Below are 112,533 nucleotides of genomic sequence, written 5' to 3'. Positions count from 1 at the left end.
TGGCTTCATCGGTGGGCGCTTCGCTCGTTTCGCGCTCGAGCAGGGGCTGGCCGTGCGGGTCAACGGTCGCCGCGCCGAAGGCGTGCAGCACCTGATCAAGCGCGGCGCCGAATTCGTTTCAGGTGACCTTGCCGACGAGGAGTTGGCGCAGGCGCTGTGCCGGGATGTCGAGGCGGTGGTGCATTGCGCCGGAGCGGTTGGCGTGTGGGGCGACTACGCGCATTTTCATCAGGCCAACGTCACCCTCACCGAAAACATCGTCGACGCCTGCCTCAAGCAGAAGGTCCGGCGCCTGGTGCATCTGTCCTCGCCATCGATCTACTTCGACGGAAAGTCCCATGTCGATATCCGCGAGGAGCAGGTGCCCAAACGCTTCTCCGATCACTACGGCAAGACCAAATACCTGGCCGAACAGCAGGTGTTCGCCGCGCAGGAGTTCGGTCTCGAGGTCATTGCCTTGCGTCCGCGCTTCGTCACCGGTGCAGGCGATACCAGCATCTTCCCAAGATTGATCGGCATGCAGCGCAAGGGCCGCCTGGCGATCATCGGCAATGGCCTGAACAAGGTCGACTTCACCAGCGTGCACAACCTCAACGATGCCTTGTTCAGCTCGTTGCAGGTTGGCGATGCCGCGCTTGGCCAGGTGTACAACATCAGCAACGGCGCCCCGGTGCCGTTGTGGGACGTGGTCAATTACGTGTTGCGGCGCCTGCAGTTGCCCGCGGTGACGCGGCATGTGCCGTTGCCGCTGGCCTATGCGGCAGCGACGCTCAATGAAGGTGTGTGTCGGGTGCTGCCGGGGCGGCCGGAGCCGAGCCTGTTTCGCCTGGGTGTGGCGGTGATGGCCAGGGATTTCTCCCTGAACATCGACCGCGCCCGCGATCTGCTCGACTACGAACCCAGGGCCAGCCTGTGGGATGCGCTGGATGAATTCTGCACCTGGTGGCAGGCGCAGATGGGGTCTCAGGCGTAGATGCGCTGCCCGCGATAGACGCGCACCGAGCTGGTAGGCGCGCCGGACTGTAGCCCGGCCGCTGCCAGTGCAGTGACCGTCGCGCGCTGCGGTTGATCGGACAATTGCGCCAGGCGCTGACCGAGGCGGCGGGTTTCTTCATCTGCTGACTTCATGCTGCCATCGAGCATGGCGTCGATCGCGTCCACCTGGCTCAGGCGAATGTCCATGGCCTGCTCGTCACGCAGGCGACGACGCAGCGCTTTCATGCAGTCCAGCACTTCTTTGTTCAGTTCCATTGCCACTTCCCCCGTTTGCTTGAGGGGTCACGGAATCGGGCCTTCCTCGCCATCCGTAACCGCGCCAGCCTTCATCCTGCGACTGGAACTCTTTTTTGTGCGTTGCAGAACTTTCAGGCCGCCTGCTGGCTCGTTAGCGACGCTCTACCGGCGTGTTCGCGACAGGAGAAAAGCAAAGTGCGTACCAGTTCATGTTTTGCGGAACTGCTGGGTTGCAGACGAGTCGATGGCCCTGTCGCGCCCTTCGTCGGTGCGTCGCGCACCTGCTTGGCGCGACGCTGATGGTGTAGTGGCGAATCGGTATACTGCGCGGCATTTCCGTTTCTTCGCTCCAAACCATAGGTCCGACCATGCGTAACGACGCCAACGACGAGCTCGACAACCTGCCCAGCCTGACCCCGGACCGCCGTGAGGAGTTTGTCGAACCGCGCGACGAGCCAGCGCCGCGCAGCAGCCGCCCCAGCGCCAGCAAGGCGCCTGTGCTCAAGGGTGCCAGCACCGGGCCGCTGTGGGCGCTGGTTGGCGCTTTGAGTTTCGCCCTGGCAGGCCTGGGTTGGTGGAGCCTGCAGCAGATCGGCATGATGGAGCAGCGCCTGGTGGCGACCCAGGAAAGCTTCGCGCGCATCAGCGAGGAAGCGGCCGGACGTATTCAGGATATTTCCGGCAAGGTGGTGGCGACCGAGTCCAGCGTCACCACTGGCAGCGAGGCGCTCAAGCTGCAGGTCAAGCAGCTGGAAACGCGCCTGGCCGAGCTGGGCAAGCAGCAACAGCAGAGCGCTAGCGCGCAGGCTGCGCTGGACAAGCGGGTGGAGCAACTGGGCAGCGAGCTCAAGAGTGGCATCGCTGCCAGTGCCGATTTCGACAAGCGTCTGCAAACGCTGACCAGCGAGCAGGCGGCGCTGAAGTCTGCGCAGGGCGATGCCAAGGCCACCGAGGCTGAGCTGGCCAAGCTCGACAGTCGTATCAAGGCCCTCGGCGGCGATATCGATGCGCTGAAAAAACAGGGCAACCCGGCCCAGGCCATTCGCAGCCTGGAACAGGACCTGCTGGTACTGCGCAGCGAGCTGGACAATCGCCCGGCCCCGAGCGCCGGCCCCAACACCGCCGAGTTCGATGCCTTTCGCGCGCAGATGACGCGCAACATCAACACCCTGCAGAGTCAGGTGGTGAACCTGCAGCAGCAGATCAATCAGCGCTGATTGCCATTACCTCGATAAACCAACGCCCCGCAATGCGGGGCGTTTTTGTTTGCTCGTGGCTAAAGCCCTTCCCACAGGTGTCATGCCCGGGGAGGGGCTTGTCTGACGATTACAGGCGCGGATAGTCGATGTAGCCGACCGGGCCGGAACCGTAGAAGGTTTCCGGGTGCGGCTCGTTCAGCGCGGCATCCTGCTGCAGGCGCTCTGGCAGGTCAGGGTTGGCGATGAAGGGGATGCCGAAGGCCACGGCATCGGCGTTGCCTTCTGCCAGCCAGGCATTGGCCTGATCCTTGGTGAAGCGCTCGTTGGCGATGAACACGCCGCCGAATGCTTTCTTCAGTTGCGGGGTCAGGCTGTCATCGCCAGCCTTTTCGCGGGCACAGATGAAGGCGATGCCGCGTTTGCCCAGTTCCCGGGCAACGTAGCCGAAGGTTTCGGCGCGGTTGGCGTCGCCCATGTCATGGGCATCGGCACGCGGCGCCAGGTGCACGCCGACGCGGCCGGCGCCCCACACGGAAATCGCCGCATCGGTCACCTCCAGTAGCAGGCGCGCACGGTTCTCGACGCTGCCGCCATAGCGGTCGGTGCGCTGGTTGGTGCTGCTCTGCAGAAACTGGTCGAGCAGGTAACCGTTGGCACCGTGGATTTCCACGCCATCGAAGCCAGCGGCCAAGGCGTTTTCCGCGCCCTGACGATACGCCTCGACGATATCGGCGATCTCTTCGGTTTCCAGTGCGCGCGGGGTGACGTAGTCCTTGAGCGGACGCACCAGGCTGACATGGCCGGCCGGCTGGATCGCGCTCGGCGCGACCGGCAGTTCGCCGTTCAGATAGGTCGGATCGGAGATGCGCCCGACGTGCCACAGCTGCAGCACGATCTTGCCGCCGTTGGCGTGCACGGCCTGGGTGATGTTGCTCCAGCCGCGAACCTGCTCGTCGGACCAGATGCCGGGGGTGTCCGGATACCCCACGCCCATCGGCGTGACGGAGGTGGCTTCGCTGATGATCAGGCCGGCCGAGGCGCGTTGGGTGTAGTACTCGGCCATCAGCGCGTTGGGCAAGCGCCCTTCATCGGCGCGGCAGCGGGTCAGCGGCGCCATGATGATGCGGTTGTTCAGTTGCAGATCGCCGATCTGAATGGGGTCGAACAGTGTGGGCATGGTGGTTTCTCCGAAGGAAAGGTCAAATCACAGTTGCTGGCCGAGGCGCTCGACGAACGTCTGGATCAGCTCGTCGTTGCGCTTGAAAAAGTGCCATTGGCCGACCTTGCGGCTGGTCACCAGACCAGCGCGCTGCAGGGTGGTCAAATGGGCGGAAACGGTGGATTGCGACAGCCCGGTACGCTGGAAGATCTTGCCGGCGCACACACCGATTTCCAGCGGATGATCCTGTGCGGCGAAGTGGCGTTCGGGCTCCTTCAGCCAATCGAGGATGTCGCGGCGTGCCGGATGGGCGAGGGCCTTGATGATGGCGTCGAGGTCGATTTCCATGGTGGTGTCGGTCCGTATCGTCATGTGGCGAACCTTATATCGTCTCTGAGCGATATACAGATCGATTGTTCCAATAGTCTCCATCGACGGCTTCGATTGTCCTGGCGTCGGCGTTAAGCTCGGGGCATGAACTACCTCGCCCATCTGCATCTTGGCGGCGACGCGCCGCCGCAACTGCTTGGCAGCCTCTATGGCGATTTCGTCAAAGGCCCACTGAACGGGGCCTGGCCGGCGCCCATCGAGGCGGCCATTCGCCTGCACCGGCGCATCGATGCCTTTACCGACAGTCACCCGCTGCAGGCGCGTGCCCGCGCCCGCTTTCCCGTCGAGCGGCGGCGCATGGCCGGCATGCTGCTGGACCTGTTCTTCGACCATTGTCTGGCCCGCGACTGGCCGAGCTACGCGCTGCAGCCGCTGGATCACTTCACCGAGCGGGTCTATCAGGTGCTGGCGGCCGAGCCCGAACTGCCGGGACGCCTGGCGCTGATGGCGCCACGCATGGCCGCGCAGGACTGGCTGGGCAGCTACCGCGAGTTCGCGGTGCTGGAGCAGGTTATCGCCGGCATGCAGCGGCGCCTGTCCAAACCGCAGTTGCTCGACGGCAGCCTGAGCGAGCTGGAGCGGTTGTATGAACCGCTCAGCGAGGACTTCCGCGCTTTCTATCCCGAGCTGATGGCCTTCGCTGCCGCCGAGCTGGCCGCGAGCAAGCCATAGTTCGGATGCAATCCGGCGCTTTGCCCGCATTGATCAGTACTCAAACCCTCGCGCCGACCTGCCGTTGCCTGGCGGCGGCCACGCTCCCAAGCGTCGCCGCGCCGGGCAGCGAGCGTTTTTGTGCAGTCAATCCGGGCCGGGCGTGGTCACTATTTCAAAGGGGGCCGGATCGGCATGCATCACCTGCGCTGAGCGGGGCGTTATCGCCGATGGTTCTGGCTGCCCTGGAGCGCTTTACCGCGCCCGAGCTGACCTGCATCAAGGCGTGCGAACTCGGGAGGCGCTTGAATGTAACGCGGTGTCATACGGATGGAGGAACACGAGATGATCAAGATTCTGGTAGCAACCGACCTGTCCGAGCGCTCGGCGCATGCGGTACAGCGTGCCGTGCAACTGATCCGTCATCAGGGCGGCGGTGAGTGGAGCCTGCTGCACGTGATCGATGACGATGCGCCGGCCGCACACGTGCAACGCCAGGTGCAGCAAGCCGAAACCCTGCTGCAGGCGCAGGCTGAACGCCTCGGCGAGCAGGCCGGCAGCGTGCCACGGGTGATCGTGGGCACTGGCGAAGCCGCCACGGTAATCGTCGAAAGCGCCCAGGGGACGGGGGCCGACCTGCTGGTAGTGGGGGCGCATCGCAAGTCGGCGCTGCGCGATTTCTTCGTCGGCACCACGCTCGAGCGAGTGGTGCGCAGCAGTCATCTTCCGGTGTTGCGGGTCAATGGTCCGGTGACGCACGAATACCGTCATGCGCTGTTGGCGATGGATCTGTCGCGCACGTCGCAACAGGCGCTGAGCCGGGCCCGTGAGCTGGGGCTGGCGAGCCTGGACAACCTGCATGTGGCCAGCGCGGTGGAGCCGCTGGCGGCAGGCGCGATGATGGAGGTTGGGGTCAGTGCAGAGGTGCTGGAGAGTCAGCGTGAGCTGTTGCGCAAGCAACTGGTCGAGCGCCTGGATGCCGTCGGTGCGAAGCTGGGCCATGAACGCTTGCTGGTACAGATCGGCTCACCCGAAGGGGTAATCGGCGAGGCCCTGAAGCACTCAGGTGCCGATCTGCTGGTGCTCGGTACCCATGCCCGTGAAGGCGTTTCGCGCTTCTTCCTGGGCAGCGTCGCCAGTCGCCTGCTGGCCTCGCTCGACAGCGACGCCTTGATCGTGCCGCCGGCTGACTGATAGCTCAGGCGGCTTCGACCTGTTCCGCCTCGGCGGCGTTCAGGCGCAGGGCACTGGCGATGATGGCCTGGCTATGCCGGGCCAGCTCGTTGCGGCTGCGTGATTCGCTGGGGATCGGAGCCAGCAGGCGTATCTCGACCTCGCAGGCCGAGTTCGACAGCAGGCGCAGCAGGTGCGACAGCATGTCGTCGTCGCCCACGAATGGCGCCACCGAGCAGGGTTGCCCGTCGCGCAGGTAACGGATGGCCACCGGTTGCAGTGCCACACCGCTGTCGATGGCGCTGCTCAGCAGGCGACCGTGAAAGGTGCGCAGGGCCAGGCCGTCGGTGGTGGTGCCTTCAGGAAAGATCAGCAGGTGATGGCCTCGCTGCAGGTGCTGGGTGAGCTGCTGGCTCACCTGGCTGCTGTCGCCCGCGCCGCGACGGATGAACAGCGTACCGCCCTTGTGCGCCAGCCAGCCGGCCAGCGGCCAGCCACGGACTTCCGCCTTGGACAGGAAGGACAGCGGTTGCAGGGCGCCGAGCAGGGGAATGTCGGTCCATGACACATGATTGGCGACCCACAGCATCGGCTGCGTCGGCAGCTCGCCCTCGACCCGCACGCGAAATGGCAAGGCGCCGCCCAGGCGTGCCAGGAACCAGCGGGTCAGGCGCTGACGTAACGGCATCAGGTCGTGCCGCACCAGGCGCTCGTACAGGCTGACGATGCTGGCCAGCAGGGCGCCGAAGGTGATTACCAGGGCCAGGTGAAGCAGACGTATGGATAGACGCAGTTTGGCCATCAAGGCCTCCGCTTGAAGACGTGTGCCGGCATTATCCATGGATAGCGTCGTTTGGCGATGCCTGGCGGTCAGGCTGTCGTGTTGCAGCGAGCGCTGCAGGCGCATGGCGAACAGCCGCCCGCGCGAGCAACGCTCGTTCCCACGCTCAGGTTTCAGACCGCGGCCTTGAAGTGCCGGGCGTAACGTGGGCACAGCTCGTCGCGCTTGAGCAGGATGAACACGTCGGCCACCTGGAAGTCGCGGTCCCAGCAGGGTTCGCCACAGATCTTGGCGCCCAGGCGCATGTAGGCCTTGAGCAGTGGTGGCATCTCGGCGATGACGTTGCCCGGCAGGTCCAGTTGCGGCAGCGGGTGCTTGGGTTCGGCGCGCAGGTGTTCGGTGCACAGGTAGCGCTCGCGCAGGCGTTGCATGATCGCTTGTGCCTGGATGCCGCCGTCCTGCATGGGAATGCTGGCGCAGCCCATCAGGTAGCGATAGCCGCCTTCGTTGAGGACCTCGGCCAGCTCACCCCAGAGCACGGCGATGGTGGCACCGTTGCGGTAGGCGGTGTCGACGCAGGTGCGGCCGATCTCCAGCACCGGACCTTCGAGCTTGGTCAGGCCGTGCAGGGCGAATTCTTCTTCGCTGTAGTAGCGACCCAGGCCGGCGGCAGCCTGATGATCGAGCAGGCGGGTGGTGGCTACCAGCTCACCGCTTTGCATGTCGCGCACACCGATATGGCGGCAGTGGATGTCGTAGTCGTCCATGTCCAGACCCAGTTCGGCGCCGTTGAGTTTGGCGTCGAATTCCGCGCTGAATACGCGGTAGCGCAATGCCTGAGCTTCACGCAGGGCGGCTGGGCCTTGCAGGCGTTCGGCCTGCAGACGGCGAGCGGTTTGAGTCATGCCAGATCCTCCGTGTGCCGGCTGTATGCTTGCAGCCGGTCGATCTTGTTGGGCAATCTCAGGCTAGGTAGTGGCGGTGTCACCACCGTGAAGCTTTTTTTACGCTTATGTGACGGCGGCCCAGGTGTTGCCGCGAGGAGAGCTGCGATGCCCTGGTCGAGCCTGTTTCAGCCCATCGAGCGCCTGACTGCCGAAGCGGGCCTGGAGGATTGGTACGCACGCCTGCTGGCGCAGCTGGACGGTACGCCGCAACCGTTCGAACTGGCGCTGGTAGGTGGCCTGCAGGCCGCCACGCCGGGGCTGGCCTTTCTCGCCGGTTATCAGGCCGCTTTGCGAGTGCTGTGGCCCGCGGCGCCGTGGACGGCCGGTGCGCTGTGCGTGACGGAGAACCGCAGCACCCGTCCGGCGGACATGAGCACGCGCACATACGGGCTGTACATCAGTGGTCGCAAGGATTTCGTCACTGCCGCCGAATGCGCCGACTGGTTGCTGGTGGCGGCGCGCGAGGACGCTGCTGAGGAGTCGCCACGGCTGGCACTGGGCGTGGTACGCCAGGGCGCGCCGGGGGTGCGCATCGAAGCGCTGCCGGCTTTGCCGCTGATGCCGGATATCGGCCATGCCCGCCTGCATCTGGACCAGGCGCAGGGCGAACGCCTGGCCGGCGATGGCTGGGATGATTACGTCAAACCCTTCCGCACCCTGGAAGATGTCCATGTGCTTACTGCCGTCGCCGCCTGGCTGTTTGGCGTTGGCCGCGAATGCAGCTGGTCATCATCATTGATGCTGCGCCTGCAGGGGCTGCTGGCCGGTTGTGCCGAGGTGGCGCGACAGGCGCCCAATGCCGCCACCACTCATCTGTTGCTCGCCGGGTTGTTCGCCCAGCAGCAGGCGCTGGCTGACGAACTGGATGCAGCCTTCGCCGCGGGGCCGGCGCCCTGGGCCGCGCTGTGGCAGCGCGACAAGGGCTTGCTGCGCATCGCCGAGGCGGCGCGCAGCAAGCGCCTGGAGAAAGCGCGGCAGATTGTCGCCGGCTGTTGATCCATATCAGTACCGGCTGGTCTGCCTGCGCATAAGGTTGCCTCGCGATTCACTAGCAGGCTGTTGAAAAACTACCTGCGTTGGCAATACTGCGTTAAAAACGGCCTCAAAATGCTCATTTACAGCACGTAAACCCGAGTGCGGGCCCAGTGCTTTTTTCGGCCGTTTTTGCCTTGTCTTGCCTGCCTCGCCTACGTTTTTCAAAGGCCTGCTAACGAGGTTTCCATGCGCCGCGAGCCCATCGTGCTGTTTGATAACGGCCGCCATCAATGCCTGATGTTCGATGACCTGGTCAGCGGCGAAGGTGTGCAGTCCAACCAGTTCCTGATCACCGACAACGAGCAGTACCTGCTGCTCGATCCGGGCGGTGATCTGACCTACACGCCGCTGTCGCTGGAGTTGTCCAAGCACATCCCGGTGCAGGACCTGACCTATATCTTCGCCTCGCACCAGGACCCGGACATCATCGCCTCGCTGGACAAGTGGCTGCTGCACACCCGCGCGCGGGTGATCTGCTCCAAGCTGTGGGCGCGCTTCCTGCCGCACCTGACGGCCAACTACCTGGTCCTGAGTCGCGGCATCAACACCTTCGATCGCATCATCGCGTTGCCCGATCGCGGCCAGAACATCCCCTTGGGCAAGTGCACGCTCAAGGCCGTGCCAGCGCACTTTCTGCATTCGGTAGGCAACTTCCAGCTCTATGACCCGGTGAGCAAGATTCTCTTCTCCGGCGACATGGGCGCTTCGCTGGTGGATGACGCCACGCCGGTACGCGACTTCGTCAACCACGTGCCGAACATGGAAGGCTTCCACCGCCGTTACATGGCTGGCAACAAGGCCTGTCGTCTGTGGGCGGCGATGGTGCGTGAGATGGACGTGGCGATGATCGTGCCGCAGCATGGCCGGCCCTTCGTCGGTGGGGAAATGATCAGCGCCTTTCTGCACTGGATCGAGAACCTCGAATGCGGCCTCGACCTGATGGGGCCAGAGGATTACCAACTGCCCAAATGAGGGTGGGAGATGGCGGTTTCGTCGCTTCAAGCCGTCATCATGCACGTGCTAGGGTGCGCCACGATTTCTCAGCGAGGCCCGCCATGCCCACTTCCTTCCTAAGCCGGTTGAGCCTGGCGCTGGTCCTGTTCGCCAGCGCCGCCCAGGCGGAAAACTGGCCGCAGCCCGATTGGCAGAGTCAACCCGCGCCACGCTCGGCCGCCATCGACGAGCTGGAAACCTATGCCTTTGCCCCGCGCGACGATGCCGAGCGCAAGGGCGTGCGCACCGATGCGTTGCTGGTGATTCGCGATGGGCAGATCGTCTACGAGCGTTACGCCGAACCGACCACCGCGCAGACGCCGCACCTGACCTGGTCGATGGCCAAGAGCCTGTTCGCCACCGTACTCGGCGTGGCCTATGGCCAAGGGCGCTTCAAACTCGATGCTCCGGTGGCGCAGTATTACCCGCCGATGGCCGAGCACCCGCAGATCAAGATCGGTCACCTGCTCAACTGGGCCTCGGGCCTGGCTTGGCAAGAGGACTACGAATACGCCCCGCTGAAGTCCTCGGTGGTGGCCATGCTCTATACCCGTGGTCGCGACGACATGGCCGCGTTCACCGCTGCGCATGCGGCCGACGCCGCGCCGGGTACGCGCTTTCGTTATTCCAGTGGCGACAGCAACCTGCTGGCGGCTGCCCTGCGTGGCATGGTCGATCAGCAGGCCTATGCCGATTATCCCTGGACCGCGTTGTTCGAACCGCTGGGCATCACCCATGCCGTGTGGGAGCGCGACGCCAGCGGCACCTTCATCGCTTCGTCCTCTGCCTACCTCAGTGCGCGCGACCTGGCCCGCGTCGGCCTTTTGATGCAGCGCGGCGGGCGTTGGGGCGAGCGCCAGTTGCTGCCTACAGCCTGGGTCGACTTCGTCTCTACGCCGTTCGCCGATTATCAGCCACAGGGCTTCGCGCCGGGCGATGCGGTGCCGGGCGGGCAGTGGTGGCTCAACGCCGAACTGCCGGGCAGCGCGCGCCCCTGGCCGGATGCACCGGCCGATACCATCGCCGCGCTCGGGCATTGGGGGCAGGGCCTCTATGTGATGCCCAGCGAGAACCTGGTGGTGGTGCGATACGCCGATGACCGCGATGGCCGCTTCCAGCACAACGAACTGCTCAAACGCGTGCGTGCGGCCTTTGCCGCGGAGGTGCAGCCGTGATCCGTCGTCATCCGTTCCTCAGCGTGCTGGTACTGCTATTGCTTCTGCTGCTGGCCTGGGCCTGGCCGAACCGTGTGTATCTGCAGGCGTTCCCTGACATCATCAGTGCCTACACGGCCAAGGAGTACTGCTCCTGCCGTTACGTCAGTGGCAACCCGGCGGCCTATTGCCAAGGCTATGTCGCGCAGTACGTGCCGATCAGCAGCCTGCTGGATGAGCAAAGCGCCAAGCGCGTGACCGCCAGCGGCCTGGGCCGTACCCACAGCGCCGTCTGGCTGGGTGAGCGCCAGGGTTGCCAGTTGCTGCCGGCGCAATGACAGGTATCGTTCGCCTGTCTCGCTGCGCGCGTTGAACTTGTCAGCGCGCCGCAGGACGAAGAGCTACGCGACGTGCGTGATGTTCACGGAGAACTGACTGGTGTCCACGCGTGGGACTATTTATCCCTGGCGAGCGGGTAATCGCTTCGAGCTTCTGCTCGATGGCGCGGCGTTCTTCCCACGTATGCTGGCGGCCATCGAGGGCGCCCGGCAGCAGGTGGAGGTGGAGCTCTACCTGATCGAAGATGGCCAGTGCAGCGAGCGCCTGATCGACGCCCTGTGCCGCGCCACCGAGCGGGGTGTGACGGTGCGGGCGCTGTTCGATGCCTATGGTGCGGCAGGGCTGGGCGCGCTGATGCGCGAGCGCCTGCTCGCGGCAGGTGTGCAGCTGCGTTGGTACAACCCGGTGCGCTGGCGCCGTGGCATCCGCAATTTTCATCGGGATCATCGCAAGTTGCTGCTGGTGGACGGGCGCCTGGCCTATGTCGGCGGCACGGGCGCTACAGATGAGTTCTGGCTGCCCAACGAGTCACGCAGCCCCTGGCACGAAGTCATGGTGGAAATCGAGGGGCCGCTGGTCGGCGATTGGCAGCAGCTGTTCGAGCAGCTCTGGCAGGCGCGCTTTTCCTGGCGTCCCAGCCACAGGCCTGCTGCGTTGAGCCTGCCGCAATGTCCTGCGGCCGGTGCTGGCCTGGGCCGCGTGGCCTATGCCGATGCGGCGCAGCACCGCGACATCCTGCTCTCGCTGCTGCGCGCCTTGCGTGGCGCCAAGCAGCGGGTGTGGCTGGCCACGCCTTACTTCCTGCCGACCTGGAAAATCCGCCGTGCCTTGCGCCGCGCCGCTGCCCGTGGCGTCGAAGTGCGCCTGTTGCTGGCCGGGCGCCACACCGATCATCCGCCAGTGCGTTTTGCCGGCCAGCGCTACTACCCCAGGTTGCTCAAGGCCGGGGTGCGCATCTTCGAATACCAGCCGCGCTTCTTGCACCTGAAGATGGTGCTGTTGGACGACTGGGTCAGCGTCGGCTCGTGCAACTTCGATCACTGGAACCTGCGCTTCAACCTCGACGCCAACGTCGAGGCGCTCGATCCGAATTTCACCCAGGCGGTGACGGCCAGCTTCATCGAGGACTTCGCCGTCAGCCGCGAGATCACTCTCGCCGACTGGCGCCAGCGCCCCTGGTGGCGGCGCGCGCAACAACGGTTGTGGGGTTGGCTGGACCGGCTGGCGGTGAACCTGCTCGATCGCTGGCGCTAGAGCTGCATGCGCTTGCCGCCGCGTCAAGGAATGCTTAAGGTGCCGTGCCAATATCATGGTTCTCGGCGACTTTGACCGAGACCTGCACCTTAAGGACTGTGGTATGTACGTGGTGCACTTTCCCGCTGACGGGCGTTTTCCGTCTCTCCGAACGTTACCGATGCTTGGTTCCGATGTTCATGGCGAGTGGAGCTGGCGGAGGGACGAATGCGTTTACTGATTTTTCTGAACCAGCTGACGATCATCCTGCTATACCTGGCCGCGCTACTGTTCGTAGGGGGTGTCAGCTTGGCCCTGTTTGTCAGCCCCGGCCATGTTCCCCTGGTCTTGGCCGCTTCCCTTTTGACGGTGATTGTCACCATCCCGTTTTCACTGTTCTGTCTGCTCAGCGCTTGTAGAAAAGGCTGCATCAGCCCCAGCTACGTCGCGTTTTCCGTGCTGATCTCCTGTCTCATCGCTGGGCTCGGGTGGGTCGTCATTCCCTTCGCATTGAGGCGGGACCTGACCGATCACTTGAGCGGATCGACTGGTACGGAAGAGTCTGACTGACACCCAGCGTCAGTCAGTGCTGGAACCTTCAATATAAGGACTTATTGTTGTGAGAGAGAGATTAGAACCCATTCTGGAGTCGGCCGCCGCCGCCGTCGATGAGGAGCCGGACTATTACCGGGTCAGTGAGGCCGCGTTGAGCCATGATGAGCCCGCTTGCTCGCCTTTGCCGAAAGTCTTCGACTTCTCCGGACGCCTATCCCTGGCGCGTTATTGGCTGTTTCATGTGCCCTTCGTTTTTGTCATACCGACAGCGCTGATCATTTTCCTCGTGTTAGGGCTCCAGCATCAGCTGGTAGTGATGGGCATCGCCCTGGCTGTGGTGCTGGTGGTCTCTTGCCTGCTGTTCTGCTCGTTGCTGATGCGTCGTGCACGGGATCTGGGTTGGAGCCCGATCTGGGGCGTGATCGCTGCGTTGCTGCCGGCTCTGGGAACCGTGGTTCTTCTGCTGCTGGTCGTGCTACCGGGTCGGGAGCGAAGCAACCGTTTCGGCCCACCGAATCCGTCTATGAGCCGTCTCGGCAAAGTATCCACCGGCCTGCTGGTACTGGGGGCATTCACCGCTTCGCTCCTGCTGGCGTTCTATCTGCCGCAATACCTGCCGAGCACTCTGTTCGGTGAACTCAACTTCTTTGCCAGCGCACCGGAGACAGCGGCGCCCTGACGTCGTAGCTGCCCAGACGTGGATCGACAGCCGTCGATCCACGCCCGGTATGGCCTGACACAAATAGTTCCCCTCCTGCCTGATACCCCGTCATTCAGCAAGTTGAGGTCGGCCTGCGCGCGCCCGCGCCAGGGCGCCACTCATCCTTTCGGGCGACAGATGAAATCCCTCCTTGGTGCGCTTATCCGTGGTGTGGGTGCTGCGTAGGGTTTCCTGCAGCTGTACCCCTACATCAGGAGACCCGCATGACAACAACAACAGGGCCCGGACTATTCCAGCCGCATACCTTGGCATTGGCCGTCGCCGTCGGTTTCGCCGCACCGGCACAGGCCGTCAATTTCAATATCGGTGAGATCGAAGGGCAGTTCGACAGCTCGCTGTCGGTCGGTGCCAGCTGGTCGATGCGCAGCCCGGATCGCGATCTGGTCGGCCCCAACAACGGAGGTCAGGGCCAGGCGCAGACCGGTGACGATGGCCGCTTGAACTTCAAGAAAGGCGAGACCTTCTCGAAGATCTTCAAGGGTATCCACGATCTCGAATTGCGCTATCGCGATACCGGCGTCTTCGTCCGCGGCAAGTACTGGTACGACTTCGAGCTGAAGGATGAGAGCCGCCTGTTCAAGGACATCGATGACAGCAATCGCAAGGAGGGCGCCAAATCCTCGGGTGCGGAAATTCTCGATGCCTTCGTCTATCACAACTACGCCATCGGCGATCTGCCCGGCACGGTGCGGGTCGGCAAACAGGTGGTGAGCTGGGGCGAGAGCACCTTCATCGGCAACAGCATCAACTCGATCAACCCGATCGACGTGGCCGCCTTCCGCCGCCCGGGAGCCGAGATCAAGGAAGGCCTGATTCCGGTGAACATGCTCTACCTGTCGCAGAGCCTTACCGACCGCTTGAGCATGGAGGCCTTCTACCAGCTGGAGTGGGACCAGACCATCATCGACAACTGCGGCACCTTCTTCTCTACCGCCGATGTGGCCGCCGATGGCTGCGACAATGGCTATCACATCGGCTCGCCGGCCATCGCGCCGTTGCAGCCGGTCGCTGCCGCGTTCGGTCAGGGGTTCCGCGTCGACAGCGAAGGGGTGATCCTGCCACGTGCCGGTGATCGTGATGCCCGTGACAGCGGTCAGTGGGGCCTGGCCCTGCGCTGGCTCGGTGACGAGACCGAGTACGGCGCCTACTTCATGAACTATCACAGCCGTACGCCCATCGTCAGCACGCAGAACGCGGGACAGGCGACCCTGGATTCTTTGCTGGGGATCATCGGCGCTGCCAATGCCATAGTGCCTGGTAGTGGTCAGGGCCTGGCGCAGAGCGTGATGCTCGGTAACGGCCGCTACTACCTCGAGTACCCCGAGGACATCCGCCTCTATGGCCTGAGCTTCTCCACCACCCTGCCCACCGGCACGGCCTGGAGTGGCGAGATCAGCTACCGGCCGAACCTGCCACTGCAGATCAACACCACCGACATCACCCTCAGCCTGCTCAACCCCATTGCAGCTGGCACCTCGCCGGTTACTGCCGGGGCGGGCCAGGACAACGTCGGCTACCGGCGCAAGGAAGTCACGCAGGTGCAGACCACCTTCACCCACTTCTTCGATCAGGTGATGGGCGCGGGACGCTTCACCCTGGTCGGCGAAATTGGTGTGGCTCACGTCGGCGGGCTGGAGAGCCGCGAAGACCTGCGTTATGGCCGTGACTCGCTGTTCGGCGCCTATGGCTTGCGTGGTGACACCAACGGCTTCGTCACCAGCACCTCCTGGGGTTACCGCGTGCGCGGCATCTGGGAGTACAGCAACGCGTTCGCCGGGGTGAACCTCAAGCCGAACATCTCCTGGTCGCATGACGTCGACGGCTACGGCCCCAACGGCCTGTTCAACGAGGGAGCCAAGGCCGTGAGCTTCGGTATCGACGCCGACTACCGCAATACCTACACCGCCAGCCTGTCGTACACCGACTTCTTCGGCGGCGATTACAACGTCGCGGTCGACCGTGACTTCCTGGCGCTCAGCTTCGGCGTGAGCTTCTAGGCCATCAGGATCAGTTGAGGAATGCAGATGAATACAACCCTGAAGATGCTCGGCGCACTTTCCCTGAGCCTGCTGGCCAGCGGCGTGCTGGCCGCGGTCAGCGAGCAGGAAGCGGCCAAGCTCGGCAGCAGTCTGACCCCGCTGGGCGGTGAGATGGCCGGCAACGCCGCCGGCTCCATCCCCGCCTGGACGGGCGGCCTGGCCACCGACGCCGGGCAGGTGGATGCACGCGGTTTTCTCAGTGACCCGTTCGCCAGCGAGCAGCCGCTGTTCACCATCACCGCACAGAATCTGGAGCAGTACCGCGATCAGCTCTCGGCCGGGCAACTGGCGATGTTCACGCGCTACCCGGACACCTATCGCATGCAGGTGTACCCGACGCACCGCAGCGCTGCAGTGCCGGAGGCGATCAACGCTGCGGCCATGACCAGCGCGCTGAAGACCGGCCTGCGTGACGGTGGCAACGGCCTGACCGGTTTCACCGACAGCCGCTACTACGCCTTCCCGATTCCGCAGAGCGGCCTGGAGGTGGTGTGGAACCACATCACCCGTTATCGCGGCGGCAACCTCAAGCGCAGCATCGTGCAGGCTTCGCCACAGACCAACGGCGCCTACACCCTGGTGAGCTTCGAGGACGAGGTGGCCTTCCCCGAGGATATTCCGGACATCGATCCGGGCAAGGCGGAAAACACCCTGCTGTTCTTCAAGCAGCGCGTCACCGCACCGTCGCGTCTGGCCGGTAACGTGCTGCTGGTACACGACTCGCTGGATCAGGTGAGCGAGCCACGCATGGCCTGGATCTACAACGCCGGCCAGCGCCGCGTGCGCCGTGCACCGCAGGTGGCCTATGACGGCCCCGGCACTGCGGCTGACGGCATGCGCACCACCGACAACTTCGACATGTTCAGCGGCGCGCCGGATCGTTACGACTGGAAGCTGGTGGGCAAGCGCGAGCTGTTCATCCCCTACAACAACTACCGGGTCGCCTCGCCGCAAGTGAAGTACGCCGACATCCTCAAGGCCGGCCACGTCAATCAGGACCTGATCCGTTACGAGCTGCACCGGGTGTGGGAAGTGGAGGCGACGCTGAAGTCCGGCGAGCGCAACATCTACGCCAAGCGTCGCTTCTACGTCGATGAGGACTCCTGGCAAATTGCCCTGTCCGAGCACTACGACGGTCGCGGCCAGCTCTGGCGTGTGGGCGAGGCGATGTTGTTCCAGCAGTACGACAAGCAGGTTCCGGTATACGCGTTCGAGGCGCTGTACGATGTCATCGCCGGTCGTTATATCGCCATCGGCATGGCCAATGAAGAGAGAAGTGCGGTGCAGTACGGCACCCAGGCCTCGGCCAAGGACTTCACCCCCGCAGCGCTGCGTAACGCCGGCGTGCGCTGAGTTCGCCCCTGGCTGAAACAAGCCGGTGCCGCCCTGTGCGTCGCCGGCTTTTTTCTGCGTGCCACGCTCACGTGAATCTCGCGCCATAAGCCCCAGGGGGTGGTCGCCAGAGGTGAGGGGGGTACCATCGACATGTGGTTCAACAATGACAAGCAGAGAGAACCGCTGCCATGCCGACCCTTGCCATCGCCCGCCCGACTGCGGTGCAGGCGCAACCTGCCGATCTGCCACGATTGCCGCCGTGCGTCGTTTCCCGTCCTGCCCTGGAGCAGCGTCTGCTCGCCAGTGAAGCGCGCCTGCGCCTGCTGTGTGCGCCTGCCGGTACCGGCAAGAGCGTGCTGCTCGGTTTGTGCGCGCGCCACACACCGGTGGCCATCGAGCGCATATGGCTCGATCTGGGTGGGCGTAGCCTGACCCCGGCACAGTTGTGCAAGCGCCTGGCGGTGCTGCTGCAGATACCAGCCGAGCAGGCCAACGAAGCGGGCCTTGTCGATTGCCTGCATGAGCGCGCGCAGCGCCTGTGGATCTTTATCGACGACTACCCGCGACAGGCCGACGACATGCTCGATGCCTGCCTCGACCGGCTGTTCGCCGCGGCGCCGCAGCAGGTCGTCTGGTGGGTCGCCAGCCGCCGTATACCGGCGTGGAATCTGCCTCGCCTGTTGCTGCAGGGTGACCTGCTGGAGCTCAAGGGCGAGGAGCTGGCGCTGGATCAGGCGGCGCTCAGCGAGCTGTTGGCGGCGCTGCAGGTGACGCTCGCCGAAGACGTCCAGCAGGCGCTGCTACGAAGCACGGAAGGTTGGCTGGCGGCGATCCGCCTGTTGCTGCTCGATGCCGACGAGGATGCGTTGCGGCAGCGCTTGCAGGATGGCTGCCCGGTGTTGCGCGATTACGTGCAGCGCGAGGTGCTGGCCGACCTGGACGAGGAGCTGCTCAGCGACCTGCACGCGCTGGCCTTGCTGCCGCGTTTTTCCCTACCGCTTTGCGAGCATCTGCTCGATGGACGCGGCAGTCAGTTGCTGGCGGAGCTGCAGCGCCGCCAACTGTTCGTGCGCAGCCTCGACAGCAGCGGCACCTGGTTTCGCTTGTGGCGAACCTTGGCCGAGGTGCTGCGCCGCCTGCCAGGCGCACCGTTGCCGGCGTCGGTGCATGTACGCGCCTGCCAGTGGTTCGCCCAGCATGGCGATATTCGCGAGGCCGTCGAGCACGCCTTGCTCGCCGGGCAGGTCGAGGTGGCGGTCAACTACCTGCAGCGTTTCGATCAGGAACAGTTGCTACAAGGGCAATCGGTGGCGCAGCTGCTGCAGTGGCGCGAGGAACTGCCAGACTGGCTGTTCGCCAGTTCACCGCGGCTGATCGTGTTGCAGGCCTGGGCCCTGATCATCTGCGCCCGTTTCGATGAGGCCCGCGACTGCATTCAGGGGCTGGCGTATTTCATGCCGCAGCCCGATGAGCGGCGCCAGAGCAAGCTGATCGCCCATTGGCAGGCGTTGATGGGCGTGCTGGCGCGGCAATGTGGCCGCCGTGATGCCCGGCTGCACTGCGAGCAGGCCCTGCAGGTGCTGGACGAAGGCAGCTGGTCGCAGCGCGTGCTCTGCTATCAGGCGCTGGCTCAGCAGCACATGGCTGAACATGCCCTGGTCCAGGCCAAGCAGGCGCTGGATCAGGGTCTGCGCCTGGCGCGTGTGCACGGCAGCCTGATCTACGAGGCCTTGCTCAATACCGATCATTGCCTGCTGCTGCAGATGCATGGTGAGGCGGGGCGCGCAGCCGAGCTGGCCGAGCAGTCTCTGGCGCTGCTACGCGAGCGCTTCAGCCACAGTCCGGTGGTGGCCCGGCTGCTGCTGGTGCGCGCCAGCCTGCTGGCACGCCAGGGGCTCGATGAGGCTGCGCAGCAGGCGTATCGCCTGGGGTTGCAGGAAGCCGAGCACTGCGAGGATGCCTACACCATCTCCGGCTATCTCGGCATGCTGGAGCTGGCGGAAAGCCGTGGCGATCTCGACGAGGCGCACCAATGGCTGCAGAAGGCCGAGCGGGTGATGCAGTGGTCGCACGTACCGGAAGTGCGCTACCGCTGCGTGTTGCAGTTGCAGGCCGGTCGGCTGCTGCTGCGTCAGGGACAGACCGGGCGCGCGCGTGAGTTGTTCGCCCAGACCCTGCAGCAGTTGCAGCAACGCCAGCAGCTGGCGCCATCGGAGTTCTACGATTTGCTGCCGCGCCTGCGCCTGTACCTGGCGCTGAGTGATCTGCTGATCGGCCACCACGCCGCCGCCGAATATGCCCTGCGCCTTTTGCTGGACGAATGCCAGCTTGCCGGGCATCGCAGCCTGGCCTGCGAATGTCGGGTCAGTCTGGCCGAGGCGCTGTTCGTGCAGGAGCAGCACGAGCAGGCCGATGCTCTGCTGCAGCAGGCACTGGCTGAGGCGCGACAACTGCGCCTGCTGCGGCCTCTGCAGGGGTTGCAGCAACGCCAGGGGCCATGGCTGGAGCGCCTGCTGCCGGGTGAGGCAGGGCAGAGCCTGCATCAGCGACTGTTCGAACCTGCACCGGCGCTGGATGAGCCGGCCAGTGCCGGTACGGCGCTACTCAGTGCGCGCGAGCTGGCGGTGCTGCACCTGATCGCGCAGGGTTGCTCCAATCAGGAAATCGCCGATCGCCTGTTCATCTCGCTGCACACGGTCAAGACCCATGCACGGCGGATCAACGTCAAGCTCGGGGTGCAACGACGCACCCAGGCTGTGGCCATGGCCAAGGCGCAGGGGCTGATGGGCGATTGAGTTCGGCACAGCCTGCTGCGCGTCGGCGCTGCCGCGTTAGAAGCAGGCTGGAGCGCCAGCCCGGTCGGATGCTCATGTACAAAAGTACAGTCGCCCGCGACTCCGACCGTTGCTAGCCTGCTTCTGCCTTGCATCGCTCCAGCTCGCGAGGCTTCACAGAGCGTTGATCGCGAGCGGGCAGAAAAACTGAGAGCTCAGCCGAGCAGATAGAACGCGCCGCAGATCACTACGCCCGAGTACAGCAGCATGATCAGGCAGTAGCCCATGATGTCGCGTGCGCCGAGGCCGACGATGCCCAGCAGCGGCAGCGCCCAGAACGGCTGGATCATGTTGGTCCAGGCGTCTCCCCAGGCAATCGCCATGGCGGTGACGGTCGGCGAGACGCCCAGGGCCTGGGCCGCCGGCAGCATGATCGGGCCCTGCACGGCCCACTGGCCGCCACCGGACGGTACGAACACGTTGACCACGCCAGCGCTGAGGAAGGCCAGCAGTGGGAAGGTGTCGGCCGACGACCAGGAAATGAACGACTCGGTGATTTGCCGGCCGAGGGAGATGCCGTCGGCGTTGGCGCCCATCATCATGCCCATGATCCCGGCGTAGAAGGGGAACAGCAGGACGATACCGCCGATGCCGCGCACGCTCTCGTCCACGGCGCGCATGTAGCGCTCCGGGGTGCCGTGCATCAGCAGGCCGCAGAACAGGAAGATCGCGATGACCACGTCCAGGCCCAGCACGAAGCCCTTGCTGGCGAAGTGGTTGAACAGGTAGATACCGGCCATGGCCACCAGCGCCAGACCGAGGATGCGACTGTCGTCCAGACGCTGTGCCGGGGTTTCACGGGCCGGCAGCTCGGCGCGCGATTCCACCAGCTTGGCGGCGTCGGCCACCTTGGCGTTCTGGCGTGGGTGCATGGCGCGGTTGAGCAGCGGCAGACCGATCACCAGAAGCGCGACGATGGTCAGGTTCAGGGTGCTGAACAGGGTTTCGCTGATGCTCACCGGAGCGGTCAGTACGCCGGCCGTGATGCGCGCCAGATCCGGGCCGCCGGTGGCCATCGACAGCGGGATCGAGCCAGCCAGGCCGCCGTGCCAGACCAGGAAGCCCGAGTACGCAGAGGCCACCAGCAGCGGGTAGTCGACGCCATCGACCTTGCGCGCCAGGGCGCGGGCGAACACCGCGCCGATCACCAGGCCGAAGCCCCAGTTGACCCAGCAGCCGACCAGCGCCACCAGGGTGACCATGATGATCGCCTGGCCGGGCGTGCGTGCCAGGCTGGCCAGACGGTCGAGCTGACGGTTGATGATAGGTGCACTGGCCAGGGCATGGCCGGTAACGAAGATCAGCGCCATCTGCATGGCGAAGCCAAGCAGGGTCCAGAAACCGCCACTCCAGTGCTGCACCATGGCCGGTAGTGACTGGCCGGTGGAGACGATACCGGCGAGCAGGACGCCCAGGGTCAGCAAGGCGGAGAAAACGAAGGGTGAGGGCAGGTACTTCTGTACCAGGCTCACACTCATGCGGGTGAGGGTGTTGAACATGGGGGGACGCCTCTTTCTTATGGTTGTGTAAGGGCTTTGACCAGGCTTTCGAGGTTGGTTACGCCTGGATACTACAAAGCCCGGCCGAGGCCGAGCTGTTTGCGTAGCCCGGATGCAATCCGGGGAAATCTGCCAGGGACTCCCCGGATTGCATCCGGGCTACCTCTATTGTGAATCGTCGCGGCTGAAGCGCCTCCCACAGGCGCCAGGCCGGCGTTGTGGCAGGCGTTTCAGCGGTGACTATTGTCTGGCGCTCAAGCGCGCTCGATGGCCAGCGCCACGCCCTGGCCGCCACCGATGCACAGTGTGGCCAGGCCTTTCTTGGCGTCGCGGCGAATCATCTCGTGCAGCAGGCTCACCAGTACGCGGCAGCCCGAGGCGCCGATGGGGTGGCCAAGGGCGATGGCGCCGCCGTTGACGTTGACCTTGTCAGCATCCCAGCCCAGTTCCTGGCCAACCGACAGTGCCTGCGCCGCGAAGGCTTCGTTGGCTTCGATCAGGCCCAGCTCATCCAGGCTCCAGCCGGCCTTGTCCAGGCAGCGGCGGGTAGCGGAAACCGGGGCGATGCCCATGATTGCCGGGTCGACGCCGGCGTTGGCGTAGCCGGCAATCTTCGCCAGCACCGGCAGGCCGAGCGATTGAGCCTTGGCCGCGCTCATCAGCAGCACCGCAGCGGCGCCGTCGTTGAGGCTGGAGGCGTTGCCGGCGGTGACGCTGCCGTCCTTCTTGAATGCCGGCTTGAGTTTGGCCAGGGATTCGGCGGTGGTGCCGGCGCGCGGCTGCTCGTCACGGGCAAAGGCGATGGGGTCGCCTTTGCGCTGCGGGATCTGCACTGGAGTGATCTCGGCATCGAAACGACCGGCTTCGATGGCCGCCACGGCTTTTTGTTGCGAGGCAGCGGCGAAGGCGTCCTGGGCTTCACGGCTGATGCCGTATTTCTCCACCAGATTCTCGGCGGTGATGCCCATGTGGTAGTCGTTGAAGGCATCCCACAGGCCGTCGACGATCATGCTGTCGATCATCTGCGTGTGGCCCATGCGCAGGCCGGTGCGGGCCTTGGGCAGCACGTAGGGCGACAGGCTCATGTTCTCCATGCCGCCGGCGATCACCACCTCGGCGTCGCCGCAGCGAATGGCCTGGGTGGCCAGGTGCAGGGCCTTGAGACCCGAGCCGCAGACCTTGTTCAGGGTCATGGCCGGCACAGCGTGGGGCAGGCCGGCACGGATGGCGGCCTGGCGTGCGGGGTTCTGACCACTACCGGCGGTGAGCACTTGGCCGAGGATCACTTCATCGACCTGGGCGGCGTCGAGGCCGGTTTGCTCCAGCAGGCGCTTGATGACGATAGCGCCGAGTTCAGGTGCGGGAATATCGGCCAGGCTGCCCTGGAAGCTGCCGATGGCGGTGCGGGTGGCGGCGACGATGACGACGTCTTGCATGGGAAATCCTCTTGGCGCGGTAGGGCGGAGAACGCTTCGCGGATGAATCCGCTCCTACAGGGTGTAGGACATAGGCAAAAAACGTTGCGCAGGCGCCGTGCGTGGTGGCGCCTGCGCAACGCTAGACAACTTTAGAAGCTCATTTCCGGTACGTGTTCGGGGACGATCAGCTTGCCAGCGGTCTTGGCGACGATTTCCTCGACGCTCACGCCCGGCGCACGCTCGCGCAGGATGAAGGCGTTATTGTCGATCTCCAGGTAGGCTAGGTCGGTCAGCACCTTGCGGATACAGCCGCAGCCGGTCAGCGGCAGGCTGCAGTGCTCCAGCAGCTTGGACTCGCCATCTTTCGAGGCGTGGGTCATGGTGACGATGATGTTGTCGGCGCCGGCTACCAGATCCATCGCGCCGCCCATGCCCTTGACCAGCTTGCCGGGGATCATCCACGAGGCGATGTTGCCGCGCACGTCTACCTCGAAGGCGCCGAGCACGGTGAGGTCGACGTGGCCGCCACGGATCATGGCGAAGGACTGCGCTGAGTCGAAGATCGCCGCGCCTTTGACTGCGGTGACGGTCTGCTTGCCAGCGTTGATCATGTCGGCGTCGACTTGCTCTTCGGTAGGGAAGGCGCCCATGCCGAGCAGGCCGTTCTCCGACTGCAGCATCACCTGCATTCCCTCGGGCACATAGTTGGCCACCAGAGTCGGGATGCCGATGCCGAGGTTGACGTAGAAGCCGTCCTGCAGCTCGCGGGCCACGCGCTGGGCCATTTGTTCACGGGTCAGTGCCATGCTGGTTTCTCCTAGGCGCGCAGGGTGCGTTTTTCGATGCGTTTCTCGAAGCTGCCGCAGATCAGCCGGTCGACATAGATGCCGGGGGTGTGAATCTGCGTCGGGTCGAGTTCACCGGGTTCGACGATCTCTTCGACCTCGACCACGGTGATGCGCCCGGCGCTGGCGACCACCGGGTTGAAGTTCTGCGCGGTGTGGCGGTAGACCACGTTGCCGAAGTGGTCGGCCTTCCAGCCTTTGACGATGGCGAAGTCGCCGGTGATAGCCGGCTCGAGGATGTAGTGACGGCCGTTGATCTCGCGTGCTTCCTTGCCCTCGGCGACCGGGGTGCCGTAGCCGGTAGCGGTGAAGAACGCGGGGATGCCGGCGCCGCCGGCGCGCAACTTCTCGGCCAGGGTGCCTTGCGGGGTGAGCTCGACTTCCAGTTCGCCGCTGAGCAACTGCTGCTCGAACAGGGCGTTCTCGCCGACGTAGGAGGCGATCATCTTGCGGATCTGCCGGTCCTCCAGCAGCACGCCGAGGCCGAAACCGTCGACGCCGCAGTTGTTGGACACCACGGTCAGATCGCGTACGCCACGGCGGCGGATCTCCGCAATCAGATTCTCGGGGATGCCGCACAGGCCGAAGCCGCCAGCCAGGACGGTCATGCCATCCTGCAGGCCGTCCAGGGCTTCTGCGTAGCTGCCGACGCGTTTGTCGAGTCCGCTCATTCGAGGCTGCCTCTTTGTTGTTATCAGGAGTGAGGCCAAGCTTCAGCGTTGCGAGCTTATTTGTTAAGTTTGTTTTTCCTCTTGATTGATCAGGAAAATAAATCAATGACCGTCAAACAGCTGCGTGCCTTCCTTGCCGTGGCGCAGAGCCTGAGCTTCGCCCAGGCCTGCGAGCGTCTGCACCTGTCGCAGCCGGCACTGAGCCTGGCGATCAAGAACCTGGAGCAGTCGCTAGGCGGTCAGCTACTGGTGCGCACCACCCGCAGCGTGGCGCTGACGCCCGAGGGCGAGACCCTGCTGCCGATTGCCGTGCGCCTGCTCGCCGACTGGGACAACGCCGAGGATCTGCTGCGCCAGCACTTCACCCTGCAGATGGGCAAGGTGGCGGTGGCGGCCATGCCGTCGTTCGCCGGCAACCGTCTGCCGGCGGCGCTGCGCGCGTTTCGTGATGCTTACCCACGGGTCAACGTGGCGGTGCACGACGTGATCAACGAACAGGTGATGGAGATGGTGCGCGACGGTCGCGTCGAGCTGGGTATCGCCTTCGAGCCTGCGACCCTCGATGGCCTGCAATTCACTGCGCTGTACGATGATCGTTTCGTCGCCGTGGTGCCGGCCGAGAGCCCTCTGGCCGGGCAGGCTGCGCTGACCTGGGCACAGTTGCTGGAGCAGCCCTTCATCACCCTGCAGCGACCCTCGGCGGTGCGTCTGCTGCTGGAGGACAGCGTGGTCGCCAGTCATGGCCGGTTGCCGGTGGCGTTCGAGAGCCACCAATTGGTGACGGTGGGACGCATGGTCGCCGAAGGCCTGGGCGTCAGCGCGGTGCCGCAGTTGTGCCGGCAGCAGATGGAAGACCTCGGCGCCCGCTGCCTGCCGCTGAGCGAGCCGCAGGTGTCGCGCAGGGTGGGCTTGCTGCACCAGGCCGGGCGTCAACTGTCCAGTGCGGCACAGGCGTTGACTGAAACCTTGCTTGGGATGGCCGGTAGCGAATAGATCGTTGCGGGATTGATATATTTTTAAAGTATCAATTCGAGATTATTTATATATTTTTAATCTCGATTCGTTGTCTTTAGCATCCCCATGCCAGTTGCCTGGTAGCTAACAACAACAATGAATCGAGGCATGAAAATGATACGACCTACCTCGCGCCTGACCGCTCTTGTCGCAGCGGGCAGTTCCCTCGCCTTTCCCGTCCTCACCAATGCCGCCTTCTTCGAAGACAGCAAGGCCACGGTCGAGCTACGCAACTTCTACATGAACCATGACTTTCGCCAGGACGGCGCCAGCCAGTCCAAGCGAGACGAGTGGGCACAGGGCTTCCTGCTCAACTATCAGTCCGGCTTCACCGAAGGGCCGATAGGTTTTGGTGTCGATGCGCTGGGGCTGCTTGGCCTCAAGCTGGACTCCGGTCCCGATCGCCAGGGTACCGGCCTGCTGCCGGTGGGCGATGACAAGGCCCCGGATGATTACAGCCAGCTGGGTTTCGCGGCCAAGGCGCGCATTTCCAAGAGCACGCTGCACGTCGGCACCCTGATTCCAAAGCTGCCGACGGTCCTGCCCAGCGACTCGCGCCTGTTGCCGCAGACGTTTCGCGGTGCACAACTGCAATCAAGGGAAATCGACGGGCTGACCCTGGACGTGGGCCAGCTGACGCACAACAGCCTGCGCAACTCCAGTGCCAGTGATGACATGCTGGTCGCCGGCAAAGGCATCCGTGGCGGGCAGGCCAGCGATGAATTCAACTTCGCAGGTGCCAGTTACAAGTGGTCGAAGAACCTCACCACCGCCTACAACTACGGCCACCTGGACAGCAACTACAAGCAGCACATCGTCAACCTGCGTCATCGTTTGCCGATCATGGAAGGGCATTCGTTCGACAGTGACATCCGTTATGCGCGGTCCACCCGCGATGGCAACAGCAACGTCGACAACACCGCCGTTGGCGCCAAGTTCACCTACAACCTCAACAGCCATTCGTTCGCTGTGGCGTATCAGAAGATGAGCGGTGATACGGGCTTTCCGCACATCGAAGGTACCAACTCCTTCCTGGTCAACTACGTGATGATCTCGGCGGATTTCGCCAGCCCCGAGGAGCGTTCCTGGCAACTGCGCTACGACTACGATTTCGCTGCGCTCGGGCTGCCTGGCCTGACGTTCATGACGCGCTACATCAGCGGCGACAACTTCCAACGTGCAGGAGGCCGCGAGGGCAAGGAATGGGAGCGCAACACCGACATTGGCTACGTGGTGCAGAACGGTCCGCTGAAGAACTTCGGCGTCAAGTGGCGTAACGGCACTTACCGCAGTAACGGCGGCAACGATGTCGACCAGAACCGTCTGATCTTCAGCTACACCCTGCCGCTGCTCTGACCCCTTTTTTGCCTGATACCGGGCCCGCTGTGGCCCGGTGCATTCGCGAGGATTCATACATGAATACCCACAAGACCCTGTTGCACCTGGCCATTAGCGCCGCGCTGTTTCTGCCGTTCAGCCTCCAGGCCGCCAACACCGCCGACGTTCCCTGCAACAGTACTGCCGAGTGTGCCGCGCAGGCTGCCAAGATTGGTGCGAGCACTGACAAGCGCGCGCTGAAAGGCGGTGCCTACGAAAGTCAGTTCGCCTGGATGAATCGCATCAACAAGGCTTCCATCGTCATGCTCACCGAGCAAGGCATCGTCAGCGCCCCGCAGGGCAAGCGTATCGCCAGCGGCGTGCAGCATGTCATCGATCAGGCTGGGCAGCCCGATGGCAAGCGTCCCAGCGACGTGTTGCAGGTCGAGAAAATCATGATCGACAAGATCGGCCCCGAGGCATCGCTGATCCATTCCGGGCGCAGTCGGCAGGACATGTACGCGACCTATCGCCTGGCCGTGCTGCGTGCTCAGGTGCTGGATTTCAGCGATGGACTCAACAGCGTGCGTGAGCGCCTGCTGAAAATCGCCGGTGACAATGTCGACACGCTGATCCCGGCCTATACCAACGGTGTGCAGGCTATGCCGATCAGCTACGCGCACTACCTGTTGGCGTTCGAGGCCGCATTCCAGCGTGATGCCCAGCGTATTCACGAGCTGTACCAGCGGCTCAACCTTAGCCCGATGGGGACGGCAGTCCTGGCCAATTCGGGCTGGCCGCTCGATCGCGAGCGCCTGGCCACCTTGCTCGGTTTCGATGGCGTGCGCGAGAACTCACTGGACTCCAGTCAGGTGTCGACGTTCGACATTCCTCTGGAGGCGGCCGGTATCGCGTCCTCGTCGGCGATTCGTGTCGGTGCGCTGATCGGCGACATTCACACCCAGTATCACCAGACCCGGCCCTGGCTGCTGCTCGAGGAGGGCTCGACCTATACCAGTAGTGCCATGCCGCAGAAGCGCAACCCAGGCCTGCTGATGCGTACCCGTGAGTCGGCGTCCAATGTCGTCGGTCTGGCCGGCGCCACGACGATCCGCGCGCACAACGTCACCACCGGCATGACCGATTACAAGATCGCCTTCGACGAGCTCGGCCTGTTCGAGTCGGCTACGCAGATGTTCAAGCGCCTGGACTCGGTGCTCGATGCTCTGGTGATCAACCCCGAGCGGGCCATGGAGGAGCTGGACAACGACTGGACCACGTCGATGGAACTGGCCGATACCCTCGAGCGGGAGCACAAGGTGCCATTTCGCATCGGCCACAGCTTCGCGTCGCTGATCGTTGGGCAGGCGCGCAAGGAAGGCTTGCTGCCCAAGAACTTTCCTTATGCCGATGCCCAGAAGCTCTATACCAAGGCCGCGCAGAAGTACAAATGGCAGGAGCAGAAGTTGCCGTTGAGCGAGTCCGAGTTCCGCGCGACCTTGTCTCCTCGCACCATGGTCGAAACGCGCAAGGGCACGGGCGGGCCGCAGCCGGCAGAGGTCAAGCGGATGCTGGCCGCTGCGCAGAAAGTGCTGGTGGCCGATCAGAACTGGATGAGCAAGCGGCGCCAGCATCTGCTCGATGCAGATCAGGCGCTGGACAAGGCTTTCAATCGTCTCGCGCAGCCATGACCCGCTAAGGTAGCCAGTAAGCATCTGCTCTGCTTGCCCGCGCTGCTATCGATAATCGGTGGCAGCGCTTCGCCGTGTTCGGCTGCTTGTCGCGCTCCGCCCGATTCGCTGCCGAGGCTCCAGACGCTCCGATCAGCCTTCACTTGCCATCGAGGAGGAGTGCGCGTCGCCGTGGAGGCCTGCCCAGCGTTTGCCGGGATAGTTCACTGTCCAGCGCCCCATTCCAGCGACTGATGAACAGGCAGGCCACGCAATTGCCCAGAACGTTCGTCAGTGAGCGGCATTTCATCAGGCGTTCGACACCAATGAGGATACCCAGCGTTTCCAGGGGGGCGAACTGCAAGACGCTGAGTGTGGCGGTCAGCATGATGAAGGCTGACCCCGCCACGCTGGTGGCCCCCAGTGAGGTGAACAGGCTGGCGCAGAGCAACAGCAGAAGCTGCTGGCCGTTCAGGTCATTTCCCGTCAATTGCGCGAGAAACACCATGGCTACGGTCAGGTAGAGATTGGAGCCATTGAGGTTGAAGCTGTAGCCACCGGTCAGTACCAGACGGGCCACCTGGCTATGGCAACCAGCGGTTTCGAGCTTGTCGAGCAAGCGCGGCAGCGCCGCCACTGACGAGCCGGTGGTGGCAACCAGCAGCAGCTCCTCTTTGATGTAGGGAATCAGCCGCCACAGGCGCAAACCTATCAGGCGCAGCATCAGCCCCAGTACCAAGGTGACGTAGAGAAAACTGGCCAGGTATATGGTGAGCAGGAACTTCAGCAACGGCAGCGCTGCAGTGGCGCCGTACTTGCCGATGGTGAACGCGATGGCGCCAAAGGCGGCGAGGGGAGCAAAGTGCACGATGCCGCGCATCAGCGCGAATATCAGTGAAACGCTCTGATCCAGTCGTTTTTGCAGAGGGGCTCCCGCGGCGCCGGAAAGCCCCAGCAGGTAGCCACAGAGCAATGCGGCGAGCAGTACTTTGAGAATCACACTCTGCTCGAGCGAATGCAGCACCAAGGCGGGAAGTTGAGTGAAGACCTCTGTGCTCGTCGCACTCTCTGGCGTCGGTGAGGCGTAGGACTCGCTGCCAGGTTGCAGCACCAGCGCCACCACGAGCCCGGTACTGAGCGACAGCAGAGAGACCAGTTGCCAGTAGCCCAGCATCCTGAACGCCAGCTTTGCGCTGCCTGGGTAACCGACAAGTCTGGCGACACTGGAGCACAGCAGGATGAACATCACGAAGGGGGTCAGCCAGCCGATGACGCTCAGGAACACTTCACTGAACGGTTTCATCTGGATGGCCAGAGGTGGATTCCAGACACCGAGCGTACCGCCGAGTAGAACGGCCAGAAGCAGTCGGGCAATACCGGAGCGGACCAGTCGGTGGATCATTGCACTTTGTTTTTGTAGTTATGGGTATCGGCTGCCCGCAGCTTGCGAGCAGGGCCATCCTACCCCATCGCTGGTGCTATTCGGTATTGTTCGGCCCTGCTGTCATCCTCCCTTACGGTGAACTATCCCAATGGAGCTTCGTCACCTGCGTTACTTCGTCATGGTCGCTGAAGAGCGTCATTTCACTCGCGCCGCTGCGCGCTTGAACATGCAGCAGCCGCCCTTGAGTCAACAGATTCGGGCTCTGGAGCAGGAGTTGGGATTCGAGCTGTTCATTCGTCACGCCAAAGGCGTCGACCTGACAGTCGGCGGCGAAGTGTTTCTGCGTGAGGCCAGGGACATCCTTGTGCGTGTGCAACAGGGCGGACTCAAGGCTGCGCGCGCTGCTCAGGGCATTGAAGGAACGTTGCGGCTGGGGTTTACCAGTTCCGCGGCCTTGCATCCGCTTATTCCCAAGATCATTCGTCGTTATCGAGAGGACTATCCGGGGGTGGATATCGCCCTTAACGAGGGCAGTGCCAGGGTGTTGACCGATAACGTGGTCAGTGAGCGAGTCGATATTGGAATCCTGCGTGCGCCCGTGGCCGACCCAGCCGGCGTTGCCTATCACCGCCTGCTCAACGAGGAGTTGCTGCTCACCCTGCCAGTCGGGCATCGGTTGCTGGCGGGCAAAGGGCCTGTTTCGCTGAGGGATCTGGCTGACGAGCCATTGATTCTGGTGCGTCGCCCTGGCGCGCCGGGGATGTACGCCAACTTTCTGCAGGCCTGCCGTAATGCCGGCTTCGAGCCAAACGTGGCGTTCGAGGTTGAGCGCATGCTGACCAACGTCAGCCTGGTGGCGGCTGGGGCTGGGGTCTCAGTGGTGCCGGCATCGATGCGTGGCTTCCACGAGCACAGTGTGGCTTATCGCTCGATTCGTGATGCCAAGCCGCGCCTGGTCGCGCCGATCACCCTGGTCTGCCGCGAGTTGCACCAGTCGCCGCAGGTGGCCAATTTCATTGCCTTGGCCCGTGAATTGGGCGCCGAGTATCGCAAGGAACCACTTTGAGTGTTCAGCGCGTGCTGAGGCGCTGCCAGTCTTGCTGGGTATCGACGTCCTGCAGCACGCCGGGGTCGTCCAGTTCGACGATCTGCACGGCCTCGGCGTTGCGCTGTAGCACCGGCTTGGCGCCTGCATCGCCGCTCAGCGCCGCGAGCTGCGGCCAGAAATCGCGGCCGAACAGCACTGGGTGGCCGCGTTTGCCCTGGTAACTGGGCTGCACGATGGCGTTCGCGCTGGTGTGGGCGAGCAGGGTTTCCAGGCTGTCCCGGCGAATCAACGGCATATCGGCGAGAAAGATCGCCACGGCATCAGCGTTGGATTCGGCCAGTAGTCGTTCGACGCCGGCAGCCAGGCTGTGGCCCATGCCCTGGGCGGTGGCCGGGTTCTGCACGATATGCACACCCGCCGGTAGATCCAGCGCTGCCGGCGCTTCGTCCGGGCGCAGCACCAGCCAGACTTCTTCCAGCATCGCGCAGGGCAGCGCCAGGCTGGCGGTGAGCAGCGAGCGGCCGTCGGCCAGGCTTGCACGGCGTTTATCGCTGCCAAAGCGGCGGCTGTAACCGGCCGCCAGCATCAATGCCGCGACGTGGAGGGCAGGGCGCTCGGCGCGCATGCTCAGCCGGCCAGCCCGGCTGCCCTGGCGCGCGCCGCGTGCAGCTTCTTGTAGCTGTCGATCAGGCGCAGGTGCTTGTCCAGCCCTTCGAGTTGCATGCTGGTCGGAGTCAGGCCATGGAAGCGCACGCTGCCATCTACCGAGCCAATCACCGCATCCATGCGCTCGTTACCGAACATACGCCGCAGGTTGTGCTCGTAGTTGGCCAGCTCCAGTTCGTCGTCCAGCTGGATCTCCAGCACGGCGTTGACCGCCTGGTAGAACAGGCCGCGCTCGACGGTGTTGTCGTTGTACTGCAGGAAGGCTTCGACCAGCTCCTTGGCGTCGTCGTATTTGCTCAGCGCCAGGTTGATCAGCAGTTTTAGTTCGAGGATGGTCAGTTGGCCCCACACCGTGTTGTCGTCGAATTCGACGCCGATCAGCGTGGTGATGTCGGTGTAGTCATCGACCTCGCTGTTGTTGAGGTTGCGCAGCAGCGACTTGAGCTCGCGGTCGCTCAGGGCGTGCAGGTTGAGGATGTCCTTGCGAAACAGCAGCGCCTTGTTGGTGTTGTCCCAGATCAGGTCCTCGACCGGATAGATCTCCGAGTAGCCCGGCACCAGGATGCGGCAGGCGTTGGCGCCGAGGTCGTCATAGGTGGCCACGTAGACTTCCTTGCCCATGTCTTCGAGGATGCCGAACAGGGTCGCGGCTTCCTGCTCGTTGGAGTCGGCGCCTTCGCCGGAGAAATCCCACTCGACGAATTCGAAGTCCGGCGTAGCGCCGAAGAAGCGCCAGGACACCACGCCGCTGGAGTCGATGAAGTGCTCGACGAAGTTGTTCGGCTCAGTCAGCGCCAGGCTGTCGAAGGTCGGCTGCGGCAGGTCGTTGAGGCCTTCGAAGCTGCGGCCCTGCAGCAGTTCGGTGAGGCTGCGTTCCAGCGCCACTTCCAGGCTCGGGTGGGCGCCGAACGAGGCGAACACGCCGCCGGTGCGCGGGTTCATCAGGGTCACGCACATCACCGGGAATTCGCCGCCCAGCGAAGCGTCTTTCACCAGCACCGGGAAGCCTTGCTCCTCCAGGCCCTGGATGCCGGCGACGATGGCCGGGTACTTGGCCAGCACGTCCTGCGGTACGGCCGGCAGGCACAGCTCGCCTTCGAGGATTTCGCGTTTGACCGCCCGCTCGAAGATTTCCGACAGGCACTGCACCTGGGCTTCGGCCAGGGTGTTGCCGGCGCTCATGCCGTTGGAGAGGTACAGGTTCTCGATCAGGTTGGACGGGAAATACACCGTTTCGTCATCGCTGCGGCGCACGAAGGGCAGTGAGCAGATACCGCGTACGGTGTTGCCCGAGTTGGTGTCGTACAGGTGCGAGCCGCGCAGTTCGCCATCCGGGTTGTAGATGGCCAGGCAGTGCTCGTCGAGTATTTCCTCGGGCAGCGCATCCTTCGGCCCTGGCTTGAACCAGCGCTCGTTGGGGTAGTGGACGAACTCGGCGGCGGCGATGTCCTCGCCCCAGAATTGGTCGTTGTAGAAGAAGTTGCAGTTCAGCCGCTCGATGAACTCGCCCAGCGCCGAGGCCAGGGCGCTTTCCTTGGTCGAACCCTTGCCGTTGGTGAAGCACAGGTTCGACTGCGCGTCGCGGATATGCAGCGACCAGACGTTGGGCACGATATTGCGCCAGGAGGCGATCTCGATCTTCATGCCCAGCTCGGCGAGGATGCCCGACATGTTGGCGATGGTCTGCTCCAGCGGCAGATCCTTGCCTGGGATGTAGGTGGTGGTACCTGCCACCGGCATCAGCAGCGCCTGGGCATCGGCATCGAGGCTTTCCACCTCTTCGATGATGAACTCGGGCCCCTGCTGCACCACCTTCTTCACGGTGCAACGGTCGATGGAGCGCAGGATGCCCTGGCGGTCTTTCTCGGAGATGTCAGCCGGCAGTTCGACCTGGATCTTGAAGATCTGCGCGTAGCGGTTCTCCGGGTCGACGATATTGTTCTGCGACAGGCGAATGTTCTCGGTAGGAATGTCGCGGGTCTGGCAGTACAGCTTGACGAAGTAGGCCGCGCACAGCGCCGAGGAGGCCAGGAAATAGTCGAACGGCCCCGGCGCCGAGCCGTCGCCCTTGTAGCGAATCGGCTGATCGGCGATCACCGTGAAGTCATCGAACTTGGCTTCGAGGCGAAGGTTGTCGAGAAAGTTGACCTTGATTTCCATGGAGCGGCACCGGCAAGCAAAACGAAATGGCCGCCATTATCCGGGTTTTCGGCGGCCTGTCTTGCTTGGTGGCTGGCGATCAAGGCGCGCCGGACCGGCGGCGAGTGCGACGCCGGCCCGAGCGAGGGCTCAGCTTTCCAGTTCTGCGGGATTGCTGGTACCGATGGAGGTGTAGCTCGGCCACTGCCGCAGCAGGGTTTCGACGAACTGCTCCGCCGCTGGCGACAGCGAGGAGCCGCGGCGGCGGACCAGGCCCAGGGTGCGGCTGATCACCGGATCGACCAGCGGCCGGCTGACCAGAATCGGATGGTCCTCGGCGGGCATGGCCAGGCTGGGCAGGGCGGCGATACCGAGCCCGGCCTCGACCATGCCGAGCGAGGTCGACAGGTGCTGAACCTCGTAGAACCAGCTTGGACGCCAGTCGAGATGAGCCAGGCCGTGATCGAGCAGCACACGGTTGCCACTGAGGCGGCCGACGCCAATCAGGCGGTAGTCGCTCAGCTCGCGCCAGGCCACTTCCGAGCGTTTGGCCAGGGGATGATCGCGCCGGCAGGCGAGCACGAAAGGCTCGTTGACCAGCGGGGTGAAGTCGATTTCCGCACTTTGCCCGCTCTGCATGTTGATGCCGAAATCCGCTTCGCCGCGGATCACCGCTTCCAGCCCCTCATGGGCGCTGAGATCAAGGATGCGAATGCGGATTTTCGGATACTGCAGGTTGAACGCACGGATGACCGTCGGCAGGAAGTAGAAGGCTGCCGTCGGGATGCAGGCAAGGGTGACCTGGCCGGACTGGCGCTCGGCCAGCTCGCGGATGCCGAGGATCGAGCGCTCGAAGTCATCCAGCAGGCGCTGCGCCTTGGGCAGGAAATCCCGGCCTACGGCAGTCAGGCTGACGCGTCGCGTGGTGCGGTCCAGCAGTTGCGTACCGAGGCTTTCTTCCAGCTTCTGCATGCGTCGAGTCAACGCCGGCTGAGACAGGTGGATGGCATTGGCGGCTTCGTGGAAGTTGCCGAACTCGGCGATTTTCACGAAAGCGCGGATATCTTGCAGTTCGTAATTCATGCGCTTGGGTTATCAGTTGTGCATATTTTTGCTTGCTAGTTACCAATGAACCCTAGTCTTTCCGTTCAGGGCTGGCAAGCGAGGAAATACGGAGCGTGCATTAATGCGTTACTTGGAATAAATATCGAAATATATGCAATTTACAGAATAAATACTCGCTCTCCATAATCCACGCAAAGCAACAATCACTGTTTTTATTGCGTTGGAGGCATCATGCGGACGGTACCTTGTGTACTCATGCGAGGCGGTACTTCGAAAGGGCCAGTCTTTCTGGCCAATCACCTGCCCACCGACCCGCAGCAGCGCGACGAGGTATTGCTCAGCCTGATGGGTTCGGGCCACGAGCTGGAGATCGACGGTATCGGCGGCGGCAGCCCGCAGACCAGCAAGGTGGCAATCGTCAGTCGTTCGCCGCACCCGGATGCCGATGTCGACTACCTGTTCGTGCAGGTCATGGTCACCCAGCGCCGTGTCGACACCGCGCCCAACTGCGGCAACATGCTCTGCGCCATCGGTCCTTTCGCCATCGAGCACGGCCTGGTCAATGCCGGTTCGCCGACGACCCGCGTGCGCATTCGCAACCTCAACACCAACACCTTCGTCGATTCCGACGTGATGACGCCGGGTGGCCGTGTGCGCTACGACGGTGACACCGCCATCGACGGCGTGCCGGGCACCGCTGCTCCGATCAAGCTGACTTTCCTCAATGCCGCTGGCGCCAAGACCGGCCGCCTGCTGCCCACTGGCCGCGTGCGTGACACGTTCGACGGCGTCGAGGTGACCTGCATCGACATGGCCATGCCGATGGTGCTGATGCATGCCGAGGCACTGGGCAAGACTGGCTACGAGTCGCCTGCCGAGCTGGATGCCGACAGCGAATTTCTCCAGCGCCTGGAACGTATCCGTTTGCAGGCGGGCCTGGCCATGGGGCTCGGCGACGTATCCCAGATGGTCATTCCCAAGCCGGTGCTGCTGGCGCCTGCACGCCAGGGCGGCACGCTGAGCGTGCGTTATTTCATGCCGCACACCTGCCATCGCTCCGTGGCTGCCACCGGTGCCATCGGCCTGGCCACGGCGTGTGCGCTGCCGGGCAGCGTCGCCCAGCAGGTCGCGCCCATCGAAGGCGAGGCGGTGGTTCGTCTGGAGCATCCAGGCGGGCAAATCGAGGTTTCCCTGCAGCCTGCCGCTGACGGTAACCCCGAGCACCTGCGCGCTTCGCTGGTACGCACTGCCCGTCGACTGTTCTCGGGCGAGGTGTACATCCCCAGCCTGAGGCGCACCGGCACCTGATTCCGCTTCACTACAACCACACCCGTAGGGCCAACCACAATGACAAGAAAAAAATCCCTCAGCTACTCCGTCGTCGGTATGACGGTCATGGCGCTGCCTGCAGTTGGCGCCAATGCCGCCGGTTTCATCGAAGACAGCAAGGCCAGCCTCGAGCTGCGCAACTTCTACCTCAACCGTGACTTTCGCGAGAATGCCGGGCAGAACAAGCGCGAAGAATGGGCGCAGGGCTTCATTCTCAATCTGGAGTCCGGCTTCACCCAGGGCACCGTGGGGTTTGGCATCGATGCCATCGGCATGCTGGGCGTCAAGCTCGACTCTTCCCCTGACCGCAGCGGCACCGATCTGCTGCCGCGCAATAGCCGCAATCGCGCCGAGGACGACTACAGCAAGCTGGGCGTGACCGGCAAGGTGCGTTTCGCCGAGAGCCAGCTGCGCGTCGGCACGCTGATGCCGAAGATGCCCTACCTGCAGTACAGCAACTCGCGCCTGCTGCCGCAGGTGTTCGAAGGTGTTCAGCTGCAGAGCAAGGACCTCGAGGGGGCGACCTTCACCCTGGGCGAGATCAACCGTGTGGTTCAACGCAACGTGTCCGGTTCGGACAAACTTTCCTTGAACAACAAGAACGGCCGTTTTGGCGCCAGCCCGGAAAGCGACGAACTGCGCTACGCAGGCGTCGATTACGCAATCAATCCGCAACTGCTGGCCAGCTATCACTACGCCGAGTTGAGTGATATCTATCGCCAGCATTTCGTCGGGCTGCAGCACAACCTGCCACTGGGCAGCGGCAAGCTGAAGAGCGACCTGCGTTATTTCAATAACAGCGAAACGGGTCGCGAGCGGGTTGGCAAGATCGATAACCAGGCCGTCAACGCCATGTTCACGTACAGCGTCTCGGGGCATTCTCTGGGGCTCGGCTACCAGAAAATGCTCGGCGACGATGCCTTCACCTACGTCAACGGTGCCACGCCTTACCTGACCAACTTCCTGCAGATCAACGATTTCGCCGGTCCTGACCAGCGTTCCTGGCAGCTGCGCTACGACTTCGACTTCGCCAAGGTCGGCGTCCCTGGTCTGACCTTCATGACCCGCTATGTACGCGGCGATCAGGTCGACCTGGCGGTAGGCGAGGGGCGCGAGTGGGAACGCGACACCGATATCGCCTACGCCTTCAGCGATGGCCCGCTGAAAAACCTCAAGGTGACCTGGAGAAACGCCACCTACCGGTCGAGCTTCGTCCGTGATCTGGACGAGAATCGCCTGATCCTGAGCTACATCGTGCCGCTGTGGTAACCCAGCGCCCTTGCCTACAAATCTAATAAGAGGAACCCATCATGATCACTCGTTCCATTCGCCGTATCCTGCCGCTGTCCATGGCCGCTCTGCTGGCCAGCGCCTCCGTGCTGGCCAACGAGCCGGCGCGCCCGGAATGCATCGCCCCGAGCAAACCGGGCGGTGGTTTCGACCTGACCTGCAAGCTGGCCCAGGCCGGTTTCAAGGATGAAGGTCTGCTCAAATCGCCAATGCGCGTGACCTACATGCCGGGTGGTATCGGCGCCGTGGCCTACAACTCCATCGCCGCCAATCGCCGTGCCGAGCCGGGCACCCTGGTGGCCTTCTCCGGCGCGTCGCTGCTCAACCTGGCACTGGGCAAGTACGGCCGTTTCGATGAGAACGCGGTGAAGTGGCTGGCGGTGATCGGCAACGACTACGGCACTCTGGCCGTGCGCGACGACTCGCCCTACAAGAACCTCGACGACGTGGTGCAGGCTCTCAAGAAGGACCCCAAGAGCATCATCGTGGGTGGCGGCGGCAGCATCGGTGGTCAGGGCTGGATGAAGATCGCGCTGCTGGCACGCGCCGCTGGTGTGGACCCGCGTGAGCTGCGTTATGCCGCCTTCGAAGGCGGTGCCGAGCACTACATGGCGCTGATGGGCGGGCACGTCGATCTGGTCACCGGCAGCGCCAGCGAGATCCGTGCGCAGCAGGGCAACAAGATCCGCACCCTGGCGATCTTCAGCGAAGAACGCCTGGACGGCGACCTCGCCTCCATCCCCACGGCTCGCGAGCAGGGCTATGAAATTCAGTGGCCGCTGATCCGTGGCTACTTCCTCGGTCCGGACGTGAAGGAAGAAGACGTTGCCTGGTGGCACACACAGTTCGACAAGCTGCATGCCTCCAAGGACTTCCAGACCTACCTGGCCGATCGTGATGTGTTGCCCGACTACGTGACTGGCCCGGAGCTGGAGAAGCTGGTCAAGACGCAGGTTCAGGAGTACCGCAAGCTGGGCGAAGAGTTCGGCCTGGTTGAGTGATAGTCCCATGCGCCGTCTTCGGGCGGCGCATTGCTGCGGAGCAACACCATGCATGATCGTATCTTTGCAGGGGTCACCTTGCTGCTTTGCTGTGTCCTGGCCGTTCTGGCCTGGGGCTACAGCGCGCCTTTTTCCTATGAGCCGGTCGGGCCAAAAGCCTTCCCGTTGCTGCTGCTGTTGCTGATCGCGTTCGGCTGCGTGCAGCTTCTACTGAACCCGCCAGCGCCTGCCGAAGGGGAGGAGCCACCGCTCAATCGTGCGGTGCTGCTCAAGTCGGTGACCTTCCTCGGCCTGATGCTCGGTTACGCGATGCTGTTCGAGCGCCTCGGCTTCATTCTGGCCAGCGTGCTCTTCGGTATCGGCATGGCGCGCCTGTATGGCGGCAACTGGCTGCACAGCGTGATCAGTGGCGTGGTGCTCGCCATCGGCCTTTATCTGCTGTTCGACAAAGCCCTCGCGGTACCGCTACCGCTCGGCATCCTCGCGAATCTGGAGAGCTAACCCATGGAAACGCTCGGTTATCTCAGCCATGGCTTCGGCGTGGCGCTGAGTCCTTACAACCTGGTCACCGCCCTCTGCGGGACCCTGATCGGCACAGTGGTCGGCCTGCTGCCGGGCCTTGGCCCGATCAACGGCGTGGCGCTGCTGATTCCGGTCGCCTTCGCCCTCGGCCTGCCGCCGGAGACGGCGCTGATCCTGCTGGCTGCGGTCTATCTGGGCTGCGAGTACGGTGGCCGTATCTCCTCGATCCTGCTCAACATTCCGGGTGAGGCATCCGCCGTGATGACCACCCTCGACGGTTATCCTCTGGCGCGCCAGGGTCAGGCGGGCGTGGCCCTGTCGCTGTCGGCCTGGAGCTCGTTCATCGGCGGCGTGATCGCCACCATCGGTGTGGTGCTGTTCGCGCCCTTGCTGGCGAAGTGGGCAGTGGCCTTCGGCCCGGCCGAATACTTCGTGCTGATGGTCTTCGCCATCACCTGTCTGGCCGGCATGGCCGGCAGCAAGCCATTGAAGACTGCTGTTGCCGCGCTGATCGGCCTGTTGCTGTCGTGCGTGGGCATCGACGCCAACAGCGGTGTCTATCGCTTCACCTTCGGCAGCCTCGGGCTGGCTGACGGTATCCAGTTCGTGGTGCTGGTGCTGGGCCTGTTCTCGGTCAGTGAGCTGCTGGTGCTGCTCGAGCGCACCCACCATGGACAGAAGGCGATCAAGGCCAGTGGGCGCATGCTCTTCACCCTCAAGGAAGGCGGTTTCGTGTTCGCCACCAACCTGCGCAGTGGCGTGGTTGGTTTCGTCCTCGGCGTGCTACCCGGTGCCGGTGCGACGCTGGCCAGTGCGGTGTCGTACATGAGCGAGAAGCGCATGGCGGTGAAGGACAACAAGTTCGGCAACGGCGACCTGCGTGGCCTGGCTGCACCGGAAACCGCCAACAGCGCCGCCGCCTGCGGCTCCATGGTGCCGATGCTGACCCTCGGCGTGCCGGGTTCGGGGACCACCGCGGTGATGCTCGGCGCCCTGACGCTGTACAACATCACGCCAGGGCCTTTGCTGTTCCAGCACCAGCCGGACATCGTCTGGGGCCTGATCGCTTCGCTGTTCGTCGCCAACATCATGCTGATCGTGATGAACGTGCCGATGATCAAGGTCTTCACCAAGGTGCTGGCCGTACCGTACTGGGCGCTGGTGCCCGCGGTGGCGATCGTCACGGCCATTGGCGTGTACGCGGTGCACGCGACCACCTTCGACCTCTATCTGATGATCGCCATCGGCCTGTTCGGTTACGTCCTGCGCAAGATGGACTTCCCGCTGTCGGCGATTCTCCTGGGGTTCATCCTCGGCGGGATGATGGAGCAGAATCTGCGCCGCGCGCTGTCCCTGTCCAGCGGCGATATCGGTATCCTGTTCGCCAGCCCGATCACCTGGGTGGTCTGGGGCCTGGTGGCCGTGATGATCGTGCTGCCATTCTGGCGCGCCTGGCGTGCGCGTCGTCAGCAGGGCCGCGCCGCCAGCGTGGCCTGATTCGGAGGCTCGGCATGCGTATCGTGATACCGGATGACTATCAGCGGGTCGTGCAAACGCTCGATTGTTTCAGCCTGCTGGATGGTTTCGATGTTCGCCTGTATCACGATCCTGTCAGCGATCCGGATGTGCTGGCCGAGCGCTTCGCCGATACCGAAGCGCTGGTGCTCACTCGCGAACGCACACGTATCGATGCCGCGCTGCTGGCGCGCTTGCCCCACCTGAAACTGATCAGCCAGACCGGGCGAGCCGGCCCGCACCTCGATCTGGACGCCTGTCGCGAGCGCGGTGTGACCGTCGCCGAAGGTACCGGCTCGCCCATCGCTGCGGCCGAGCTGACCTGGGCACTGATCCTCAATGCCCGGCGGCAGTTGCGCGAGGCCATGAACGGTCTGTATGCCGGGCACTGGCAGGTCAACCTGGGCCAGCGTCTCTATGGCCAGACGCTGGGCATCTGGGGCTACGGCAAGATCGGCCAGCGCCTGGCGCGTTATGCGCGTGCTTTCGACATGCAGGTACTGGTGTGGGGCAGCGAGTCGTCGCGCCAGGCGGCCGTGGTTGACGGATATGAGGCAGCGGCGACATGTGAGGCCTTCTTCGAGCAGGCCGATATCCTCACCCTGCACCTGCGCCTGGTAGAGGCCACACGGCATTGCGTGGGCGCAGCCGACCTGGCGCGCATGAAGCCCGATGCACTGCTGGTCAATAGCAGTCGCGCGGAACTGATCGCGCCGGGGGCACTACTCGATGCATTGAACCGCGGCCGTCCTGGCCAGGCAGCGCTGGACGTGTTCGAGCAGGAACCGATCCTGCAGGCCGATCATCCGCTGCTGACCCATCCGCGTATCCTCTGCACCCCGCACCTGGGCTATGTCGAGAAGCACAGCTACGAAGCCTACTTCGGCGAGGCCTTCGCCAATGTCAGGGCGTTTGCACTGGGCGCCTCCGCTGAGCGCGCGTAGGGCTTTGTTGGCAGGGTCGCGGGCATGCTGATTAGGGACTGGAATCGCGAGCATCAGCCACTTCTATGCAGAAGGGCGGGAGCATCCTCACGCTACAGATAATCCTGGGTCATTCGAGCCTGGCGATGACCATGCGCTATTCGTACTTGGCACCGGAGCATTTGGCAGAAGCCGTAATACTCAACCCGTTGGCTGCTGTGACACTTTCGGAACAATTGCCGCCCCTGAAAACACAAAACCCCTGAGATTCACTAGGAAAATCAGGGGCTTATGCTTACTTCAATTGGTGGAGCCGGGGGGATTTGAACCCCCGTCCGCCAGTTCTCCACTGTCGGTACTACATGCTTAGCCGTGTCTATTGAGTTAACCCTCAGCCGCCCGACGGGCAGGGTGCATTGGGCGAGTTGTGTAAGTTTTAGCCACTTCGTCCACAACGTACTACGCGGCGATCCTGTTCTGCATGACAATCACTTCAGGTTTACAGGCATCCCCTAGTGATCGCTGGAGCCGAAGCTACCAGAAGGACTAGTCGCGCCGCTTACGCAGCGAGAGCGTAGCCCTCGTAGTTTTCGTCATTGGCAACTATAGAAAGTTGCAACAGTTTATTTACGACTTCTGTTACCAAGTCGGCATGCACCTCGAGCTTCGCTACCGGCGTCGAATCCTAATCGGCCCCAAAACTGCGTGGTTACAGATAGGACGCAGAGTGTACGGCAAAGGTTCCTCAGCGTCGACTGCGGATTCCCTCTCGGGACGCTATGATGACGGCTTGCATCTGCCTGCGCCCTCTGCAAAGGAACCGTAATGCCGAGTTGTAGCCGCTACCCTCTACGTCAGTGGATCTGGCGCGCGTTTGTGCAAAGTGCGCTCATCCCGCTGATTCTGGTGGAGTCGGTGCTGATTACGGTTTACCTGCTGAGCAATCAGGCGATCCGCGATGCGCAGATCGGCCATCTGCAGGAGACGGCAGTCCAGGATCTGGCCAGTGCCGCTTTACGTGAAAGTCAGGTGATCGACGGCCGCCTGCGCTCAATCGAGTCGCTGGTGCAGGTGTATCGCGATGCCACGCACAAGGCTTTGCTCGATACCCGTTTTCAGGCCGACGAGCTCGAGCGTCAGCGTCATGCCGTGACCGACAGCGGCGTTTTCTATACCCGCAGCGATGATGGGCGCGCGGCGTCGTTCTACGCCAACAGCACACCGTTGGCGCAGCAGGATCACGACAAGGTGATGCGCCTGTCGCAGCTCGATCCCTTGATGCGTTCGATCCAGCAGGCCAACCCGTTGGTCGCTGCCCTGTATTTCAATACCTGGGACAGCTACAACCGCATTTACCCCTGGTTCGATACGCCCGCGCAGTATCCCCATGACATGGTGATACCCGACTACAACTTCTATTACCTTGCCGACGCCAAGCACAACCCGCAACGCAAGGTAATGTGGACCGAGGTGTATCTCGATCCCGCCGGGCTGGGCTGGATGATGTCGGCCATTGCTCCGGTCTATCGGGATGATTTTCTCGAGGGTGTGGTCGGTCTCGACGTGACGGTCGACCAGGTTCTGGGTGAGATCGGGGAGCTCAACGTGCCCTGGCAAGGCTATGCGATGCTGGTCAGCCATGACCACAACATCATGGCGCTGCCGAAGGCCGGTGAACGGGACTTCGGCCTGCGCGAGTTGACTCAGTACTCCTACGATGAAGCCGTGCGCCGCGAGGTGCTCAAGCCCGAGGACTTCAACCTGGCCAAGCATGAGGGCATGGCGTCGCTGCTGCAGGCGATGAACACAGGCGATGGCAGCGTGCAGGAGGTGCTGCTTGGCGGTCGCAAGCAACTGGTGGCCTGGAGCGAGGTTCCGCAGACCGGCTGGCGCCTGTTGCTGGTGGTGGATGAGCAGCAGATCTTTCACGACACCAACCAGTTGGCCGAGCGCTACATGCAGATCGGTTATCTGCTGATTGCCGGCCTGGGCGGCTTCTACCTGCTGTTTTTTGCCCTGATGTGGCTGCGCTCGCGCAACCTCAGCGAGCAACTGGCGGGCCCCATCAATGGCATCGTCGACATGGCCGCCAGCCTTGGGCAGGGCAAGTATCTGCCAGCTGCACCGGACAGCCATATCGCCGAGGTCAGCCGCCTGGCCGATGCCGTGCAACAGGCTGGCAAACAGCTCAAGGCCAGCGAACGTGAGCGGCAGGAAGCGCAGAGCATCCTGCAGCTGGTGCTGGAAAGCACAACCGAAAGCCTCTGGCAGATCGATACCAGCGCGCTGACCATCGAGCTCAGCGAGCGTTTTGTGCGGCGCTTCGGATTGGGCGCATCGCTACTGACGTTGAGCGAGTTCAACCAGCGTGTGCACCCGGACGACCTGGAGCGCCTGCGTCATCTGCGCAAGCTGTTCGCCGACAATGGTGAAGAGTACTTCGACGCCGAGTATCGCTATCTCGATTGCCGTGGCGAGTACCTCTGGCTGCTCAGTCGAGGCAAGGTCCTGTCGCGTGATGAGAGCGGCTGGCCGCTGCGCATCGCCGGTACGCACGTCGACATTACCCGGCTCAAGCAAGTCGAGGAGGAGCTGCGTCACGCCAGCCTGGAGGCGCTCGCCGCCAGTCAGGCCAAGAGTCGCTTCCTGTCGAGCATGAGCCACGAACTGCGTACCCCGCTCAATGCCATTCACGGCTTCGCCCAGTTGATCGAGATGGAGGTGCAGGACAAGCAGGACGCCAAACTGGAGACCGATTACTCGCGTGAGATCGTCAGTGCCAGTCGCCATCTCACTTCGCTGGTGGATGACATCCTCGACCTGTCGAGCATCGAGAGCCGGCGCCAACAGTTGCAGTTGCAGCCGATCGAGATTGGCAGCCTGCTCAAGGGCTGTGCCGAGCTGGTGCAGCCCGAAGTGCAGCAGAGACAGTTGCAGCTGCAGGTGATGGAGGCGGCCGATCCTCCCTTGTTCGTACAGGGCGATCCACGGCGGGTAAGGCAGATACTGCTCAACCTGTTGTCCAACGCGATCAAGTACAACAGCCCGCGCGGAATGATCCGTATGGGCTACGAGGTGCGCGCCGACTGCATGCGACTGTGGGTCGACGACACTGGACCTGGATTGTCCAGTGAGCAGCAGGCGCAGCTGTTCCAGCCATTCCAGCGGCTCGGGCGAGAGAGCTCGAATATTCCGGGTACCGGCATCGGGCTGGTGCTGTGCCGAGAGTTGGCCACGCTGATGGATGGCGAGATCGGCGTGCGCAGCGAAGCCGGAGTAGGCAGCCGCTTCTGGCTCGACATTCCCAGTGCGGCGAGTCCTGAAGGGCCGTACGACGAGGCTGAGGACACCCCCGCGCAGAGTGTGCAGAGTCTGGTGCAGGTGCTGTGCGTGGAGGATCACCCAGCCTGCCTGAGGATTCTCCAGGCATCGTTGCGTGAATTTGCCGAGGTCAGAGGCGTGGGTTCCTGCCAGCGTGCGCTGGCTGAACTGCAGGGCAGCGAGCCGGCGCTGGTGCTGCTGGACATCGACCTGCCCGATGGCAACGGGCTGGAAGTGCTCGATGCCATGCGTGCCGAGCCACGGCTACGTGATGTGCCGGTGATGGTGATCAGTGCAGTGGCCGACGCCCGTCTGTTCGAGGATGCCAAGGCTCGCGGGGCGTCGGCCTGCCTGAGCAAGCCGGTGGATCTACAGGAGGTCAGGCAGGTGGCGTTGGGTCTGCTTTATAGCGGTTTCTGAAGGCTTACTCGCTGGCTGACAGCAGATCCAGCGCTTCGCCGAGGACCTTGACCGACTCGGCGTGGTCGCCAGCCTTGTGCAGTGCTTCTCCCTCGGTGCGCAGCTCCTTGACCTTGGCCAGCACCTCGGGATCGGACGGTGGATCGCTTTGCAGCAGCGCATCGATCTTGGCCATGTCCTGCGGGCAGTGCATGGCCCATAGCGGCAGGCTGATCAGGGCAGCGGCGAGAAACATGAGCGTGCGACGCATGGTGACTCTCCTGAAACGGGTGTTGGGAGTTGCAGTATAGGAGAGCCTGAGTCAGTGGCCGGTTATCGGCGAAACCCGTCAGCGTCGCAGCGCGCGCACCAGAACGTTACCGTTCGATTTGTCGCACTGGATGTCGATATCCATGAAGTGTCGGATGACCTCTATGTTGCTGCTCAAGTGCTCGCTGATGTGCGGTGTGGTGAAACTGCCTGCACCGGCCATGGCCAGCGGCAGCAGCAGTTGGTCTGCCAGGTGCTCCTCGACAGCAGCGCCGCTGCCGAGCCAGGTGCGCGCCTGTTCGATGGCCTGGTCGGCTACCTGTTCGGCGCGCACGCTGGTTTGCCCAACGCTGCTGAATACGGCGGTGACATCGCTGCAGGTGACCTCCAGCAGCAATATGTTGCCGGGGCCGGTGTCCCGATCCAGCCATACACCCTTGAGGTCTTCGTCCGGCCATTTCAGGCGCTTGCTGACCCGAGCCAGTTCGCGTTCGGCTACATGCCCCGGCACGTCGGCCAGCAGTGCCCGAGCCTGCTGGCCGAGGCGTTCGCCGGGGCCGCTCAGGTGCAGCGGCTGCAGGGCGCCAGGGGTTATCTGCAGGGTCACTTCACCACCGCCGGCCGGTACGAAACCGTGGCGCAGCAACTGCAGCTCGACCTGGGCGCCCATGCGCTGCAACAACGGCAGCCAGCTGTGCGCGAGAAACTCGAACGGCGGCGCCAGCGGGTTGTGCGTACCGCCGCTTAGATGGATGCGACTCGGAGTGTCGGCCTGCAGCAAGGCGGGCAGCAGCGTCTGCAGCACCAGGCTGCAGCTGCCGGCGGTGCCGATGGCGAAGCGGTAATCGCCGCCGCGAATCGGCCCCGGTACGAAGCTCAGGCTCTGCGAGCCAAGTTCGACACCGCAGGTGTTGGCCGAGCAGATCTGCGCGGCGGCATTCACTGCGGTCAGATGCTGGCGCAGCAAGCCCGGCCGGCTGCGCTTGGCGCGGATGTTGTGGATGCGAAACGGCTGGCCGGTAAGCATCGACAGGCTCAGCGCGCTGCGCAGAATCTGGCCGCCACCGATGGCACCGTCCAGTTCGAGGAAGTCCGTGTTCATGTTGTGTCCTTGTGTTCGCTGAACATGCCCTTGCGGCGCGAGGGCATGATCATTCAGGCGTATCGCTCAACCGTCTCACGCAGGTAGGTGTCGAGCACGCTATCGTCCGCTCGGGTGCGTGGCAGGCTCGCTACCGTCTGTTCCAGCTGCGTTTCGATAAACGCATGCAGGGCCGGACGACGTGGGCCGTAGGCCGACTCGTCAGCACTGCGCTTGAGCGCCAGCAGCTCATCGACTTCCGCCAGCAGGGCGCGGTCGTCCACAGTCTGCAGCAGGTCGGCGAAGGTCATCGGCGGGCGGCCGCGATCTTGGTCGATCCAGCGTACGGCAAGCAGCGGGCGCAGCACATAGAAGTACTTCTTGAAGCGCACCGTCTCGTCTTGCAGGTAGCCGCGAAAATTCTTCTTGGCCATCGACAGGTAGTGATGACGCGCCGCAGGCGGGCTGTAGAACAGCTCGGCCAGTTCGCGCAGGCGCGCCGTGGCGTCGTCTTCCTGGCGATACACCAACGGTGAGTCGAGCCATTCCAGCAGCGTCGGGTTGGATTTGCGCAGCAGGCCAAGGGTCTTGCGCAGCTCCCAGCCGCTGACGTCCAGCTCGTCGTCCAGCGGCCGCTCGATCACGTCGCGTGGTGTGTCGACCTGGACGAACCAGTCCGGTTTTTCCACGTAGACGAAGCGTACGTCGTAGTCGCTGTCGGGCGAGGCGAAGCCCCAGGCGCGGCTGCCCGACTCGCAGGCATACAGCACCTTGACGTTGCGCTCGCGCTCTATGCGCTCAAGTTCTTCCAGCACCCGTGCGCGCATGGCGTCGCTGAGCGGGTGGCGTTGTTGCATGTCCATGTTTGAGCTCCTTGCTCAATCTGTTGCGCTGGCGGCCAGCGCCGACAAGGTATTTCGTCGCGGGTTGTACAGCGTGAGGCACCAGACTCCCCACCATTCCTTGCCTTCGTCGAAGTAGCTGCTCCAGGTGCTGCGGTGAGGTTCGGTATCCGCGTTGCCGACCCAGTCGAACACTTGCAGCCCCTCGTCGGGATACAGCCGCAGTGTCTTTTGCCACTCGCGAAAGTCCGTCACTTGCAGCTGTGTGCCGTAGGGCGGGTCGCGAAAGTTCCGACACAGCAAGCCATCCTCACTGGCCAGCTCATGCAGCTCTATAGGGTTGAGAGCCGTTGGGTGTGCTTGTGCAAAATCGGGTGTCAGGTCGGGCCAGCGTTGTTTAGCAAAGCGCGAGTCTTGTGCAATCAGCTCAAGTCGGCCAAGGCGAGCGCGTTCCTCAATGCCCTCGAACAGCAACTGCAACGCCTGCCGGTGTTCCGCCTCGCCGGGCGTAGCCGTCGGGTCGAGCGTCATCACCACGAAGTCGAACACGCAGCCCGCCGCTTCCAGGCGGATGCGTAGTTCGTCGAGTCGTTGGCTTTGCATGGGTTGCAGCATGTCCTTACCTCATCCTTTCACGCACACCACCTGTCGCAGGGTATGCATCACTTCCACCAGCTCGCGCTGGGCGTCCATTACCTGGTCGATGTCCTTGTAGGCCATCGGGATCTCGTCGATCACGTCGGCGTCCTTTCGGCATTCGACGTGGGCCGTGGCCTTGATCTGGTCGTCCACGGTGAACAGCTTCTTCGCCTTGGTGCGGCTCATGGTTCGGCCGGCGCCGTGGCTGCAGGAGCAGAACGCTTCCTCGTTGCCCAGGCCGCGCACGATGAAGCTCTTGGCCCCCATGGAGCCGGGGATGATCCCCAGTTCTCCCTTCTTCGCCGACACCGCACCTTTTCGCGTTACCAGCACCTCTTCGCCGAAGTGGCGCTCCTTCTGCACATAGTTGTGGTGGCAGTTCACCGCTTCCAGTGCCACGTCGAACGGCTTGCTGATCACGCCTCGCGCCGCCGCGATCACCGCGTGCATCATCAGTGCGCGGTTTTGCTTGGCGAAGTCCTGCGCCCAGCCCACGGCTTCCACGTAGTCGTTGAAGTGCTGGCTGCCTTCTTCGAAGTAGGCCAGGTCGCGGTGCGGCAGGTTGGCGATGTGCTGGCGCATATCGGCCTGGGCCAGTTCGATGAACAGGTTACCGATGGCGTTCCCCACGCCGCGTGATCCGCTGTGCAGCATGAACCACACGCGATTGGCTTCATCCAGGCAGACCTCGATGAAGTGGTTGCCGGTACCCAGGGTTCCCAGGTGTTTGCGGTTGTTGGTCTTCTCCAGCTTCGGGTGCTTGTCGGTGATCAGCTTGAAGCGCTCGCTCAGCGCCGACCAGGCGTGGTCGGTCAGCTCCGGCACGTTCTCCCAGGCACCTTTATCGCGGGCACCACGCCCGGAAGTACGGCCATGCGGCACGGCCTTCTCGATGGCAGCGCGCAGACCGGCCAGGTTATCCGGCAGGTCGTGGGCCATCAGCGTGGTGCGCGCGGCGATCATGCCGCAACCGATATCCACACCAACGGCCGCCGGGATGATCGCACCGACCGTGGGGATCACGCTGCCAATGGTCGACCCCTTACCCAGGTGCACATCCGGCATCACCGCCAGGTGCTTGAAGATGAAAGGCATCTGCGCCGTGTTCATCAGCTGCTGCTTGGCGTCCTCCTCGACCGGGACGCCTTGCGTCCACAGCTTGATCGGCTTGCCATTGGCCACTTCCAGCAGGTTGTAAGTCTTGGTTTGCATCGTCATTCACTCGTCATTCGTGCCGGTCATCCGGCGTGTGTGCAGTGCGGCGACTAGAGGTGGTGAAACATGCGCGCTGCTCTATCCCATTGAGCTACCCGTTGCCGGGGCGGGAGTCGAACCCGCAACCTTCACGTTCTGTAGTTCCACCGGCATTCGCCGGGTCAGTCAAAAAAGTGGAGGCCGGGCCTCCGCGCAGCGACGAGATAACGGGCACATTTGCTCTACCGGCTGAGCTACAGCCTTGCGGCTGGCGGGATTCGAACCCGCGACCCAATGTAGTACCCGTGGCATTCGCTGCCGGCCCGCCGTGGCGGGCCAAAAAAGATGCGACGACAAGGTGTGGTGAAACGTTTTCGTGTTCTGCCATTGAACTACGACCCCGCAGTGATGGAGTCGACGGGATTCGAACCCGCATCTCGACCGTGGAAGGGTGTAGTTCCACCGGCATTCGTCGCAAAACTCTGAATCAGGCGGCACGACAAGATGAGTGACTGTTCCGTGTTGCCACGGGCCGGTATCGAAACCGGCATAACAATGTACAGCCACTGGCATTCGTGCCTTCGTGCGCAGTCGACAAGGGTGTGATGAGACGTCTTGGATGTAGTCCCATCGGCATTCGAATGCGCTCGAAATCGTTGATCTGTGTGCCCGGCCGCAATTGGCCGGGCGCGTTGTCATAACTCCATCTGCTCGATGGTGTCGACCCTGTGGCCGGCGCCGAAGCGGCCGCTGGCGAACTGTGCCAGCACATCGAACACCGCGTCGCTGAAGCCGCCGACATTCAGGATGTCCTTGCGGTCCGCCGCCTGCGTGGTGCCGTAGGGCTGCAGATCGATGCAGATCAGCCGCGCTTGCGGGTTGATGTGCTTGATCCGCTCCCACTGCCGCAGGGTTTCGGTGGCGCCGTGGCGGCGGGCGTCGATCCAGGATTCGTTGTCGGAAACCAGAACCAGTGTGTCCACCTTGGCCTTGGCGTCGGCCAGTTGCTTGAGCGGCGCGGAGCAGCTGGTGCCACCACCGCCGACCGCCGCCAGCCTCGAAGCGTTGCTCATCACGCTGTCACGTGGGTTGAGCGCTACCTTCACCACCTTGTTCTCGAACGGCAGTACCTGAGCGCGCGGTTGCTTGCGCAGGATGGCCGCTGCCACCAGCGCCGCGACATCGATGCAGCGCACCGCCGTGGTCGCGCCCTGGCGGTAGCCAGTCACCGGGCTGTGCATCGAGCCGGACACGTCCGGGCACACCACCACGTTGCCGCTCAGCGCCGGCACGTTGGCCAGCGACAGCTCCAGGGCATCCTGCAGCGCCTCGCGCACGGCCAGCGGCACGCCGTCGCCGGTCATGCGGTAGGCGGCCAGCAGCTGGTACGGGTAAACCCGTGCCTTGGCCACGGCTTCGGCATCAGCCAGACGCTGTGCAACCCGCTCTGCGCAACCCTCGACCGCCAGTGCGCCGTGGCGCTGCAGGGTGTTGAGGTTCATGCGCAGGGCCTGCCAGCCCATGCGTCCGGCCAGCTCAGCCCATTGCTCGGCGCTCAGCGTCTCGTTGCCGAGCAACTGGAACGGTACGTCCGGCAGCTCGCTGCTGGCGCCGCTGCGAAAGGCCAGCAGGGCGCGGGTCAGCGGCGGCAGGGCGGCGGCATCGGCCGGCTTGCCGATCAGCCAGGCGAAGAAGGCGGCGCGCCAGGCTTCGCTCGGCTTGGGGTGAACCATCTTCACCACGTCTGCCAGTGACGGCTGGTTGCCGATCGATGCCTGCAGCAGCTGGCGTTCACTGGCCGTGTTCAGCCAGTTCTGCACCAGTCGCTTGGGCTGCGAGCCGAGCGATTTGCGCCCGGTCACGCCGCTGCGCAGGATCTGCACGAAGGTGCGCAGCATCTTGCCGTTGTCCACCACCTGCTCGAACAGCGCCGGCACCAGGCTCGAACGCTGGGCGGCCAGGGCTGCCAGCAGCAGGGCCGGCATGTCTTTCATGTGGCCTTTCTTGCGGGCGTACAGTGCGGCCTTGGCCGCGTAGCGGGCGTCGAGTTCGGCGACCAGCTTCAGCACTTCGGCCAGCTGCGTTTCAGCCTCGGCGTAGAAGGTCTGGTTCAGGCAGCCGGTGACGGCGAGCTGAGCCAGCTTGTGCTTGGGCGTGTAGGCATAAGCCGGTGCCTGCTGCTGATTCAGGGTGTCGCTGGCCGGCAGTTGCGCGGCCCGGGTGTTGAACAGATTGAAGTTGGCCATCGTGGCGTCTCGCTGTGTTTATCCGTTGTGCCAGGACTATTGCAGCGGCTGTGCCAGGTTTCGTTTGCTTGCTGTGATTTATTTTTAAGTTATTGATTTATAAGAATTTAATATTTTATCTTTGCCCGTTATGGAAAACTGCTTGGCAGCGTGCGCTCTGATTTTTATATCTGATAATATCGTTGCTTATCTTTATGGATAGTTTCTGAGGCGGTGGATATGAATGACAAGCGCACGGTCGCCATCGGTTTCATCGGCGCGACCCTGGACCGGGTCGGCAAGGGCGCCAACCGCTGGAACAAGTGGCGGCCGAGCATCGGTCTGTGTCAGCAGGCCGATCTGTTGATCGATCGCCTGGAGTTGATTCACGGTACCGATGCGCGCGACCTCAGCCTGGCCGAACGCATCCGTGCCGACATCCAGCAGATATCCCCGGAGACCGAGGTGCGTCTGCAGCCGATGCACCTGCGCAACCCTTGGGATTTCGAGGAGGTGTATGGCGCGCTGCATGACTTCACCAGCGGTTATGCCTTCGATACCGAGCATGAGGACTACCTGGTGCACATCACCACCGGTACCCACGTGGCTCAGATCTGCTGGTTCCTGCTGACCGAGGCGCGCTATCTGCCGGCGCGCCTGGTGCAGACCTCGCCGGCGCGCAAGCGTGATGAGGCGGCGCAGGTCACCGGCACCCATGCACTGATCGACCTCGACCTGTCGCGCTATGACCGCATCGCCTCGCGCTTTCAGAGCAAACGCCTGGAAAGCCTGGCCTTCCTCAAGTCCGGCATCGCCACGCGCAATGACGCCTTCAACCGCAGCATCGAGCAGATCGAACGGGTCGCGTTGCGCTCATCGGCGCCGATGCTGCTGATCGGCCCGACCGGTGCCGGCAAGTCATTCCTCGCTCGCCGCGTGTACGAACTCAAGCGCAGTCGCCATCTGGTCGAGGGCCGCTTCGTCGAGGTCAACTGCGCCACGCTGCGCGGCGACGGCGCGATGTCGGCGCTGTTCGGCCATATCAAGGGCGCCTTCACCGGTGCGCAGAATGCCCGCGATGGGCTGCTGCGCGCGGCCGATGGCGGCATGCTGTTTCTCGACGAGATCGGCGAGCTGGGCCTCGACGAGCAGGCCATGCTGCTCAAGGCCGTCGAGGAAAAACGCTTCTTTCCGATGGGCGCGGACAAGGAGGTCAGCAGCGACTTTCTGCTGATCGCCGGCACGCACCGCGACCTGCGTACGCGGGTCGCCGAGGGCCTGTTCCGTGAGGACCTTTACGCCCGCATCAACCTGTGGACCTTCGAGCTGCCGGGGCTGGCCGGGCGGCGTGAGGACATCGAGCCGAACATCGACTTCGAGCTGGAGCGTCATGCCCGCGAGCAGGGGCGCATGGTGCGCTTCAACCTGGAGGCCCGGCGCCGCTACCTGGCGTTTGCCAGCTCGAGCGAGGCGGCCTGGCAGGGCAACTTCCGCGAGCTGTCGGCCTCGATCACACGCATGGCCACCCTGGCCGACAGCGGGCGTATCGACGAGGCGCAGGTCGAGGAGGAAATCACGCGGTTGCGGCGAGCCTGGGGGTTGGCCCAGCAGCAGGACGCGCTGGGCGACCTGCTCGGTGAGCAGGCTGCCGACCTCGATCTGTTCGACCGTCTGCAGCTGCAGGCGGTGATCGAGGTGTGCCGCCAGGCCGACAGCCTGTCGGAAGCGGGCAGACGCCTGTATCAGGTGTCACGCCTGGCCAAGGCGCAACCCAACGATGCCGACCGCCTGCGCAAGTACCTGGCGCGCTTCGGCCTGGATTGGCAGGCGGTGTGTCAGTAGTGATACCAACGCAGCTCCAGTTTTACCTCGTTGACCGGGCTGGCGAGCTGGCTGAACTCACGCTGGGCACTCAGGCGCAGGCCGAGGTTGCGTGAGACTTCCCACTGTTGGTTGAGTGACAGGCGGCGGCGCACTTCGCCGTTGTGGAAGTAGTCGCCGGCTGCCTCCAGGGTCAGGTTGCCTACTGGGTTGCGCCAGAGCAGGCCGGTATTGAAGCCCAGCGCGGGGGCGATGACGGCGGCGAAGTCCTCGTTGTATTCCAGGCGTGCGGTGCCGAGGGCGAAGCCGAGCAGGTCGTCGCTCAGCTGCCAGCTGGCGCCGGCACCACCGCTGAAATGGCCGACCAGCCGGCTATCGCCGTCTTCACCCAGTACCCGCTCCAGCCCGCCGCCGACCTGCCAGGACAGCGGCTGCAGCAGTGCATTGCGTGGTGTAAGTGAGCGGATGTTGGCCAGGTCCAGGCGTTGCAGCTGCCAGTGGTTGTTCTCGTACTGACGCAGCTTGAGCTGGAGAATCTCGATCTGCGCGCTGAGGGGGAAGCCGTCGAGGTTGTCGTTCAGGTCGTGGTAGGCCATGCGCAGGCCGTACTCGGCGAAGGCGCGATCATCACGGCTGCCGCCGGCCAGCTGCCAGGTGCGTGACTCGTGACCTTCCTCGGGCAGCGGCGGGCGCTCGACTTCCAGGGGCGGTGGCGGGTTGCGGTTGATCGCGCCGAGCAGTTGGAAACTGCGCTGGGCGTTGCTGCTGCGCTCTTCGTCGTTGGCGTGGTAGCGCACCAGGCGAAAGGCGGCATCCTGAATCAGTGCGCGGCGCTCGGCCGGCAGAGCGAGAAAATCGGCCTCTTTGAGCTGCGCCGGGTCTTCGCTCAGGCGCAGTACCCAGGCTTGTTCGTCACGATCAAGTGGTTCGGCGCGCGCCAGCAGTTCGCGCTCGCGCGACGGGCGATAGTCGATGCGCTCGATCAGCCCCGCGTCCTTGACGGCACGCACGGTGTCGGTGGGTATGGCAGTGAGCGGGAAGTGTTCGGTCAGCTCGATGCCGGGGCGGGCGATTTCCAGCAGCTCGAGCAGACGGTAGGAGCAGTTCTCGTCGAAGAAGAAGTAGTCGAAGCGGATCTGTTTGAGCTCCCAGACGTGCTCGACCATGCGCGCGGTTTCTTCTGCTGTGAGGTTCAGTCGGTATTCCCACAGGTCGCGATTTTCCAGGCGGTTGTATTCGCTGAGCTTGTCGCGGTAGGGCACCAGGGCGAACAGGCCGGGGTAGCCCCCCATCAGCCCGCGCCAGGCATAGAGGATGCTGTTGTCGTCGCCTTCGATGAAGGCGCCGAAATTCAGCGCGTAGCTCAGCAGTGCGGTGTTGTGGCTGTCGATGTCGGGCTGGTCGATGCGCAGCAGGGTGTGGCCGAACATCGACGACGGGCTGTTCAGATAGGCGGCCGGAAACACCAGTACGGTGCTGTGTGGATTGACGTCGGCGAACCAGTTTCGATATTCGGCGCAGTCCGGTTGGGGCAGGTCATCGAGTTGCAATTGCGCCTTGAGCCAGCGCGTGCGCGCCGGGTAGATGCACTGCGGGTGGCGGTCGCCCAGCTCGGCAGGTTGGTACAGCGCCTTGACGGTCGCCCGCAATTCGACGCTCGGGTCACTGGCGCCCTGTTCTGCGAGAAAGAAGTCGTCATCGTCGACATAGCTGCGCCAGCCGCCGAGCTTGCCGGTTTCGTAGTGACCGAGGGCGATCCAGTAGGGATCGTTGGCCAGCTGTTCGACCGTGGCTGCATGCAGGTGCAGGCTGAGGCTCAGGGCGAGAGCGGTGAATATCCGTTTCAAGGTCGCTGTTCTTCTGGTCTTGGCGATGGCCGAGCTTTGGCCACGCGGTCGATGGGTGTCAAGGCAGTCGAGGTTGGCATTTTGCGCAAGTGCTGATCGGCGTCAGTCAGGCACGCTGCGCTGCCGATCACACTGAGCCTTCTTCATTACCCAAGGAGATGGCTCATGGCTCACCGTGATGTGTTGGACGCTCTGCTGCATGACTACACGACCCGTGCCGAGGCGATTCGCTGCGATCTGGGGCGCAGCCACTCGGCGGATTTCGCCGAGCAGGCGCAGCAGCGGCAGAATGATGAAGTGCTCGAAGCCCTGTTGGCGGAGGCCGAACATGGACTGGTGCTGGTGCGTCAGGCACAGCAGCGCCTGGCCGAAGGCCGTTATGGCGAATGCCTGTGCTGCGGTGAGCCGATCGACGCGGCGCGCCTGGCCGCCATGCCGGTTGCCGAGTACTGCCTGCACTGCGCCGAGTTCAACTGAGCGGCGCTTCGACTTCCCGTAGCAGACGCCGGGCGGCCGAGTCGGCGGCATCGATATAGGGCTGCAGGACACTGGCCGCACCGGCGCGATTGAAGGCTTCCAGGTCGCCTTCGCGAAAGGCGCTGAGGGTCACGCTGCCGCGAAAACCGGCACTGCGTGCTGCACGCAGCAGCAACGCATTGACCTCGCGCTGGGGAATGGTGCTGACCAGTGCGCGTGCCTGTGCCAGGGGCAGGTGGGCAATGAAGTCGGCGTCCTCGGCATCGCCGTAGCACACGGCCAGGCCTGCCTGGCGCGCGCTGGCCAGCGCCTGTGGGTCGAAGTCCACGCCCAGCACGCGCAGGCCAGCGTCCTGCAGGCGATAGGCCAGCTCACGCCCGTAGCGACCCAGGCCGTAGACGATGACTTGTGGCTGCGCCTGTGCGGGGGCGTTGTCCTCGGCATTCTCGCGGTGGGCGACACGCCGTTCGAACAGCCCAAGCCAGGGCGCAAGACGTTCGAACAGCGGCTGCGAGTAGAGAATCATGTAGGTGGACAGGGTGATGGTGATGATCCCTACCAGGGTCGTCAGACCCAGCGCCGCCCCGCCCACGTGGCCGAGGCTGATGCCCATGGCAACGAAGATGATGGAGAACTCGCTGATCTGCGCCACCGTCAGCCCGGCCATGAAGCCGGTGCGCTTGCGGTAGCCCATGGCGCCCATGATGGCCATGACGATCAGTGGGTTGCCGATCAGCACGAACAGCGACAGCAGCACGGCGCTGCCGATCTGCTGGTGCAGGTAGGAAAAGTCCAGTTGGATGCCCAGGTGCAGGAAGAAGAACAGCAGGAGAAAGTCGCGCAGGCTGGTCAAACGGCTGGCGATCGCCTCGCGCAGCGGTGTGGAGGCCAGGCAGAAGCCGGCGATGAACGCGCCCAGCTCCTTGGACAGGCCAAGGGCCTCGGCGCCGCCTGCCAGCAGCGTGCCCCAGGCGATTGCGACCAGCATCAGCAGCTCGGGGGAGCGTGCCATGGGCGTCAGCAGGCGGGGCAGGGCGAAGCGCATCAGTGCATAGAGCCCCAGCAGACTGGCCAGCAGCGCAGCGATCAGTGCCAGCGGCGACAGGCCCGCGTGTTCGCCGTTGGCCGGCTGATACAGGCTGATCACCAGCATTGCCAGCACCACGGCGATGTCCTGCACGATGAGAAAACCCATGGCGATGCGCCCATGCAGCGAGTCGATCTCGCCTTTGTCCGATAGCAGCTTGACGATGATGATGGTGCTGGAGAAGGTCAGCGCGACGGCCACGTAACCGGCGCTCGTCCAGTCCAGGCCCAGCAGGCGACACAGGGCCAGCCCCGCGAGGATGGTGAAGGCCAGCTGTCCCAGGCCCGTGGCCAGGGCCACCGCACCCAGGGTGCGGACCAGATGCATGTCCAGTTTCAGGCCAACGACGAACAGCAGCACGGTGATGCCGATTTCCGATAGCAGGCTGATGGAACTGTGATCGCCGGACAGGTTCATCACCGCCGGGCCGGCGAGAATGCCAACCAGAATGTAGGCGATGATCAGTGGCTGGCGCAGCTTCACGGCGAGCATGCCGAGCAGCGCGGACAGGCTGAGCAGGGCGGCGATTTCCTGAAAGGCACTCATAGGCAAGGTTCCTGGTCGTGGGGCTGCCTGTCGTTGTTGCAGGCTTGGCACAGCAATGCATGGCAGCTTATCGATGCGGCGTTTTTGCGCATTGCCCTGAATCAAGCCTTGATCCTCTTCGCGCCACAGGCCCAGAATCACCCCATGTTTTGCGGAAACTTCCGCCCGCTATAAGGATCGCCAATGTCCAAGCGTAGCCTCGATGCTTTGCGCCTTGCCCCCGAATCTCTGACCCGCCCCTTCTCCCCCGAGCAGTTCAGCTTCAGCAGTACCGATGACCTCGAACCTTTCCGCGGCGTACTGGGCCAGTCCCGTGCGGTCGAGGCGCTGCAGTTCGGCGTGGCCATGCCGCGCCCCGGCTACAACGTGTTTGTCATGGGTGAACCCGGCACCGGGCGCTTCTCCTTCGTCCAGCGCTATCTCAAGGCCGAAGCCAAGCGCATGGAAACGCCGGCCGACCGCGTCTACGTCAATCACTTCGACGAACCCCGCGAGCCACGTGCGCTGGAGCTGCCAGCCGGCACCGCGAGCGATTTCATCGCCGACATCAACCAGTTGATCGACAACCTGCTGGCCACCTTCCCGGCGGTGTTCGAAACGCCGACCTACCAGCAGAAGAAAAGCGCCATCGACCGCAGCTTCAACAAGCGCTACGACCAGGCGCTGGACGTGATCGAGCGACTGTCGCTGGAGAAGGGCGTGGCCCTGTACCGCGACAGCACCAATATCGCCTTCACCCCGATGGCTGACGGCAAGGCGCTGGACGAAGCCGAGTTCGCGCAGTTGCCCGAAGCCGAGCGCGAGCGTTTCCACGCCGATATCGCCGCGCTGGAAGAGCGCCTCAATGAGGAGCTGGCCAGCCTGCCGCAGTGGAAGCGCGAGTCGAGCAACCTGCTGCGTCAGCTCAATGAAGAGACCATCACCGTTGCCTTGCAGCCGCTGCTGGCGCCTTTGTCGGAAAAATACGCGGAAAACGCCGGTGTCTGTGCCTATCTCCAGGCCATGCAGGTCAATCTGCTGAAAACCGCCGTCGAGCAACTGGTCGATGTCGACAAGGCCGATCCACAACTGCGCAAGCTGCTGGAGGAGATGTACTGCCCGAGCCTGGTGGTCGGTCACCATGCCAATGGTGGTGCGCCGGTGGTGTTCGAGTCGCACCCGACCTACGACAACCTGTTCGGTCGCATCGAATACAGCTCCGATCAGGGCGCCTTGTACACCAGCTATCGTCAGCTGCGCCCAGGTGCGTTGCACCGTGCCAACGGCGGTTATCTGGTGGTCGAAGCGGAAAAACTGCTCAGCGAACCCTTCGTCTGGGAAGCGCTGAAGCGCGCCCTGCATTCGCGTCAGTTGAAGATGGAGTCGCCGCTGGGCGATCTCGGCCGCATCGCCACCGTCACGCTCAACCCGCAGGTCATCCCGCTGCAACTGAAGGTCATCATCATCGGCTCGCGCCAGCTGTATTACGCGCTGCAGGATGCCGATCCGGACTTCCAGGAAATGTTCCGCGTGCTGGTCGACTTCGACGAGGACATCCCGCTCGCCGAGGACAGCCTGGAGCAGTTCGCCCAGTTGATGAAAACCCGTACCTCGGAAGAGGGCATGGCGCCGATGACCGGTGCTGCCGTGGCGCGTCTGGCCACCTACAGCGCACGCCTGGCCGAGCACCAGGGGCGCCTGTCTGCGCGTATCGGCGACCTGTTCCAGTTGGTCAGCGAGGCCGACTTCATTCGTCAGCTGGCTGGCGAGACGATCACCGACGTCGGCCATATCGAACGGGCGCTGAAGGCCAAGGCCACGCGCACCGGACGCGTTTCGGCGCGGATCATCGACGATATGCTGGCCGGCATCATCCTTATCGACACCTGCGGTGCTGCTGTTGGCAAGTGCAACGGTCTGACCGTACTGGAGGTCGGCGACTCGGCTTTCGGGGTGCCGGCGCGCATTTCCGCCACCGTCTACCCCGGCGGTAGCGGCATCGTCGATATCGAGCGCGAGGTCAGCCTCGGCCAGCCGATCCACTCCAAGGGCGTGATGATCCTTACCGGCTTTCTCGGTAGCCGCTATGCGCAGGAATTCCCCCTGGAGATTTCCGCCAGTATCGCCCTGGAGCAGTCCTACGGTTACGTCGACGGTGACAGCGCTTCGCTGGGCGAGGTGTGCACGCTGATCTCGGCACTGTCGCGCACCCCACTCAAGCAGTGTTTCGCCATCACCGGCTCGATCAACCAGTTTGGCGAGGTGCAGGCGGTCGGTGGCGTCAACGAGAAGATCGAAGGCTTCTTCCGCCTGTGCGAGGCACGCGGCCTGACTGGCGAGCAGGGTGTGATCATCCCGCACTCCAACGTCGCCAACCTGATGCTCGACGAGCGCGTGCTGCAGGCCGTGCGAGAGGGGCAGTTCAACGTCTACGCGGTACGCCACGTCGACGAGGCCCTGAGCCTGCTGGTCGGCGAGGCGGCGGGGCACCCGGACGAGAAAGGGCGCTTCCCCAAGGGCAGCGTCAACGCCCGTGTGGTCGAACGCCTGCGCGATATCGCTGAAATCGGCCTGGAGGAAGAAAGCAAGCCAGCCGAGGCTGGCAAGGCGAAAGCCGAAGCCGAGGTGGCAGCGGCGAAACCAGCCAAGGCGCCGCGGCGCAAGAAGGACGAGGGAGAGGGCAGCGCGGGCTGAGCAAATCTCGCACGATTGTCCCGGATCGCCCGGGACAGCTGCATCGAACGTTTTGCTCACGGCTCATGCACAGAGTTATCCACAGATTGCGTGGATAACTTTGGCCTTCACAGTGCGGCCGCTCGGGGTGTAGGCTGAAGCCTGGATTCTGCGAGGGTCGCCGCCATGTCGCGCAGCCTCTGCCTCACCCGCCAATGCCTGGGCCTGGTCACTCGCATCGAGTGCGTGATCAGGCCGCTGGCTGGAGACAACGGACGTTGGACACTGCTTTGCGCCGCCGGTATGTCGGGCGCTCAGCCTTCTGCGATCAAGGCGCAGGGCCCGTTCTACGGGCCTTCGGTTGCAGAGGGAGCCCTCGCGGCGATCGCCGAGAGCCTGGCCTTGCAAGGCTACGTCCAATGCAGTGAACCGCCGATCTGGCGCCTGCACCTGCAGGCCGAGCTACGCCGGGTCAACGGTGAGCGCCATCACCCCTCCGGGCCATTCCAGCGTCACCCCGAAACCGACGGACAGAGCTGAAACCCCCGAAGCAAAGCGCACCGGGGCTATCCGTGTACGGCTGCAAGGCTGGGGTTATCCACAATGCCAGGCACCTTCTGTTGGTGCAGTGCGATGGGTATACTCGCCGCGATTTCCCCCTTCAGTGAGTTCTCCATGGAACGCTTTATCGAAAACACCATGTACGCATCGCGCTGGTTGCTGGCGCCGATCTACTTTGGTCTTTCTCTTGCCGTGCTCGCATTGTCGGTGAAGTTCTTCCAAGAGCTTTATCACATCCTGCCGCAGATCTTTTCCCTCGCCGAAGCCGACGTGATTCTCAAACTCCTGTCGCTGATCGACATGGCGCTGGTGGGCGGCCTGCTGGTCATGGTGATGTTGTCCGGCTACGAGAACTTCGTTTCTCGCCTGGACATTCATGAAGACACCGAGAAGCTCAGCTGGCTCGGCAAGATGGATTCCAGCTCGCTGAAAATGAAAGTGGCGGCGTCCATCGTGGCCATTTCGTCCATTCACCTGCTGAAGGTGTTCATGGATGCGAAGAGTTACGATCTGGAGTACCTGAAATGGTACGTGCTGATTCACCTGACGTTCGTTGGCTCAGCCTTCGCCATGGGCTATCTGGACAAGGTCACCAAGCACGACTGATGTGAAGCTGCTTCACAACCGCCCGTCCGAACAGGACGGGCGTTTTGCTTTCTGGGCTTGAGCTTTTTCTTTGTTATACAAAAATTGTTTTTGTATAAGTCTTATATAGCCAAGGTCGGAGGCAAGCCCTGATGAATCTGCATGATCTGTCCACTCACGCCCAGGCCGGGCGTATCGATGAACTGAACCTGATCTCGCTCGAGGGCGGTATCTATGTGCTGGAAGCACGGATGGACGGGCGTGCGCACCCTGTTGTGAGCACGCAGGGCGGCACGCTCAACCTGCGCTCGGTGGAGCACGCACGGGACGTGCTGCAGGAAATGCCGACGCTGCCGTTGTACCTGGTGCACAGCTCGGTCCATGACGAAATGTGCGGCATGCCTTCGGCTGACAACAGCCTGCGCGTGCCCATTGCCTTTCGCAGCGGCTGGTGACGGCCGTCTTCGCACCGGTCCAGCTGAGCATGGAGACCGTCCCGCGGTGACTGCACGTCGTCTGATTCTGATCCTGGGGGACCAGCTCACCCACGGCCTCGGCGCGTTGCAGGACATCGATCCGCAGCACGACCACGTGCTGTTGGCCGAGGTGATGGAAGAAGCCAGCCATGTACCGCATCACCCGAAGAAGATCGCTCTGATCTTCAGCGCCATGCGTCATTTTGCCGAAGCCTTGGGTGAGCAGGGCCTGCACGTGCACTATGTGGCCCTGGACGATCCTGACAACAGCGGCACCTTGCCAGGCGAGCTGCTGCGCTGGACGCAGCGGCTCGATCCTGCTGAGGTGCATCTGACCGAGTGCGGCGATTGGCGCCTGGAGCAGGCGCTGCGTCATTGCGGCGTGCCGATTCACTGGCATCAGGACAGCCGCTTTCTCTGCAGCCGTGATGCATTCGCCGCCTGGGCCAGGGGGCGCAAGCAGCTGCGCATGGAGTTCTTCTACCGCGAGATGCGCCGCGACAGCGCTCTGCTGCTCAACCCGGACGGCACGCCGGAGGGCGGTGCCTGGAACTTCGATGCGGATAACCGCAAGGCCTTGCCCAAGGGCGTGTGCCCGCCCACGCCACTGCGCGTCGAGCCGGACGCCATCACGCACGAGGTGCTGGCGCTGGTGCAGCGACGCTTCGCCGGCCATTACGGCAGCCTGGAGGGTTTCGATTACCCGGTCACGGCCGAGCAGGCCGAACGCCTCTGGCAGCACTTCCTCGTCCAGGGCCTGGCCGACTTCGGCGATTACCAGGACGCCATGGCCGACGACCAGCCGTTTCTCTTTCACTCGCGCATCAGCGCCGCGCTGAATATCGGCCTGCTCGACCTGCGGCGGATCTGCGCCGAGGTCGAGGCCGCTTATCGTGCTGGCGATGTGCCGCTGAACGCCGCCGAAGGCTTCATCCGCCAACTGATCGGCTGGCGCGAGTACGTGCGTGGCATCTACTGGCTGCGCATGCCGGAGTACGCCGAGGGCAATCGCTTTGGCAATTCACGAGCGCTACCCGAGTTCTACTGGACCGGCAAAACGCGGATGAACTGCATGCGCCAGGCCATCGGCCAGACCCTGGAGCACGCCTACGCGCACCATATCCAGCGGCTGATGGTCACCGGCAACTTCGCCTTGCTCGCCGGCATCGCGCCCAAGGCTATCTGCGACTGGTACCTGGCCGTGTACATGGACGCCTTCGACTGGGTCGAGTTGCCCAACACCCTGGGCATGGTGATGCATGCCGACGGTGGCTACCTCGGTTCCAAGCCTTATTGCGCCAGTGGCCAGTACATCAAGCGCATGTCCAACCATTGCCAGGGCTGCAGTTACAAGGTGAGCGAGAACACCGGCGAGTCGGCCTGCCCGTTCAACGCGCTGTACTGGCACTTTCTCATGCGTCACCGCGAGCCGCTCGAACGCAATCCGCGCATCGGCATGGTCTACCGCAACCTGGCGCGCATGAGCGACGCCAAGCAGCAGGCGTTGTGGGACTGGGGCGAGCGGCTGCTGGCCAAGCTCGATGCCGGGGAGATGCTGTGAGCAAGAGCCAGTTGCCGGTTAAAACCTGTGCGGTCTGCGGCTTGCTGTTCAGCTGGCGCAAGAAATGGGCGCGCTGCTGGGACGAGGTGCGCTACTGCTCCGAGCGTTGTCGGCGCTCGCGCTGAGCGGAGCCGGCACCGGGCACCGACTGTGAAGGTTCAGGCCTGAGCGCGCGCGATCATGCCCCGCATATTGGCGGTCAGGCTCGACAGGGCGCGAGTGTTGACCAGGCTGCGGTCCACTTCGCGGGCGAATGGACCTCTGTTCGGTGGCGCCGGCGATCACCAGGTTGCGGTCGCCGAACGTCACTCTGCCAGCGGGTGATCACTGAAGTCATGCTGCAGCGTTTCCATCTGCTCGTACAGGCCCTCGACCAGGTCGACCAGAGTGGGGTCGAAGTGCTTGCCCGATTGTTCGCGGATGTAGGCTCTTGCCTTTTCCTGCGGCCAGGGTGCCTTGTAGGGGCGAGGCATGCGCAAGGCATCGTAGACGTCGCATATGGCGACTATGCGTCCGGAAAGCGGAATGTCCTCACCGCTCAGGCCGCGGGGGTAACCGCTGCCGTCCCACTTTTCGTGGTGGTTCAGGGCGATTTCCGCAGCTAAAGCGGTCAGTTCCGAGGCATGCTGGTCGAACAGGATCGAATGGCCGATCCGGGGATGTTCTTGCATCAACGAGCGTTCGGCTTCGGTCAGTGGGCCAGGCTTGAGGAGAATCTCGTCGGCAATGCCGATCTTGCCGACGTCGTGCATGGGCGCGGCCTGGCGAATCAGTTCGACCCAGTCGGCGTTCATGCCGTAGGTCTTGGCGATCAATGCGGCGGACTCGCCGATGCGCAGGATATGGTTGCCGGTGTCGCTGTCACGGTAAGCAGCGGCACGTGCCAGTGTGCGCACCACGGCGCCATAGCTCTGGCTGAGCTCGGCAGTGCGCTCATGCACGCGCCGCTCCAGTGTCGTGTTGGCTTCATTCAGGGCCAGGCTGGCCTGGCTCAGTTGCAGGTTGCTGCGTACGCGCAGGATCACCTCGGGCAGGTCGACCGGTTTGCTCAGGTAGTCGTTGGCACCCAGCTCCAGGCCTGTGCGGCGGCTGACGCTGTCGTTCAACGCGGTGATGATGATGATCGGGTTGCTGCTGCGGTCACGGTCGGCCAGCGCGCGGAGGATGTCGAAGCCGTTTGGCGCCGGCATGTCCAGGTCGAGCAGCAGCAGGTTCCAGGCGTTGTGCTGCAACCACTCCAGCGCCGCTGCCGAGTCGGAGAAACTGATGGTGTCGCGCAAGCCGAAGGCCTTGAGACTGGACTCTAGCAGGCGGCTGTTGGCGACCACGTCATCGACGATGACCACCCGTGAATGGTTAAAACCATTAGACAGCATCACTTGCCTCCTTGCCGGTCAGGTCGTGGATCAGTTGGTGCAGTTCGTTGGGGTCGATCGGTACGCCAAGCAGGGCGCTGGCGCCCAGGCCGACCAGCTCCTGCAACTGGTCTTCACGGCTCAGCAGTATCACTGGCAGGTCCGCCAGCTCTGCGCTCTGGTGCAGGGTGCGCAGCAGGTCACGGCCGTCCAGGCCGTTCAGGTCGACACTCAGGAGCAGCGCGTCAGGGCGCCGGGTGTGGAGCGCCGTCAGCAGCTGGTGGCCATCCTCGAACTGCTGCAGATCGATATCCGCCAGCGCCTGTCTGACCACCTCGCGGTTGCTGCTGTCGAGGTCGCCGTGATAGACGCGGGCCTGATGTTGCGTCACTTCGGCCACTTCAGGTTGGAGGGGGGCAACATAGCGCGGCAGGTCTATCCAGAACTGGCTGCCCTGATTCGGCTCGCTGTGCAGACCCATCTCGCCATTCATCAAGGCTGCATATTCCTTGCACAACGACAGGCCAATTCCAGTGCCCTGGATGGCACCGTTCTCCTGGCCGAGGCGCTGGAAGGGCTCGAACAGCAGCGGCTGCAGCTCACTGGAGATGCCCATGCCGGTGTCGCTGACCATCAGTCGTACACGCCCGCCATGCTCGGTGCAGCTCAGGCTGATGCTGCCAGCCGGGGTGTACTTGATGGCATTGGACAGCAGGTTGAGCAGCACCTGGCGTAGGCGTCGTTGGTCCGCCAGCACCGGCAGCGTGCCTTCGGGCAGTGACAACTCGAGCGTCAGGCCATGAGCTTCGATTTCCGGGGCGACCAGATCAGCACACTCGTTCATCAGGGCAACGGCGTCGACCTTGCTCATTTCCAGGCGTGGTTGTTCGCTCTGCAGGCTCGACCAGTCGAGGATGTCGCCCACCAGCTGATTGAGGTGGCGACTGGCGAGCAGAATTTCTTCGAGGTAGTCGGTGTCTTGCTGCGTCTGCGGAACTTGCTGCATGCGCATCAGTTGAGCGAAGCCCTGAATCGCATTGAGGGGGGTGCGTAGCTCATGGCTCATGCTGGAAATGAACTGACTCTTTGCTCGGCTGGCTTCCTGGGCCTCGCGGCTGGCGCGCTGCAGTTGGGTGGCGCTGCGTTCCAGACGCTGGCCCATGGCCTCGACGTCATCGATGATGGCTTCGAGTTCGGTGATGGTGGTTGCCGGGCGTTTGGGTTTCCAGTTGCCCTCGCCAATCTCGCGAAGCATGGCGACGATGCCGCCAATGGGTTTGCGCAAGCGCTCGGTCAGTTCGCGGGCGCGGCCCCACATGAAGGCGAAGAACACCACGTAGAACAGCACCAGACCGCCGATCAACAGGTAACCGATATCGCGGTAGTGGCTGGCCAGTTCGTTGGTCTGGCTGAAGACTTCAGCCTCGTCAACCACGGTGAGCAGGTGCCAGCGGGTCGCTGGAATCGTTGACCAGGCCACCAGATGTGGACGGCCGTTGAGGCGGACGGAGAGCACGCCGTTGTCTTGGCGCGCAATGGCTTTGGCGAGGCCTTCGGTATCGGCACGTTTGCCCAGGTTGAAGTCTTCGGGTTTGAACAGCTCCGAGCTGATGGCCTCGTCGTAGGAGTGGGTGGTCAGCTCATCCAGGCCGAAGTCGTCTTCACCGGCCGGCGGCAGGGCCATTATGTTCAGCTCGTTGCTGACGATGACCCCATAACCGTCCCAGGGCACATCGAGGCTCTGGATGTGCTCGAGCAGTTTGCCGACGGTGATGTCCAGGCCCACCACACCTTCGAGGAAGTCGCCGCGCAGCACCGGCGCAACGGCCGAGAGCATCCAGCCCTGGCCGGCCGGGTCGAGGTAGACGTCGGTCCAGGCCACCTTGTGATCGGGGTTGTGCTTGGCGTCCGCCAGGTAATAGAAGTTGTAGTCTGGGATCACCATGTCGTGGGGATACTGGGCTGGCGTGTCGAACCAGGGATAGATGCGGTTGTAGCTGTCCCAGCTGTTGAAATAGATGCTGGCGACCAGCGGATTCTGCTGTACGGTTTCACGCATCAGCGGGTCGAGGGCGGCAAGGCGCGCGACTTTGAGCAGATCCTGTTTCTCCAGCGGCGTGGCGTTGGAGTAGAAGGACGCCGCGCCGCCGTCATCGCGAGGGCTGTAGCGCACGCCACTGGGAGTCACTGCCAGTTCTGCCGGGGCGACTGGCTGGTTGTCGTTCAGCGTTTCCTGGGCAAGGGATGCATAGGTGCTGGTGAGGCGGGCGACATGGCCGAGCTCACTCTCGACCAGGTGGGCTTCCTGGCTGGCGGCCGCCTGTAGATCGTTCAGGGCCGTCTCGCGCAGGTGGGTTATCTGCGCGTCGCGGATGGACACGTTGGTGATCAGGTAGACGCTGATCAGTACTGTCTCCACCAGAATCAGTGGGATCAGGGCCGTCTGTACGAAAGCGCGCCATATCCAGGTCCGAAGACTGACTCGAGAGCCGTTTTGCATGACGCGCGCTCCTGCTGGGCGAACGAAGTGATGTCTATATGATATCAAGGCTTTTCTTAAGTAAGGCTTAGCTAAAGGTAGTAGATATTGCGCAGGATCAAGCGCGCTGCATGGATGGGCGCTAGGGCGGGTGTCCGTTGGCTCAATGTTCTGTGCTAGGCTGGCCGGCCTTTTTCACAGCCCCAAGCGGAGCCTTTCATGTCCGAATTCAACTTCAGCCCCGATCTGTCCTCCGATGAAGGTCGCGTCAGCTACGGCATCGGTCGTCAACTCGGTGGTCAGTTGCGCGACAACCCGCCGCCGGGTGTCGATCTGCAGGCCATCCTCGCCGGTCTGACCGACGCCTTCACCGGCCAGGCCAGCCGCGTTTCCGAAGCCGAGCTGGGCGCCAGTTTCAAGGTGATCCGCGAAGTCATGCAGGCCGAAGCTGCCGCCAAGGCCGAAGCCGCCGCCGGTGAAGGTCGTGCCTACCTGGCCGAGAATGCCAAGCGTGACGGCATGAGCGTTCTGGCCTCTGGCCTGCAATACGAAGTGCTGGTGGCAGGCGAGGGCGCCAAGCCGTCGGCCGAGGATCAGGTACGTGTTCACTACCACGGTACGCTGATCGACGGCACCGTATTCGACAGCTCCTACGAGCGCGGCCAGCCGGCTGAATTCCCGGTCGGTGGCGTGATTGCAGGCTGGGTCGAGGCGCTGCAACTGATGAACACCGGCAGCAAGTGGCGCCTGCACGTGCCGAGCGAGCTGGCTTACGGCGCCCAGGGCGTCGGCAGCATCCCGCCGCACAGCGTGCTGGTATTTGATGTCGAGCTGCTCGACATTCTGTAAGCGTAATCGTTAGGGGGCGAGGCTGTTTTTGTCCTTCATCGCGGTGATGGTGGACGGGTGAAGCGTCGTCCACCCTACGCCCCGTTTGCGTTGCAGTGTCTAGGGTGGACAACGCTGTTTTTGTCCATCGCTGCGACAGCGGCGGGGCGGATGAACCGCTGCCAGTCTGCTTACATACAAAACGGCCCTTCTGCTGAGTAGAAGGGCCGTTTTGTTTTCAGGCCGGGCGCAAGGCTCTCGCGTAGCAGAAGAGAAACAGGCTGCGCACCAGCTCCTTGAGCACGCTGGGTTCGCTGGAGCTGAGTTCGTGCAGATCCAGGTCGCCCTGGTCGCGCAGCTCGTCCAGCGCTTCTTCTTCGAGCATGGCGCAGACTTCACCGGTTTCGCGGTTGAGGATGCGCAGGTAGGGATGCGGGCGGTCCAGCCAGGCATCGATCAGGTAGGTCATGGCAGGTCTCCTTGGCCGTCATTACGTAACTGAGAATAATTCCTATTACATAAATAGCAAGGGTTAATTGCGACCTTCTGTCGTTTGCGTGAATTCGCTGCGGGCGATGAAGAGGATTGTGGGAGGCGCTGCAGCCGCGACAGTCGCCGCGCAAGCGCCTCCCACAGGATCATCAGTGAGCGGGCGCGGCCTGCGCCTGTTGTTGCGCCTCGGCATCCGGCTTGGCCAGCAGGCTGTAGACACAGGGCAGGACGAACAGGGTGAACAGCGTGCCGACGCTCATGCCGGTGGCGATCACCAGGCCGATGTCGAAGCGACTCACCGCGCCGGCACCGGTGGCGAAGATCAGCGGCACCATGCCGAAGACCATGGCTGCGGTGGTCATCAGCACCGGACGCAGGCGAATGGCGGCGGCCTCTTCGATGGCTTCGCGTAGCGGCAGGCCCTTTTCGTGGCGCAGCTGGTTGGCGAACTCGACGATGAGGATGCCGTGCTTGCTGATCAGGCCGATCAGCGTCACCAGGCCCACCTGGGTGTAGATGTTCATGGTCGAGAAGCCGAGGAAGATCGGGATCAGTGCGCCGCAGATCGACAGCGGCACGGTCACCAGAATCACCAGCGGGTCGCGGAAGCTTTCGAACTGGGCCGCCAGCACCAGGAAGATGATCGCCAGGGCCAGGGCGAAGGTGACGAACAGCGCACTGCCTTCCTGGATGTACTGCCGCGAGGCACCAGCGTAGTCGAAGCTGTAGCCGCGTGGCGCTTCCTCACGTGCGATGGCGGTGATGGTGTCGATCGCGTCGCCCTGGCTGACTATGGCCACGCCTTCGATGATCGCCGAGTTGAGCTGCTGGAACTGCTTGAGCTTGGTCGGCCGCGCGCGGTCACTGATGCTGATCAGGGTGCCCAGCGGCACCATGACGCCGCTTTCGCTGCGCACGTAGTAGCTATCCAGCCAGCTCGGGTTCTCGCGATAGGCGCGCTCGACCTGGGCGATCACCTTGTAGCTGCGTCCGTCGATGGTGAAGCGGTTGATTTCGCCCTCGCCGAGCAGGCTGGCCAGGGTGGTGCCCAGGTCTTCCATGGACACCCCCATCTGCGCGGCCTTCTCGCGGTCGATGTCGACGACGATTTCCGGCTTGTCGAAGGCCAGGTCGATGTTGAGGAAGGCGAACTTGCCCGATTCCTGGGCGCGCGATTTGACTCGCTCAGCCACCTGCAGCAGCGACTCGTAGTCATTCGGCGTGTTGATCACGAACTGGAAGGGCAGGCCTTCACCGGTACCCGGCAGCGACGGCAGGTTGAAGCCGAAGATCTGCAGGCCGGGGATGTGGTTGAGCTTGGCCTGGACTTCGGGAAGGATCGCCATCTGCGTGCGCGTTCGTTCGTTCCAGGGCGTCAGCAGGAACCCCCCGATACCCGACTGCACGCCGTCGAAGCCGTTGATCTGGAACGACGAGTAGTACTCGGGGAAGGTCTTGAAGATCTCCACGAACTGGTCGGTGTAGGCGTTGACGTAATCGAGGTTGGTCGGCTGCGGTGCGTTGGCGAAGAGGAACACGATGCCCTGGTCTTCCTCGGGCGCCAGCTCGCTCTGGGTGAAGCTGAGCAGCACCGGGATCAGTGCCATGACGATCACGCCGAATACCACCACCACCGGACGGGTGTTGAGGGTGCCGTGCAGCATTTTCTGATAACGCTGCTTGAGTCGGTCGAAGATCAGGTCCAGGCGATGGGCCAGGCCCGAAGGGTTCTCCTCGTGGCGCAGCAGCTTGGCGCACATCATCGGCGACAGGGTCAGGGCGACGATGCCGGAGATGATCACCGCACCGGCCAGGGTCAGGGCGAACTCCTTGAACAGGGCGCCGGTCAGGCCTTCGAGGAAGCCGATAGGGGCATAGACCGCGGCCAGGGTGATGGTCATCGAGATCACCGGCACGGCGATCTCGCGCGCCCCCTCGATGGCGGCATCGAAGGGCGTCTTGCCTTCTTCGATATGGCGGTGGATGTTCTCCACCACGACGATGGCGTCGTCCACCACCAGGCCGATGGCCAGCACCATCGCCAGCAGGGTGAGCAGGTTGATGGAATAACCCATCAGCTGCATGAAGAACAGCACGCCGATCATCGACAGCGGGATGGTGATCACCGGGATCAACACCGAACGGAACGCACCGAGGAACAGGAAGACCACGACGATGACGATCAGCACCGCTTCGGCCAGGGTCTTCACCACTTCGTCGATGGACGCCTGGATGAATAGCGTGGCGTCGTAGGCGATGGCCACCTTGAGGTTCGGCGGCAGCTGCGCCTCCAGCTCCGGCAGGGCGTTGCGTACCTCCTTGATCACGTCCAGCGGGTTGGCGCTCGGCGTGCCCTTGATGGCGATGTACACCGAGGGAATGCCGTCGAACGAGCTGATCGAGTCGTAGTTGGCTGCGCCCATTTCCACGCGAGCGATGTCACGCACCAGCACGCGGGTGTCACCGAGCGTCTTGACCGGAATGGCGCCGAAGGCCTCGACCGATTTGAGGTCGGTGCTGGCGTTGATGCTGGTCACCACGTACTGGCCTTTCACTTCGCCCGCGGCGGAGAGGAAGTTGTACTTGCGCACCGCGCTGTTGAGGTCGCCGGCGGTGACGCCGTAGGCGGCCATCCTCACCGGGTCCAGCCACAGACGCATGGCGAACACCTGGTTGCCGAGAATCTGCGCCTCGGCCATGCCGGGCAGGGTGGCCAGCTTGGGCTGGATCACGCGCGACAGGTAGTCGGTGATCTGTGGGTTGGATAACTCGTCGCTGTAGAAGCTGACGTACATCAGCGCCGAGGCGTCGGCGGCCTCTTTCGACAGCACCGGGTCTTCGGCGTCCTGCGGCAGCTGGTTCTTGACCTCGTTGGCCTTGGCCAGCAGCTCGGTGAACAGGCGGTCGCTGTTGGCGCCGATGCGTGCGTAGATGGAGATGGTGGACAGGTTCTGCTGGCTCGACGAGGTCATGTAGTCGATGCCTTCGGCGCTGGCCAGGCTCTGTTGCAGCGGCTGGGTGATATAGCCCTGGATGGTCTCGGCGTTGGCCCCGGGATAGGCGGTGGTCACCGTGATCAGGGCGTTCTCCATCTGCGGGTACTGGCGGATGGTCAGCTTGCTGAACGCCTGGAAGCCGAGCAGGACGATCAGCAGGCTGACCACGGTGGCCAGCACCGGACGGCGGATGAAGGGATCGGTAAAAGCCATGGAAATTTCCTTGGCCGCCCTGCGGCGGCCTGTCTATCAGCAGTTGCGCGCGTTTTGCTCCCCTCTCCCATTTATGGAGGAGGGGCTGGGGGAGAGGGCCGGAAGCACCAGGTAATGGCCCGTTTCCCCTCTCCCTGACCCTCTCCCCTGAGGGGCGAGGGGACTAATCGCGCTTGGTCGACGCTTAGTTGAACAACATTACAACTGGACGCGAACGTTACTGCGTGGCGTCGGCCGCTTCGTCTGTTTCGAGCTGCAGCGCCGGGTCGGCGACGATGACGACGTGGGCACCGTTGTCCAGCTTGAGCTGGCCGGAGGTGACCACCTGCTCGCCGGCCTTCAGGCCCTTGCTGATCACCACGCGGCCGGCACGGCGCTCGCCGGTCTCGACGAAGCGCCGCTCGACGGTCAACTGGGCCGTGCCTTTTTCGTCCTTGACCGTCTTGCCGTCCTCGCCCTGCTTTTCCGTCACCACGTACACCGAGTTGCCATAGAGGGTGTAGGTGATGGCGGTTTCCGGCACCACGATCTGCGGTCGGTCATCGGGCAGCAGCACCTCCAGGTTGGCGAACATGCCGGGCAGCAGCTTCTCGTCCGGGTTGCTCAGGGTGGCGCGCACCTGCAGGTTGCGGGTCTCGTTTTCCACCTTGGGGTTGATCGCGGCGATGCGGCCTTCGAACTGCTCGTCGGGGTAGGCGGCGACGCTCAGGCGCACCGGCTGGCCGACCTGAAGCTGCGGCGCGCGCTGCTCCGGCAGGAAGAAGTCGACGTGCAGGTGCGACAGGTCCTGCAAGGTGGCGATGGTGGCGCCCGGCGAGAGGTAGTCGCCGGTGTCTACCTGGCGAATGCCGATGGTGCCGGCGAAGGGCGCGTTGATGCGCTTCTTGTCCAGTTGCGCCTTGAGTTGGGCAGCGCTGGCCGTGGCTTTTTGCAGGGCCGAGGCCAGGCGATCGAACTCGCTCTTGGAAATGTTCGAGCGGCTGACCAGGCTGCGCCCGCGCTCATACTCGATCTGCGCCAGGCTGCGCTCGGCTTCGGCGGTGGCCAGGCTGGCGCGTTCCACTTCGCTGTCGAGCTGGATCAGCGCTTGACCCTGGGTCACCTTTTGCCCCGACTCGAACATCACCTCGCGCACGATACCTTCGACCTCTGCGGCCAGATCCACGCCCTGAAACGCCTTGAGCGTGCCGATGGCTGGCAGGCGGCTCTGCCATGGCTGCTCTTCGGCATGCGCGGCAGAAACGCTGATGGCCGGCTGCGGGGCCGAGAACATCTGGATCTGCTGGTAGATGGAGAAGCCTTTATAGCCGGCGAGAGCGAGTACCACGACGAGTACCACGCCGAGCATGATGAGCATGCGACGGAGCAACATATTCCGTTTCCTTGGCAAGCGGGAGGGGCCTGGGAATAGGCAAGAGAGGAACCTTAGTGCCAGTTGCAGTCGCTGTCAAAGCGCCTTGTGTGCCTCAGCCTTACCGCCTGCCCGGCGCCTCCCTGTGCCGGCTGGCCAATGGGCTCAGGAGCCCAGACGACGGGTGACTTCGCCCAGTTCTCCGGACATCTCGTGCAGATTGCGGCTGGCCAGTTGCGTGCGTTCGACGTTGTCCTGATTGGCGCTGGCGATGGCCGTCAGCTCGGTGAGGTTGCGCGAGATATCCTCGGCCACCGACGTTTGCTCTTCGGCGGCGGTGGCGATTTGCTGGTTCATGTCGCGGATCGCTTCCACCGCTTCGGTGATGCGCTGCAGCATGGCACCTGCTTCGGTGACCTGGGTGACCCCCTGTTCGCTGCGCTGCTGGCCGCTTTCGATGGCGCGCACGGCATTGAGGGCGCCCATTTGCACGGTGTCGATGATCTGATTGATCTCCGCGGTGGACTCGGCCGTGCGCTGCGCCAGATGACGCACCTCATCGGCGACCACGGCGAAGCCTCGGCCTTGCTCGCCGGCGCGGGCAGCTTCGATGGCCGCGTTGAGGGCTAGCAGGTTGGTCTGCTCGGCAATCCCACGGATCACTTCGAGCACCTTGCCGATACGGCCGCTGTCGCTTTCCAGGCGACGGATCACTTCGGCGGTATTGGCGATCTCGCCGCGAATGTCGGTGATGGTGGCGATGGTCGACTGCATCACCGCACCGCCCTGGCGTGCAGAGTCGTCGGCATCGTTGGCGGCGTGGGCGGCATCGGCGGCGTGACGGGCCACTTCCTGAGCAGTGGCGGACATCTCGTGCATGGCCGTGGCGACCTGGTCGGTACGTTCGAACTGCTCGCTGACGCCTTCGGTCATGCGCGAGGCGATGGCGTTCAGCTCGCTGCTGGCGTTGTCGAGATTCTGCGTGCTGTGGTGCAGGCGCTCGCTGGTGCTGGCGAGAAAGTCACGCAACTTGTTGGCGGCGCGAGCGAGCAGGCCCAGTTCATCCTGGCGGGTGCTCTCCACGCGTTGACCGAACTGGCCATGGCTGAGCTGATCGACGTGACCGATCAGGTGGCGAATGGGGATGATCAGGTTGCGGTTGACCAGCCACAGGCTGAACACGGCGATGACCAGCGCGGCGCAGAGCATCACGATGGTGCCGCCAAGAATGGTGCGAGCGGCGTTGGCGTTGATCTGCTCGGCCTGGCTCAGGCTGTTTTGCCGCAGTTGCTCGACCAGTGCCGTCATCTGCTCGCTGGCGTCGCGGTCGATACCTTTTACCGCCGCGTCGCCGGCCTTGGCATCGGCGCCAGCGGCGACGAAGGCATCCCGGCCTTTGCGATAGTTGGCACCGAGGGCCCGGTGTTCGCTGCGCAGGCGCTCGACCTGCTGTTTCAGGGCAGGGTCGGCAGCGGCTACCTGAGCCAGTTTGCCGAGGGTGTCCTGCACCTTGCGCTCCTGTTCTTCGAACTGACTCCAGTAGCGCTGCAGGTTGGCGCTGTCCTGGCCTCGCAGCAGAACGTTCTTCCACTCCTGTACCTGGATCTTGAACTCCACATTGGCCGCGTCGATCAGGCGTGAGGATTCCACCGGGCCGTCGAGCAGGCCGCGATAGGACTGAATGCCGCTGGAGAGAAAGCTGAAGCAGGCCAGGGCGGTGACCAGGATCAGCGCCAGGCTGCCACCGAGCAGGGTGAGAATCTGCGCGCGCAGGGATTTTTGCAGGAACATGATGAGGTGCCTCGGAGGTCAGGCGGAGCGGGACATATTCAGCGTAGTTGGCAAATGTTGCAGATTTGTGAAATGTCTAGATGAGTTGTCGCAGTGCTGATGAGTCAGAGAGCAGTAGAAGATTCTGATGCTTGAATGATTGCGCAATCATCTTAATCTGGCTCGGGTTGTCCATTTTCGGCGGCCCAGAGGGTGCCGAGTTCATCACGAGGAAGACGTCATGACTGATCACGCCACCCTACGCGCCGACGACGATCGCATTGCCTGGCTGAGCCTGCGTTCGGTAGCCCTGCCACTGGCCAACCCGATCAGCGATGCCAAGGTACTCACCGGCCGGCAGAAGCCGATGACCGAGATCGCCATCCTGATCGCCGAGATCGAAACCCGTGACGGTCATCGTGGCCTGGGCTTCAGCTATTCCAAGCGCGCTGGTGGCCCCGGCCAGTTCGCCCATGCTGTGGAAGTGGCGCCGAACCTGATCGGCGAGAACCCCAGCGATATCGCCAAGCTCTGGGACAAGCTGTGCTGGGCCGGCGCCTCGGTTGGTCGTAGCGGCCTGGCGACCCAGGCCATCGGCGCCTTCGACGTCGCCCTGTGGGACCTCAAGGCACGTCGCGCCGGGCTGTCGCTGGCGCGCCTGCTCGGCAGCCACCGCGATTCGGTGCGTTGCTACAACACCTCCGGCGGCTTCCTGCATACGCCGCTTGAGCAACTGCTGAAGAACACCGACCTCTCCCGCGAAAAGGGTATCGGCGGCATCAAGCTCAAGGTCGGCCAGCCCGACTGGGCGCTGGATATTCACCGCGTCAGCAGGGTGCGTGAACACCTGGGCGAGAGCTTCGCGCTGATGGTCGATGCCAACCAGCAGTGGGATCGGGCGACCGCGCGGCGCATGTGTCGGCGTCTGGAGCCCTTCGACCTGATCTGGATCGAGGAGCCGCTGGACTGCTACGACGCCGAGGGTCACGCCGAGTTGGCGCGCCTGTTCGATACACCGATCGCCACCGGCGAGATGCTCACCAGCCCGGCCGAGCACTGGGAGTTCATCCGCCAGCGCGGTGCCGACTTCCTCATGCCGGATGCGCCACGCCTCGGTGGCATCACGCCTTACCTGCGCGTGCAGACCCTGGCCGAGCAGGCCGGCATGACCCTGGCGCCACACTTCGCCATGGAGCTGCACGTGCACCTGGCCGCCAGCCATACGCGTGAGCCCTGGGTCGAGCATTTCGAGTGGCTGGAGCCGCTGTTCAACGAGCGCCTGGAAATCCGTGACGGGCGCATGCTGGTGCCGACCCGTCCGGGGCTTGGCCTGAGCCTGAGCGAACAGGTCGCCGGTTGGACGGTGCAGCAGGCGGAAGTTGGCAAGCGCGCCTGATCATGCCGGACAGAGGGGGCGCCAAATGTTCTGGCGTCCCTCCTCTGGTTGAACGTGCTCGAATGCTTGCTACAAACAAGCTGGACCTCGAATCGGAGATCCTGTCAGCGAGTGAGCGCCAGAGAGGTGATCTTGTAATCGTCCTCATCTGAGCCCGAAATCGACTTCAGTGTCATGGCTATACCGAGATCCTCGATGAAGGCCTGAGTGGTCCGGTAGTCTCCTTGACTGCACTCGAGTTCGATGGCGTCTCCAGAGAGCGATTCGAATACTTGGCGGGCAGGAAAGCGGCCTCCTACCTTGCATTCCAGAAAGGCCTCCGAGGCTTCGTCTTGGGGCGTTTTGGGAACGTACTCTCTACGCATTCTTGCGCTCAAGATTTGGCCAGTGCTCCAGCTTGCAGGGATCACAGCGTCCAGCTCTTGAGTCACGAGTACGTTGTTGACACCTATGCCGTTCATCTTTGCTTTCAGTTGGATCAGGTCTGCTATGACGAGGCGGTCTACATGAAATGTCTTGCTGTAAGTTTCCGTCTTTCTCAATAGCGAGCCTTCAGCATCGAGTGCTATCGATACTGTAGAGGTTTTGTTTGTACCTTTTTTCGTCGATGTATACGTATAGCGCAAGGACTTGAACTTGGGTTGCAGGAGAGGAGAGTCAATTGTTTTGGTCAGGTTTACCGGTAACGACACACTGTCTATTGCGGTATCAGGCACTTCCTGGGGATAGTCAGCCGCTGGAATGTCCGGGCGCAATTCTGCGATGGTTGCGGCATCGACGGCTCCTTGCAGGGAGCAGGTGATACGGGTTCGGGAACTCTGCCCACTTACTGGCTCGATCAGCAGCACTCGCTCCAATCGCTTGGTTCCAGGGGCTCCGGGAATTGGCGGTACCATCTGCCAGCGATTGCCATCTTTGATTTCGCTACGAACGTAAGTCGTGCCAAGTAGTTGCAAGCGTTCGGGGTGTTCCATCAGTTTGCCGAGATTTTGCGCGATTTCCTTTGCGCTGCCTTCTGCGATGAAGCCCCAGAATAAGTAGTACCCCATGGTTCCGAGGTCAGAGCTTTCGTCTGAGTAGGACAGCAGCTTTATGCCGGCGACCTCTGGCGCATTGCGCACTGGGACAGAGTTCTCCGAGCGACGGGCTCGGTTTTCAACTGCAATCCAGGCAACCTCGCCTGCAAGCTTGAGTGGTACGTATTGTTCCCAGGCATTGCTGTGGGCTTGAATGCTTGAGAAGAAGCTGGCGTCACAGTGGGTGAATGCTTTGAGCGTATCGGACAGCTCGTTATCGCTGGCATGTACGGTGAGGGACAGCAGCAGGCTTGAGGCAAGAAGAGTAGTGCGGTTTGCGAGTTTCATCGAACAGACTTTCCATATCTTCGATTGGGAGCGTTTTTACTCTGGCGGCATTATCCGATGCTGCCTGTTTCCAAACAACACGGCCTGTTCCGGTTATCTGCGTGTGGGGCGTCATCGTCTGGGGGCGATGCAAGGCTAAAACAGTAGGCCGCACTAGCGGTCCACTGTTTTCATGAAACATGTCAGGTACGCAGGATCTCGTTGATCGCACTGGGCTTGGGACGCAGCGCACTGAATACCTGCCAGAGCACGAACACCACTGCCATGCCGAGGAAGGTGCCGGCGATGGGGTTGGTGAAGAAGTCGGCGAAGCTGCCGTCCGACAGCATCAGGCCCCGGCGCAGGTTGGTTTCCGCCATCGGCCCGAGGATGAAGCCGATGATGAATGGCGCCGCCGGCATGCCCGCCTTGACGAAGCCGTAGCCGAGCAGGCCGAACAGCAGGATCGACCAGACGTCGAACAGGCGGCTGGACAGACCGAAGGCACCGACCACGCAGAGCACCAGGATGATTGGCAGGAGGATGTGCTTGGGTACGTCGAGCAGCTTGATGAACAGGCGCAGGCCGTAGAACTCCATGAACAGCATCATGCAGGTGGCGACGATCAGCGCGGCGAAGATGGTGTACACCAGCGGCCCCTGGCTGATGAACAGCAGCGGGCCGGGCTGGATGCCGTGGATCAAAAAACCGCCGAGCATGATCGCGGTGACGGTGTCGCCGGGAATGCCCAGGGTCATCAGCGGCATCATGGCGCCGCCGATACCGGCGTTGTTGGCCGTTTCGCTGGCGACCACGCCGCCGATGTTGCCCTTGCCATAGGTGTGGCCGTCCTTGGCGCGCTTCTTGGCGATGATGTAGGACACCAGGTTGGAGGTGCCGGCGCCGATGCCCGGGAGGATGCCGATACCCAGGCCGATCAGGCCGGAGCGACCGGCGTTGGGCAGCTGCTCGCGGAACTCCTTGAGCGAGAAACCGAAGCCCTTGATGTTCTTCATGCTCACCGATCGGGCCTTGCCCTGCACGGCATGGCGACCGGTTTCGGCCAGCTTGATGATCTCGGCGACGGCGAACATGCCGATCATCACCGTGAGCATGGAGAAGCCGCCATTGAGCTCGCTGACGCCGAAGGTGAAGCGGCGCACGGCCTCTACCGGGGCGATGCCCACGGTGGACACGGCGATGCCCAGCGCACCGGCGAACAGGCCCTTGACCATGGACCCGGCCGACAGGGTGGCGATCAGGGTCAGGGAGAATATGGCGATGGCGAAGTACTCATGCGGACCGAAGCTCAGGGCGACCTTGGCCAGCTGCGGGGCGATGAACATCAGCGCGACGATGCTGAAGATGGTGCCGAGAAAGGAAAACACGATGCCGACGCCGAGAGCCTTGACCCCGTGGCCCTGTTCCATCAGCGGGCCGCCATCGAACACCGTGGCGATGGAGGAGGGCGTACCCGGAATCTTCAGCAGGATCGCCGAGATCAAACCTCCGGACGTGGCGCCGATGAACAGCGCCACCAGTAGCGACAGGCCCGCCTGCGGGCCCATGGTGAAGGTCAGCGGCAGGCACAGCGCCACGGCCATGGTGGCCGACAGGCCGGGCACGGCGCCGAAGACGATGCCCATGGCCACACCGACGGCCATCAGCATCAGAATGTGCAATGAGAAGACGGCACCGAAGCCTTGCTGTAGTAATTCGAGCATGGTCGATCCTCAGAGGAAGTTGTTCAGCAGACCAGCGGGCAGCAACAGGTCGAAGGCCTCGCGGAACAGCAGGAAGATGAGCGCAGAGCAGGTGACGGCGATCAACAGGTAGGTCAGGTGCCTGGCTTTCTGGTTCGCCGGGGTCAGCACGAGGAACTGCAGATACAGGTAAACCACGGTCATGATCGGGAAGCCCACAGGGCCGAGCAGGGCCATGTAGCCGAGGATCAGGCCAAGTGTCTTGATGACGGTCTTCGGTTCGACGACATCGGCGCTCGGCTCTTCGGCGTCTGCCGTTGCCGGGCTTGCGGGTTCGGTCGCCGCCTTGGGTCTGGCAAAGGCGCTGACCAGCTGCATCACGCCCAGTAGAGACAGCAGTCCGGCCAGCAGCTTGGGCACGGTGGCCGCATCGACGCCGTCATGCCCGGGCAACTGCTGCGCCGCGAGCAGGTAGGCAAGGCTCGCACCGAGCATGGCGATGCCGATGATCAGTTCTTTCTTGTTGAGGGTGTTCATCGCGTACCTCGATGTTCTGAGGTGCAGCGCCGGCCCAAGTCGATCGGGCCGGCGCTGCGTTGTGGCTTACTTGGCCTTGCGCAGCTCATCCTTGAACTGCATGAAGTCTTCGCGGGTCTTGGCCAGAATCTGCTTGGCCTCTTCGGTGCCGAAGAAGGCGACTGGCTGTTTGAATTTCTTCAGGTCTTCGGCGTAGCCGGGCTGCTCGGTGATCTGCTTCATGATGGCGGACATCTTTTCCACGATCGCCGGATCGGTGCCTTTCGGGAAGGCCACGACGTAAGGCTTGTCCATGGTGATATCCAGGCCCTGCTCCTTGAGGGTCGGTACATCGCCAATCATGGGGTTGCGCTCGGCGTTAGGCTGGCCCAGTGCGACCATCTGCCCACCCTGAACGTAGTCCTGTACCGAACCATAGGTGATGGCGCCCATGTCCAGGCGGCCGCCGAGCATGCCGACCACGCGGTCGGAGACGGTGCCGCCGTCGACCATCTTCAGCTTGGCGCCGGTGAGTTTCTCCAGCATCAGGCCTTGCAGGTGGGAGAAGCTGCCCATCTCGGTGCCGTAGGTGATGCTGCCCGGGTTGGCTTTGGACTTGTCGACCAGGTCTTTCATGCTGGTCACGCCGGACTGTTTGGAGGCGACGAACACGGTGCTCTTGTCGACGCCGGCGATGCAGGCGACGTCGAAGGTATTGAAGCTGTCTTCGGTCAGACCGGCGACTTCGTTGACGATCAGTTGGCCCGGGTGGGTGAAAAGGATGGTGTTGCCATCCGCTGCTGCGCCCTTGACCTGCTCGGCCGCCAGGGTGCCACCGCCGCCTGCGACGTTGGTCACCACCATGGTCTTGCCGGTGATCTCGTTGAAGTACTTGGCCATCATGCGGGCATTGAAATCTGTGTCACCGCCAGGGTTGGCGATCACCACCACCTGGATCGGCCGCGTCGGCCATTTGACCTCATCGGCGAACGTGGCAGCGCTGCTGACCAGGGCACCGATACCGACGACAGCGGAAAGGAGGGAGGCGCGGAATGTTTTTTTCATTGGAATACTCCGGTTGGGATGAAAGCCGCGCGAGTCAGTCGCGGCCGAGGCTGGGACGTTTCGGGTGATATTGCCAACCCGGAACCAGGTACTGCATGGCCATGGCGTCGTCACGCGCGCCGCTTGCCACCTTCTTGTAAAGCTCGTGAGCGGCCATGATCCGCTCCATGTCCGGCTCGATACCGAGGCCGGGCCTGTCGGCAACCTGTACCTGGCCAGCGCTGATCTGCAGCGGCTCGCGGGTCAGGCGCTCTTCGCCTTCCTGCCAGATCCAGTGGGTGTCGATGGCCGTGACGCGGCCCGGTACGGCAGCGGCGGCATGGGTGAACATGGCCAGGGAAATGTCGAAATGGTTGTTCGAATGCGAACCCCAGGTCAGGCCGAATTCTTCGCACACCTGGCCGAGGCGCACGGCGCCCTGCATGGTCCAGAAGTGTGGGTCGGCCAGCGGAATGTCGACGGCTTCCAGGCGCAGCGAGTGGCCCATCTGCCGCCAGTCGGTGGCGACCATGTTGGTAGCGGTGGGAATGCCGGTGGCGCGCTTGAACTCGGCCATCACCTCGCGGCCCGAGTAGCCGTTTTCCGGGCCGCAGGGGTCTTCGGCGTAGGCCAATACATGACCTTGGCCCTGGCACAGGGCGATAGCCTCGTCCAGCGACCAGGCGCCATTGGGGTCGAGGGTGACGCGCGCATTGGGGAAGCGCGCCTTGATTGCACGGATCGCGTCCATTTCCTCGGCACCGCGCATCACGCCGCCCTTGAGCTTGAAGTCGTTGAAGCCATAGCGCGCATGCGCGGCTTCGGCCAGGCGAGCGATGGCCGCGGGCGTCAGCGCGGCCTGGTGGCGCAGGTGATACCAGTCATCGTGCGAGCCCTTGCCGGCGAGGTAGGGTAGGTCGGTACGCTGGCGCTCACCTATATAGAAGAGGTAAGCGAGCATCGGCACGCTGTCGCGCTGCTGGCCGCTGCCGAGCAGTTCGGCCACCGGCACGTCGAGATGCTGGCCGAGCAGGTCGAGCAGGGCGGCTTCGACCGCAGTGATCACGTTGTCCAGGCGCAGGTTGATTTCGTGCGGTTGCTTGAGCACCCGTGCTTCGGATTCGGACGTGACCTGATGCTGGGTGGTCTGTGGCCCCTTGGCCGGCCCCGCGATGGCCTGGCGCAGGCGATTGAGCACGTGGTTGTAGCGGCCGACCGATTGGCCGATCACCAGCTCGCGACAGCGCTCCAACGCCTGGCGGATACCTTCGCCACCAGGGACTTCGCCACAACCGGTGCGGCCTGCATTGTCCTTGAGCAGCACCAGGTTGCGGGTGAAGTAGGGGGCATGGGCGCCGCACAGGTTGAGCAGCATGCTGTCATGTCCGGCGACCGGGATGACTTGCATGTCGACTATCTGAGGGGTGTTGGACATCTTGGCAGGGGCTCCGGACTTGGTGCGGCCCTCGGCCGCAATGGCGAAGGGACGGTTCAGCCGTGCACCGGGATCAGCAGGCGATCCAGGCGGCAGCAGACAAGAGCGGGGGCGAAGCCGGCAACGAAGCTCGCGCAAGCGGCGTTGTCCTGACCAAAGCTGGCAACGCGGCAATGCAGTACGCGGCGAGAGCAGGTGGTGGCAGTGAAGGTCTGTGACATGACCTGGGCCTCGTTTGTTTTTATTGGAATGTCATAGGTTGTCGTATGACTTGGTGAAATTAGTACCAGCCTGTTCCTGGCCTGTCAACGCCGCTCATGAATGATGATGATTGCGCTGGCATATTTTCTGGCGTCATGATGGGGCCTGCTCTACGCTGAGCTTTGGCGCTGCGGGGTGGTTTTGCGGGCGGGCTTGGCCGCAGCGAAAAGACTGCGACGAACGGACGATAGAAAAACTGGTGTTTTTTTTGTTGTTGTACGATAACGTATCTCTACAGCTGCGGCTGACGCCATTCCTCACAACTCGCTTTACAGGGTGTTCGCATAATGAATCCACAAGAACTTAAGTCCATCCTCTCCTCTGGTCTGCTGTCTTTCCCGGTGACCGACTTCGATGCTGCCGGTGATTTCAACCCGGCGGGCTACGTGCGCCGTCTCGAGTGGCTGGCGCCTTATGGTGCTTCCGCCCTGTTCGCCGCCGGTGGTACTGGCGAGTTCTTCTCCCTGGCGCCGGACGAGTACAGCGCCGTGATCAAGACCGCCGTAGATACCTGCGAGAAGTCCGTACCTATCCTGGCCGGCGTGGGTGGCCCGACCCGCGTTGCCATCCAGATGGCACAGGAAGCCGAGCGCCTCGGCGCCAAGGGCCTGCTGCTGCTGCCGCACTACCTGACCGAAGCCTCGCAGGACGGTGTTGCCGCTCACGTCGAGCAGGTGTGCAAGTCGGTGAACATCGGCGTGGTGATCTACAACCGTAACGTCTGCCGCCTCAACGCCAACCTGCTGGAGCAACTGGCCGAGCGTTGCCCGAACCTGATCGGCTACAAGGACGGCCTGGGTGACATCGAGCTGATGGTGTCGATCCGTCGCCGCCTGGGCGAGCGCCTGACCTACCTCGGCGGCCTGCCGACCGCCGAAGTCTATGCCGCTGCCTACAGGGCGCTGGGTGTACCGGTGTATTCCTCCGCCGTGTTCAACTTCATCCCGAAAACCGCCATGGCGTTCTACCGCGCCATCGCTGCGGAAGATCACGCCACCGTTGGCAAGCTGATCGACGATTTCTTCCTGCCGTACCTGGACATCCGCAACCGCAAGGCCGGTTATGCGGTGAGCATCGTCAAGGCCGGCGCCAAGATCGTCGGTTACGATGCCGGCCCGGTACGTGCACCGCTGACCGATCTGCTGCCGGACGAATACGAAGCCCTGGCCAAGCTGATCGAAGCCCAAGGCGCGCAGTAACAGCGCAGATAGCCGCTCGCCTCGGCGAGCGGCGCAGTCGCGCCCCGGCAGGCCGGGCGCGACATGGTTGCACCATTGTCGAACCCGCATAAGAACAACAGGGTAACGCTCATGACTTCACAGAATCCTGCCGCTGTCGGCACTCCGCTGATCACCGAGCTGCAAGTCGTGCCGGTCGCCGGCCACGACAGCATGCTGCTCAACCTGAGCGGTGCCCACGGCCCTTACTTCACCCGCAACATCCTCATTCTCAAGGACAGCGCCGGCCACGTCGGTGTCGGCGAAGTCCCCGGCGGCGAGGGCATTCGCCAGACCCTCGAAGACGCCCGCTCGATTCTCGTCGGCCAGCCGGTCGGCAATTACAACGCGCTGCTCAACCAGGTGCGCCGTGCCTTCGCCGACCGCGATTCCGGCGGCCGTGGCCTGCAGACCTTCGACCTGCGCATCACCATCCATGCCGTCACCGCGCTGGAGTCGGCGCTGCTCGATTTGCTCGGCCAGCACCTCGGTGTGCCGGTGGCGGCCCTGCTTGGCGAAGGCCAGCAGCGCGATGCGGTGGAAATGCTCGGCTATCTGTTCTTCGTCGGTGACAAGGACAAGACCGATCTCGGCTACCGCGATGAGCGCGACGCCGACGACACCTGGGAGCGTGTGCGCAATCAGACCGCGTTGACCCCGGAAACCATCGTCCGCCAGGCCGAGGCCGCGCATGCGCGCTATGGCTTCAACGACTTCAAACTCAAGGGCGGTGTGCTGCATGGTGAGGCCGAGGTCGAGGCGATTCGTGCCCTGGCTGCGCGTTTCCCGAATGCCCGCGTGACCCTCGACCCCAATGGCGGTTGGTCGCTGGATCAGGCCATCGCCCTGTGCCGCGACCTGCATGGTGTACTGGCCTATGCCGAAGACCCGTGCGGCGCCGAGAACGGCTACAGCGGCCGTGAGGTGATGGCCGAGTTCCGCCGCGCCACCGGCCTGCCGACCGCGACCAACATGATCGCCACCGACTGGCGGCAGATGGGCCACACCATTTCCCTGCAATCGGTGGACATCCCGCTGGCCGATCCGCACTTCTGGACCATGGCCGGCTCCGTGCGCGTGGCGCAGATGTGCAACGACTGGGGCCTGACGTGGGGCTCGCACTCGAACAACCACTTCGACATTTCCCTGGCCATGTTCACCCATGTCGCCGCCGCAGCGCCGGGGCGAGTCACCGCCATCGACACCCACTGGATCTGGCAGGACGGTCAGTACCTGACGCGCAACCCGCTGCGCATCGAAGGTGGCCTGGTGCAGGTGCCGAAGACGCCGGGGCTCGGCGTCGAGTTGGACTGGGACGCGCTGGCCAAGGCGCACGAGCTGTACCAGGCCAAGGGCCTGGGCGCGCGTGACGATGCGATTGCCATGCAGTACCTGATCCCTGGTTGGACCTTCAATAACAAGAAGCCCTGCCTGGTACGGTGATCCAGCGGCCCGGTGCTGTGCATCGGGCCTGTCGTTTCCATACGTGAGTCTTACCGATGCCGGACGCCAAACCAGGTCGGGTGCGCTACCGCATTCTGCTGATGCTGTTTCTGGTCACCACCATCACCTTCGCCGATCGCTCCAGTCTCTCCGTCGCCGGTTCGGCGATGCAGGCCGGCCTGGGCATCGACGCGGTGACGCTCGGCTACATCTTCTCGGCGTTCGGCTGGGCCTATGTGATCGGGCAGATTCCCGGCGGTTGGCTGTTCGACCGCTTCGGCACCAAGCCGGTGTATACCCTGGCGCTGTTCATCTGGTCGACGCTGACTCTGCTGCAGGGCTTCGTCGGCTGGCTGCCGGGCACCTGGGCGGTGACCTCGATGTTCCTCCTGCGCTTGCTGGTGGGCTTTGCCAGTGCGCCGTGCTTTCCCGGCAATGCGCGGATCACCGCTTCCTGGTTTCCCACGTCCGAGCGCGCCACCGCCACGGCCATCTCCAGCTCGGCGCAGTACGCCGCCACAGCGCTGTTCGCGCCGCTGATGGGCTGGGTGGTGCAGACGATGGGCTGGCAAGCGGTGTTCATCGTGCTCGGTTGTCTCGGCCTGGCGCTGTCGCTCGTCTGGCTCAAGCAACTGCACGGCCCGCGTCAGCACCCGCGCATCGGCGCGTCCGAACTGGCGCACCTGGAACAGGGCGGGGCGTTGATCGACCTGGAAGGGCAGCGCGGTGGTAGCGGCGGTTCGCAGTGGCGTTACCTGGGGCTGCTGCTGCGCCAGCGCACCATGATCGGCATCTACCTTGGCCAGTACTGCAACAACGCCATTACCTACTTCTTTCTCACCTGGTTCCCCGTGTATCTGGTGCAGGCGCGCGGCATGAGCATTCTCGGCGCCGGTTTCGCCGCTGCGCTGCCGGCCATCAGTGGCTGCATCGGTGGTGTGCTCGGCGGGCTGCTGTCCGACGGCATGTTGCGTCGCGGCCATTCGCTGACCCTGGCGCGCAAGCTGCCGATGGTGCTCGGCCTGCTGCTGTCGAGCGCGGTGGTGCTGTGCATCTTCGTCGACAGTGATACGGCCGTGGTGGCGCTGATGGCCCTGGCCTTCTTCGGCAAGGGCCTCGGTTCGCTGGGCTGGACGCTGGTGGCCGACACCTCGCCACGGCAGATCCTCGGCCTGTCTGGGGGGCTGTTCAACACCTTTGGCAATCTGGCGGCAGTGACCACGCCGATCATCATTGGCTACCTGGTCAGCCATAGCGGTTCTTTCGATGGGGCATTGGTCTACGTTGGCCTCAATGCCCTGCTGGCGGTGGTCAGCTTCGGTCTGATCGTCGGCCAAATTCGCAGGGTCGAACTGGGCGAGGGCCCCTCTGGCGCCTCGTCCGGCTCGGCATCCTGAACGCATGACAGGAGCAAGCAGCATGCAGTTGATTCCCCATCAGGATTCGCCCCGTTACATTCGCCTGCACCCGAGCGACAACGTCGGCGTGGTGGTCAATGACCAGGGCGTGGCCGCAGGTGGCCAGTTCGACGACGGCCTGACGGCTATTGAAGGCATTCCACAGAGTCACAAGGTAGCGCTGCTCGACATCGCCGAAGGTGGTGAGGTGGTGCGTTATGGCGAGGTGATCGGCTATGCGCTCACCCCTATCGCCGCCGGCAGCTGGGTCACCGAACAGGTGCTGCGCATGCCCGAACCGCCGGTGCTGGACAACCTGCCCAAGGCGACCATCCAGGCCGCGCCGGGCGAGCCGCTGGACGGCTACAGCTTCGAAGGCTTCCGCAACCCGGACGGCAGCGTCGGCACACGTAACATCCTCGGTGTGACCACCACCGTGCAGTGCGTGGTCGGCGTGCTCGATCATGTGGTCGAGCGCGTGCGCAAGGAAGTGCTGCCCAACTACCCCAACGTCGATGACGTGGTGGCGTTGTCGCACAGCTACGGCTGCGGCGTGGCGATCAACGCGCCGGACGCCGTGGTGCCGATTCGCACCCTGTACAACATCAGCCGCAACCCCAACCTCGGCGGCCAGGCGCTGGTGATCAGCCTCGGTTGCGAGAAGCTGCAGGCCAGCCAGTTGATGGATGGCGATCAGCTCACCAACGGCATGGACGAGGAAGACTGGCTGTTCCGCCTGCAGGATTCCGGCACCGGTTTCAGCGGCATGGTCGAGCAGATCATGGGCATGATCGAGGCGCGCCTGAAGGTGCTCGATCAGCGCCGCCGCGAGACCGTGCCGGCCTCCGAACTGGTGGTCGGCATGCAGTGCGGCGGCAGCGACGCCTTCTCCGGTATTACCGCGAACCCGGCGCTCGGCGTGGCTGCCGACCTGCTGGTACGCGCCGGCGCCACGGTGATGTTCTCCGAGAACACCGAGGTGCGTGACGGTATTCACCTGCTCACACCGCGCACCGCCAGCGTCGAAGTCGCCGACGCACTGATCCGCGAGATGGACTGGTACGACCGCTACCTGCAGCGCGGCATGGCCGACCGCAGCGCCAACACCACGCCGGGCAACAAGAAGGGCGGGCTGAACAACATCGTCGAAAAGGCCATGGGCTCCATCGCCAAGTCCGGCAACAGCGCCATCGCGGGGGTGGTCGCGCCGGGCGAGCGCATTCGTGGCAAGGGCCTGTGGTTCTGCGCCACACCGGCCAGCGACTTCATCTGCGGCACCTTGCAACTGGCGGCGGGCATGAACCTGCACATCTTCACCACCGGTCGTGGCACGCCTTATGGCCTGTCCATGGTGCCGGTGATCAAGGTGGCCACACGTACCCAGCTGGCCGAACGCTGGCCGGATCTGATCGACGTCGATGCCGGGCAAATCGTTTCCGGGCGCATGACGCTGGAGCAAATGGGCTGGCACATCTTCCAGCTCTACTTGGACGTGGCCAGCGGGCGCAAGCAGACCTGCGCCGAGCACCTGCGCCTGCACAACGATCTGGTGCTGTTCAACCCGGCGCCGGTGACCTGAGATGAGTGGCCTTTCCGATGATCTGCTCCAGGCATTGCGCGAGGTGGTCGGCGAGGCTGGCCTGATCCTTGATGCCGAGCGTATGCAGAGCTACCTGAGCGACTGGCGCGGCGCCTACCGCGGACAGGCGGCGGCGGTGCTGCGCCCGGGCTCGACCGAAGAAGTGGCGGCGGTAGTGCGCCTGTGCGCGCAGGCCAGCGTGGCGCTGGTGCCGCAGGGCGGCAACACCGGTCTGTGCGGCGGCTCGATCCCCGACGATTCCGCTGCGCAGATCGTGCTGTCGCTGACACGCATGAAACGCATCCGCGCAGTGGACGTGGGCAATGAAACCATCACCGTCGAAGCCGGGGTGATCCTGCAACAGCTGCAGGAGGCCGCCGCCGAGGTAGGGCGATTGTTCCCGCTGTCGCTGGGCGCCGAGGGCAGTTGCACGGTCGGCGGCAACCTGGCGACCAATGCCGGTGGCACCGCGGTGCTGCGCTACGGCAATATGCGCGAGCTGACCCTGGGCCTGGAAGTGGTGCTGCCCGATGGGCGCATCTGGGACGGTCTGCGCGGGCTGCGCAAGGACAACACGGGCTATGACCTCAAGCACCTGTTCATCGGCAGCGAAGGCACCCTGGGCATCATCACCGCCGCCGTGCTCAAGTTGTTCCCTGCGGTGCGCAGCCTGACCACTTCCTGGGTGGCGCTGCCCAGCCCGCAGGCATCCGTCGAGCTTATCGGGCAGATGCGCAGCCTTTGCGGCGAGCGATTGACCGGCTTCGAGCTGATGTCGCGACAGAGCGTCGAGTTCGTCCTGCGTCATGTCGCCGGTGTCAGCGACCCGTTCGCCGAGGTGCATCCTTGGTACGTGCTGATCGAGCTGAGCGACACCCAACCCAACGCGCCGTTGAACGAATTGCTGGAAGAGGGCCTCGGTGCCGCCTTCGAACAAGGCGTGGCGCTGGATGCAGTGGTCGCTGCCAGCGACGCGCAGGTGCGCGCCTTGTGGGCGCTGCGTGAGGGTATTTCCGAAGCGCAGAACCACGAGGGGCCGAGCCTCAAACACGACATCAGCGTGCCGGTCAGCCGTATTCCGGACTTTATCGCGCGTACCGATCAGGCGTTGCAACAGGCGTTTCCCGGTGTGCGCATCGTCGCCTACGGACACGTCGGCGACGGCAACCTGCACTACAACATCAGCAAACCGGTTGGCGCCGAGGACGCGTCGTTCAAGGCGCAGGCCGAGGCGATCATGCGGGTGATCTACGACTCGACCCTGCACGATGCCGGTAGCATCAGCGCCGAACATGGCCTGGGCCAGTCCAAGCGCCTGGCCGCGCAACAGTACAAGGCGCCGCTGGAGCTGGAGCTGATGGCGCGCATCAAGCAGGCGCTGGATCCGGCCGGGCTGATGAATCCGGGCAAAATGCTGTAAATGGCACAACCTAAACAGGAGGCCTCATGAGCAAACCCAAGGTGCTGCAGATCGGCCCGCTGAGCGAGCGCTTCAATCGCGAGCTGGCCGAAGAATACGAGGTCAGTGCGCTGTGGCAACAGGCCGAGCCGCTGGCGTTCCTGCGTGAGCGGGGCGAGCAGTTCATCTACATGGTGTCCTCGGCACGTTTCGGCTGCACGGCCGATCAGCTCGCGCTGCTGCCCAACCTGCGCGCCATCTGCAGTTTCGGTGTGGGCTACGACCCCTATCCGCTGGAGTTGCTGCGCGACCGTGGCATTGCCCTCAGCACCACGCCGGATGTGCTCAACGACTGCGTAGCCGACCTGGCCATGGGCCTGATGATCGACAGCGCGCGGCGCCTGTCCGAGGCCGATCGCTTCGTGCGCGGCGGCGCCTGGAACAGCACCACGGGCTTCCCGCTGGCGCGTCGGGTCAGTGGCAAGCGCCTGGGCATCGTCGGCCTCGGCCGCATCGGCGAGGCGGTGGCGCTGCGCGCCTCCGGGTTCGCCATGCCGGTGCGTTACCACAATCGCCGTGCGGTCGAGGGCAGCCCTTACCAGCATGAGCCGGATCTGCTGGCGCTGGCGCGCTGGGCGGATTTTCTGGTGCTGACCTGTCCGGGTGGCAAGGCTACTCATCACCTGATCAACGCCGAGGTGCTCGAAGCGCTCGGGCCTGATGGCTTTCTGATCAACGTGGCGCGTGGCTCGGTGGTCGATGAAGCGGCGCTGATCACTGCACTTGAGCAGAAGATGATCGGCGGCGCCGGGCTGGACGTCTTCGAACGCGAACCCCAGGTGCCGGCTGCATTGCGCGAGCTGGACAATGTGGTGCTGCTGCCGCACGTTGGCAGCGCCAGCGTCGAGACCCGTCAGCAGATGGCCGAACTGGTGCTGGACAACCTGCGCGCCTTTATCGCCACCGGCAAGCTGCTGACGCCGCTCTGAGTCCCCACGGAATATGGCCGGGCGGGGTTCGCCGTCCGGTCTATCGTCACAGCGTCACAAGCGCTGCGAACGTTTCTTACCTCACCTGCAGCATCCCCGGCGCACCACAAGTGCGCCGTTTTTTCTGCTGTGCGCTGATGTCGCTGGCACAAGCCCTGTAAACTGCAGCGTTTTCCGCAGGCAAGGGGCGATCCAGCGTGCAGCCGATCATTTCCATCGCGCAATTGAACAAGATCTATGCCTCGGGCCACCCGGCCCTGCAGGGCATCGACCTGGAGATTCGCCAGGGCGAGATCTTCGCCTTGCTCGGCCCCAACGGCGCCGGCAAGACCACCCTGATCAGCATCATCTGCGGCATCGTCAATCCGGGCGAGGGCCAGGTGCTGGTAGCGGGGCACGACATCGTCCGCGACTACCGCGCGGCCCGCTCGCAGATCGGCCTGGTGCCGCAGGAGCTGGTCAGCGACGTGTTCGAAACCGTCTGGGCCACGGTCAAGTTCAGCCGTGGCCTGTTCGGCAAGAAGCCCGATCCGGCCTACCTGGAGCAACTGCTCAAGGACCTGTCGCTGTGGGACAAGCGCAATGCCAAGATCATGGAACTGTCCGGTGGCATGAAACGCCGGGTGATGATCGCCAAGGCGCTCTCCCATGAGCCGCAGATCCTCTTTCTCGACGAACCCACGGCCGGCGTCGACGTAGAGCTGCGCCGCGACATGTGGAACATGGTGCGGCGCCTGCGCGAGCGCGGCGTGACCATCATCCTCACCACCCACTACATCGAAGAGGCCGAGGAAATGGCCGACCGCATCGGGGTAATCAGCCAGGGTCGCATCATCCTGGTGGAGGACAAGCAGGTGCTGATGCACAAGCTGGGCAAGAAGCAGCTGACCCTGCAATTGCAGCAGCCGTTGTCCTGCGTGCCGGCCGAGTTGGCGCGCTATGGGCTGGAGCTGGCCGATCAGGGCCATGCCCTGGTGTTCACCTTCGATGCCCAGCACGAGAACACCGGCATCGCCGAGTTGCTGCGTGATCTCGCTCAGCACGGCATCGACTTCAAGGACCTGCAGTCGAGCCAGAGTTCGCTGGAGGAGATTTTCGTGTCCCTGCTCAAGGAGTCGCGCGCATGAACCTGTACGCCATCAAGGCCATCTACCTGTTCGAGCTGGCGCGCACCTGGCGCACCCTGTTGCAGAGCATCGCCACCCCGGTGATCAGCACCTCGCTGTACTTCGTGGTGTTCGGCTCGGCCATCGGTTCGAGCATGACCCAGGTGCAGGGCGTGAGCTACGGCGCCTTCATCATCCCCGGCCTGATCATGCTGGCGCTGCTCACCGAAAGCATCTCCAACGCCTCGTTCGGCATCTACATGCCCAAGTACTCCGGGAGCATCTACGAGATTCTTTCCGCGCCGGTGTCCTATCTGGAGATTCTGATCGGCTATGTCGGCGCGGCAGCCACCAAGTCGGTGATTCTCGGTCTGATCATCCTGCTCACGGCGAGGCTGTTCGTCGATTTCGAGATTCAGCATCCGCTGTGGATGGCGGCGTTCCTGGTGCTGACGGCGCTGACCTTCAGCCTGTTCGGCTTCATCATCGGCGTGTGGGCCGATGGCTGGGAGAAGCTGCAGATCGTCCCGGCGCTGATCGTCACGCCGCTGACTTTCCTCGGCGGCGCCTTCTATTCGATCAGCATGCTGCCGCCGGCCTGGCAGACGGTGACCCTGTTCAACCCGGTGGTGTACCTGATCAGCGCCTTCCGCTGGAGTTTCTACGGCGTGTCCGACGTCAACGTTGGCGTCAGCCTGGCGATGGTGCTGGGCTTTCTGGCGCTGTGCATCCTGCTGGTGGGCTGGATCTTCAAGACCGGTTACCGGCTCAAGAGCTGAGGCATGGCGTAGGGTGGATGTCGCTTTTTACATCCACCGCCGCGCGGATCGACAAGGCGTGCCCCGCCTTGGGGCTAGTCTGTTCGTGAGCGCTTTTGCTCGTAGCACCCTATAAGCTCGGTCACGAGCACGCCATTGATTTTCATGCCCTCCACGTTCGCATCGGTGATCTCGACATTGGCCAGGTTGAGATGGCTGAGCGTGACGCCAGACATGTTGATGTTGCTAAATGTTGAGTGGCTTAGATCGATGTCTTCGAACGAGCTGTTCGACAAGTTGACGTCATGGAATCTGGCCGATTGCAAATTGCAGTCTTTGAACTGGGCATTCTTCAACACTGCCCAGAAATGCGCGTCGGACAGGTCAACGCCGTTGAATTTTGCTGCAGTCATATCTGACTGTGTGAAAGTGAAGCCTTTGAATGTCGAGTCTGGAAACGGGTGATTGTTTTCGCTCATGATCCTCTCCGCAAATCAAAAGTAACTTCCTTGGTTGGGTGGCGGGTTGTACCGCCCTGCGGACCGGTAGAAAGCGCTTCAGCGGCGACCCGTTTCGAGCTGTCGCGGCTAAAGCCCCTCCCACAGAATCAGCCTTGCTCATTTCACTCGCAGTTCACACTCGAAGGTTTCTGCCGGCGGCACATTCGGCTCCCAGGGTTGCTGGTAGGTCAGCAGCAGGCGGCCTTCGCCCGGCTCGCGCGCGCTGAAGCGCCAGGTGGAGATGCCGCCAGCGCCCACCAGTCCGGCGTCTTCTGGATTGCTGTAGACCTCCGGGCCGAGGCTTTGCAGGACAGTCTCCGCGCCGTCGCGAACCTCCCAGCGAAAGCCGGTGGTGGGGTTGCTGGGCAGGCTGAGGATCAGTTGCTGGCCCTTGTTCAGCGTCAGCGGGCACTGCCGGTCCTTCTTCAATTCCAGCGTGCCGGATTGATGAGCGCAGGCCGTAAGCAGGGCCAGGGCGGGCAGGGTGAGCAGGCGCAAGGTGGCGTGCATGAGAAACTCCAGTCGACGAAACCTGGGCCCAGCATAGCTGTATTGGCTTGTCGGTGGCGACCGCAGAGGCGGGCGGTTTGGTGCAGGAGCGAGCCTGGCTCGCGGATATCCGCGCGGCTGAAAAGCGCCGCGAACGGGGCCCGCTCCCACACCTGCCGGTCTAGTCGAACAACACCTTGGCCACATCGCTGTAGCGTTTGGCGAAGTGCACGGTGATGCCTTCCTTGAGGTAGTCCGGCAGCTCCTCGTAGCTGCCGCGGTTGGCCTCCGGCAGGATCAGCTCATGGATTTTCTGCCGGCGCGCCGCGATCACCTTCTCGCGCACGCCGCCAATGGGCAGTACCTGACCGGTCAAGGTCAGCTCGCCGGTCATGGCCACGCCTTTTTTCGGCGCCTGGTTGCGCGCGAGCGAAAGCAGGGCGCTGGCCATGGTGATGCCGGCGCTGGGGCCGTCCTTGGGCGTGGCGCCTTCCGGCACGTGCAGGTGGATGAAGGCCTGGTCGAAGAAGGTCGGGTCGCCGCCGAACTGCTTCAGATGCGAGCTGACGTAGCTGTAGGCGATTTCCGCCGACTCCTTCATCACCTCGCCGAGCTGGCCGGTGAGCTTGAAGCCGCGGTTGAGCGTGTGGATGCGCGTCGCCTCGATCGGCAGGGTGGCGCCGCCCATGCTGGTCCAGGCCAGGCCGGTGATCACCCCGGTGCCAGCCAGCACCCGCTCGTTGCGAAACACCGGCATGCCCAGCGCTTCCTCGAGATCCTTGGCGCCGATGCGGATTTTCGACTCGGGGTCTTCCAGCAGCTTGACCACCGCTTTGCGCACCAGTTTGCCCAGTTGCTTCTCCAACTGACGCACACCGGCCTCGCGGGCATAGCCTTCTATCACCGCGCGCAGCGCCGCATCGCTGATGGACAGGCGCGCCTTCGGCACGCCGGCCTTCTCCAGCTGTTTGGGCCACAGGTGGCGTTTGGCGATGGCCAGTTTTTCCTCGGTGATGTAGCCGGACAGGCGGATCACTTCCATACGGTCGAGCAGCGGCCCGGGGATGGAGTCGAGGGTGTTGGCGGTGCAGACGAACAGCACCTTGGACAGATCCAGGCGCAGGTCCAGATAGTGGTCGAGGAACTCGACGTTCTGCTCCGGATCGAGCGTTTCCAGCAGCGCCGAGGCCGGGTCGCCCTGGTAGCTGGTGCCCATCTTGTCGATCTCGTCGAGCATGATCACCGGGTTCATCACCTCGGCTTCCTTCAGCGCCTGTACCAGCTTGCCGGGCATGGCGCCGATGTAGGTGCGGCGATGGCCCTTGATCTCCGCCTCGTCACGCATGCCGCCGACCGAGAAGCGGTAGAACGGCCTGCCGAGGGATTCGGCGATGGACTTGCCGATGCTGGTCTTGCCCACGCCGGGCGGGCCGACCAGCAGCACGATGGAGCCGGCGATCTCGCCCTTGAAGGCGCCGACGGCCAAGAATTCGGTGATGCGCTCTTTGATGTCGTCCATGCCGGCGTGGTGTTTGTCCAGCACCTTGCGCGCGCGGCCCAGGTCGAGCTTGTCCTCGCCGTGGATGCCCCAGGGCAGGGCCGTTGCCCAGTCCAGGTAGTTGCGGGTGACGGCGTATTCCGGCGAACCTGTTTCGAGGATCGACAGCTTGTTCAGCTCCTCGTCGATACGCTTTTGCGCGGGCGCAGATAGGGTCTTGCCTTCCAGGCGGGCGAGGAATTCCTCGCGGTCGGCGCTCTTGTCATCCTTGCTGATGCCCAGTTCCTGCTGGATCAGCTTGAGCTGCTCCTTGAGGAAGAATTCACGCTGGCGCTCGCCGATCTGCTTGTTGACCTCGGCCGACAGTTCTTTCTGCAGACGGCCGACCTCGACCTCCTTGCGCAGCAACGGCAGCACCTTCTCCATGCGCTTGAGCATGGGCACGGTGTCCAGCACTTCCTGCAGCTCCTGGCCGGCGGCAGTGGTCAGTGCGGCGGCGAAGTCGGTGAGCGGCGAGGGCTCGTTGGGGCTGAAGCGATTGAGGTAGTTCTTCAGCTCCTCGCTGTACAGCGGGTTGAGTGGCAGCAGCTCCTTGATCGCGTTGATCAGCGCCATGCCGTAGGCCTTGACCTCATCACGCGGGTCGTTGGGCGCCTGTGGGTATTCCACTTCGGCCAGGTACGGGCCACGGCGGCTGAGCCAGCTGCGGATGCGCACACGGGTCAGGCCCTGAGCAACGAACTGCAGCTTGCCGCCCTCCTCGCTGACATGGTGCACGCGCACCAGGGTGCCGTGTTCGGGCAAGCTGTCGACGTCGAACTCGCCGTGTTCATCGGGCGGGTTATCGACATAGAACAGCGCCAGGCATTTGTGCTCGGTGTTGTCCACGCGCTTGAGTGTGCGTCCCCAGGGATGCTCGTTGACGATCACCGGCAGCACCTGCGCGGGGAAGAACGGGCGGTTGTTGATGGGGATGATGTAGAGCTTGTCCGGTAGCATTTGTGCCGGCAGCACCACGCCGGTGGTGGACTGCACGTTGTCGTCGACAGCTTCGGAGTGGATGTCCTGATCGTTCATGGAGCACCTTTGCTTGCACGTTGGTTGCTACATGGGGCGACTGCAGGGCTATTTCAACGTTTCAGTCGAGGCTCAGGCGAATACCTTGCAGGCGCTGTTCGATCAGCGGGGTAAGCAGCGCGAAGCATTCGCCGGGCGCCAGGCGAATCTGCGCTGACTCGATCAGGTCGCACTGCAGGCGCTCGATCAACGCCAGCAGAGCTGGGTCCTGCTCCTGGTCCAGCAGGCGCTTGCAGAGAAAGCGCAGTTGCATCTGCAGGCCCGGCGGGCAGCGCTCGTAATTGGCTGCGCGTGTCGCCAGGCCGCGCAACCTGGCGAGATCCTCCAGCGAGCGACAGGCTTCACCGAGGCCGCGAATCTTGAAGTGATCCTGGCGATACAGGCGATCTTCGAGCAGTTCGATCACCTCCAGCAGCGACTCGATCAGTCGGCAATGTGCGTCGAAGTCGGCGGGCTTGCGGCGCAACTGCGGCCAGTGTTGCTGCAGCGGCGGCAGCAACAGGCTGGCGCCGGGCCATTCGAGCCAGAGCTCGTCCAGTTGATGCGCCAGCGCATTGCGCTGCGCTACGTCTTCGGCATCCACCTGTGCACCCAGGCCGCGGTGTTGCTGCAGCGCCTGCAACAGGTCCAGGCAGCGCTGGACGATTTCCGTGTTCGCCTGTTTGCTGGCATCGAGTTGGCGGCGCTCTGCGCGCTGACTGAACCCGTATCCCAGTACCAGCAGCAGGATCAGCAGGGGCAAAAGAATAAGGGCGCTGTCGCTCATTGCGTTTCGCTTGTTGTTGTCGGACGGAAGCAGTGAAGCAACTCTCCTGCCATTTGCCTGAGCGTCGAATGATGCGGTTGTGCGGGCGTTGCTGGGTGCACGGTAATAGGGCCTGGAGTGGTTGGCGGGTGTTATTCGGTGCGCGGGTTGCTAAAGGTGCAACCATTTCGCTGATAGGTGGTTGCGGCGTTTTTCGTTGAAAAAGAGTAAAGTGCAACCCTTGTTTCGTGCCGCCAGTCTTTTGTGATGTTGCAAGCCCGTGTGATCCGCCTGGATGAACAGGCCCATGAACATGCCCATGACCATCATCAACTGGTGATGTCCCTGGTCGGCCGCGCCGAATTCGAGGTCGGTGGTCGTGGTGGCGAGGTGTGCCGCATGCGCGCCTGTCTGGTGCCGGGCGATGCCGCTCACCAGTTCGCCGGCATGGGCGATAACCGCATGCTGATTCTCGATCTGGACGAGCAGGACACGCCCAGCGAAGACCTGGAGCTGCTCCATCGTCTGTTCGAAACCCCTCGTTATCCCGCCCTCGACGTCGATTTCCAGCACCTGTTGACCTATGCCGGCGCGGAGCTGGAGCGCTATGGCAGCGACTCGATCCTTGCCCGCTCCCTCGGCGGCGTATTGCTCCGGGCCCTGCATCTGCGCCTGTTCGGCGAGCAGCGCCGGCAGCCTCAGGGAGCGATGGACCTGCAGCGTCTGGATGATTACATCGGTGAACACCTGGCGCGGCGCATCAGCGTTGCCGAGCTGGCGCAGGAAATGTGCCTGAGCCCCAGCCACTTCCACGCCCAGTTCAAGGACAGCGTCGGCCTCACGCCACACCAGTACCTGCTGCAGACCCGCCTCGACCGTGCCGCGCGCATGCTGCGCGAAAGTAATCTGCCGTTGGTGCGAATCGCTGAGGAGTGTGGTTTTTCCAGCCAGAGCGCGCTGACCACGGCCATGCGCCGTTATATGGGCCTGACCCCGAAGCGCCTGCGTGCGGCTTGAGCCGTTCGTCAGCAGAGCCGCTCCAGCAGCTTCACCCTGACTATCCGGCTCGTAGCATCGGATACGAAGCGGGTAGCGCCTGGCGCGGCGCTACCGTTCATTCAAAACCACTGCCTTTGCCGTCACTCCCGCGCGCGGGAGCGAGGATTGCTCAGGCGTAATTCTGCGGGCTCAGCTTGCGCTCGATCAGCTCGATCAGAATATGCAGGGTCTTGATGTGCAGCTCCTGCACGCGGTCGGCGAAGTCGCCGCCCGGAGTACAGATGCACACGTCGGCCAGGCTTTCCAGCAGCGAGCCGGGCTTGCCGGTCAGGGCGATCACCTTCACGCCCAGGGTTTTCGCCGCTTCGGCGGCCTTGACCACGTTGGGGCTCTTGCCGCTGGTGCTGATGGCGATTAGCACGTCACCTTCGCGGCCGTGCGATTCGACATAGCGCGAGAAGATGTAGTCGTAGCCGAAATCGTTGGCCACGCAGCTGATGTGGCTGGGGTCGCTGATCGACACGGCGGCGATGCCGGGACGGTTCTTGCGGTAGCGTCCGGTCAGTTCCTCGGCGAAGTGCATGGCGTCGCACATCGAGCCGCCGTTGCCGCAGGAAAACACCTTGCCCTTGTGCTCGAAGCTTTCGACCAGCAGTTCGGCAGCTTTCTGGATATTGCCCAGGGTCTGCTCGTTGGCGAGGAAGGCTTCCAGCGCGCGCTGGGCTTCCTGCAGGCTGTTGCGGATATGTTCGATCATGACAGGTCTCGGAACCTCAAGGGAGTTCGGGGCTGGAGTAGAAGGCCGTCAGCACTTTCACCAGGTGATCCAGGTCGTGGCTGCCAGCCAGTTCGCGCACCGAGTGCATGGCGAAGGTGGGCAGGCCGATGTCGACGGTGCGCACGCCGAGCTGGCTGGCGGTGATCGGGCCGATGGTGGAGCCACAGCCCATGTCGCTGCGTACCACGAAACTCTGCACCGGTACTTCGTTCTCCAGGCACAGGTGGCGGAAGAAGCCGGCGGTCTCGCTGTTGGTGGCGTAACGCTGGTTGCTGTTGATCTTGATCACCGGGCCGGCGTTGAGCTTGGGCCCGTGGTTGCCGTCGTGCTTGCTTTCATAGTTGGGGTGTACGCCGTGGGCGTTGTCGGCCGATACCAGCAGCGAGCGCTGGATGCTGCGCACGAAGGCGTCGCCTTCCGGCAGCACGCGGCGCAGTACCTGTTCGAGGAAGGGACCGTCGGCGCCGCAGGCCGAGCAGGAGCCCACTTCTTCGTGGTCGGTGCACACCAGCACGCAGGTTTCCTCGTCGTCCGAGTCGATCAGCGCCTGCAGGCCGGCGTAGCAGGACAGCAGGTTGTCCAGGCGCGCACTGGCGATGAAATCCTGGTTGAGGCCGACGATGGCGGCGCTCTGGGTGTCGTAGAAACTCAGCTCGTAGTCGAGCACCGCGTCGGGGTTGAAGTCGTGCTCCATGGCCAGCTGTTCGGCGAGCAGCGCGCGGAAATCGGCGGTTTCGCTGCTGGCGAGCTGGGCCAGGATCGGCGGCAGCTCGGTTTGCGGGTTGATCGCCCAGCCCTGATTGGCCTCGCGGTTGAGGTGGATGGCCAGGCTGGGGATCACGGCGATGGGCTGGTAGAAGTCGATCAGCTGGCTCTCGACCTTGCCGTCACGGCGGTAGGTCACGCGGCCGGCCAGCGACAGGTCGCGGTCGAACCAGGGCGCGAGCAGGGCGCCGCCGTAGACTTCCACGCCAAGCTGGAAATAGCCCTGGCGCTGCAGCTCCGGGCTCGGCTTGACGCGCAGGCAGGGGCTGTCGGTATGTGCGCCGACCAGGCGAATGCCGCCATCTACCGCCGGGCGCTTGCCGAGCTTGAAGGCGATGATCGAGGAGTCGTTGCGGGTCACGTAGTAGCGGCCGTCGGCCTCGAGGTGCCAGGGCGCGCGTTCATCTAGATGGCGGTAACCCGCGGCTTCCAAGCGCATGGCCAGGCTGGTGGTGGCATGGAAGGGGGTCGGCGAGGCGTTGAGAAAATCGAGCAGGCCTTGGATCAGTTCTTCGCGCATAGGGACTCCGGGCAACGATAGCGCGAGTGTAACCAATTTGCATCGCGCTGTGCCGCTCGCGCACTTGTTTGGGGCGATAGTGAGCTTCTATCGGCTGCTTATCTCAAGCTTGCTAGCGTCGTGCTACGACCGAGAAGAGGTGCCAGTGCTTGGTGTGGCCGCGAGCAGTGCTCCCTTGGCGGTCAATTTCCTCAAAATGGAGCAGTTCCCAACCGGCAAAGAGGTTTTCCACGGACTGTCTGTCGAGAATGCTCAGATCGCCGCTCGCCCAGTCGTCGTCAGGGCCGAAGAAATTACCGCAGAACAGACCGTCATGCTTAAGGGAGCGGCTTATGCGTTGCCAAAAATTGGAAAACTCTTTGGGGTGGCAGAATGGCAAGGCGAAGGCGCTATTGATCAGGTCGGCCGGCGGGAGTTCACAATGTTCAAAGTGTTCGCATAGAGTCATCAGTCGTTGCGCTTGATCTGTCTGTAGTTGTTGGCGCAGGCGCGCAATGGCCTGTTCTTCGCGATCTACGGCCAGAACTTCCCAACCTCGACGTAGCAGTTCTAGCGTATCGCGCCCGGCACCGCAGCCCAGATCGATGGCAAATCCTGTCGTCCTGGCGCTTGCCTCCAGCGCCATCAGCAGTGCTGGCCAGGCAGGAGCTCCTTGGGTGCGGTCGTAGTAGAGTTTGTCGCTCATTTGTCGCTGTCTCAGAACGGCGCCGGGCACTCGAAACGCATGCGCTCGCCGGTCTGCGGGTGGGTGAGGGCGAGCATGCTGGCGTGCAGGCACAGACGCTCATGGGCGGCCAGGGCCTGTTCGTGGGCGTAGAGGCGGTCGCCCAGCAGCGGGTGACCGATGGACAGCATGTGCACGCGCAACTGATGCGAGCGACCGGTGATGGGCGTGAGTTCGACTCGGCACCAGTCGCCGCAGCGCTCGACGATGCGCCAGTGGGTCAGGGCGTGCTTGCCCAGTTCGTGGTCGACGACATGGCGCGGCTTGGTAGGCGGGTCGTAGCGTAGCGGCAGGTCGATGCTGCCACTGTCGGCCTGCGGCTGGCCCCAGCACAGGGCGGTATAGGCCTTCTCGGTCTCGCGGTCGTGGAACTGCCGCGACAGCTCGCGGTGGCTGTCGGCGTCGCGCGCCAGGACGATGATGCCGGAGGTTTCCCAGTCCAGCCGGTGCACGATGCGCGCCTCGGGGTAGCCATTTTCCTGCAGGCGGGTGACCAGGCAATCCTTGTTGTCATCGGCGCGGCCGGGCACCGACAGCAGCAGGGTAGGTTTGTTGATCACCAGCAGGGCGGCGTCCTGGTGGAGAATTTCGATCTGGCTTAGCGGCATGGTGTGTGGGCTGGTGTAGGAGCGAATTCATTCGCGATGCTTTGGCCTGTAGAAGCTTCGCGGATGAATCCGCTCCTACAGATGCGTGTTGCTACAAACGAATACGGCGGCCGAAGCCGCCGTGAGCACCGCCAGTCTCTATCAACGATCCGGCAGGGTGATATTCAATTCCAGAATCGAGCAGCTACCCTGGTTTTCCAGGGCGACCTGAACCTGATCCGAATCGATGTTGACGTACTTGCGGATCACCTCAACCAGCTCCTGCTGCAGAGCGGGCAGGTAGTCGGGCTGGGTACGCTGGCCACGTTCGTGGGCAACGATGATCTGCAGGCGCTCTTTGGCGATGGAGGCCGTGGTTTCCTTCTTGCGCGAACGCAAGAAGTCGAAAATATTCATTCGCGACCTCCAAATAGGCGCTGCAGGAAGCCCTGCTTCTTCACATCCAGGAAGCGGTGCGCCACTTCCTTGCCGAGCAGGCGATCGACTGCGTCGCTGTAGGCCTGGCCCGCATCGCTCTGGTCATCGAGGATGACCGGGATACCCTGGTTGGATGCCTTGAGCACGGCCTGGGATTCGGGGATCACGCCGAGCAGGCGGATGGCGAGGATTTCCTCGACGTCTTCGACGCCGAGCATTTCGCCCTTGGTAACGCGCTCGGGGTTGTAACGGGTGAGCAGCAAGTGCTCCTTGATCGCCTCCTCGCCTTTCTCGGCACGGCGCGATTTGCTCGCCAGCAGGCCCAGCATACGGTCGGAGTCACGTACCGAGGAGACTTCCGGGTTGGTCACGACGATGGCTTCGTCGGCGAAGTACATCGCCAGGTGCGCACCTTTCTCGATACCTGCCGGCGAATCGCAGACCACGTACTCGAAATTCTGCGACAGCTCGGCGATGACCTTTTCTACGCCCTCCAGGGTCAGCGCGTCCTTGTCACGGGTCTGGCTGGCGGCTAGCACATAGAGGTTCTCGAGGCGCTTGTCCTTGATCAGGGCTTGAGTCAGGGTGGCTTCGCCGTTGACGACGTTGACGAAGTCGTACACCACGCGGCGCTCGCAGCCCATGATCAGGTCGAGGTTACGCAGGCCGACGTCGAAGTCGACGATGACGGTCTTGTGCCCGCGCAGAGCGAGGCCGGTACCGATGGCGGCGCTGGTGGTGGTTTTACCGACGCCACCTTTGCCGGAAGTGACTACGAGGATCTTGGCCAAGGTGATTCACCCCAAAAAATGAAAATAACGCGGGAATCTGAGGCCATTCGAGGCTTCCAGATGCCCTTTTTGTGTCCGTAAAAAGTGGCGGAAGTATCCGTTAAAGGCGGGTGATGTTCAACACGTCACCCGACAGGCTGACCTGTATCGCATCGCCCCACAGCGGGTCGCGTCGCAGGTCTTCGGCGACCTTATAGTGGCCGGCGATCGACAGCATTTCGGCGCCCATTTGCTGACAGAAAATTCGTGCCTGGGTGTTGCCCTTGATACCTGCCAGGGCGCGGCCGCGCATGGGCGCGTAAACATGGATGTTGCCATCGGCGAGAAGTTCCGCCCCGGCGCTGACCGGCGCCAGTACGATCAGGTCGCCACCCTGGGCATAGACCTGCTGGCCGCCGCGCACCGGGCTGGTGATGATGCGGCTGGGCTTGTGTTCGGGCTCCGGTGGTTTTTCTTCCACCTTCTTCGGGGCTGGGTCGAGCGGCCGCTCACGTGCACCAGAGGGCGGCAGCACTGGCAGGTCCATGGCTTCGGCGGCGGCAACGTCGCTTTCCCGCGAGGCGCGAATGGCCAGGGTTCGCAGGCCATGACGGCGACAGACGGCCATCAGCTCGGCCAGGTCCAGCTCGCCTTCGCCTTCTGGCAGCTTGTCCAGGGCCAGCACCAGCGGCGTGTTACTGAAGAAGGCCGGGGCCTGGGCGACTTTTTCCGTCAGCTGCGCGTCGAGGCGTTCGAGGTCGTTGTGCGCCAGTTCCATCACTGTGATGGCGAGCATGCTGCCCTTGAGCTGGAATACGGGGTCTTGGGCGAGGAGGTCGGCTTGGCTCATGGTGGTGCGATGGGCCTTCTGGCGAGTCGAAAGATGCCCGGACTTATAACGGCATCGCCCGCCTGCCGCAAGCTGCGTGCGTCAGCCATGCAGGAGCGCCGCGCCGTCAGCTGTGCACGCGGGCTGTCGATTCCATGCGGTGACCTGCGGTGGCGGCAGCTATGCCACCGAGCCGGGCGGGAAAACTGCGTTAGAATGCGCGGCTTTGTAAGTGATCGGATACGCCTCATGGATCGCCCCCGCTTTCGCGCCTGTTTTCTTCATCCGCGTTTCTGGCCGTTGTGGCTGGGCCTTGGGCTGCTGTGGCTGGTGGTGCAGTTGCCTTATGGCGTGCAACTGAAGCTGGGGCGAGCGCTGGGCTGGCTGATGTACTTCACGGCGAGCTCGCGCCGGCAGATCGCTGCGCGCAACCTGCAGCTGTGCTTCCCCGGCAAGAGCGTTGCCGAGCGCGAGCGTCTGCTCAAGGAGAACTTTGCCTCCACCGGTATCGCTTTTTTCGAGATGGCCATGAGCTGGTGGTGGCCCAAGGCACGCCTGGCGCGCCTGGCGCATGTCGAAGGCCTCGAACATCTGCAGCAGGCGCAGGCCGAGGGGCAGGGCGTGATTCTCATGGCCGTGCACTTCACCACTCTGGAGATCGGCGCCGCGCTGCTCGGTCAGTTGCACACCATCGATGGCATGTACCGCGAGCACGACAACCCGCTGTTCGACTACGTTCAGCGCCGTGGTCGCGAGCGCCACAACCTCGATGCGACTGCCATCGAGCGTGAGGACATCCGCGCGATGCTCAAGGTGCTGCGTGCCGGTCGGGCGATCTGGTACGCGCCGGATCAGGACTACGGCCGCAAACAGAGCATCTTCGTGCCGTTGTTCGGCATCCAGGCGGCGACGGTTACCGCCACCACCAAGTTCGCGCGCCTGGGCAAGGCGCGCGTGGTGCCTTTCACTCAGCAGCGTCTGGCCGATGGCAGCGGTTATCGCCTGGTGATCCACCCGCCGCTGGACGACTTTCCGGGCGAGAGCGAAGAAGCCGACTGCCTGCGCATCAATCAGTGGATCGAGCAGGTGGTCAGCACCTGCCCCGAGCAGTACCTGTGGGCCCACCGTCGCTTCAAGACCCGACCCGAGGGCGAAGCGAAGCTCTACGGAAAGGACAAGTAGCCCATCTATACTGCAACGAAAAACAGGATCAGCCGATGACAGTGATTGCGCGTCCCGATGCTCCCGTTACCGGTTTGATTCTCTCTGGAGGTGGGGCCCGGGCTGCCTATCAGGTGGGCGTACTGTCGGCCATCGCCGACCTGCTGCCCGATGCCTCGCACAATCCCTTTCCGGTGATAGTCGGCACCTCGGCCGGGGCGATCAACGCCGTCAGCCTGGCCTGTGGCGCGATGCAGTTCGGCGAGGCAGTGCGTCGCCTGACCTCCGTCTGGCAGGGCTTTCATACTCACATGGTGTACCGCAGCGACTGGCCCGGAGTACTGCGCCAGGCGGCGCACTTCGTTGGCCACAGCCTGCTGGGTCTGGGGCGCGATGCTCCGGTGGCCTTGCTCGACAGCTCGCCGCTGCGCGAGTTGCTAGAGCGCGAGCTGGACTTCTCCGGTATCGCGGCCGCGGTGCGTTCCCGTCAGCTTCGCGCCGTGGCGGTAACGGCCTTTGGCTACGAAAGCGGCCAGGCGATGACCTTCTATCAGGGGCGAGCCACCATCGATCCCTGGTTTCGCCACCGCCGGGTAGGGGTACCGACCCGTCTGCAGCTCGAGCACCTGCTGGCCAGTGCATCGATTCCGCTGATCTTTCCGCCGGTGAAGATCAATCGCGAATATTTCGGTGACGGTGCGGTGCGCCAGGCAGCGCCGATCAGCCCGGCGTTGCACCTGGGGGCCAGCCGGGTGCTGGTGATCGGGGTCAGTGGTAACACGAACAGCAATCCCTCTGTGCCGGTGGTTGCGGCCAATCGACCGCCGAGTCTGGCGCAGATCGGTGGGCACATGCTCAACAGCACCTTCATCGACAGCCTGGAAACCGATATCGAGTTGCTCGAACGGCTCAATCAGATGAGCGCGCTGGTGCCGCCTGAGCGGCGTCCGCGCGGTCTGGGTTTGAATCCGGTGGATGTGCTGGTGATCGCTCCGAGCCAGCCGCTGGATCAGATCGCCGCACGCCACCAGCGTGAGCTGCCCAAGGCGCTGCGCCTGTTCCTGCACGGCCCGGGTGCGACCAAGACCAGTGGCGCGGGTGTGCTCAGCTACCTATTGTTCGAGCCCGGTTACTGCAGTGAACTGATCGAACTGGGCTATCAGGATGCGATGACGCGCAAGGCCGAACTCAGTCGTTTTCTCGGGTTGGCCGAAGTGGCGCAGTCTGCTTGAGGCGTATCATCTGATCTTCGCCAGGGGCGCCGCGCGCGTCAGCCGCACGGCGCATCCTGATATCTGTGTCGCTCTAGCGTTTCAGGCCAGCACGCCATCACGGAAGTCACGCAGCGCCTGTTCGATTTCCTCGCGGCTGTTCATCACGAACGGCCCGTATTGCACGATGGGTTCGTTCAGCGGTGTGCCGGCGATCAGCAGCACCCGCGCGCCATGGGCGCTGGTCAGGTGCAGCGTGCCCTCATCCGACAGCCTTACCAGCCGTCCGGCACTGACCGGTTGGGCGCTCGCCTCGGGCAGTTCCAGCAAACCTTCGTAGACGTACAGCATGACCCGCTGGCCATCGGCCAGGCGTGGCGAAACCTGACTGCCGGCTGGCAGGTGCAGGTCGAACAGTTGCGGTTGGGTGTGCGGGCGCTGCACGGCGCCGGCCTGACGAATCTCGCCGTCATCGAATTCGCCCGCGATCACCACCGCCTCGACGCCTGACGCCGTGCTGACGCGTGGGATCTCGCTGGCCGGAATGTCGCGATAACCGGCGTCGCCCAGCTTGTCCTTGGCCGGCAGGTTGAGCCAGAGCTGGAAGCCGCGCATGGCACCGGACTCCTGCTCGGGCATCTCGCTGTGGATGATGCCGCGCGCAGCGGTCATCCACTGCACGCCACCGCTGCCGAGCAGACCGACGTTGCCCAGGTGATCCTCGTGACGCATGCGACCTTCGAGCATGTAGGTGATGGTCTCGAAGCCGCGATGCGGGTGCGGCGGGAAGCCGGCGATGTAGTCGTCAGGATTGTCGGTGGAAAATTCGTCGAGCATCAGAAACGGATCGAAGCGTTCCAGACCGGGCCCGCCGATCACGCGGTTGAGGCGCACGCCGGCACCGTCGGATGCGGGTTGGCCAGGCTGGATGCTGATGACGCGGCGTGGCGAAGTCATGGCGGGCTCCTTGAACGTTAGGAATGCCGTCATGCTATGCGGATTGAATCGATGTTTGGGTGGAAAATTTCCGGGCCATGCATCGATTAATTCGATGCATGGCCCGGAATATCAGTCGGCGATCTTCAGCTTGCGCGACTCGTGATAGAAGAAGCGCAGCTTCTCGTACTCGAATGGCGAGTTCAGCTGGCCATAGCGGAAGCCGGTATTGGCGCGGGTGTCGACGATGCGCAGTGCGGTGATGCCAGGATTGCTGCGGCTGGCGTCGGCCACGTCGAGGTAGTTGACCGCGTTTTCCAGGCTGTAGTCCGCCACCAGGCCGCCAGTGTCGCGCAGGTTCGACGGGCCGAGCAGCGGCAGCATCAGGTAAGGGCCGGCCGGTACGCCGTAGTACCCCAGGGTCTGGCCGAAGTCCTCGCTCAGGCGCGGCAGGCCCATCTTCGTCGCCGGGTCCCAGATACCGCCTACCCCGAGAATGGTGTTGAACAGCAGCCGGGCGGTGCTGTTCATCGCCCGCTTGCCCTTGAGCTGCAGCACGCTATTGGCCAGCGTGGGGATCTCGCCGAGGTTGTTGAAGAAGTTGTGCACGCCGGTCTGCACCAGATTCGGCGTGACATAGCGGTAGCCGTCGACCACGGGCAGGAACACCCACTGATCGAAACGGTAGTTGAAGTGATAGACGCGGCGGTTCAACGACTCCAGCGGGTCATAGACCTGCAGGGCGTCGCTGGAGGCGCGCTCGAACTCCTGCTGATCCAGCCCTGGGTTGAACTGCAGATACTGCAGCGGGTTGGTGAAACCGTCGGCGTCGACATGGCGCTCGGCCAGGGCCTGCTCGCTGGCCAGCAGCAGGGCAATCAGAAAGGTGCTGTGCTTAACCACGGAAGAACTCCAGCATGGCGTCGCTGTTGACGCGATAGTTGAGGTTGCCGCAGTGCCCGCCACGCGGGTAAAGGGTCAGGCGGTCGCCAAAGGTGCGGCGCAGGAAGCCGATGTCGCCCGGGCCGAGAATCAGGTCGTCGGCGTTGTGCATCACGGCGATCTTGTCGCTGCCTTTGAGGTAATCCTCCAGCGCGTAGAGGCTGCTCTCGTCGATCAGTTGGTTGAGGCTGCCGCCGTCGTAGCGTGCCCGCCACATGGGCATCAGCTGTTCGGCGATGTAGCAGTCGAAGTCGCAGCGCAGAGCCATCTGGAAGAAGGGCGTGAGGCTGGTGCTCTCGGTGATGCGGTAGTCACGCGGGGTGATCAGGCCACGGCGGTTGAGCAGGTCCGAGGTGAACACGATGTCGGCAGACGAGAAGCGAAACGAGGTGCCGATGAGCATCGCCATCTGCTCGTTGGAGAGCTTCTCCTTGGACTGCTGGAAGTCGTAGAGCATGGCCTCGTTGATGTCGAGATAGCCCTTGTCGTTGAAGTAGCGGGTCAGTTTGCCCAGCACTAGGTCATAGAAGTTGGTGCTGTTGTTGATGCCTTGCACCTTGGTCTGCACCAGTTTGTCCAGATTGCTGACCGAGGTGTAGAGGTTGACCGGCGGGTTGAGCAGCAGCACTCGCTTGAAATCGAAGGCGCGGCGGGTTTCGTCCAGCTGGCTGACGAAGGCGGCATGCAGCGCGCCGAGGCTGTAGCCGGTGAGCAGGTACTCGCTGACTTCCAGCTTAGGGTGCTGGGCGCGCACGGCCTGCATCACACGGTACAGGTCGTCGGCATCATCCGGGCTGTAGCCTGGCGTGGCCGAGCGCGAGGCGGCGGCCATGAAGTCGTAGCTGGTCGGCGATGACAGTTGCACGACGTGAAAACCCGCGCCGTAGAACAGCTTCTTCAGGTACTCGGTGGTGCCGCTGGCATAGTTCGCGCCGGTGCCGGAAATGATGAAGATCAGCGGTGCGCGACCATTTTGTCGGGCCAGACGGTAATGCAGCTTGGTCACTGGCCAGAAGTTGTCCAGCAGCTCGAACTCGCGATCCGGGCGCAGACGCACCGAGTAGTCGCTTTGCCGGATGTCGTCATCGGCTGGTAGTTCGGGGCGCAGCTCAGGCGGCGTGGTGGTGATGGTCGCCTCGAACGGATTGGCCAGTGGATAGCCATAGCTTTCGGCGTCCACGTCGGCCGCCGTTGCGGAGGCACAGAAGACCAGGCCGCCGAGCAAGGCGGCGAGTCGGGCAAGGCTGGGCATGTAGTTAAGTCCCTTTGAATAAGAGAACGTCTGGATTGAACAGCTGGTTTATGACAGCAGCAAGCGGGGCAAAGTGCCAGACTATCCTGCCTGATCTCGGGGAAACATGCGCAGTTGTGATGCGTGCCATGCAAGCCTGGCCGGCTGCAGGCTGCTTCAGTTAGGCGTGGTGGTGCAGCCAGGCATGCTTGGGACGCTCTGCGGTCGCCTGACCTCGGCGCTCGAAACGCTGCCAGATTTTCTCGTGGAAGTAGAAACCCACCGAGTTGCACAGGGGCTCGATGGCCGCCACCATGCCGCTGGCGGCGACGCTGCCGGTCAGGGCGTAAGTGACGCCGAAGGCGATGCAGAAGTGCATGAGGGTGAAGGTCAGGGTCTTGAGCATGATGCGCCTCGTTGAGAATCATTTCGTCTTGTGTGACAGGCTAGTCCTGTTCGTTTGAGCCGGGAAATGTGGCCTTTGCATGGTTTTCATAGTGGTTTTAAATCGATTTATTTTTCTTTGAAGTATTTTTCTATCTATGCGCTTTTTGGCGCTGCGCCAAGGTGGCGCTCTATTGCAATGGAGTCGGTCTATGCAAATCAGCGATGTACCCTTTGGTGTGACGGACTGGGCGTCGCTACCTGTGACCGAGCATCCGGGGGAGCGTGGAGTGGCGCGCTGGCGCACCTGCCAGTTCGGTTCGCTGCGTGTGCGCATGGTCGAGTATTCCCCGGGATACCTGGCCGACCACTGGTGCCATAAAGGACATGTGTTGTTGTGCCTTGAGGGGGAGCTGAACACCGAACTGGAAGATGGCCGGGTATTCGTGCTCAAACCCGGTATGAGTTATCAGGTGGCGGATGGTGCTGAGGCTCACCGTTCCTCGACCGCGTCCGGTGCACGCCTGTTCGTGGTGGACTGAGACGCGATGGGTTGGCGTCTGGCTGCCGATGCTCTGGTGGTGATCCACCTGGGATTCATTCTTTTCGTGTTGCTCGGCGGTCTGTTGCTGCTGCGCTGGCCGCGCTTGCTCTGGCTGCATCTGCTGGCAGTGGCGTGGGGCGTGACGGTGGAGTTCTTCCATCTGCTATGTCCGCTGACGCCCTGGGAGAACCAGCTGCGGCAGGCGGCCGGTGATGCTGGTTATGAGGGCGGCTTCATCGAGCACTACCTGATTCCTGTGATCTATCCGGCAGGGCTGACACCTCAGGTACAGCTCTGGCTGGGCGGTTTTGTGGTGCTGATCAACGTCGCGGTATACGCCTATCTGCTCATGGTCCGGTGCAAACGCACGTAGCGGTGATTTGCCTTGGCCATTCATGAGCCTGATGAAGGCACGGCGGCTTTATCTCCTTCGCTACACTGGCAGCCATTGCAACCAAACATTGAAGGCAGGGCTGCTATGCAAAACCGCATGATGATCACTGGCGCGGGCTCCGGCCTGGGACGCGAAATTGCCCTGCGCTGGGCTCGCGAGGGCTGGCGCCTGGCGCTGGCCGATGTCAACGAGGCCGGTCTGGCGGAAACCCTCACGCTGGTGCGGGAGGCTGGCGGTGACGGCTTCACCCGTCGTTGCGACGTGCGTGACTACAGTCAGCTGACGGCCCTGGCGCAGGCCTGCGAAGAGCAGTTCGGTGGCATCGATATCATCGTCAACAACGCCGGAGTTGCGTCCGGCGGCTTTTTCAGCGAGTTGTCACTGGAAGACTGGGACTGGCAGATATCGATCAACCTGATGGGCGTGGTCAAGGGCTGCAAGGCGTTCCTGCCGCTGCTGGAGCAGAGCAAGGGCAAGATCGTCAATATCGCCTCGATGGCGGCCCTGATGCAGGGCCCGGGCATGAGCAACTACAACGTCGCCAAGGCTGGCGTGGTGGCCCTGTCGGAAACCTTGCTGGTGGAGCTGCGTCAGCAGGATATCGGCGTGCACGTGGTCTGCCCGTCGTTCTTCCAGACCAATCTGCTGGACTCCTTCCGTGGCCCGACGCCGGCGATGAAGGCGCAGGTTGGCAAGTTGCTGGAAAGCTCGCCGATCAGTGCTGCGGACATTGCCAACTACATCCATGACGAAGTGGCCAAGGGTAGCTTCCTGATTCTGCCGCACGAGATGGGCCGCATGGCCTGGGCACTGAAGCAGAAGAACCCGCAGGCGCTGTACGACGAAATGGCCAGCATGGCCGAGAAGATGCGCGGAAAGGTCAAGTCCGCGGGCTGACCGATAGGTCAGTTATTTTCGCCTGCAGGCTTGCCTGGCGTGGCCTGCAGGGGTAGGGTGGCCGGCCCGGCCTGCCAGCCGCAATGACCTCGGATACCTCGTGAAACCAGTCCCTCGGGCCCTGTTGTTGGTGGCCCTGGTGCTGGCGGCGATCAATTTGCGCCCCGGCATCACGTCCCTCGCCCCACTGATCGAACGCATCGCTGCCGAGCTCTCGCTGAGCCGCAGTTTCATCAGCCTGACCACCGCCTTGCCAGTGCTGTGCATGGGTCTGCTTGCGCCTCTGGCACCGCGTCTGGCCATGCGTTGGGGGCTCGAACGCACCATCGTGCTCTGCCTCGGGCTGATCGGCCTGGCGCTGCTGGCGCGTCTGGCTGCACACCAGAGCACGGTGCTGATTGGCAGCGCCATCGCCCTGGGCGCGGCCATCGCGGTCGCCGGGCCTCTGTTGTCCGGTTTCATCAAGCGTCATTTCGCCAGCCAGATGGGCCGTGTGGTGGGTTGGTATTCGCTGGGCATGGCCATAGGCGGTGCTGGTGGCGCGGTGCTGACTGCGCCGGCCACCGCACTGTTTGGCGACGCCTGGCACCTGGGCCTGGCGGTATGGGCGGCACCCGCGTTGCTCGGGGTCATGCTCTGGCTGTGGCTGCCCAACCAGGTCGGCGCAGCCGACGAACAGGAAAGCGGTGGCTTGCCCTGGGGGCAGCCGCGGGCCTGGCTGATCAGTTGTTTCTTCGCCATCCAGGCGGGGTTGTTCTATGCCATCGCGACCTGGGCCGTGGCGCGCTATCACGAAGCCGGGCTGAGCATGCTGCGCAGCAATTCGCTGCTCAGTCTGGCGATGCTCATGGGGCTGCCCAGCTCGTTCCTGCTGCCCTGGCTGGCGCAGCGCTACAACGCGCGTTATCCGCTGCTGCTGGCGTGTGGGGCGATCACCTGTGCTTGCCTGGCGATGGTCACCTTCATGCCGCGTTTGCTGCCGGAGTTGTGGGCGGTGATCCTGGGCTTTTCGCTGGGCGGGTCCTTCGCCCTGTCGCTGGTACTGCCGCTTTACGAAGCCGGCTCGCCGCTGGCGGTCAGCCGCTGGACGGCGATGATGCTGTTCACCGGCTACAGCCTGGGCTGTCTGACGCCCATTCTCACCGGCCTGGCGCGCGATCTGTCCGGCAGCTACCGCTTGCCATTCGCGGTGCTCACGGCGCTGGCGCTGCTGATGACGCTGGTGGCCTGGTTGTTGGGGCGAAACCGCCGCCAGTCTCGCTGAACAATTGGCAGCAGTTCCTTTCATGCCCAGGCGTGCTGTGTTAGAAGGCTTTCTGCTTTTTCAGGAGTGCCGGTGTGGAGTCCGAATCCATCGTCTATGGCTGTATCCGCGACTGGCCCTCGGATGATCCCGAGCAGCGCCGTCTGCGCCGCGAAACCAATCACGGCGTGTTGGCCGAACTGCCCTCGGGTGATCTGTGGCCCTTCCTCGGCCAGGAAATGTTCTCTTTCTGCGATCTGCCCGGCGCAGGCCTCTATCAGACTCAGGTGATCCACTTCGGCGCGAGCTACTGTGCGGTGGAGTATGAGTGGAACCTGTGGATCGAAACCTTTGAGGCGCTGCTCAAGCGTCTGTACTGGGCCAGTGCGGTGGTTCACCTGGAAACCGAACTGGGCGGCATCCACACCTTCCGCTGGGAGTCCGATAGCGGCTTTCACAGCCCGCAGGAGGGCGCGCTGCGTGTGCGCTGCGCCTGGGAGCGTGAAGGCGCTCTGCGCGGATAGGTCGCCTCGATGATCAACTACCTGTGGTTTCTGCTGGCAGCCCTGTTCGAGATCGCCGGTTGCTATGCCTTCTGGATGTGGCTGCGGCTCGATCGCAGCGCCTGGTGGGTGTTGCCTGGATTGCTGAGTCTCGCGCTCTTCGCCCTGATTCTGACTCGCGTCGAGGCATCCTTTGCCGGTCGCGCCTATGCCGCCTACGGTGGCGTGTATATCGTCGCTTCGCTGGTGTGGCTGGCGCTGATCGAAAAGACCCGGCCAATGCTCAGCGACTGGCTGGGTGCAGCACTGTGTCTGGCTGGCGCCGCGATCATCCTGCTGGGACCACGTTTGCACACCTCCTGACTCGCTTATAAGCAACGGAAGTAAAAAGTTCCGCTGTCATCAAATCTTTATATATCGGCAACTGCGCTGAAATAACCCCTCGCCAAGATTCCCCCCAACACAAACGAGCCCATCGCTCGGGTGTTTTCAACACTTAACAGCCTGTTGAAATTCGCCTACGCCCTGTCTGGCTTTGCGGCGTAAGGTTTACGATATCGGCTCCAATCTGCCGGGAACCCCGATTTCCATGCGTGGCGCCGATATCACTCAGGAATCCTTGTTCAC

At 63.3% G+C, this 112,533-nt stretch carries 100 protein-coding genes, 1 other RNA gene and 1 pseudogene (1 of these 102 only partly in view); 53 read left to right on the top strand and 49 right to left on the bottom strand.

Annotated elements, in window-relative coordinates:
- Positions 1-973 carry the 3' portion of an NAD-dependent epimerase/dehydratase family protein gene (locus tag ACN8M7_RS00510; RefSeq protein WP_490259415.1) on the top strand. 26 nt of this gene lie to the left of the window's left edge, so only the last 973 of its 999 coding nucleotides appear in the window; its start codon lies off the left edge, out of view; its stop codon occupies positions 971-973.
- Here the strand turns inward: ACN8M7_RS00510 and ACN8M7_RS00505 are convergent.
- Positions 964-1,251 carry a hypothetical protein gene (locus ACN8M7_RS00505; protein WP_490259414.1) on the bottom strand — a complete coding sequence of 96 codons (288 nt, stop codon included), beginning with the start codon at positions 1,249-1,251 and terminating at the stop codon, positions 964-966. The two genes, ACN8M7_RS00510 and ACN8M7_RS00505, sit on opposite strands and share 10 nt — an antisense overlap.
- A 350-nt stretch (positions 1,252-1,601) precedes the next feature.
- On the opposite strand from ACN8M7_RS00505, the gene ACN8M7_RS00500 reads away from it, so the two are divergent.
- Complete coding sequence (locus ACN8M7_RS00500) at positions 1,602-2,450, top strand: ATPase (RefSeq protein WP_490259413.1); 849 nt, start codon at positions 1,602-1,604, stop codon at positions 2,448-2,450.
- Between the two features lie 109 nt (positions 2,451-2,559).
- On the opposite strand, the gene ACN8M7_RS00495 is transcribed toward ACN8M7_RS00500, so the two are convergent.
- The gene (locus tag ACN8M7_RS00495; protein WP_490259412.1) at positions 2,560-3,609 is read right to left on the bottom strand and encodes an alkene reductase; all 1,050 of its coding nucleotides are present in this window, start codon (positions 3,607-3,609) and stop codon (positions 2,560-2,562) included.
- Positions 3,610-3,636: 27 nt separating this feature from the next.
- Positions 3,637-3,939, bottom strand: coding sequence for an ArsR/SmtB family transcription factor (locus ACN8M7_RS00490; protein ID WP_061242160.1), 303 nt, complete (start codon positions 3,937-3,939; stop codon positions 3,637-3,639).
- A gap of 126 nt (positions 3,940-4,065) precedes the next feature.
- Here ACN8M7_RS00490 and ACN8M7_RS00485 point away from each other — a divergent pair, with 126 nt between their 5' ends.
- Both ACN8M7_RS00485 and ACN8M7_RS00480 read left to right on the top strand, forming a co-directional pair.
- The gene (locus ACN8M7_RS00485) at positions 4,066-4,653 is read left to right on the top strand and encodes an acyl carrier protein phosphodiesterase (protein WP_490259411.1); all 588 of its coding nucleotides are present in this window, start codon (positions 4,066-4,068) and stop codon (positions 4,651-4,653) included.
- 324 nt (positions 4,654-4,977) lie between these two features.
- On the top strand, positions 4,978-5,826 hold the full coding sequence (locus tag ACN8M7_RS00480; protein ID WP_490259410.1) for a universal stress protein: 849 nt from the start codon (positions 4,978-4,980) through the stop codon (positions 5,824-5,826).
- Between the two features lie 4 nt (positions 5,827-5,830).
- Here ACN8M7_RS00480 and ACN8M7_RS00475 read toward each other — a convergent pair whose 3' ends face one another.
- Together ACN8M7_RS00475 and olsB are read right to left on the bottom strand one after the other, a co-directional pair.
- Positions 5,831-6,607: a lysophospholipid acyltransferase family protein gene (locus ACN8M7_RS00475; RefSeq protein WP_490259409.1), complete on the bottom strand. Its 777-nt coding sequence runs from the start codon at positions 6,605-6,607 to the stop codon at positions 5,831-5,833.
- Between the two features lie 152 nt (positions 6,608-6,759).
- Positions 6,760-7,491 carry an L-ornithine N(alpha)-acyltransferase gene (olsB, locus tag ACN8M7_RS00470; RefSeq protein ID WP_061241997.1) on the bottom strand — a complete coding sequence of 244 codons (732 nt, stop codon included), beginning with the start codon at positions 7,489-7,491 and terminating at the stop codon, positions 6,760-6,762.
- Positions 7,492-7,638: 147 nt separating this feature from the next.
- Between olsB and ACN8M7_RS00465 the strand changes: the two genes are divergently transcribed.
- The 10 genes from ACN8M7_RS00465 to ACN8M7_RS00420 all read left to right on the top strand — a co-directional run bounded on the left by ACN8M7_RS00465 (position 7,639) and on the right by ACN8M7_RS00420 (position 19,732).
- Positions 7,639-8,529: an acyl-CoA dehydrogenase family protein gene (locus ACN8M7_RS00465; RefSeq protein WP_061241995.1), complete on the top strand. Its 891-nt coding sequence runs from the start codon at positions 7,639-7,641 to the stop codon at positions 8,527-8,529.
- 225 nt (positions 8,530-8,754) lie between these two features.
- Positions 8,755-9,540 carry an oxygen-binding di-iron domain-containing protein gene (locus ACN8M7_RS00460; RefSeq protein WP_061241993.1) on the top strand — a complete coding sequence of 262 codons (786 nt, stop codon included), beginning with the start codon at positions 8,755-8,757 and terminating at the stop codon, positions 9,538-9,540.
- An 83-nt stretch (positions 9,541-9,623) separates the two neighbouring features.
- On the top strand, positions 9,624-10,736 hold the full coding sequence (locus ACN8M7_RS00455) for a serine hydrolase domain-containing protein (RefSeq protein WP_490259408.1): 1,113 nt from the start codon (positions 9,624-9,626) through the stop codon (positions 10,734-10,736).
- On the top strand, positions 10,733-11,053 hold the full coding sequence (locus ACN8M7_RS00450) for an amidase (protein ID WP_490259407.1): 321 nt from the start codon (positions 10,733-10,735) through the stop codon (positions 11,051-11,053). The genes ACN8M7_RS00455 and ACN8M7_RS00450 overlap by 4 nt, the downstream gene beginning before the upstream one ends.
- Positions 11,054-11,153: 100 nt before the next feature.
- Positions 11,154-12,308, top strand: a complete 1,155-nt coding sequence (locus ACN8M7_RS00445; RefSeq protein WP_490259406.1) for a phospholipase D-like domain-containing protein — start codon at positions 11,154-11,156, stop codon at positions 12,306-12,308.
- Between the two features lie 207 nt (positions 12,309-12,515).
- Entirely contained in the window at positions 12,516-12,857 is a 342-nt protein-coding gene (locus tag ACN8M7_RS00440; protein ID WP_061241985.1) for a hypothetical protein, read from the top strand.
- A gap of 49 nt (positions 12,858-12,906) precedes the next feature.
- The gene (locus tag ACN8M7_RS00435; RefSeq protein ID WP_490259405.1) at positions 12,907-13,521 is read left to right on the top strand and encodes a DUF805 domain-containing protein; all 615 of its coding nucleotides are present in this window, start codon (positions 12,907-12,909) and stop codon (positions 13,519-13,521) included.
- A gap of 245 nt (positions 13,522-13,766) precedes the next feature.
- A complete protein-coding gene (locus ACN8M7_RS00430) occupies positions 13,767-15,560 on the top strand; it encodes a DUF1302 domain-containing protein (protein ID WP_490259404.1) in 1,794 nt (597 codons plus the stop codon).
- A gap of 27 nt (positions 15,561-15,587) precedes the next feature.
- Positions 15,588-16,955, top strand: coding sequence for a DUF1329 domain-containing protein (locus ACN8M7_RS00425; RefSeq protein ID WP_490259403.1), 1,368 nt, complete (start codon positions 15,588-15,590; stop codon positions 16,953-16,955).
- A 170-nt stretch (positions 16,956-17,125) separates the two neighbouring features.
- Complete coding sequence (locus ACN8M7_RS00420; RefSeq protein WP_490259402.1) at positions 17,126-19,732, top strand: LuxR C-terminal-related transcriptional regulator; 2,607 nt, start codon at positions 17,126-17,128, stop codon at positions 19,730-19,732.
- Positions 19,733-19,926: 194 nt separating this feature from the next.
- Here the strand turns inward: ACN8M7_RS00420 and ACN8M7_RS00415 are convergent, their stop codons facing one another.
- The 4 genes from ACN8M7_RS00415 to ACN8M7_RS00400 all read right to left on the bottom strand — a co-directional run bounded on the left by ACN8M7_RS00415 (position 19,927) and on the right by ACN8M7_RS00400 (position 24,204).
- Positions 19,927-21,270, bottom strand: coding sequence for a short-chain fatty acid transporter (locus tag ACN8M7_RS00415; protein ID WP_061241978.1), 1,344 nt, complete (start codon positions 21,268-21,270; stop codon positions 19,927-19,929).
- A 254-nt stretch (positions 21,271-21,524) separates the two neighbouring features.
- Positions 21,525-22,706 (bottom strand): acetyl-CoA C-acetyltransferase, encoded by a 1,182-nt coding sequence (locus ACN8M7_RS00410; protein ID WP_490259401.1) that lies wholly within the window; start codon positions 22,704-22,706, stop codon positions 21,525-21,527.
- A gap of 131 nt (positions 22,707-22,837) precedes the next feature.
- Positions 22,838-23,494, bottom strand: coding sequence for a CoA transferase subunit B (locus ACN8M7_RS00405; protein WP_490259400.1), 657 nt, complete (start codon positions 23,492-23,494; stop codon positions 22,838-22,840).
- A gap of 11 nt (positions 23,495-23,505) precedes the next feature.
- The gene (locus tag ACN8M7_RS00400) at positions 23,506-24,204 is read right to left on the bottom strand and encodes a CoA transferase subunit A (RefSeq protein ID WP_061241975.1); all 699 of its coding nucleotides are present in this window, start codon (positions 24,202-24,204) and stop codon (positions 23,506-23,508) included.
- Between the two features lie 105 nt (positions 24,205-24,309).
- On the opposite strand from ACN8M7_RS00400, the gene ACN8M7_RS00395 reads away from it, so the two are divergent.
- The 3 genes from ACN8M7_RS00395 to ACN8M7_RS00385 all read left to right on the top strand — a co-directional run bounded on the left by ACN8M7_RS00395 (position 24,310) and on the right by ACN8M7_RS00385 (position 28,226).
- The gene (locus ACN8M7_RS00395; protein WP_490259399.1) at positions 24,310-25,197 is read left to right on the top strand and encodes a LysR family transcriptional regulator; all 888 of its coding nucleotides are present in this window, start codon (positions 24,310-24,312) and stop codon (positions 25,195-25,197) included.
- Positions 25,198-25,332: 135 nt separating this feature from the next.
- The gene (locus ACN8M7_RS00390) at positions 25,333-26,574 is read left to right on the top strand and encodes an OprD family porin (protein ID WP_061242154.1); all 1,242 of its coding nucleotides are present in this window, start codon (positions 25,333-25,335) and stop codon (positions 26,572-26,574) included.
- A gap of 59 nt (positions 26,575-26,633) precedes the next feature.
- Complete coding sequence (locus tag ACN8M7_RS00385) at positions 26,634-28,226, top strand: argininosuccinate lyase (RefSeq protein ID WP_490259398.1); 1,593 nt, start codon at positions 26,634-26,636, stop codon at positions 28,224-28,226.
- Positions 28,227-28,365: 139 nt separating this feature from the next.
- On the opposite strand, the gene ACN8M7_RS00380 is transcribed toward ACN8M7_RS00385, so the two are convergent.
- Positions 28,366-29,607, bottom strand: coding sequence for a cation:dicarboxylate symporter family transporter (locus tag ACN8M7_RS00380; protein WP_490259397.1), 1,242 nt, complete (start codon positions 29,605-29,607; stop codon positions 28,366-28,368).
- Positions 29,608-29,737: 130 nt separating this feature from the next.
- Here ACN8M7_RS00380 and ACN8M7_RS00375 point away from each other — a divergent pair, with 130 nt between their 5' ends.
- On the top strand, positions 29,738-30,655 hold the full coding sequence (locus tag ACN8M7_RS00375; RefSeq protein ID WP_490259396.1) for a LysR family transcriptional regulator: 918 nt from the start codon (positions 29,738-29,740) through the stop codon (positions 30,653-30,655).
- 4 nt (positions 30,656-30,659) lie between these two features.
- Here the strand turns inward: ACN8M7_RS00375 and ACN8M7_RS00370 are convergent, their stop codons facing one another.
- The 3 genes from ACN8M7_RS00370 to ACN8M7_RS00360 all read right to left on the bottom strand — a co-directional run bounded on the left by ACN8M7_RS00370 (position 30,660) and on the right by ACN8M7_RS00360 (position 34,525).
- The gene (locus tag ACN8M7_RS00370) at positions 30,660-31,262 is read right to left on the bottom strand and encodes a nucleotidyltransferase family protein (protein ID WP_490259395.1); all 603 of its coding nucleotides are present in this window, start codon (positions 31,260-31,262) and stop codon (positions 30,660-30,662) included.
- 2 nt (positions 31,263-31,264) lie between these two features.
- On the bottom strand, positions 31,265-33,463 hold the full coding sequence (locus tag ACN8M7_RS00365) for an OsmC domain/YcaO domain-containing protein (RefSeq protein WP_490259394.1): 2,199 nt from the start codon (positions 33,461-33,463) through the stop codon (positions 31,265-31,267).
- Between the two features lie 129 nt (positions 33,464-33,592).
- On the bottom strand, positions 33,593-34,525 hold the full coding sequence (locus ACN8M7_RS00360) for a LysR family transcriptional regulator (protein WP_061241963.1): 933 nt from the start codon (positions 34,523-34,525) through the stop codon (positions 33,593-33,595).
- A 213-nt stretch (positions 34,526-34,738) separates the two neighbouring features.
- On the opposite strand from ACN8M7_RS00360, the gene ACN8M7_RS00355 reads away from it, so the two are divergent.
- The 7 genes and pseudogenes from ACN8M7_RS00355 to ACN8M7_RS00325 all read left to right on the top strand — a co-directional run.
- Positions 34,739-35,815, top strand: a complete 1,077-nt coding sequence (locus ACN8M7_RS00355; protein WP_061241961.1) for a 4-oxalomesaconate tautomerase — start codon at positions 34,739-34,741, stop codon at positions 35,813-35,815.
- 39 nt (positions 35,816-35,854) lie between these two features.
- The gene (locus ACN8M7_RS00350; RefSeq protein WP_490259393.1) at positions 35,855-37,105 is read left to right on the top strand and encodes an OprD family porin; all 1,251 of its coding nucleotides are present in this window, start codon (positions 35,855-35,857) and stop codon (positions 37,103-37,105) included.
- A gap of 41 nt (positions 37,106-37,146) precedes the next feature.
- Positions 37,147-38,127, top strand: a complete 981-nt coding sequence (locus ACN8M7_RS00345; RefSeq protein ID WP_490259392.1) for a Bug family tripartite tricarboxylate transporter substrate binding protein — start codon at positions 37,147-37,149, stop codon at positions 38,125-38,127.
- A gap of 48 nt (positions 38,128-38,175) precedes the next feature.
- Positions 38,176-38,628 carry a tripartite tricarboxylate transporter TctB family protein gene (locus ACN8M7_RS00340; protein ID WP_490259391.1) on the top strand — a complete coding sequence of 151 codons (453 nt, stop codon included), beginning with the start codon at positions 38,176-38,178 and terminating at the stop codon, positions 38,626-38,628.
- A gap of 3 nt (positions 38,629-38,631) precedes the next feature.
- A complete protein-coding gene (locus ACN8M7_RS00335) occupies positions 38,632-40,146 on the top strand; it encodes a tripartite tricarboxylate transporter permease (protein WP_490259390.1) in 1,515 nt (504 codons plus the stop codon).
- A 14-nt stretch (positions 40,147-40,160) separates the two neighbouring features.
- The gene (locus tag ACN8M7_RS00330; protein WP_490259389.1) at positions 40,161-41,108 is read left to right on the top strand and encodes a D-2-hydroxyacid dehydrogenase family protein; all 948 of its coding nucleotides are present in this window, start codon (positions 40,161-40,163) and stop codon (positions 41,106-41,108) included.
- Positions 41,109-41,173: 65 nt separating this feature from the next.
- A pseudogene (locus ACN8M7_RS00325) lies at positions 41,174-41,353 on the top strand (phage integrase); the annotation flags it as partial.
- 39 nt (positions 41,354-41,392) lie between these two features.
- On the opposite strand, the gene ssrA reads toward ACN8M7_RS00325, so the two are convergent.
- Positions 41,393-41,784: a transfer-messenger RNA gene (gene ssrA, locus ACN8M7_RS00320) on the bottom strand.
- Between the two features lie 128 nt (positions 41,785-41,912).
- Here ssrA and ACN8M7_RS00315 point away from each other — a divergent pair.
- Positions 41,913-44,828 (top strand): hybrid sensor histidine kinase/response regulator, encoded by a 2,916-nt coding sequence (locus ACN8M7_RS00315; protein ID WP_490259388.1) that lies wholly within the window; start codon positions 41,913-41,915, stop codon positions 44,826-44,828.
- A gap of 4 nt (positions 44,829-44,832) precedes the next feature.
- Here ACN8M7_RS00315 and ACN8M7_RS00310 read toward each other — a convergent pair whose 3' ends face one another.
- From ACN8M7_RS00310 to ACN8M7_RS00285, 6 genes are all read right to left on the bottom strand, one after another.
- Complete coding sequence (locus ACN8M7_RS00310) at positions 44,833-45,078, bottom strand: PA2433 domain-containing protein (protein ID WP_490259387.1); 246 nt, start codon at positions 45,076-45,078, stop codon at positions 44,833-44,835.
- Between the two features lie 78 nt (positions 45,079-45,156).
- Positions 45,157-46,179, bottom strand: coding sequence for an RNA 3'-terminal phosphate cyclase (gene rtcA, locus ACN8M7_RS00305; protein ID WP_490259386.1), 1,023 nt, complete (start codon positions 46,177-46,179; stop codon positions 45,157-45,159).
- Between the two features lie 53 nt (positions 46,180-46,232).
- The gene (locus tag ACN8M7_RS00300; RefSeq protein ID WP_061241934.1) at positions 46,233-47,021 is read right to left on the bottom strand and encodes a nucleotidyltransferase domain-containing protein; all 789 of its coding nucleotides are present in this window, start codon (positions 47,019-47,021) and stop codon (positions 46,233-46,235) included.
- Positions 47,022-47,036: 15 nt separating this feature from the next.
- Complete coding sequence (locus ACN8M7_RS00295) at positions 47,037-47,615, bottom strand: hypothetical protein (protein WP_061241933.1); 579 nt, start codon at positions 47,613-47,615, stop codon at positions 47,037-47,039.
- A 9-nt stretch (positions 47,616-47,624) separates the two neighbouring features.
- Entirely contained in the window at positions 47,625-48,851 is a 1,227-nt protein-coding gene (locus ACN8M7_RS00290) for an RtcB family protein (protein WP_490259385.1), read from the bottom strand.
- A gap of 677 nt (positions 48,852-49,528) precedes the next feature.
- Positions 49,529-51,079 (bottom strand): vWA domain-containing protein, encoded by a 1,551-nt coding sequence (locus tag ACN8M7_RS00285; RefSeq protein ID WP_490259384.1) that lies wholly within the window; start codon positions 51,077-51,079, stop codon positions 49,529-49,531.
- A 219-nt stretch (positions 51,080-51,298) separates the two neighbouring features.
- Between ACN8M7_RS00285 and rtcR the strand changes: the two genes are divergently transcribed.
- Positions 51,299-52,900 (top strand): RNA repair transcriptional activator RtcR, encoded by a 1,602-nt coding sequence (gene rtcR / locus ACN8M7_RS00280; RefSeq protein WP_490259383.1) that lies wholly within the window; start codon positions 51,299-51,301, stop codon positions 52,898-52,900.
- Here the strand turns inward: rtcR and ACN8M7_RS00275 are convergent.
- Positions 52,894-54,726 (bottom strand): Lnb N-terminal periplasmic domain-containing protein, encoded by a 1,833-nt coding sequence (locus ACN8M7_RS00275; protein ID WP_490259382.1) that lies wholly within the window; start codon positions 54,724-54,726, stop codon positions 52,894-52,896. The genes rtcR and ACN8M7_RS00275 overlap by 7 nt on opposite strands.
- A 165-nt stretch (positions 54,727-54,891) precedes the next feature.
- Here ACN8M7_RS00275 and ACN8M7_RS00270 point away from each other — a divergent pair, with 165 nt between their 5' ends.
- Positions 54,892-55,203, top strand: coding sequence for a TraR/DksA family transcriptional regulator (locus ACN8M7_RS00270; RefSeq protein WP_490259381.1), 312 nt, complete (start codon positions 54,892-54,894; stop codon positions 55,201-55,203).
- On the opposite strand, the gene ACN8M7_RS00265 is transcribed toward ACN8M7_RS00270, so the two are convergent.
- Positions 55,196-56,836 carry a cation:proton antiporter gene (locus ACN8M7_RS00265; RefSeq protein WP_490259380.1) on the bottom strand — a complete coding sequence of 547 codons (1,641 nt, stop codon included), beginning with the start codon at positions 56,834-56,836 and terminating at the stop codon, positions 55,196-55,198. The genes ACN8M7_RS00270 and ACN8M7_RS00265 overlap by 8 nt on opposite strands.
- A 183-nt stretch (positions 56,837-57,019) precedes the next feature.
- Here ACN8M7_RS00265 and ACN8M7_RS00260 point away from each other — a divergent pair, with 183 nt between their 5' ends.
- The 6 genes from ACN8M7_RS00260 to ACN8M7_RS00235 all read left to right on the top strand — a co-directional run bounded on the left by ACN8M7_RS00260 (position 57,020) and on the right by ACN8M7_RS00235 (position 62,796).
- Entirely contained in the window at positions 57,020-59,509 is a 2,490-nt protein-coding gene (locus tag ACN8M7_RS00260; protein ID WP_490259379.1) for a Lon protease family protein, read from the top strand.
- A gap of 165 nt (positions 59,510-59,674) precedes the next feature.
- The gene (locus tag ACN8M7_RS00255; protein ID WP_490259378.1) at positions 59,675-60,028 is read left to right on the top strand and encodes a PA4575 family protein; all 354 of its coding nucleotides are present in this window, start codon (positions 59,675-59,677) and stop codon (positions 60,026-60,028) included.
- A gap of 135 nt (positions 60,029-60,163) precedes the next feature.
- Positions 60,164-60,655 carry a TIGR00645 family protein gene (locus ACN8M7_RS00250; protein ID WP_061241924.1) on the top strand — a complete coding sequence of 164 codons (492 nt, stop codon included), beginning with the start codon at positions 60,164-60,166 and terminating at the stop codon, positions 60,653-60,655.
- A gap of 131 nt (positions 60,656-60,786) precedes the next feature.
- Positions 60,787-61,089, top strand: a complete 303-nt coding sequence (locus ACN8M7_RS00245; RefSeq protein WP_490259377.1) for a DUF6482 family protein — start codon at positions 60,787-60,789, stop codon at positions 61,087-61,089.
- Positions 61,090-61,135: 46 nt separating this feature from the next.
- A complete protein-coding gene (locus tag ACN8M7_RS00240) occupies positions 61,136-62,671 on the top strand; it encodes a cryptochrome/photolyase family protein (RefSeq protein WP_490259376.1) in 1,536 nt (511 codons plus the stop codon).
- The gene (locus ACN8M7_RS00235) at positions 62,668-62,796 is read left to right on the top strand and encodes a DUF2256 domain-containing protein (RefSeq protein WP_490259375.1); all 129 of its coding nucleotides are present in this window, start codon (positions 62,668-62,670) and stop codon (positions 62,794-62,796) included. Before ACN8M7_RS00240 ends, ACN8M7_RS00235 begins: the two co-directional genes overlap by 4 nt.
- A gap of 180 nt (positions 62,797-62,976) precedes the next feature.
- Here ACN8M7_RS00235 and ACN8M7_RS00230 read toward each other — a convergent pair whose 3' ends face one another.
- Both ACN8M7_RS00230 and ACN8M7_RS00225 read right to left on the bottom strand, forming a co-directional pair.
- Positions 62,977-64,047: an HD domain-containing phosphohydrolase gene (locus ACN8M7_RS00230; RefSeq protein ID WP_061241917.1), complete on the bottom strand. Its 1,071-nt coding sequence runs from the start codon at positions 64,045-64,047 to the stop codon at positions 62,977-62,979.
- The gene (locus tag ACN8M7_RS00225) at positions 64,037-66,526 is read right to left on the bottom strand and encodes a hybrid sensor histidine kinase/response regulator (protein ID WP_490259374.1); all 2,490 of its coding nucleotides are present in this window, start codon (positions 66,524-66,526) and stop codon (positions 64,037-64,039) included. Before ACN8M7_RS00225 ends, ACN8M7_RS00230 begins: the two co-directional genes overlap by 11 nt.
- Positions 66,527-66,724: 198 nt before the next feature.
- On the opposite strand from ACN8M7_RS00225, the gene bamJ reads away from it, so the two are divergent.
- Complete coding sequence (gene bamJ / locus ACN8M7_RS00220; RefSeq protein WP_061241913.1) at positions 66,725-67,354, top strand: BamJ family beta-barrel-assembly machinery protein; 630 nt, start codon at positions 66,725-66,727, stop codon at positions 67,352-67,354.
- Positions 67,355-67,571: 217 nt separating this feature from the next.
- On the opposite strand, the gene ACN8M7_RS00215 is transcribed toward bamJ, so the two are convergent.
- The 4 genes from ACN8M7_RS00215 to ACN8M7_RS00200 form a co-directional block, all read right to left on the bottom strand.
- On the bottom strand, positions 67,572-67,802 hold the full coding sequence (locus tag ACN8M7_RS00215; protein WP_061241911.1) for a PA4570 family protein: 231 nt from the start codon (positions 67,800-67,802) through the stop codon (positions 67,572-67,574).
- A gap of 172 nt (positions 67,803-67,974) precedes the next feature.
- Positions 67,975-71,034 carry a multidrug efflux RND transporter permease subunit gene (locus tag ACN8M7_RS00210; RefSeq protein WP_490259373.1) on the bottom strand — a complete coding sequence of 1,020 codons (3,060 nt, stop codon included), beginning with the start codon at positions 71,032-71,034 and terminating at the stop codon, positions 67,975-67,977.
- 217 nt (positions 71,035-71,251) lie between these two features.
- On the bottom strand, positions 71,252-72,406 hold the full coding sequence (locus ACN8M7_RS00205) for an efflux RND transporter periplasmic adaptor subunit (protein ID WP_490259372.1): 1,155 nt from the start codon (positions 72,404-72,406) through the stop codon (positions 71,252-71,254).
- A gap of 144 nt (positions 72,407-72,550) precedes the next feature.
- Positions 72,551-74,176, bottom strand: a complete 1,626-nt coding sequence (locus ACN8M7_RS00200) for a methyl-accepting chemotaxis protein (protein ID WP_490259371.1) — start codon at positions 74,174-74,176, stop codon at positions 72,551-72,553.
- 220 nt (positions 74,177-74,396) lie between these two features.
- On the opposite strand from ACN8M7_RS00200, the gene ACN8M7_RS00195 reads away from it, so the two are divergent.
- Positions 74,397-75,551 carry an L-talarate/galactarate dehydratase gene (locus ACN8M7_RS00195; RefSeq protein ID WP_490259370.1) on the top strand — a complete coding sequence of 385 codons (1,155 nt, stop codon included), beginning with the start codon at positions 74,397-74,399 and terminating at the stop codon, positions 75,549-75,551.
- A 104-nt stretch (positions 75,552-75,655) separates the two neighbouring features.
- Here ACN8M7_RS00195 and ACN8M7_RS00190 read toward each other — a convergent pair whose 3' ends face one another.
- The 6 genes from ACN8M7_RS00190 to ACN8M7_RS00165 form a co-directional block, all read right to left on the bottom strand.
- Positions 75,656-76,915, bottom strand: coding sequence for a hypothetical protein (locus ACN8M7_RS00190; protein WP_490259369.1), 1,260 nt, complete (start codon positions 76,913-76,915; stop codon positions 75,656-75,658).
- Positions 76,916-77,097: 182 nt separating this feature from the next.
- On the bottom strand, positions 77,098-78,618 hold the full coding sequence (locus tag ACN8M7_RS00185) for a tripartite tricarboxylate transporter permease (protein ID WP_061241899.1): 1,521 nt from the start codon (positions 78,616-78,618) through the stop codon (positions 77,098-77,100).
- A 9-nt stretch (positions 78,619-78,627) separates the two neighbouring features.
- Entirely contained in the window at positions 78,628-79,134 is a 507-nt protein-coding gene (locus ACN8M7_RS00180; protein ID WP_490259368.1) for a tripartite tricarboxylate transporter TctB family protein, read from the bottom strand.
- Positions 79,135-79,200: 66 nt separating this feature from the next.
- On the bottom strand, positions 79,201-80,178 hold the full coding sequence (locus tag ACN8M7_RS00175) for a tripartite tricarboxylate transporter substrate binding protein (protein WP_490259367.1): 978 nt from the start codon (positions 80,176-80,178) through the stop codon (positions 79,201-79,203).
- Between the two features lie 34 nt (positions 80,179-80,212).
- On the bottom strand, positions 80,213-81,592 hold the full coding sequence (locus ACN8M7_RS00170) for an enolase C-terminal domain-like protein (RefSeq protein ID WP_061241893.1): 1,380 nt from the start codon (positions 81,590-81,592) through the stop codon (positions 80,213-80,215).
- Positions 81,593-81,648: 56 nt separating this feature from the next.
- Positions 81,649-81,813 (bottom strand): hypothetical protein, encoded by a 165-nt coding sequence (locus ACN8M7_RS00165; protein WP_490259366.1) that lies wholly within the window; start codon positions 81,811-81,813, stop codon positions 81,649-81,651.
- A 327-nt stretch (positions 81,814-82,140) separates the two neighbouring features.
- Here ACN8M7_RS00165 and kdgD point away from each other — a divergent pair, with 327 nt between their 5' ends.
- The 8 genes from kdgD to ACN8M7_RS00125 all read left to right on the top strand — a co-directional run bounded on the left by kdgD (position 82,141) and on the right by ACN8M7_RS00125 (position 91,762).
- Positions 82,141-83,052 (top strand): 5-dehydro-4-deoxyglucarate dehydratase, encoded by a 912-nt coding sequence (gene kdgD / locus ACN8M7_RS00160; protein ID WP_061241891.1) that lies wholly within the window; start codon positions 82,141-82,143, stop codon positions 83,050-83,052.
- Positions 83,053-83,163: 111 nt separating this feature from the next.
- Positions 83,164-84,513, top strand: a complete 1,350-nt coding sequence (gudD, locus tag ACN8M7_RS00155) for a glucarate dehydratase (RefSeq protein ID WP_061241889.1) — start codon at positions 83,164-83,166, stop codon at positions 84,511-84,513.
- A 56-nt stretch (positions 84,514-84,569) separates the two neighbouring features.
- Entirely contained in the window at positions 84,570-85,910 is a 1,341-nt protein-coding gene (locus ACN8M7_RS00150; RefSeq protein WP_490259365.1) for an MFS transporter, read from the top strand.
- 22 nt (positions 85,911-85,932) lie between these two features.
- Positions 85,933-87,489 carry a galactarate dehydratase gene (gene garD, locus ACN8M7_RS00145; protein ID WP_490259364.1) on the top strand — a complete coding sequence of 519 codons (1,557 nt, stop codon included), beginning with the start codon at positions 85,933-85,935 and terminating at the stop codon, positions 87,487-87,489.
- Between the two features lies 1 nt (position 87,490).
- Positions 87,491-88,909 carry an FAD-binding oxidoreductase gene (locus ACN8M7_RS00140; protein WP_490259363.1) on the top strand — a complete coding sequence of 473 codons (1,419 nt, stop codon included), beginning with the start codon at positions 87,491-87,493 and terminating at the stop codon, positions 88,907-88,909.
- 26 nt (positions 88,910-88,935) lie between these two features.
- The gene (locus ACN8M7_RS00135) at positions 88,936-89,877 is read left to right on the top strand and encodes a 2-hydroxyacid dehydrogenase (protein WP_490259362.1); all 942 of its coding nucleotides are present in this window, start codon (positions 88,936-88,938) and stop codon (positions 89,875-89,877) included.
- A 197-nt stretch (positions 89,878-90,074) separates the two neighbouring features.
- Complete coding sequence (locus ACN8M7_RS00130; protein WP_061241879.1) at positions 90,075-91,004, top strand: ABC transporter ATP-binding protein; 930 nt, start codon at positions 90,075-90,077, stop codon at positions 91,002-91,004.
- On the top strand, positions 91,001-91,762 hold the full coding sequence (locus ACN8M7_RS00125) for an ABC transporter permease (protein WP_090433913.1): 762 nt from the start codon (positions 91,001-91,003) through the stop codon (positions 91,760-91,762). Before ACN8M7_RS00130 ends, ACN8M7_RS00125 begins: the two co-directional genes overlap by 4 nt.
- Before the next feature lie 74 nt (positions 91,763-91,836).
- Here the strand turns inward: ACN8M7_RS00125 and ACN8M7_RS00120 are convergent, their stop codons facing one another.
- From ACN8M7_RS00120 to ACN8M7_RS00105, 4 genes are all read right to left on the bottom strand, one after another.
- Positions 91,837-92,220 carry a pentapeptide repeat-containing protein gene (locus ACN8M7_RS00120; protein ID WP_490259361.1) on the bottom strand — a complete coding sequence of 128 codons (384 nt, stop codon included), beginning with the start codon at positions 92,218-92,220 and terminating at the stop codon, positions 91,837-91,839.
- A gap of 138 nt (positions 92,221-92,358) precedes the next feature.
- The gene (locus tag ACN8M7_RS00115; protein ID WP_061241874.1) at positions 92,359-92,751 is read right to left on the bottom strand and encodes a protease inhibitor I42 family protein; all 393 of its coding nucleotides are present in this window, start codon (positions 92,749-92,751) and stop codon (positions 92,359-92,361) included.
- A 160-nt stretch (positions 92,752-92,911) separates the two neighbouring features.
- Positions 92,912-95,305, bottom strand: a complete 2,394-nt coding sequence (gene lon, locus ACN8M7_RS00110) for an endopeptidase La (protein WP_490259360.1) — start codon at positions 95,303-95,305, stop codon at positions 92,912-92,914.
- A 61-nt stretch (positions 95,306-95,366) separates the two neighbouring features.
- A complete protein-coding gene (locus ACN8M7_RS00105; RefSeq protein ID WP_490259359.1) occupies positions 95,367-96,071 on the bottom strand; it encodes a hypothetical protein in 705 nt (234 codons plus the stop codon).
- A 246-nt stretch (positions 96,072-96,317) separates the two neighbouring features.
- Between ACN8M7_RS00105 and ACN8M7_RS00100 the strand changes: the two genes are divergently transcribed.
- The gene (locus ACN8M7_RS00100; protein WP_061241868.1) at positions 96,318-97,067 is read left to right on the top strand and encodes a helix-turn-helix transcriptional regulator; all 750 of its coding nucleotides are present in this window, start codon (positions 96,318-96,320) and stop codon (positions 97,065-97,067) included.
- A gap of 151 nt (positions 97,068-97,218) precedes the next feature.
- Here ACN8M7_RS00100 and lpcA read toward each other — a convergent pair whose 3' ends face one another.
- The 7 genes from lpcA to minC form a co-directional block, all read right to left on the bottom strand.
- Positions 97,219-97,806, bottom strand: a complete 588-nt coding sequence (lpcA, locus tag ACN8M7_RS00095) for a D-sedoheptulose 7-phosphate isomerase (RefSeq protein WP_490259358.1) — start codon at positions 97,804-97,806, stop codon at positions 97,219-97,221.
- A gap of 16 nt (positions 97,807-97,822) precedes the next feature.
- On the bottom strand, positions 97,823-99,112 hold the full coding sequence (locus tag ACN8M7_RS00090; RefSeq protein ID WP_490259357.1) for a M18 family aminopeptidase: 1,290 nt from the start codon (positions 99,110-99,112) through the stop codon (positions 97,823-97,825).
- 112 nt (positions 99,113-99,224) lie between these two features.
- Positions 99,225-99,797, bottom strand: coding sequence for a class I SAM-dependent methyltransferase (locus ACN8M7_RS00085; RefSeq protein WP_490259356.1), 573 nt, complete (start codon positions 99,795-99,797; stop codon positions 99,225-99,227).
- Positions 99,798-99,808: 11 nt separating this feature from the next.
- A complete protein-coding gene (locus ACN8M7_RS00080) occupies positions 99,809-100,444 on the bottom strand; it encodes an RluA family pseudouridine synthase (protein WP_061241862.1) in 636 nt (211 codons plus the stop codon).
- Between the two features lie 141 nt (positions 100,445-100,585).
- Positions 100,586-100,840 carry a cell division topological specificity factor MinE gene (minE, locus tag ACN8M7_RS00075; RefSeq protein ID WP_004423407.1) on the bottom strand — a complete coding sequence of 85 codons (255 nt, stop codon included), beginning with the start codon at positions 100,838-100,840 and terminating at the stop codon, positions 100,586-100,588.
- On the bottom strand, positions 100,837-101,652 hold the full coding sequence (gene minD / locus ACN8M7_RS00070; RefSeq protein ID WP_061241860.1) for a septum site-determining protein MinD: 816 nt from the start codon (positions 101,650-101,652) through the stop codon (positions 100,837-100,839). The genes minE and minD overlap by 4 nt, the downstream gene beginning before the upstream one ends.
- Positions 101,653-101,752: 100 nt before the next feature.
- On the bottom strand, positions 101,753-102,481 hold the full coding sequence (gene minC, locus ACN8M7_RS00065) for a septum site-determining protein MinC (protein ID WP_061241858.1): 729 nt from the start codon (positions 102,479-102,481) through the stop codon (positions 101,753-101,755).
- Between the two features lie 228 nt (positions 102,482-102,709).
- Here minC and ACN8M7_RS00060 point away from each other — a divergent pair, with 228 nt between their 5' ends.
- Both ACN8M7_RS00060 and ACN8M7_RS00055 read left to right on the top strand, forming a co-directional pair.
- Positions 102,710-103,642, top strand: a complete 933-nt coding sequence (locus ACN8M7_RS00060; protein ID WP_490259355.1) for a lipid A biosynthesis lauroyl acyltransferase — start codon at positions 102,710-102,712, stop codon at positions 103,640-103,642.
- Positions 103,643-103,677: 35 nt separating this feature from the next.
- Complete coding sequence (locus ACN8M7_RS00055) at positions 103,678-104,853, top strand: patatin-like phospholipase family protein (protein ID WP_490259354.1); 1,176 nt, start codon at positions 103,678-103,680, stop codon at positions 104,851-104,853.
- A gap of 81 nt (positions 104,854-104,934) precedes the next feature.
- Here ACN8M7_RS00055 and ACN8M7_RS00050 read toward each other — a convergent pair whose 3' ends face one another.
- From ACN8M7_RS00050 to ACN8M7_RS00035, 4 genes are all read right to left on the bottom strand, one after another.
- Positions 104,935-105,789 (bottom strand): pirin family protein, encoded by an 855-nt coding sequence (locus tag ACN8M7_RS00050; protein WP_490259353.1) that lies wholly within the window; start codon positions 105,787-105,789, stop codon positions 104,935-104,937.
- A 111-nt stretch (positions 105,790-105,900) separates the two neighbouring features.
- Positions 105,901-106,671, bottom strand: a complete 771-nt coding sequence (locus ACN8M7_RS00045; protein ID WP_061241850.1) for an MlaA family lipoprotein — start codon at positions 106,669-106,671, stop codon at positions 105,901-105,903.
- Positions 106,664-107,962: a serine/threonine protein kinase gene (locus ACN8M7_RS00040; RefSeq protein ID WP_490259352.1), complete on the bottom strand. Its 1,299-nt coding sequence runs from the start codon at positions 107,960-107,962 to the stop codon at positions 106,664-106,666. Before ACN8M7_RS00040 ends, ACN8M7_RS00045 begins: the two co-directional genes overlap by 8 nt.
- 160 nt (positions 107,963-108,122) lie before the next feature.
- Positions 108,123-108,347 (bottom strand): DUF2061 domain-containing protein, encoded by a 225-nt coding sequence (locus ACN8M7_RS00035; RefSeq protein ID WP_061241846.1) that lies wholly within the window; start codon positions 108,345-108,347, stop codon positions 108,123-108,125.
- A 190-nt stretch (positions 108,348-108,537) separates the two neighbouring features.
- On the opposite strand from ACN8M7_RS00035, the gene ACN8M7_RS00030 reads away from it, so the two are divergent.
- The 6 genes from ACN8M7_RS00030 (at position 108,538) to ACN8M7_RS00005 (ending at position 112,269) form a co-directional block, all read left to right on the top strand.
- Positions 108,538-108,867, top strand: coding sequence for a DHCW motif cupin fold protein (locus ACN8M7_RS00030; RefSeq protein WP_061241844.1), 330 nt, complete (start codon positions 108,538-108,540; stop codon positions 108,865-108,867).
- Between the two features lie 6 nt (positions 108,868-108,873).
- Complete coding sequence (locus ACN8M7_RS00025; RefSeq protein WP_490259351.1) at positions 108,874-109,242, top strand: DUF2784 domain-containing protein; 369 nt, start codon at positions 108,874-108,876, stop codon at positions 109,240-109,242.
- A gap of 105 nt (positions 109,243-109,347) precedes the next feature.
- Complete coding sequence (locus ACN8M7_RS00020) at positions 109,348-110,160, top strand: SDR family oxidoreductase (RefSeq protein ID WP_490259350.1); 813 nt, start codon at positions 109,348-109,350, stop codon at positions 110,158-110,160.
- Between the two features lie 100 nt (positions 110,161-110,260).
- The gene (locus ACN8M7_RS00015) at positions 110,261-111,424 is read left to right on the top strand and encodes an MFS transporter (protein WP_490259349.1); all 1,164 of its coding nucleotides are present in this window, start codon (positions 110,261-110,263) and stop codon (positions 111,422-111,424) included.
- A gap of 74 nt (positions 111,425-111,498) precedes the next feature.
- Positions 111,499-111,927, top strand: coding sequence for a hypothetical protein (locus tag ACN8M7_RS00010; protein ID WP_490259348.1), 429 nt, complete (start codon positions 111,499-111,501; stop codon positions 111,925-111,927).
- 9 nt (positions 111,928-111,936) lie between these two features.
- Complete coding sequence (locus ACN8M7_RS00005) at positions 111,937-112,269, top strand: YnfA family protein (protein WP_490259347.1); 333 nt, start codon at positions 111,937-111,939, stop codon at positions 112,267-112,269.
- Positions 112,270-112,533 lie beyond the last annotated feature (264 nt).

The organism is Pseudomonas spartinae (assembly GCF_965197125.1).
GTDB lineage: Bacteria > Pseudomonadota > Gammaproteobacteria > Pseudomonadales > Pseudomonadaceae > Aquipseudomonas > Aquipseudomonas composti_A.
This window is presented reverse-complemented; position numbering and strand designations above follow the sequence as displayed.

Excerpts from the sequence above, each read along its gene's own strand:
- ACN8M7_RS00380 (WP_490259397.1), bottom strand. The coding sequence starts at position 29,607 with ATGATCCACCGACTGGTCCGCTCCGGTATTGCCCGACTGCTTCTGGCC.
- ACN8M7_RS00150 (WP_490259365.1), top strand. The coding sequence starts at position 84,570 with ATGCCGGACGCCAAACCAGGTCGGGTGCGCTACCGCATTCTGCTGATG.
- ACN8M7_RS00405 (WP_490259400.1), bottom strand. The coding sequence starts at position 23,494 with ATGGCACTGACCCGTGAACAAATGGCCCAGCGCGTGGCCCGCGAGCTG.
- ACN8M7_RS00135 (WP_490259362.1), top strand. The coding sequence starts at position 88,936 with ATGAGCAAACCCAAGGTGCTGCAGATCGGCCCGCTGAGCGAGCGCTTC.
- ACN8M7_RS00490 (WP_061242160.1), bottom strand. The coding sequence starts at position 3,939 with ATGGAAATCGACCTCGACGCCATCATCAAGGCCCTCGCCCATCCGGCA.
- ACN8M7_RS00390 (WP_061242154.1), top strand. The coding sequence starts at position 25,333 with ATGATACGACCTACCTCGCGCCTGACCGCTCTTGTCGCAGCGGGCAGT.
- ACN8M7_RS00100 (WP_061241868.1), top strand. The coding sequence starts at position 96,318 with ATGTTGCAAGCCCGTGTGATCCGCCTGGATGAACAGGCCCATGAACAT.
- ACN8M7_RS00170 (WP_061241893.1), bottom strand. The coding sequence starts at position 81,592 with ATGTCCAACACCCCTCAGATAGTCGACATGCAAGTCATCCCGGTCGCC.
- ACN8M7_RS00365 (WP_490259394.1), bottom strand. The coding sequence starts at position 33,463 with ATGGAAATCAAGGTCAACTTTCTCGACAACCTTCGCCTCGAAGCCAAG.
- ACN8M7_RS00295 (WP_061241933.1), bottom strand. The coding sequence starts at position 47,615 with ATGCTGCAACCCATGCAAAGCCAACGACTCGACGAACTACGCATCCGC.
- ACN8M7_RS00115 (WP_061241874.1), bottom strand. The coding sequence starts at position 92,751 with ATGCACGCCACCTTGCGCCTGCTCACCCTGCCCGCCCTGGCCCTGCTT.
- ACN8M7_RS00055 (WP_490259354.1), top strand. The coding sequence starts at position 103,678 with ATGACAGTGATTGCGCGTCCCGATGCTCCCGTTACCGGTTTGATTCTC.
- ACN8M7_RS00430 (WP_490259404.1), top strand. The coding sequence starts at position 13,767 with ATGACAACAACAACAGGGCCCGGACTATTCCAGCCGCATACCTTGGCA.
- ACN8M7_RS00205 (WP_490259372.1), bottom strand. The coding sequence starts at position 72,406 with ATGTTGCTCCGTCGCATGCTCATCATGCTCGGCGTGGTACTCGTCGTG.
- ACN8M7_RS00425 (WP_490259403.1), top strand. The coding sequence starts at position 15,588 with ATGAATACAACCCTGAAGATGCTCGGCGCACTTTCCCTGAGCCTGCTG.
- ACN8M7_RS00475 (WP_490259409.1), bottom strand. The coding sequence starts at position 6,607 with ATGGCCAAACTGCGTCTATCCATACGTCTGCTTCACCTGGCCCTGGTA.
- ACN8M7_RS00385 (WP_490259398.1), top strand. The coding sequence starts at position 26,634 with ATGAATACCCACAAGACCCTGTTGCACCTGGCCATTAGCGCCGCGCTG.
- ACN8M7_RS00230 (WP_061241917.1), bottom strand. The coding sequence starts at position 64,047 with ATGCTGTCTAATGGTTTTAACCATTCACGGGTGGTCATCGTCGATGAC.
- ACN8M7_RS00175 (WP_490259367.1), bottom strand. The coding sequence starts at position 80,178 with ATGAAAAAAACATTCCGCGCCTCCCTCCTTTCCGCTGTCGTCGGTATC.
- ACN8M7_RS00125 (WP_090433913.1), top strand. The coding sequence starts at position 91,001 with ATGAACCTGTACGCCATCAAGGCCATCTACCTGTTCGAGCTGGCGCGC.
- ACN8M7_RS00190 (WP_490259369.1), bottom strand. The coding sequence starts at position 76,915 with ATGAAACTCGCAAACCGCACTACTCTTCTTGCCTCAAGCCTGCTGCTG.
- ACN8M7_RS00495 (WP_490259412.1), bottom strand. The coding sequence starts at position 3,609 with ATGCCCACACTGTTCGACCCCATTCAGATCGGCGATCTGCAACTGAAC.
- ACN8M7_RS00400 (WP_061241975.1), bottom strand. The coding sequence starts at position 24,204 with ATGAGCGGACTCGACAAACGCGTCGGCAGCTACGCAGAAGCCCTGGAC.
- minE (WP_004423407.1), bottom strand. The coding sequence starts at position 100,840 with ATGAATATTTTCGACTTCTTGCGTTCGCGCAAGAAGGAAACCACGGCC.
- ACN8M7_RS00310 (WP_490259387.1), bottom strand. The coding sequence starts at position 45,078 with ATGCGTCGCACGCTCATGTTTCTCGCCGCTGCCCTGATCAGCCTGCCG.
- ACN8M7_RS00315 (WP_490259388.1), top strand. The coding sequence starts at position 41,913 with ATGCCGAGTTGTAGCCGCTACCCTCTACGTCAGTGGATCTGGCGCGCG.
- ACN8M7_RS00345 (WP_490259392.1), top strand. The coding sequence starts at position 37,147 with ATGATCACTCGTTCCATTCGCCGTATCCTGCCGCTGTCCATGGCCGCT.
- ACN8M7_RS00210 (WP_490259373.1), bottom strand. The coding sequence starts at position 71,034 with ATGGCTTTTACCGATCCCTTCATCCGCCGTCCGGTGCTGGCCACCGTG.
- minC (WP_061241858.1), bottom strand. The coding sequence starts at position 102,481 with ATGAGCCAAGCCGACCTCCTCGCCCAAGACCCCGTATTCCAGCTCAAG.
- ACN8M7_RS00060 (WP_490259355.1), top strand. The coding sequence starts at position 102,710 with ATGGATCGCCCCCGCTTTCGCGCCTGTTTTCTTCATCCGCGTTTCTGG.
- ACN8M7_RS00195 (WP_490259370.1), top strand. The coding sequence starts at position 74,397 with ATGACTGATCACGCCACCCTACGCGCCGACGACGATCGCATTGCCTGG.
- kdgD (WP_061241891.1), top strand. The coding sequence starts at position 82,141 with ATGAATCCACAAGAACTTAAGTCCATCCTCTCCTCTGGTCTGCTGTCT.
- ACN8M7_RS00335 (WP_490259390.1), top strand. The coding sequence starts at position 38,632 with ATGGAAACGCTCGGTTATCTCAGCCATGGCTTCGGCGTGGCGCTGAGT.
- ACN8M7_RS00290 (WP_490259385.1), bottom strand. The coding sequence starts at position 48,851 with ATGCAAACCAAGACTTACAACCTGCTGGAAGTGGCCAATGGCAAGCCG.
- ACN8M7_RS00265 (WP_490259380.1), bottom strand. The coding sequence starts at position 56,836 with ATGAGTGCCTTTCAGGAAATCGCCGCCCTGCTCAGCCTGTCCGCGCTG.
- ACN8M7_RS00330 (WP_490259389.1), top strand. The coding sequence starts at position 40,161 with ATGCGTATCGTGATACCGGATGACTATCAGCGGGTCGTGCAAACGCTC.
- ACN8M7_RS00480 (WP_490259410.1), top strand. The coding sequence starts at position 4,978 with ATGATCAAGATTCTGGTAGCAACCGACCTGTCCGAGCGCTCGGCGCAT.
- ACN8M7_RS00165 (WP_490259366.1), bottom strand. The coding sequence starts at position 81,813 with ATGTCACAGACCTTCACTGCCACCACCTGCTCTCGCCGCGTACTGCAT.
- ACN8M7_RS00415 (WP_061241978.1), bottom strand. The coding sequence starts at position 21,270 with ATGTTCAACACCCTCACCCGCATGAGTGTGAGCCTGGTACAGAAGTAC.
- ACN8M7_RS00350 (WP_490259393.1), top strand. The coding sequence starts at position 35,855 with ATGACAAGAAAAAAATCCCTCAGCTACTCCGTCGTCGGTATGACGGTC.
- bamJ (WP_061241913.1), top strand. The coding sequence starts at position 66,725 with ATGTCCGAATTCAACTTCAGCCCCGATCTGTCCTCCGATGAAGGTCGC.
- ACN8M7_RS00485 (WP_490259411.1), top strand. The coding sequence starts at position 4,066 with ATGAACTACCTCGCCCATCTGCATCTTGGCGGCGACGCGCCGCCGCAA.
- ACN8M7_RS00105 (WP_490259359.1), bottom strand. The coding sequence starts at position 96,071 with ATGAGCGACAGCGCCCTTATTCTTTTGCCCCTGCTGATCCTGCTGCTG.
- ACN8M7_RS00030 (WP_061241844.1), top strand. The coding sequence starts at position 108,538 with ATGCAAATCAGCGATGTACCCTTTGGTGTGACGGACTGGGCGTCGCTA.
- ACN8M7_RS00020 (WP_490259350.1), top strand. The coding sequence starts at position 109,348 with ATGCAAAACCGCATGATGATCACTGGCGCGGGCTCCGGCCTGGGACGC.
- ACN8M7_RS00050 (WP_490259353.1), bottom strand. The coding sequence starts at position 105,789 with ATGACTTCGCCACGCCGCGTCATCAGCATCCAGCCTGGCCAACCCGCA.
- ACN8M7_RS00355 (WP_061241961.1), top strand. The coding sequence starts at position 34,739 with ATGCGGACGGTACCTTGTGTACTCATGCGAGGCGGTACTTCGAAAGGG.
- ACN8M7_RS00080 (WP_061241862.1), bottom strand. The coding sequence starts at position 100,444 with ATGCCGCTAAGCCAGATCGAAATTCTCCACCAGGACGCCGCCCTGCTG.
- ACN8M7_RS00245 (WP_490259377.1), top strand. The coding sequence starts at position 60,787 with ATGAATCTGCATGATCTGTCCACTCACGCCCAGGCCGGGCGTATCGAT.
- rtcR (WP_490259383.1), top strand. The coding sequence starts at position 51,299 with ATGAATGACAAGCGCACGGTCGCCATCGGTTTCATCGGCGCGACCCTG.
- ACN8M7_RS00375 (WP_490259396.1), top strand. The coding sequence starts at position 29,738 with ATGGAGCTTCGTCACCTGCGTTACTTCGTCATGGTCGCTGAAGAGCGT.
- ACN8M7_RS00185 (WP_061241899.1), bottom strand. The coding sequence starts at position 78,618 with ATGCTCGAATTACTACAGCAAGGCTTCGGTGCCGTCTTCTCATTGCAC.
- ACN8M7_RS00255 (WP_490259378.1), top strand. The coding sequence starts at position 59,675 with ATGTCGCGCAGCCTCTGCCTCACCCGCCAATGCCTGGGCCTGGTCACT.
- ACN8M7_RS00005 (WP_490259347.1), top strand. The coding sequence starts at position 111,937 with ATGATCAACTACCTGTGGTTTCTGCTGGCAGCCCTGTTCGAGATCGCC.
- ACN8M7_RS00225 (WP_490259374.1), bottom strand. The coding sequence starts at position 66,526 with ATGCAAAACGGCTCTCGAGTCAGTCTTCGGACCTGGATATGGCGCGCT.
- ACN8M7_RS00270 (WP_490259381.1), top strand. The coding sequence starts at position 54,892 with ATGGCTCACCGTGATGTGTTGGACGCTCTGCTGCATGACTACACGACC.
- ACN8M7_RS00120 (WP_490259361.1), bottom strand. The coding sequence starts at position 92,220 with ATGAGCGAAAACAATCACCCGTTTCCAGACTCGACATTCAAAGGCTTC.
- ACN8M7_RS00505 (WP_490259414.1), bottom strand. The coding sequence starts at position 1,251 with ATGGAACTGAACAAAGAAGTGCTGGACTGCATGAAAGCGCTGCGTCGT.
- rtcA (WP_490259386.1), bottom strand. The coding sequence starts at position 46,179 with ATGAACACGGACTTCCTCGAACTGGACGGTGCCATCGGTGGCGGCCAG.
- ACN8M7_RS00180 (WP_490259368.1), bottom strand. The coding sequence starts at position 79,134 with ATGAACACCCTCAACAAGAAAGAACTGATCATCGGCATCGCCATGCTC.
- ACN8M7_RS00040 (WP_490259352.1), bottom strand. The coding sequence starts at position 107,962 with ATGCCCAGCCTTGCCCGACTCGCCGCCTTGCTCGGCGGCCTGGTCTTC.
- lon (WP_490259360.1), bottom strand. The coding sequence starts at position 95,305 with ATGAACGATCAGGACATCCACTCCGAAGCTGTCGACGACAACGTGCAG.
- ACN8M7_RS00340 (WP_490259391.1), top strand. The coding sequence starts at position 38,176 with ATGCATGATCGTATCTTTGCAGGGGTCACCTTGCTGCTTTGCTGTGTC.
- ACN8M7_RS00440 (WP_061241985.1), top strand. The coding sequence starts at position 12,516 with ATGCGTTTACTGATTTTTCTGAACCAGCTGACGATCATCCTGCTATAC.
- ACN8M7_RS00090 (WP_490259357.1), bottom strand. The coding sequence starts at position 99,112 with ATGCGCGAAGAACTGATCCAAGGCCTGCTCGATTTTCTCAACGCCTCG.
- gudD (WP_061241889.1), top strand. The coding sequence starts at position 83,164 with ATGACTTCACAGAATCCTGCCGCTGTCGGCACTCCGCTGATCACCGAG.
- ACN8M7_RS00200 (WP_490259371.1), bottom strand. The coding sequence starts at position 74,176 with ATGTTCCTGCAAAAATCCCTGCGCGCGCAGATTCTCACCCTGCTCGGT.
- ACN8M7_RS00260 (WP_490259379.1), top strand. The coding sequence starts at position 57,020 with ATGTCCAAGCGTAGCCTCGATGCTTTGCGCCTTGCCCCCGAATCTCTG.
- ACN8M7_RS00395 (WP_490259399.1), top strand. The coding sequence starts at position 24,310 with ATGACCGTCAAACAGCTGCGTGCCTTCCTTGCCGTGGCGCAGAGCCTG.
- olsB (WP_061241997.1), bottom strand. The coding sequence starts at position 7,491 with ATGACTCAAACCGCTCGCCGTCTGCAGGCCGAACGCCTGCAAGGCCCA.
- ACN8M7_RS00215 (WP_061241911.1), bottom strand. The coding sequence starts at position 67,802 with ATGACCTACCTGATCGATGCCTGGCTGGACCGCCCGCATCCCTACCTG.
- ACN8M7_RS00500 (WP_490259413.1), top strand. The coding sequence starts at position 1,602 with ATGCGTAACGACGCCAACGACGAGCTCGACAACCTGCCCAGCCTGACC.
- ACN8M7_RS00410 (WP_490259401.1), bottom strand. The coding sequence starts at position 22,706 with ATGCAAGACGTCGTCATCGTCGCCGCCACCCGCACCGCCATCGGCAGC.
- ACN8M7_RS00360 (WP_061241963.1), bottom strand. The coding sequence starts at position 34,525 with ATGAATTACGAACTGCAAGATATCCGCGCTTTCGTGAAAATCGCCGAG.
- ACN8M7_RS00250 (WP_061241924.1), top strand. The coding sequence starts at position 60,164 with ATGGAACGCTTTATCGAAAACACCATGTACGCATCGCGCTGGTTGCTG.
- ACN8M7_RS00370 (WP_490259395.1), bottom strand. The coding sequence starts at position 31,262 with ATGCGCGCCGAGCGCCCTGCCCTCCACGTCGCGGCATTGATGCTGGCG.
- ACN8M7_RS00025 (WP_490259351.1), top strand. The coding sequence starts at position 108,874 with ATGGGTTGGCGTCTGGCTGCCGATGCTCTGGTGGTGATCCACCTGGGA.
- garD (WP_490259364.1), top strand. The coding sequence starts at position 85,933 with ATGCAGTTGATTCCCCATCAGGATTCGCCCCGTTACATTCGCCTGCAC.
- ACN8M7_RS00140 (WP_490259363.1), top strand. The coding sequence starts at position 87,491 with ATGAGTGGCCTTTCCGATGATCTGCTCCAGGCATTGCGCGAGGTGGTC.
- lpcA (WP_490259358.1), bottom strand. The coding sequence starts at position 97,806 with ATGATCGAACATATCCGCAACAGCCTGCAGGAAGCCCAGCGCGCGCTG.
- ACN8M7_RS00460 (WP_061241993.1), top strand. The coding sequence starts at position 8,755 with ATGCGCCGCGAGCCCATCGTGCTGTTTGATAACGGCCGCCATCAATGC.
- ACN8M7_RS00300 (WP_061241934.1), bottom strand. The coding sequence starts at position 47,021 with ATGGACATGCAACAACGCCACCCGCTCAGCGACGCCATGCGCGCACGG.
- ACN8M7_RS00085 (WP_490259356.1), bottom strand. The coding sequence starts at position 99,797 with ATGAGCGACAAACTCTACTACGACCGCACCCAAGGAGCTCCTGCCTGG.
- ACN8M7_RS00455 (WP_490259408.1), top strand. The coding sequence starts at position 9,624 with ATGCCCACTTCCTTCCTAAGCCGGTTGAGCCTGGCGCTGGTCCTGTTC.
- ACN8M7_RS00035 (WP_061241846.1), bottom strand. The coding sequence starts at position 108,347 with ATGCTCAAGACCCTGACCTTCACCCTCATGCACTTCTGCATCGCCTTC.
- ACN8M7_RS00420 (WP_490259402.1), top strand. The coding sequence starts at position 17,126 with ATGCCGACCCTTGCCATCGCCCGCCCGACTGCGGTGCAGGCGCAACCT.
- ACN8M7_RS00465 (WP_061241995.1), top strand. The coding sequence starts at position 7,639 with ATGCCCTGGTCGAGCCTGTTTCAGCCCATCGAGCGCCTGACTGCCGAA.
- ACN8M7_RS00285 (WP_490259384.1), bottom strand. The coding sequence starts at position 51,079 with ATGGCCAACTTCAATCTGTTCAACACCCGGGCCGCGCAACTGCCGGCC.